Origin of the sequence: Microbacterium sp. NPDC056736 (genome assembly GCF_042790415.1) — a bacterium.
Lineage (GTDB): Bacteria > Actinomycetota > Actinomycetes > Actinomycetales > Microbacteriaceae > Microbacterium.
This window is the reverse complement of the sequence record NZ_JBHTZE010000001.1, coordinates 850379-965721: the sequence shown is the minus strand read 5'-3', so window position 1 is coordinate 965721 and position 115343 is coordinate 850379. Positions and strand designations below refer to the sequence as shown.

Sequence of the window (115343 nt, the reverse complement as noted above, 5' to 3'; positions counted from 1 at the left end):
CGGCGCCGACCAGAGCCTCATCGTCCGACGCCCGACGCCCGACGCGCCGCCTCTCGCCGTCGGCGACCGGGTGGTCTGCACGTGGGCAGCCCACCACGTGCTGCTGTTCCCCGCCGCCGATGACGGCGCCGCCGAGCAGGGCGGCTACATCGCACCCCCGACCGTCTGATCCACACCCGAAACCCGTGCCCGACGAGCCGGCCGCCGCCGCGGCATCCGCTCTTCCCACATCCGACCCGAACCAGGAGTCATCGTGACCCAGCCCCGGAACCCGCTGCGCATCCTCGCTCCCGAAGGATCCGCACCCTCGATCGTCCGCGAGCTGTCGCGCCGGCGCTTCCTGAGCCTGGCCGCCCTCGCCGGCGGCGCCACCGTGCTCGCCGCCTGCTCGCCCGGCGGCGGCGGCTCCCCCGCCCCGCAGGCGACCGGCGGCGACCTCGAGGACAGCCTCTCCATCTACACGTGGGGCGACTACGACTCGCCCGACGTCATCGCCGCCTTCACGGACCAGCTGGGACCCAAGGTCACGCTCGACTCCTACTCCTCGAACGAGGAGCTCATCGCCAAGCTCGTCGCCGCCAAGGGGACCTCCGGCTACGACATCGTCGTGCCCACCGGCGTCTTCATCCCACAGATGATCGAGAACGAGCTGCTGACCAAGTTCAACAAGGACCTGCTGCCCAACATGTCGAACATGGACCCCGCGTTCCTCGGTCGTGCATGGGACCCGGAGAACGACTACTCGGTCTGCAAGGCGTGGGGCACCACCGGATTCGTGTACGACAAGACGGTCATCACCCGCGAGCTCAGCACCTGGGGGGACTTCTTCGACGCCGCGCAGAACGAGGCGAGCGGCAAGACCGCGATGTCGGACGACCCCGCCGGCATCATCGGCGCCTACTTCTGGGCCAACGACATGGACTGGAACACCGACGACCCCGAGGAGCTCGAGGCCTGCCGCCAGTTCCTCGTCGAGCAGATCGCGCCGCACATCTCGGCGTTCGACTCCTACCCGGGCACCAACGCGATCCCCCAGGGCACGCAGGTCCTCATGCAGGCGTGGAACGGCGACGCCCGTCTCGGCCTGCTCGAGTCCAGCGAGCCCGAGCGCTGGCAGTGGGTGCTCCCCGGCCCGCAGACGGAGCTGTGGATGGACAACTGGGCCATCGCCGCCGGCGCCCCGCACCCCGAGGCCGCCCACGCGTTCATCGACTTCTCCATGACACCCGAGAACCTCGCGCTGAACCTGGACTACATCGGCTACAACGTCGGCGGCAAGGACATGGAGGCCGCGGCCACGGAGGGCGGCCTGGAGCTGGCCGACATGATCTTCTTCACCCCCGAGCAGCTCGAGACGATGCACGAGCAGGAGCTCAACGACTCGCAGACCACGCGGGTCGAGATCTACAACGAGATGAAGGCCGCAGCAGGTGCGTGAGAACCGCTCCGCAGGGGCCGCGCTCGCCGTTCCGGCGTGGGCGTGGCTCCTGCTCTTCTTCGTCGCGCCGGTCGCGATGGTGGTGTGGTTCAGCTTCGGGTACAAGCCGGGCGTCTTCGGCACCCACGCCAACGACATCCTGTCGTTCGACCGGTACGTCGAGGCGGTGTCGCCGACCTTCTTCGCGACGTTCGCGAACACGCTGTGGGTCGGCGTCATCGGCACCGTGCTCTGCTTCCTCATCGGAGCGCCGGTGGCGTACTGGATGGCGTTCAAGGTCAAGCCGCAGCGCCGCGGCATCCTCATCGCGCTCGTGCTCGTGCCGTTCTGGACGAACTTCCTCGTGCGCACCATCGGGTGGCAGGTGATCCTCGCGCCGGAAGGCTGGCTCTCGTCGCTGCTGCAGGGCATCGGCGTGCTCGACGGCCCGCTGGAGCTGCTCTACACCCGCACGGCCGTCGTCATCGGCGTCGTCTACAACTACCTGCCGCTGATGATCCTGCCGCTGTTCGTCGCGTTCGACCGCGTCGGCCCGGCGCTGCGCGAGGCCTCCAAGGACCTCGGCGCCGGCAAGGTGACCACCTTCTTCCGCGTGACGCTGCCGCTCTCGCAGCCCGGCATCGTCGCCGGCGTGCTGCTGGTGTTCATCCCCCTGATGGGCGACTACATCACCGCGACCGTGCTCGGCGGCGCCAAGGGCAACATGGTCGGGCAGCTCGTCGCGAGCCAGTTCCAGACCGCACAGAACTGGGCGCTCGGCTCGGCGATGGCCGTGCTGCTGATGCTCGTGATCATGCTGACCATCGGCGTCGCCGCCGTGCTCATCTGGCTCATCGCGCTGCCCTTCCGCAGCCGCGACCGGCTGGTGCTGGGTCCCGTGTCCGAGACGGCGACGACGGATGCCGCGCCCGCGGCGACCGTGGAGGTGACGACATGACTCCCCCCGAGACGATGACCGCGACCGAGACGATCCTGCAGGCGCAGCAGCGCGACACCCGCACGGCGGCGGCGCCGCGGCGCCGCGCACGCCGATCGTGGTCGGACATCGCCTTCACCGTGTGGGGCGTCCTGGTGATGCTCTTCCTGTTCCTGCCGATCATCGTGATCGTCGTCTACTCCTTCAACACCGGCCGTCTGCTCGTGTCGTGGGACGGCTTCGGGTTCGACGCCTTCGGCACGATCCTGGCCAAGCCCGCGATCCAGAGCGCGGTGCGGGTCTCGCTCATCACCGCCTTCATCGCCGCCGTCATCGCGACGGTGCTCGGCACCCTCGCCGGCATCGCCATGGCCCGCCACCCCGGCAAGTGGGTGTGGTGGTTCCTGGGCCTGCTCCTGCTGGTGTCGGTGACCCCCGAGATCGTCGACGCCGTGGCGCTGCTGCCCTGGCTGGTGTTCCTCGGCCAGGACCTCGGCCTCTCGATGTTCAACGACGGCATCGTGCGCCTCTCGGTGGGCTCGTCGCTGTTCGCCACGGCCGTGGTCTCGTACATCGTGCGGGCGCGCCTGGTGGGCCAGGACTCCCACCTCGAGGAGGCATCCGCCGATCTGTACGCGAAGCCGTTCACGACGTTCCGCAGGGTGACGCTGGCGCTGGCCATGCCGGCGGTGCTCGCCGGCTTCCTGCTGGCCTTCACGCTGAGCCTGGACAACACGATCGTCGCCGCCTTCGTGCAGGTCTCGGGCACCACCCCGTGGCCGGTGTACGTGCTGAGCGCGGTGAGGTCGGGCCTGCGCCCCGAGATCGCCGCCGTCTCGACGATCATGCTGCTGCTGACGCTCGTGGCCCTCGCGCTCGTCGCGCTGGTGCTCAAGCGGGCGGGCGACTCTGCCACGCAGATCGCCCGCACCATGACGGGCGGCTGACCTTCAGAAGGAGACCTTCCGTGGCCCACGCCGACCTCGTCTTCACCGGCGGACCCGTCTTCACGGCGAACACCGTGCGCTCCCGCGCGAGCGCTGTCGCGGTGAGGGCCGGCCGCATCGTGGCGGTCGGCGGCGACGACGTGCGCGAGCTCGTCGGGCCGTCGACGGAGCTCGTGGATCTGCGGGGGCGGATGCTGATCCCCGGGTTCCAGGACGCGCACGTCCACCCCGTGTGGGGCGGCCTCGACATGCTGCGCTGCGATCTGTCGGAGCTCGGCACCGCCGCCGAGTACCTGGAGGCCATCGCCGGCTACGTCGCCGACCATGCGTCCGACGAGTGGATCCTCGGGGGCGGCTGGCAGATGTCGGCCTTCCCCGGCGGCACCCCCACGGCCGCCGCCCTCGATGCGGTGACCGGCGAGCGCCCCGCGTTCTTCCCCAACCGCGACGGGCACGGCGCGTGGGTGAACTCGGCCGCGCTGCGCCTGGCCGGCATCGACCGCGAGACCCCCGACCCGGCCGACGGCCGCATCGAGCGGGACGCGGACGGCACGCCGTCCGGAACGCTGCACGAGGGGGCCATGGCCCTGGTCAACCGCCTGCTGCCCGAGGAGCCCCTCGAGCGGCTCACCGACGCCCTCCTCCTCGGCCAGCGGTACCTGCACTCGTTCGGCATCACCGCATGGCAGGACGCCATCGTCGGGTCGTACGGCGACGCCGGCGACCCGGGCCCCGCCTACCTCCGGGCCGCCGCAGACGGCACCCTGACCGCGCGGGTCGTCGGCGCCATCTGGTGGGACCGCACGCAGGGCCTCGAGCAGATCCCGTCGATCCTCGAGCGCCGCGACCGCTACCGCGCCGGCCGGTTCGCGGCGACCTCGGTCAAGGTGATGCAGGACGGCGTCGCAGAGAACTTCACCGCGGCGATGCTCGAGCCCTACTGCGACGGCCATGGTCACTTCACAGACAACTCCGGCATCTCGTTCGTCGACCCGGCCGTGCTCGCCGAGGCGGTGCCGATCCTCGACGCCGAGGGCTTCCAGGTGCACTTCCACGCGATCGGCGACCGCGCGGTGCGCGAGTGCCTCGACGCGGTCGAGCGCGCGATCGCGCTCAACGGCCGGAGCGACAACCGTCATCACATCGCCCACATCCAGGTGGTGCACCCCGAGGACGTCCCCCGCTTCCGCGAGCTGGGCGTGGCCGCCAACATGCAGTCGCTGTGGGCGACGTACGAGCCGCAGATGGTCGAGCTGACCCTGCCGTTCCTGGGCGAGCCGCGAAGCGCGTGGCAGTACCCGTTCGGCGATCTGCTGCGCGCGGGAGCGGTGCTCGCCGCCGGCAGCGACTGGTCGGTCTCGACACCCGACCCCATGGCGGCCATCCACACCGCGGTGAACCGCACGGCCGCCCCCGGCCATGAGGAGGGCGAGTACGACGCGTTCCTCCCCGAGCAGGCGATCGACCTGGCGACGTCGCTGACCGCCTACACCGCCGGCTCGGCGTGGGTGAACCACCTCGACGACGTCACGGGCACCATCGAGGTCGGCAAGCTCGCCGACCTCGTCGTGCTCGACCGCGATCCGTTCGCCGGGCCCGCGGAGGAGATCGGCGCGACGCATGCGCTGCAGACCTTCGTCGAGGGCGAGCGCGTCTTCGCCGCTCCCGACGCCTGATCCCCGGTCGCCGGTTCGGCGGTCGCCGACTTCTATGCTGTTGCGGTGACCCGACTCCTGCTCCTCATCGACATCCAGCGCGACTACTTCCCCAGTGGCCGGCACCCTCTCGTGGGCGCGGATGCCGCCGCCGACGCCGCCGCCCGGCTCCTCGCCGTCTTCCGCACCACGGGTGAGCGGGTGGTGCACGTGCAGCACGTGTCGGACGACGCGGATGCCTCCTTCTTCGCACCGGGCACACCGGGCGTGGAGTTCGACCGGCGGGTGGCGCCGGACGGCGAGGAGCACGTGGTCGTCAAGCACGAGCCGAACGCCTTCCTCCGCACCGGCCTGGAGGCGCTGCTGCGCGCGGCTGCCGCGGACGAGGTCGTGGTGGCCGGGATGATGTCGAGCATGTGCGTGGATGCCACCGTGCGCGCGGCATCCGATCTGGGCTTCTCCGTCGCGGTGGCGGAGGACGCGTGCGCGGCGCCCGACCTCGCATACGACGGTCGCACCGTGCCGGGCGAGCAGGTGCACGTGGCGTTCATGGCCGCGCTGGACGGGACGTACGCCCGCGTCCGCACGGTGGACGCGCTCGTCGGCGAGCTCGCCGCTCGCTGACCTCGCGGGTCCGGGACGACCGGGCGCCCCGCACCGATCAGCGGGCGGTCCGACACAACCTGTCCGACCGCGGCGGCAACTCCCGACACCGCCCGCCGCCTCGCGTGACGGCGAGCGGCCAGGATGGGAGCACCTCTCATGCATCGGAGTTGATCCCCGTGGGCACCACCGTCTTCGAACGACAGCGGCCGGCGGCATCCGTCGTCCAGCACTCCCTCGCCCAGGCGAAGCACGCGGTGTTCTGGCGCGACGACCTCCCGCAGAGCCTCACTCCCGACCGACCGTCGCTGGCCGGGACGACGGGGGCCGACCTCGTGGTGGTCGGCGGCGGATACACCGGCCTGTGGACGGCGCTGCTGGCCACCGAGCGCGAACCCGATGCGAGAGTGGTCGTCCTCGAGGCGCAGCGGGTGGGGTGGGCCGCCTCGGGGCGCAACGGCGGGTTCTGCGAGGCGAGCCTCACGCACGGCCGCGAGAACGGCATGGCCCGGTGGCCGCGCGAGATGCCGACGCTCGAGCGCCTCGGGCGGGAGAACCTCGCCGCGATCGAGGCGTCCGAGTCCCGGTACGGGATGGACTTCCAGTTCGAGCGCACCGGGCAGCTCGCGCCCGCGGTCGAGCCGCACCAGGTCGAGTGGCTCGAGGAGTGGGCCGCCGAGGGCGAGGAGGGCGTGGTCTTCCTCGACCGGTCCGAGGCGCAGGCGGCCGTCCACTCCCCGACCTACCTCGCCGCGGTGTGGGAGCGGAACACCTGCGGCATGGTCCACCCCGCCCGGATGGCCGCGGAGCTCGCGCGCGTGTGCGAGGAGCGCGGCGTCGAGATCTTCGAGCGGACGCGCGTCACCGGGCTGGACACGAGCGGACCCGGCGTCGTCGCGGTGACGGAGGGCGGCCGGGTGGAGGCATCCCGCGCCGCACTCGGCACCAACGTCTTCCCGTCGGTCATCAAGCGCAACCGCCTGATGACCGTGCCCGTCTACGACTATGTGCTGATGACGGAGCCGCTCACCGACGCGCAGCTCGCCTCGGTCGGCTGGCAGGACCGCCAGGGGATCGGCGACCTGGCCAATCAGTTCCACTACTACCGGCTCAGCAAGGACAACCGCATCCTGTTCGGCGGCTACGACGCGATCTACCGCTACGGCCGCCGGGTCGACCCCGCCTACGAGCACCGGCCCGAGACCTGGCAGAAGCTCGCGAGCCACTTCTTCACGACCTTCCCGCAGCTCGAGGGCCTGCGCTTCACCCATCAGTGGGCCGGCGCGATCGACACGTCGACGCAGTTCACGGCGTTCTTCGGCACCGCGCGCGACCGCCGCGTCGCCTACGCCGCGGGCTTCACCGGACTCGGCGTCGGCTCCACCCGGTTCGCCGGAGAGGTGATGCTCGACCTGCTCGACGGGGTGTCGAACGAGCGCACCGAGCTCGAGATGGTGCGCAAGCGCCCGCTCCCGTTTCCGCCGGAGCCCGCCGCGTCGATCGGCATCAACGCCACCCGCTGGTCCCTCGACCGCGCCGACCACAACGGGGGCAGGCGCAACCTGCTGCTGAAGACGCTGGACGCGCTGGGACTGGGGTTCGACTCGTGACGTCGCCGTTCGACGGCCTCGAGCCCGGGACGGTGACGGATGCCGTCGCCCTGACGCTCCCCCTCGAACCGCTGCCTGCCGAGCTGGTCGTGGCGGGCGCGCCGGCCGCCGGCCTCGTCGAACTGACCGAGGCGATCGGGGTGTGGGAGCACACGCCGGGCACGTCCACGGATGTCGAGGCGGACGAGGTGTTCGTCGTGCTGGCGGGCGCCGCCACTGTGTCGTTCGACGACCCGGTTCTCGAGCCGATCGAGCTGCGGCCTGGATCGGTCGTGCGGCTCACCGCGGGGATGCGCACGGTGTGGACGGTGCGCGAGACGCTGCGGAAGGTGTACCTCGCGGGCTGATCCCGTCGGTCGTGGCGCGAACCGGATGAGAGGATGTCGCGGTGCGAGCTGTCGTGTACGACGCCATCGGTGTGATGCCCGAGGTCCGGGACATCCCGGTTCCGAGCGCGCCGGACGGCGGGGTCGTGGTGCGCGTCCACGCGACCGGCCTCTGCCGCAGCGACTGGCACGCCTGGGCGGGGCACGACGAGGTCGCCCTGCCGCACGTGCCCGGGCATGAGCTCGCCGGAGTGGTCGCCGAGGTCGGCGCAGGCGTCGAGAAGTGGGCGGTCGGCGACCGCGTGACCGTGCCGTTCGTGTGCGGGTGCGGGCGCTGCGAGTGGTGTCTGAACGGCGAGGCACAGGTGTGCCCGGATCAGCAGCAGCCCGGTTTCACACACCGGGGTTCGTTCGCCGAGTACGTCGCCCTGCACGCGGCCGACATGAACCTCGTCGCGATCCCCGAGTCCGTCAGCTTCGAGGCGGCCGCGAGCCTCGGCTGCCGCTTCGCCACGGCATACCGCGGACTTGTCGGTCGTGCGCGTCTCGCGCGCGGCGAGTGGGTCGCGGTCGTCGGGGCCGGCGGCGTCGGACTGAGCGCGGTGATGATCGCGAAGGCGCTCGGGGCGCGCGTGGTCGCGGTCGACCGGAACCCGGCTGCGCTCGACGTGGCTCGGTCGCTCGGCGCCGATCGTGTGCTCGTAGCCGATGGCCGGGACGTCCCCGCCGCCGTCCACGAGCTCACCGGAGGTGGCGTGCATGTGTCGGTCGACGCGGTCGGCAGCGAGCAGACCTGTGCCGACGGCATCCACAGCCTCCGCCGCCGCGGCCGGCACGTGCAGATCGGGCTGTTGCCTCCGGTCGAAGGGCATCCGCGCGTGCCGATGGCGCGCGTGATCGCGTGGGAGCTCGACGTCCTCGGCAGCCACGGCATGGCCGCCGCCGACTACCCCGGCATGCTCGCGCTGATCGAGAGCGGTGCCCTCGACCCCGAGCGCCTCATCGAGCGCGTCATCGACCTCGACGAGGCGGCCCGGATGCTGCCCGGCTTCGACCACGCCACGCCCGCCGGCATGACGATGATCGACCCGCACCGCGTGTGAGGCACGCCGCACGCTCGGGTGGGGTGCGCGGCAAGCTCGGGTGAGGTGCGCGGCAAGCTCGGGTGGGGTGCGCGGCAAGCTCGGGTGGTGTGCGCCGCAAGGCCGGCGTGATCGCCCACCGGTGGAACGGGCGTGCGCACGCAGGTGTCCAGCACGTGAGGGTCGATGCCGAACCCGGCTCAGGCGCTGCGCCGGAAGACCGGTTCCTGCGCAGGCGAGGCGGGCGGGGTACGCCATCCTGTTCGACCGGGCGGTGGATCCCAGAGCCACCGCAACGGAGACTTGGAGCGCAGCCGGATCGGCTTGTCATCGACGTTCGGCGGCGGATGAAGCATGAAGGCGCTGCCGCCATCGCCGCTGATCCGCCACCCGCGGTTGTGGAGGTGAAGATGGTGGAATCGACAGAGCAGGACGCCGACACTGCAATCCGTACGGCCACCGTCCGACCACCGTTCGCAATGATGCGCCTCGCAGTATGCGGGTGGGCGATCGCAGCCTGGCCAGAGACATCCACCATCTCTGATCCCCAGCGCCAGTCGTTGCTTCGCCGTGAAGAGGCGACTCTCACGGCCGGCATCAAGCGGATTGCCTGACGTGTCGATCGTGACCTCGACAGTGCCCGTCGCACAGATCGCGCGCTCCAGAGCCGACCCCGGAAGCGTGACGGTGCCGTCGTCGGAGTGCGCCGTGGTCACGAGACGGCCGAATACATCTCGCCGCACGAGCTCGCCGGTTACGGCATCCGTCATCGTGACCAGCCGCACACCCGCCTCTTTCGTGCCGTACACGTCGACGGCGTCGGCGAGCGCGCCCGCGCGAAGGACGTCCACGAGCAGGTCATAGGCGAGCTGCTCGTTGGTGCGTGGATCGCGCACGAGGTCTTCCGCCGCCGCTCTCTCATCCTCGGCGACGAACCGTGGGCCGCCACGTCGAGGGGCGAGTCCCGCATCGAGCAGGCCGCGAACCCAGGCACCCATCTCGTCGTCGAAGGTGATGATCGCCCGCGGCAGCCCGTCTGCGCCAGTGGTCCATCGAAGCCCACGCTGGCTGAATCGCGCGGCGAACCTCTCTTCGGCTCCCGCCGGGTCGAGCATGTCTTTCAGCGCGCGGGCGCGAGCCGAGAGGTCATCGACAGTGCACGTCTCGGCGTCTGCGACCAGCTCCCCCGCCGCCGCGCGCCACGCCGCGATCACGGCATCCGGTTCGCGTCCATCGATGACCGGCGGCTCGCCGAGTCCGCTGCGGATGGCGTGATGCTGGGCCGTCGTGATCAGGCCTGCCAGCACGGCTTCGCGCAGCGGCTCATGCCAGAGGGGCGAAATCACGGGCGTTTCCTTGCCCCCGGTCGCATCCGTGTCCAGCCCAGAGTCGACGCCGTCGTCACTCCCGAGGCCGTCGAGTAGCGCTTCGCCGACCTTCACCGCCCGCGTCGCCTCGCCGCGCGTCGCACCGGTCAGGTCGCGCAGGAGTTCGACGGCATTGCGGTGCCCGGTCTGCTGCGTGAAGCCGGTGTGGCCGCGGTCGCGAGCAGAGCGCGCCGATGCGACCCCTGCGAGCACGGCCTGCAATGCGGCGATCTGCTTCGCGAGTCCGCTCGTCTCGGCGAGCAGCTCGCGCACAGATCCATCGCTCAGCCGCGACGCAGACGCGGGAAGCTCACCCGCCTCGACATCCAACTCCCCGAACACGCGAAGCAGGTCGACAGCTTCGCATATATGTTCGATGAATGTCATGACTTCAGTATGGCGACCACGTCCGACATCGCGCACGGCACTCCGTGGGGTCTGCAGGTGGCGCCGTGGTGGCGCTCAGCAACGGAGAACTCACCGCCCCGCCGACCTGCGCACAAGCAGAGCGAGGTGGAGCGCCGTCTGGGTCTCGCCGTCGTCGAGGTCGACGCCCAGCAGCTCCTCGATGAGCGCGATCCGCTGGTAGAACACCGATCGGGAGAGATGGGATGCCGCCGCCGCCGCCGTGCGGTTGCCGGGGTGGGCGAGCATGGCCTCGAGCACGTCGAGCAGGTCGCCGGAACGGGAGAGATCGTGCGCGATGAGCGGCGCCAGCATGCGCTCCCCGTGCTCGAGCACGCGATGGTCGTCGCGCAGCGCCGTCACGAGCTGGACGAGCGGGCGGTTCTCCGCGCGACGCAGCTGCGGCCCGCGACCGGGGCGGCGCCGACGGCCCCCGGCGAGGTCGACGGCCTCGTGCACCGACGCGAGCGCCGCGTCGATGCCCTCGGACGCGCGCCCGACCGACACCGTCACGCGCTCGGCGTCCGCGGGTTCGACGAGCGACCGCGCGAAGGCGAGGACGGCGTCGTCGTCGAACACTGCGTCCACCGGCAGGGACAGGAGGACGGTCGCGGCGGGCGCGACGACCCCCGACGGAGCCGAGCCGGCGAGGGCTCGGCCGCGCAGGGCGCGAGCCGCGGCATCCGCCCGCTCCGCCGCGACGGGGGCCCCCGAGATGACGAGGCCGTACAGCTTCGCCCCGCGCAGCGGCAGGCCGGCGGCCTCGAGTCGCGCCGCGGCCCCTCCGACTCCCGCGAACCGACCGGCGAGGAGACCGTCCACGAGGCGGCGGCGCCCGATACGGGCCCATTCGTCCGCGTCGCCGTCGGCGAGCCGACCGACCGCGAGGGCGATCGCGCCCTGCTCGAGCACGGCAGTGCGCCCGGCAGGATGCTCGGGCCCGGGCAGCGCGATGAGATTCCCCCAGCGGATGCCGCGGGCCTCGACCGGCACGATGAGCCAGTCCTCGGCGCCGGCGGCCACGCCGCGCTCGCGGCGCTGCTCGGAACGCCGGTGGGCCGAGCGCGACCGCAGCTCCCACTCCGTGAAGAGCTCCTCCTCCATCGCGAGGGGGACCTCGGCGGCCACGACCTCGTACCCGAGGTTCTCCAGGACGATGGGAGCGCCGAGCGTCTGCGCCAGCTGGTGGACGATGAAGTCCGCGGGGGAGCCTCGCAGCACGAGCGCCGTGAACCGCTCGCGCACCTCGTCGCGGGCGCGGAGCGCATCCGTCTGCCCCGTGATGATGCGGGCATGCACGGCCTCGGTGATCGTGATGAACTTCAGCTCGCGGTGGAGGATGATCAGCGGCAGCCCCCGCTCCCGCGCCGCCTCGACCACCGCCGGCGGCACGTCGCGGTAGTGGGTGCCGAGCTCGAGGATCAGGCCGGAGAGCCCGGCGTCGTCCAGCTCGCCGATGAATCGCCGCAGATCGGCCGCGTCCTCGGGCCACGACGCACCGGTGGAGAGCAGCAGCTCGCCGCCGTCGAGGAGCCGTGCCACACCGGCGTTGTCGGACACGTGGAGCCACCGCACGCGGCGCTCGAGCGCCTGGTCGCCCACGAGCACCTCCGGCACCCCCTGGACGACGGCGTCGAGCGCGATGACCTCGCGGATCGTCGGAAGGGTCTCGAGCGCCGATCCCGCGACCAGACGGTCCGTATGGATGGAGCGATCCTCGCGACGGTCGGGCACCGTTGCACCACACTTCTGCTCGAGGGATGGGTGATTCCACAGCCTAGAGCAGAACCGGTCGATCTGTCCGGGAAGACCCCCGCGGCAGCATCCCGGTGCGCGCTCGACCCCTCGCGGACGCGGGCGCAATCCGCTTCATAGCCCGGTTCCGAATATTTGGCAACCCCGTGCATCCAAAGCATCCGATGCGCGGGAATGAATCATCAAGGGTTGAGGTTATTCCTGTACTCAGCGCCTTCCGGTGCTGCAGGAGGGGACAGTGGGCAAGAACTACGTCGACATCGAGAACGACCAGGGCGAGACGCTGCGCTATCGCAAGCACGCCAATGGCCGTGGCCTTATCGCGCATGGAGCGAAGGTGCACCCGAGCGCCATCGTCGAAGCGGGGGCATATGTCGAACCGGGGGTGCAGATCGCCGCGGGCGCGCACGTCGGCCGCGGCGTGTGGGTGGAATCGGATGCGGTGATCGGCCCCGACGCGGAGATCGCACCGCACGCTCACATCGGTCCCCGAGCGGCCATCGGACCGCGCGCCAAGATCGGCGTCCGCACGCACGTCGGGCACGACGCCCGCGTGGCCGGCGGTTCGCTCATCGGCGACGACGAGACGATCGGCGACGGCGAGCGCGTGGCCACCGACAAGCGGGGGCTCCGCCTCGCCGCGTGACGGGTCGTCGCGTCGCCGCCACCGCCTAGGCTCGCGGGGTGATCAAGCGCGTCCTCGTCGGTACCCTGCTGCTCGTCATCGCGGGCGCGGCACTGTGGTGGGTCTCCAGCCGTCAGGACGCGACCCCTCCGCCCTCGCCCGCCGCGGAGACCCCGGTCGGCGCACCGATGGGCGCCATGCCGGCGATCCCGCCCGACGCCTTCGAGATGACCGTCGAGAGCGTGCACGACGGCGACACGCTGCGCGCCCACGTCACGACCCCCAATGAGGTCGTCAGCGATCCCGGCTCGACGCGCATCCGCCTGCTGGGCGTCGACACGCCCGAGATCTCGCCCGAACTCGAGTGCTGGGGTGCGCAGGCGACGGCGACGCTGACCTCGCTCGCCCCGGCGGGATCGACCATCTGGGTCACCGCCGACAGCGAGCCGCGCGATCAGTACGGCAGGACGCTGCTATACGTCTGGACGGACGAGGGCCGCTTCGTCAACGGCGAGCTCGTGGCCCGCGGCGACGCGCGCGTCGAGGTGTACTCGCCCAACCGCGAGCACGAGGCGACGCTGCGATCGCTGGAGTCGGCCGCGGTCGCCGCCTCGGCCGGCCGCTGGGGCGCGTGCGACTGAGCCGTCGGCGGCGCGTCAGGCGAAGAGGAACAGCACGAAGCCGATGAGCGGCAGCGTCCCCTGGATGAGCGCCGCGCGCAGGTACTTCATGCCGGTCGTCAGCAGCACGAGGGCGGCCGCCACCATCGAGCCCAGGCTGAAGAGCACGAGCGCGAGGCCGGCCGCGCGCAGCGGGGCGGAATCCGCACCGGCGTAGACCAGCACCAGACCGATGACGACGCCGACGGCGAGGAACAGGTTGTAGAAGCCCTGGTTGTACGCCATCGGCTTCGTAATGTCCGCGGCCGCCTGGTCGGCCACCCCGAACCGCCGCCAGATCCGCGGCTGCGTCCACTGCACGCTCTCCATCACGAAGATGTACACGTGCAGCAGCGCGGCCAGCGCTGCGAAGACCGTCGCCAGGATCGCCACCATGAGCGAACGATAGCGCCCCGGCTACGCTGAACGGTATGGCGAAAGGCGGGGCACGCGCGGGTGGGCGGGGACGGGGCACGCCGCCGAAGCGCGGCAACACCGCCGGCCGTGCGCAGAAGCCCGGGCCCACCCGGTCCCGGCGGCCGCAGCCGTCGCCCGCTCCTTCCCCCGTACCACCCGGCGATCCGGCGCCGCCGGTGTTCACGCTCGGCGCGATCGCCGGGGCGACGCCCGGCAAGTGGATCGGCACGTGGAACGAGCGGATGCCGCGCACCGCGCTGGAGCTGGTGCCGCTGGCCACCGACGACGAGCGGCGGGCCCTGCTGGACGGCGATGTCGACGCGGCGCTGGTGAGGCTCCCGATCGACAAGGACGGGCTGCACGTCATCCCGCTGTACGACGAGGTGCCGGTCGTCGTCTGCGCCGCGGACTCGCACCTCACCGCGGCGGACGAGCTGGACACAGCCGACCTCGTGGGCGAGGTGCTCATCGTGCCCGGGGACGACGTGCTCGGCATCCGGATCCCCGGCACCCTCTCGCCGGCCTTCGACCCTCCCGCCGAGACCGCCGATGCGATCGCCACCGTCGCGGCCGGGGTGGGGATCGTGGTCGTCCCCATGTCGCTGGCTCGCCTGCACCGGCGCAAGGACGCGGACTACCGGCCGCTCATCGACGGCCCCTCGTCGACGGTCGCGCTGGCGTGGGTGGCCGAGCGGAGCACGGCCGCCGTGGAGACCTTCGTCGGGATCGTGCGAGGTCGCACCGCCAACTCGTCGCGCGACTGACTCCGCAGGGCGAGGAGAGGGGTGCCGCCCCAGTTCCCACGCGGCACCCCTCGCGGACCGGCGCCGAGACGCGCAGCCCGATCTGCGTTCCCCAATGCCTCGCGTCGCACCCGACCCCCCGTCGGCATGCCGAGCCTGTCCGATGATGAGGAGTGCGCGGCATCCGTCCTGATACACGCGCGGTGGATCGGGTCAGAAGCCGGCGCCGTGAACCTGGAACGGGGCGACGATGCCGGTGCGCTCTGACGCCTCGGCGAGCGCGACCGAGGGCGCGGTGCCCGCTGCGAGCCCCTCGTGGACGGCGCCCAGCAGCTCGCACGCGTTGTCGTCCGCGACGACCACCGGAGCGGCGATCACGCTGCGCGTCCCGGCGTGCAGCCAGATGCGGGTCATCCCGAGCGCCTCCTCACCCCACCGGACCGACGAGCGTCCGACCTCGCACGCCGAGAGGACGACGGTGTCGGGCACACGCGGGATGAGATCGATGTCGTATCCGAAGAGCGCGCCGTCGGCCAGCTCGAGACCCGAGAACATCGGGTTGTCGGCGGCGTGCCTGCCGTGCGCGGCGACGTGCAGGACGTCCACGCGCGAGGCCAGGGCAGTGACGTCCGCGACCGTGGCGCCGACGCCCGTCCGCACCTCGGCCTGCCGCCAGGCAGCCGAACCGGCCGTCACCTCCTCCTCGCCGCGGGCGACCCGCGGTCCCGCCGCGAAGCCGGCCGACCCAGGAGGCGTCCACTCGCGTGAGCGCTCGCGGAGCCAGGCCGAGACCGAGGAGGCGATCGAGATCGGCTGCCGCCGCAGCGCCGGCAGCATCATCCAGGGCACTCCAGAAAGCACGCCGGGCGCAGTGATGAGGACGCGCTCTGCGCGCCTGAGCAGCCCGTCGACCGGCGTGCAGAGCACCTGCGACAGCGTCTCGAGACGCGCGTCCAGGCCGCGGCGGACCACCGCGGCCATCGGCCCGACGACGGTCGCCGACATGTCGAGGTCTGCGCGCAGGCCGCCCAGCGCCGAGCGCGCCGCCGCCCAGTCCAATCCGACGAGCTCGCTGCCCTGCTTCGACACCACGAGCGCCGCCAGCTGGTTGCCGTCGAACACATATGAGACGAGCACCTCGCCGTCTCCGAGCTCGCCGACGGCGTCGTCGAGCGACGCGCGTCCGGTCTGCTCGCCGGCGGCGGTCTGAGACCACTGGCGCTGGCGGGCGCGGTCGCTCAGCAGCGAGGCACGAGGGTCCGACAGCCAGTCGCCGTCGGGGTGGGCGGTGCGCAGCACCCGCAGCTCGGCGAGGTCGGCGGCCAGCTGCGGGTCGGGCGGGGGCCGCAGCGGCAGCACGAAGCCCGTCAGTGCCCGTGCGCGCTCCGACCACTCGAAGACGGCGGCATGGCTGCCCGACCGCAGCGCCGACGAGAGGCCCGTGGTCGCCAGCCCGATGCCGCGCATGGCGGCCGACACCTGCAGGTCGAGGCTGCCGAAGGACTGCCGGTTGCGGTCGAGGAGGTCGAGCCCCGCCGCGGCGTGCCGGCGGGTGTCACCCTCCCGGCCGCGGTCGGCGGCGCGCGCCGCGCGCAGCTCGTGCGCCAGCAGGCCCACCTCCAGGGGCGTGCGCGGGCCGACGCGGGTGCCCGGATCCGACGCCGCCCCCCGGCGGTTCGCGCGCAGGCGCGCCAGCGCATCGGTCAGCCGGAGCGCCTCGGCCTCGGAGCGGAATCCCTGCGCCTCGAGCTTCTCGGCGACGGCGGCGACCTTCGCGCGCGAGGGCAGCCGGCGGGCCACCCGCACCGGCATCCCGCTGCGGTCCAGGCGGCCGACGGCCAGGCGCGCGCGGAGCCCGATCGCGTCGGCCCGCACCGCCCAGCCCGGACTGCCGATGGCGGCGAAACGGCGGGCGGACGCAGCGGCGACGGCGGCCGCGCGCGCCGGGTCGTGGCTCAGCAGCGACCGCGCGAGGTGATAGTCGGCGGTCGCCCTGTCGCGCGGTGCGCGGTGCCGGCCGAACGCCGCCGACACGGCCGAGAGGCTCCGCTCGGCCTCCGTCACGAGGCCCGCCTCGCGGAGCACCTCGGCACGGTCGAGCTCGTTGACCGCCGCCCACATCGTTGAGGCGTCGTCCAGCGGCTCGCGAACGGACTGCATCGTCTGCAGCGCCGCCACGAGGTCACCCGCGAGCATCAGGGTGTAGCCGCGGTTGTGCACCGCGAGGTTCGCCTCGGTGGTCATCCCCGCCTGGCGGTACGCCTGCTCGGCCGCGGCGAGGTCGGCCAGCGCCGTGTCGAGCTGACCGCGCTGCATGTCGACGAGGCTCCGGTTGATCCTCATGTTGGCCTGGCGCACCGGCTCGTCCCGAAGCCCCCGGATGCTCTTGTCGAGCCACGCCGCCGCGTCGTCGAGCAGACCGCGCTCGAGGGCGAGGGCGCCGAGCTGCCCGTGGAGCTGCGCGATCGTCACGGCGTCCAGGCCGTCCTGACCGAGCGCGTCCAGGCAGAGCCGCTCGCCTGCGTCGACGTCGCCGGTGCGCGCGAGCACATACGCGGTGGTGCCCGCGATGCGGGCCGTCAGATTCCGGTCGCCGTCTCGCTCGGCGGCGGCGCTCGCCTCGGCGAGCACGCGCTTCGCGTCGGTGTAGCGACCCCGATTGGCCAGCTCGACCCCGCGGGCATACGACGCCCCCGCGTCGAGACCAGTCCCCATGGAGCAATCATGGCGCGAAGAGGGCCCGCGGAGCGACGACGGATGCCGCGCTCCGCCGCTACCCGGAGGGGAGCCGCGATCGGTCCAGCGCCGTGATCGCCTCGACCGCCTCGTCCACGGGGTGCTTCCTGCGTCCGGCGACGGCGGCGCCCATCAGCTGCGGGGCGAGTTTCGCCGCCACCGTTCCCGCGACGTACGGCGCGGCGAACGAGGTGCCGCTCCACACGGCGAACCCTCCCTCGTCGCCGTTGTCGAAGTCGTCCGGATCGAGGCTCTGGCGACGGCGCTGCCCGCGGTCGTTGCGCGAGCCTGCCTGGAGGCCGCCCTCGAAGGACGGGAAGACGCTCAGCACCGACGTCCCCGGGGCGTAGAGGTTCACCCAGTCCCCGATGTTGCTGAACAGCGCGACCGAAGTGTGCTGCGGGTTGAGCGCACCGACGGCGAAGTGCCGCGCGGCGTCGCCGTCCGGATCGTCGAAGCTGAGGAGCGGGTCTCCCCAGTTGTACAGCGCCGCCGGGAAGGTGGGACGCTCGGTCGCGTCGTTCCCGGCCGAGCAGACGATCACGCAGCCGCGGGCTCGGAGGCTGCGCAGCGCCTCGTACATGCGCAGGCTGAACCGTCCGTCCTCGGGGGTCTCGTGGTAGTAGCCGAGCGAGAGGTTCAGCACGTCCACAACGTGCGGCTCCGCCTCCGTCCCCGCGTCGATCCAGTCCGCCAGCTGCTCGAGGGCCGTGATGAGCTCGCTCTCGAGGACGCTGCCGTTGCTGTCGGCGACCCGGATAGCGATGAGGTCGGCGTCGGGACAGACCTGGCGCAGCACGCCCGCGACGAACGTCCCGTGCCCGGCGGCATCGTCGAGGAACCCGTCGAGCGGGCCGGCGAGGTCGCCGAAGCGCTCGGGGTCGGTCGCCGGGTCGTTCACGCCGATGACGCCGGAGCCGTCCGCGGCGTCGATGGTGCGCACGACGGACCGGCCGTCGGGCGCGGTGAACCAGGGGTGCTCGCCGCAGCCGGTGTCGGCGAAGGCGATGACGGGTCGCCGGCCGCCGTTCGCGAGCGCGTGGCGGTCCGCAGGTGCCGCACCGATGAAGGTGACCAGCTCGAGCCCGCCGGAGCCCGGGTACGCGTAGCCGTCGGTGCCGCTCGGGTTGGTGCGCCCGTGCGGATTCGTCCGCCCGTGCGGATTCGTGCGGCCGTGGGGGTTGGTGCGGCCGTGGGGATTCATGTCGATCGGGTCGACGCCGAGCACGTGGTCGAGGCTGACCTGTGCGAGCACGGGATCGTCGACGGCGCGGGCACGCCGGGTCTTCACCTCCGGCTCGGCCGCGGCCTCGGCGCGGTGGGGCGGGTCGTTGGCGATCGCCGCCTCGAGCGACACGCTGCGCGTCGCGGCCGCACGCGCCGCGGAGTCGACCTCCTCCGCGGCCGCCTCCCGCCGCGCGAGGGTGCGGGGGGAGACGCCGAGGCGCTCGGCGATGAGCACATCGCGGCGCGCCTGCTGCAGCAGACGCCAGGCGTCCACGGGCGGCACGGGCTCGTCGTCGCGGTTCTCCCGCGGCGCCTGGACGATCCACGCACGCGAGAGCGCCGCGGTGTCCTTCCCGCTCGGGAGCGGCTCCACCTCGACGTCCCAGCCGAGCTTGGCCGCGGCCCCCTTCAGGGCCTCCTCGGCGGCGGCGGGGTCTCCCGAGATCACCAGGTGCCCCGGCACGTACACCGTGTCGTACGCCTGAAGGCCGGGGACCGGCTCGCGGCGGGGGTCGAGGACCACGCCCTTCGGTTCCCCCGCGACCTCTCGCTCCCGCCAGGTGCGCCGCTGCGCGCTCTCGCCCTTCGCCATGTCTTCTCCCTCATCACATGCGGAATCCGCGGCCCCCAGGCCGCGGCATCCGTCTCTCGGAACTGCGTGTCAGACTTCGAACTGCGGGGTCTGGAAGTCGTGCATCGCCCCATCGGCGTCGCGGACCACCAGGCGAAGCCGCGCCACCCCTGGCGTGACCTCCTCGAAGGCGAACCGACCGTGCTCGCCGGGTTCGGCCGACCATTCGCGGTCGTCCTGGACGAGCCGGATGGCCAGCGCCGTGGCATCCACCCATCCGTCCACGCGCCGGCCGCCGCCCTCGGTGGCCGTCACGTGCAGCAGCACGCTCGTCGTGCCGTCGCTGAACTGCAGCGTCGCGGTATCGGTCTCTCCGCGCACCGCCGCGAGCGTCCCCTCCACGAGGGTCAGCAGCGCGTACTCGCGCGAGAGGTCCTCGACGGCCACTGCGGCGACCATGCGGTCGACCAGGTCGGCGGGAACCGGATCGACGTCCTCCCACATCCGGCGCATGCGTGCGAACAGTGCGGCATCGGCCGCGAAGTCCTCAGTTTCCATCGTCGTCCCCTCTCCATCCGTCGCCCTCGAGAACGGCGCGCAGCTTCGCGAGACAGCGCTGACGGGTCGGTCCGATCGATCCGATGGGCATCGCCAGGTCTTCGGCGATGCGGGCGTAGTCGGGGCGGTCCTCGAACGCGACGATCCGCAGCAGGCGCTGGCATCGGTCGTTGAGCGTGCCGACAGCGGTCCAGAGGCGACGCGTCTCGTCGTCCTGCGCTGCCGTCTGCTCGGCGGATTCGTGGACAGGAAGGTGCGGTTCGAGCGACTCGGCCTCGGTCGCATCGGCGCGCCGATGCTGCTTGCCGACCCGCCACGCCTCACGGCGTGCGCACATCGTGAGCCACCCCGACACCGCGAGCGGGTCGAGGATGGTCTCGTGACGGCGAACGAGCGTCAGCCACGTCGTCTGCACGACGTCCTGAGCGAGCGCGTGGTCGAGACCGTACGCCCGGACGACGTGCCACAGCGGCGGCGTCATCAGGCGGACGAGCTCATCCATCGCACGGCTGTCACCCTCGCGCCACCGCACGAACAGTGCGGCGGCTCGCTCCCATCGCGCCGGCTCCACGGAGTCGACGGATGGCTCGGCGCCCGTATGCGTCATAGCGCCCATTCTGTCCACACCATGCCCGAGCACGGAAGTGTCGGTCTGATACACGCGACGACCTGACCGATTCCGCAGATTTCGGCCGCCTCGCCCGCCGTGCGGGCGGAGACCTAGACTGCGTGCATGACCACCCGGCCGCTGCTCTATGTCTGCGTGCGCCCGCAGCTGAACGCGGCGGCAGCCGAATACGAGTCCTTCCGCGCCGCGATGCGCGTGGACGCGGACGCCCTGGCCCGCCACGATCTGGTGCGCGATCCGCTGCCCGCCGGCGTGTTCGACCAGTACGCCGGCTTCCTGATCGGCGGGAGCCCCTTCAACGTCGCCGACCCCGAGTCGACCAAGACCGACGCCCAGCGGCGGCTCGAGGCCGAACTCGAGCGCATCGCCGAGCACGCGGCCTCGGGCATGGGTCCGGCGGCGCTGTTCACCTGCTACGGGATCGGCGTCGCGACCCGCACGCTGGGCGGACGGGTGAGCCGCGCCTTCCCCGAGGACACCGGCCCCGTCGCGATCGAGCTCACCGACGCCGCCTTGGCCGACCCGGTGTTCGGCGGCCTCGCGGACCGCTTCACCGCGCTCACCGCGCACAAGGAGGGCACCGAGGAGCTGCCGCACGGAGCGGTGCTGCTCGCGTCGAACGAGGAATGCCCCGTCCAGGCGTACCGCGTCGGCGACCGGCTCTACGCCACCCAGTTCCACCCGGAGCCCACGACGAAGGCCTTCACCGAGCGCATGGCGGTCTACCGGGACGACGGCTACTTCGAGTCGGCGCACTTCGACACGATCGCCGCGCGCGTGCTCGCCGCGTCCGTGACCGAGCCGGCACGGCTGCTGCAGGCCTTCGCCGCCCGGTTCGCGAGCGCCTGACTCACGCCGACGCGTTGCGGACGGACGCCGCTTCGCGCAGGATCGTGCCGATCACGGCCGCCGCGAGGACCGCGAAGGCGACGATGAGCGCGGTGATGCCGATGGCCGTGCTCGGCGGTTCGCCGGACAGTCGTCCGACGGCGAGCCATGACAGTCCCCACGCGATCGCCAGCGCCGGGCCGAGCCGCCAGCCGCCGGCCGCCTCGATGCCGAGGCCGATCACCGCGACGGCGATCAGCACGACGACGCCCCAGAGATCGGCGGATGCCTCCCACTCGGGTGGGCCGATGACCGTGAGCCACGCCGTGATGTTGGCCACCGTCGCGAGGGTCACCCAGCCGAGGTGGAGACCCGTGACACCGTCGACGAGCAGCCGGTCGAGCCAGCCGTCGGCCGGGTCGATGACCGTCCGGTGGAAGGTCACCCCGAGGAGGGCCAGCAGCACGATGATGACGAGCACGGTGAGCGCCAGCGAGCCGAACTGCGCCGCGACGAGCCACAGCCCGTTCACCACCATCGTGCCGGCGATGAGCCACCCGAGCGTGCGCTGCCGGTCGCTGCGGCGCTGGGCCGGCAGCGCCTGCCAGATCGTGTAGGCGAAGAGCCCGAGGTAGATCACGGACCAGATCGCGAACGCCGGCCCCGCGGGGGCGAGATACGAGCCGTCCTCGTCCAGCGCGCCGTCCTGCAGGTTCTCCACGGATGTCCCACCGAAGACGCCGGAGCCGACCATCGCGGCGACGATCATGAAGCAGAACGCGCTGATGACGACGATCTGCCGGAGGAGGTCGCGTCGCGCCATGGTCTCACCGTAGGCGCGCGCGAGAGGCCCGGCCACCTCTTGACCCGACCCAGGCCCATTGGTAAGCGCTTGGCGGACGCTCTACGCTCCGGTGGGCGGATCGAGCAGCAGTGCGACCCGCTCGGACAGGTATGCCTCGAGCGGCATGAGTCCGCCTGAGGTGCTCCAGCGGATGCTGGGAACGCCGTCGTCGGAGATGAGCGGACCGGATGCCTCTCCCCTGTCGACGGCGTCGGGCCGCAGCATCCGCCATCCGATGTGGACGGTCTCGCCCTCCGCGAAACCGCCGCGGCGTGCCGCCGCCGCGAGCTCGGCGCGGTGACGCTGGGACTCGGCGGTGTACCCGCGCCGAGCCTCCGCACGGGCACGGACGACGTCGCCCGTCGCGCACACGGCGTCGTCGGCGAGCAGCAGCACCCCCAGGTGCCACGCGGTTCCCCGCGACTCGACTCGCGGCGGTCGCGAGATGCCGAGGATCCGTCGGGGCACGACGAGCTCGCCGAGGGCCTCGCGCGGGGCTCCGGCCAGCTGCGCGCGGGCCTGGTCCAACAGCTCGGCGGTGGTCATGCCATGTCGTCCTGGAGCACGTCGCCGGCGACGCGGTCCCCCCGCAGCGCCATCGCCACGACGGGGAAGAGCAGCACCGACAGCATGCCGGTGGCGATGAGGGCCGCCTGGTGCCCCGTCGACAGGACGCCCTCTTCGACGCCGATCGCGGTGACGGCGACGATGATCGGGAGGCCTGTCGCCCCCAGGAGCGCGATCGAGAGCCGATCGCGCGGCGTCGAGCCCTCGGGCGCGGCGAGCGTCGACGGAAGACCGCGGATCACCAGCAGAGCTGCAAGACCGACCGGAAGCATCAGGAACAGCGAGGGCTCGTCGAGCAGCGCCTGGAGGTCGAACGTCACTCCCGTGTAGACGAAGAAGATCGGCACCATGAACCCGAACGCGACGCCCTCGATCTTGCTCTCCACGGCCGCGGCGTCCTCCTCTCCGGCGTCGCGCATGAGGAGGCGCCAGATGATCCCGGCGGTGAAGGCGCCGAGGAGGAAGTCCAGGTCGAACACGATGCTCAGCGACACGAGCGCCGCGAGGATCAGCAGCACGACCCGGATGGCGAACTGGCCCGACGTGTGCAGGGTCGACGCGACGAAGGCGTGCATCGCCCCGTGCGGGATGCGGAACGCCAGCCAGATCGCGCCGGCGGCGATGAGCGCGAAGGCGATCAGGACGAAGGTGGACAGGCCGGGGTTGCGGCTTCCCAGGAAGATCGAGATCGCGATCAGCGGCCCGAACTCCCCTACGGCGCCGAGCGCTCCGACGGTCCGGCCGAACGGGGTGTGCAGCTCGCCGGCGTCGCGCAGGATCGGCAGCAGCGTCCCGAGCGCCGTCGAGCAGAGCGCGATGCCGATCACGATCGCCGCTTCGCCCGGTGCGATGAGCCACCCCAGGCCGATGCCGAGCACCAGGCTCACGATCCACCCGAGGCCGGCCCGGCGCCCCAGCCGGCCGCGGAACGACCCGAACGCGATCTCGGTGCCGGCGACGAAGAACAGCATCGCCAGGCCGAAGTCGGCGAGCGTCTCCACGAACGGGTTCTCGCTCGCCCAGCCCAGCACCGAGGGGCCGATGACGATCCCGAGCACGAGCTCGAACACCACGATCGACACCCGCAGCCACCGGCCGACCAGCCGCGCGAGAACCGGAGCCAGCACCGCCACCGCCGGGATGAGGATGAGCGTGGGTTCCAGATGCACGGGTTCAGGGTAGCGGCAGGCCTCCGGCGCGCACCCGGCCTTCGCGCGGGGCGACCGAGCGGCTACAGCGAGACGGGCCGGTCCCGGGCGTCGCGGGGCCGCGCGGGCGCGGCATCCGTCGACGGACCCGGCGCGGCGACGGCGGCGATCTCGCGCACCGCGACGGGTGCGGCAGCGCCCGCGCCGCCGCCCTTGATCTCACGGTGCAGGCGCTCCATGCGCTCGTCGAGCTCGGCCGCGCTGTCGGCGGCGTCCTTGAGGCTCGCGAGCAGCTCATCGGGCACGCGCGTGGCGTACTTGTAGTAGATCTTGTGCTCGAGGCTGGCCCAGAAGTCCATCGCGATGGTGCGGAACTGCACCTCGACGGGCACCTCGATGCGTCCGGTCGAGAGGAACACCGGCACCTCGAGGATCACGTGCAGGCTCTTGTAGCCGTTGGGCTTCGGTGCGGCGATGTAGTCCTTCACCTGGATGACGCGCACATCGTCCTGCGCGGTGAGCAGGTCGAACAGCCGGTAGACGTCGGCGACGAAGCTGCACGTGATGCGGATGCCGGCGATGTCGGTGATGCTGCGGCGGATGGAGGCGAAGTCCCCGTCGATGCCCTTGCGCTGCACCTTCTCGACGAGGCTGTCGGGGGACTTCACCCGGCTCGAGACGTGCTCGATCGGGTTGTAGTCGTGCCTCAGCAGGAACTCCTCGCGGAGGATCCCGATCTTGGTCTCGACCTCCTGCAGCCCGAAGCGGTACTCCATCATGAACCGCTGCAGCTCGTCGCGGAGCTCACGCAGCTCGCTCGGCGAGACCGTGATCTCACCCTCGTCGGTCGCCGTCACGGACACCACGGGTGCGGGAGTCGCCATGGGTCTCACGGTAGGACGGCGGCCTACGAGTGTGCTGTGAGTGGCGGCGGGACGACCTTCAGAGGTCGTCGAGCGCCTGCTGCGCGCGCTCGGACTCCTTCGCGGCGGCGCGCGCCTTCGCGACGGCATCGGCCCGCTCGCGCTCGATCGCGTCGAGCTTGCCGACGGCGGCATCCTCATCGGCCTCGAGCGCGGCCAGATCCCTGCGGAGATCGTCGATGCGCTCCCGCACGTGATCGACCCGCTCCTGGGCCTTGGCCTGGCGCGTCTCGACCCGGGCGAGCTCGCGCTCCGCCTCGCCGGCCAAGCGCTCGGCCTCCCGCGCGGCCTTCTCCGCCGCGCGGCGCGCGCGCCGCTCGGCCAGGTCGTCACGCGGCGGCGGCGCGACGACTCCCGGCACCGAACCGCCGACCGCGTCGGCCAGCGCGCTCGGGTCGATGTCGCCCGCCTCCAGCGCCTTGACGAGGCGCCCGGTGAGCACGGCGGCGGCGGCGGCGGCATCCATCACCGCCGCGTTGATCGTCCTCTCGGCCTCCTCGCGGGCCGCGGGACTGAGCGCGACGCCGGCGTCGGCGGCGAGGCCGGCCGCCTGCTTCGCCAGGGCGGCGACCAGCTGGCGCCGCTGCTTGCCGAGCCGCGACAGCTCGGCCGCGTCGAGGTCGTCCTGTGCCTCGCGGAGCGCGGCCGAGAGCTCGAGTGCCTCCGAGAGCTGCCCTTCGCGCGCGAGCAGATTCACGCTCCACGCCGGCACGGTGGGCTTGCGCAGCGCTTTCAGCTGCTTGGCGAGGCCCGGCGCGGCACGTCCCGCACGGGCGTTGCGGGCGGCCGTGAACTGCGCGGGTGGCAGCGCGTACAGCTCGGCCGCGATCGCATCGAGGTCGTCGGCATCCTTCGCCATCCCCTCATTGTGGCCGCTCCCCGCGATCCGACCCGCGCCCTGCCGGGCGCGGGTCGGAAAGTTCTGCGGCGTCGGGTCAGACGATCTCGTAGAACCGCCACAGCCCGAACTCGGGCACGAGCACGCGGATGTCGCTCCAGCCCGCGGATCGCGCGTAGCCGCGGAGGGTGTCCGGGCGCATGACGGTCCCGGTGCCGGCGCTCGGCTGGTGAGAGAGGCCGTCGGGGAGGCACACGAAGATACTGAAGCCGTACAGCAGACGCTCGAGCTCGCTCGCCTGCGGCGCGAAGCGCTCCTCGGCGGCCTCGTCCATGATGACGACGATGCCGTCGTCGCGGACCGCCTCGCGCGCCGCGGCGAGGACGGCGACCGGATGCGGCATGTCATGCAGGCACTCGAAGGCGAAGACGGCGTCGAACAGCCCCTGCGAAGCGGCCAGCGCCGCGTCGGAGAGCAGGAACTCGACCCGGTCGCCGACGCCGGCCTCCGCGGCGTTGCGCCGCGCCGCCTCGACCGACGCCTCGTCGATGTCGAAGCCGACGACGCGCAGCTGCGGGTAGGCCTGCGCCAGCGCGATCGAGGACCATCCGCCGCCCGACCCGAAGTCGGCGATCCGGGCCCCGGGGCGCCGCAGCACGTCGTCGATGCGCTCGATGCCCGCGAAGAGCGAAGGGAGCTGCTCGAACCACGGGCGGTTCATATCGGCCTGCGCCTCACGCGCGTGCCGGCCGAGCTGCTCCCAGCTCACGCCGCCGCCCGTGCGATAGGCATCGAGCAGGGCGTCCACCTGCCCCGACACGGCCGCCGCTATGCGGGCGAGCGGCTCGAGGTACGACAGGCTGCCGCGGTCGAGCAGGACCTCCTCCACGCCGGGCGCGAGCAGGAAGCGGCGGCCGGCGTGCTCCGCGGCGTCCTCCGCGTGCAGGATGCCGCTCGCGGCCTGCTGCTCGAGCCACTCGCGGGCGTACCGGGCGTCGGTGCGCGTGCGTGCGGCGAGCTGCGCCGCCGTCAGTCCGCCCGGCTGCGACAGGGCGGCGTACCAGCCGAGCTGCGAGCCCAGGTGCACCGCCATGAGGTCGAACCAGCCGAGCGTGGCGCCCATGAGCCGGTCCGCGAACGCGGCCGTCGCCTCCGGATCGGTCCGGGTGATCGTCGTCGTGGACATCGTGGTCTCCTTAGTCGAGGTCCATCGGGTGTGTCTGGGGACGACGCTACGGACGCCACCCGGGCGGCCGCCTCGGGCGAACGGCGCAACTTCGCCCACACGCCTGCACCATTCCATGCAGACCGCCGCGCCGGCCGTGCCGCGGGCGCCCGCCGCCCGGCCCGCGCCGGGAGCATCGGCCTACCGCCCGCGCGGCCCGCCCTGCTCGTGCCACCAGGCCACCGCGGCGGTGCGCGAGCCGACGTCGAGCTTCACGTACATGTTCGCCAGGTGCCGGCTCACGGTCTTCTCGCTGATGAAGAGCTCCGCGGCGATCTGCCGGTTGGACTTGCCCTGTGCCACGAGCTCCACGATCTGCCGCTCCCGGGCGGTCAGCGGGCCGTCGGACGCGGGCGCCGTCCCCGACCGCACCACGACCGGCGGAGCGCCGAGCCGCTCGAAGATCGCGCCGGCCTGGTCGCGCAGCTGTGCGGCCAGGGCGTCGTCGCCGCGCCGCTCGTGCGCGGACGCGAGCCAGCACAGCACGTTGGCCTGCTCCCATGGCTGCCGCAGGCGCCGGAAGATCTCCAGCGCGGAGTGCAGGCGGCTGATCGCACCGTCGGCGTCGCCGGCGTGGATCAGCGCCATCCCACGGGCGTGCGCGGCCCACGCCCGGAAGCCGTCGCTGCCGAACTCGCGCGCGTCGTCCTCGAGCTCGTCGAGCAGCCGATGCGCCCGCTCCGGCGTGCCGCCCGCGAGCGCGATCTCGACGCCGGGGCGCAGCAGCCGTGCACGGCCCAGGCGATCGCGCTGAGCCAGCGAGGTCGAGATCATCGCCGCCGCCCGCTCGAGGTCGCCCTCCGCGAGCACGAGCAGCGCCTCGCCCGGAACCGGGTCGACACCGGCCGCGCGCGCCCGGTCGTACGCCTGCCGAGCACCCGCGGCATCGCCGCGCAGCCGGCGGACCTCGCCGACCTGGTACCACCCTTCGCCGGCGACCCAGGGATGGTCGGATGCGAGGTCTGCGCATGCCCGCTGCAGCGCCGCCTCCGCGGCATCCCACTCCCCGCTCGCCGACTGCAGCTCGAGGCGGTGCACGCGGCACACCCCGGCGTAGACGACATCGGTGCCGTGCGACGCGCACCATGCTTCGGCGGCGCGCGTCCAGTCGGCCATCCGCCGGAAGTCGGCCAGCTCGTGGCAGACGTGGATGGTCGTGCACAGCACATCGCCCGCCCACTCCGCCTCGAGCTCGCCCGACACCACGCTGAGCATCGCCTCGTCGAGCTCGGCGAAGCCCTCCGCGGTGCGGCCGGCGCGGATGGCGTGCATCCCCGACACGACGGCGCTGAGCGCCGACACCGCGGGGATGCGCAGCGACGACGCCAGCTGCCGCATCCGCGACACGCTCTCGGCGGGCCACAGCGCACCGGTGGCGTCGAGGTCCATGCTCGCCGTCAGGTAGACGTCGTACGCGTGCGCCCGGGCGTCCGGGAGGTCCGCGAGGATCCGGTGCGCGCGGCGCGCCCACGCCGTGCCGACCGTCATCTCGGCACGCGTCAGCCGTACGAGCGCGATGACGAGCGCGGCTTCCGCGGCGGCCATCGCATCGCCGTCCGCCGCGAGGATGCGGTAGGCCTCGTCGAGGATGTCCAGGCACGACTCCTGCCGCCCGAGCCACCACTCGCACGCTGCGAGCGCGCGCAGATCGGGGCCGGTGGCCGCCGCCCCGTCGCGCGCGGTGGCGAAGCCGTCCCGCGCCGTCTCCCAGTCACCGGACCGATATGCCGTCCGCGCTCGCTCGAGCACGGCGGAGGTGTCCGCCATGGCGGAATGGTACCGCCGCGGAGGCTCCGGCACCCGGTGTCGGCGTGCGCGCCTAAGAGGAGAGGACGGATGCCGCCTGCCGCGCCGCCCCCAGCGCCACGTACTCGCCCGGCTCGGGCACGTCGACGGGCAGCCCGAGCACGAGCGGGGCGATCCGGCGGACCGCGTCGGACTGGGCGCCGCCGCCGACGAGCAGGGCGCGCTCGAGCGGCACGCCCAGGCCGCGGAGCGCCTCGAGCCCGGCAGCGAGCCCGGAGAGCATCCCCTCGACCGCGGCGCGCGCCAGGTTCTCGCGCGTCGTCGAGGCCAGCGTCATGCCCGTGAGCGACGCGGTCGCGTCGGGCAGGTTCGGCGTGCGCTCGCCTTCGAAGTACGGCACGAGGGTGAGCCCCGCGGCGCCCGGTTCGGCGGCGAGGGCGAGACGCGACAGCTCGGCGTGGTCGACGCCCAGCACGCGGCCGATCGCGTCGAGGACGCGGGCGGCGTTGAGGGTGGCCACGAGCGGGAGGAACCGCCCGGTGCAGTCCGCGAACCCCGCGACCGTGCCGCTGGGGTCGATCGTGCGCTCCTCGCTGACGGCGAAGACCGTGCCGCTGGTGCCGATCGACACGACGACGTCGCCCGGTCCGGCGCCCAGGCCCAGCGCCGCGCCGGCGTTGTCGCCCGCACCACCGCCGACGCGCCGGCCGGCGGCATCCGTCACCCATTCCGCAGGTCCGAGCACGCGCGGCAGGACCGCGTCGTGGCCGAGCGCCGCGATCAGCAGTTCGCGGTCGTACCCGCCGGTCGCGGGGTCCCAGTAGCCGGTGCCCGAGGCGTCGGAGCGATCGGTGACGAGCTCGTCGAGCACCGCGCCGCGGGGAGACTCGCCGGCGGGTCCGAAGCCGCGCAGGCGCCACGTCAGCCAGTCGTGGGGAAGGGCGACGGCCGCCACGCGAGCGGCGTTGTCGGGCTCGTGGTCGCGCAGCCACCGCAGCTTCGTGATGGTGAACGATGCCACGGGCACGAGGCCCGTGCGGTGCGCGAGCAGGTCGGCGCCGAACTCGGCGACGAGGTCGGCGGCGGCTTGCGCGGAGCGGGTGTCGTTCCACAGCAGCGCGTCGCGGACCACCCGGCCGTCGGCATCCAGCGCCACCATGCCGTGCTGCTGGCCGCCGATCGCCCACGCCTCGACGTCGTCGAGCCCGCCCGCGTCCTCGATCGCCCGCTGCAGCGCCGTCCACCAGGCCTCGGGGTCGACCGAGGTGCCGTCGGGGTGCGCCGCACGCCCCTGGCGCACGACAGCGCCGGTCGAGGCATCCGTGATCACGACCTTGCACGACTGCGTCGACGAATCGACGCCAATCACCAGAGCCATCGCTCCTCCTTCTCGCTTCGCGCGCCCCCGACCCGGCTCACGTGCGCTGAACGTACGCCGCACCGGGTGCAGAGCGTGCATTCAGCGCACGTGAACGACGGGAGGGGGCGCGCCGGGGCGTATGACGACGGACGGATGCCTCAGCCGCGGGCGCCGAGCAGGTGCTCGGTGGCCAGCTGCTGCAGGCGGACGAAGCCGAAGCCCTTGCCACCGAGGTAGGCATCGGCGTCGAAGTCCTCGTACGCCGAACGGTCGGCGAGGAAGTCGTCGTAGCTCTCGCCTTCGTTGAGGGTCGGGACCGACAGCTCCGGCACGCGGGCGGCTTCGAGCGCCTCCTGCACCTCGGGGTCGGCACGGAAGGCCGCGGCGCGCTCCTTGAGCAGCAGGTAGGTGCGCATGTTGGCCGCCGCCGAGTCCCAGACGCCGGTCTCGTCCTCGGTGCGCGACGGCTTGTAGTCGAAGTGACGCGGGCCGTCGTAGGCGGGGACGCCGCCCGGGCCGCCGTTCTCGAGCAGGTCGACCAGCGCGAACGCGTTGTGCAGGTCGCCGTGGCCGAACACGAGGTCCTGGTCGTACTTGATGCCGCGCTGACCGTTGAGGTCGATGTGGAAGAGCTTGCCGTGGAACAGCGCCTGCGCGATGCCGGCGGCGAAGTTGAGGCCGGCCATCTGCTCGTGGCCGACCTCGGGGTTGAGGCCGACCAGCTCGGGGCGCTCGAGCGAGTCGATGAACGCGATCGCGTGGCCGAGCGTCGGCAGCAGGATGTCGCCCCGGGGCTCGTTGGGCTTGGGCTCGATGGCGAAGCGGATGTCGTAGCCCTTGTCGGTGACGTAGTCGCCGAGGAGGTTGACGGCCTCGCGGTAGCGCTCGAGGGCGGCGCGGATGTCCTTGGCCGAGTCGTACTCGGCGCCCTCGCGTCCGCCCCACATCACGAAGGTCTTGGCACCGAGCTCGGCGCCGAGGTCGAGCTGGCGGAACACCTTGCGCAGGGCGTAGCGACGCACGCCGCGGTCGTTCGAGGTGAAGCCGCCGTCCTTGAACACCGGAGCGGAGAAGAGGTTGGTCGTCACCATGGGCACGATGAGGCCGGTGTCGGCGAGGGCGCCCTTGAGGCGGTCGATCTGGGTCTGACGCTCGGCGTCGGTCGAGCCGAAGGCGAACAGGTCGTCGTCGTGGAACGTGAGTCCGTAGGCGCCGAGCTCGGCGAGCTTCTCGACCGCGTGCACGACATCGAGGGCGGGACGGGTCGGCCCGCCGAAGGGGTCGGTGCCGTTGTAGCCGATCGTCCAGAGGCCGAACGAGAACTTGTCGTCGCGGGTGGGGGTGGGCATGACGCTCCTTTGCGGGTAAATGTTGCTGACGACAACCTATACCAGAACGGATGCCCCGTCCAGCGGCATCACTCCTCGTCGACGGCCGGCGAGACGTCGATCCCGGCGCGCAGTCGCCGACGGTGATCCACCCGCCGCTCCGGCCCCGCGAGCACCACCGGGTGCGCCGAGACGAGGTCGCCGCTGGACCTGCCGGCCGAGAGCACGATCTCGCCGGCGTCGACGACGCGCTCGCCCGCCGAGCCGGTATACGCGGAGAGGTCGGCGTGCACGCGGAAGCGGACGTCGGCAGCCTCACCCGGCTCGAGGGACACCCGGGCGTAGGCGATCAGCTTCTGCAGCGGCCGCGCCACCGAGGCGACAGGGTCGTGGAGGTACAGCTGCACCACGTCGCTGCCGGCGCGCTTCCCTTCGTTGGTCACGCGCAGGCCGACCGTCAGCTCGCCGTCCGTCGCGATCTCGGCGGCGTCCGCGGTGAGCGGCGACCACGCGAACGACGTGTACGACAGCCCGTGGCCGAACGGGAATGCCGCCGTCGGGTCGATGTTCGAGACGTCGGTGCGGCGCGCCAGCTTGGCCGCGAGGTACGTCGTCGGCTGGCTGCCGGGCGACGACGGCACGCTGACGGGCAGGCGCCCGCTCGGGTTGACCCGTCCGCTCAGCACCCCGGCGATCGCCGCCGCGCCCTCTTCGCCCGCGAAGAACGCCTCGATCACTCCCGCCGCTTCGCTCGCCGCGCGTCCGAGCGCGTAGGGACGACCGGCCAGCAGCACGGCGACGGCGGGGGTGCCGGTGTCGAGGACGGCATCGAGCAGCTGCTGCTGCGCACCGGGCAGATCCAGCGAGGGCGCGTCGCATCCCTCGCCGCTCGTCCCCCGTCCGAAGAGGCCGGCGCGGTCCCCGAGCGCCAGCACGGCGACGTCGGCGTCGCGGGCGGCGACGAGGGCGGCCTCGAAGCCGTCGCACTCTCCCCCGTCGACGGAGGTGCCGCGCGCGTGGATGATCCGCGCTCCCGGGAACTCTTCGCGCAGCGCGTCGAGGAGGGTCGGAATGCGGATGCCCATCTCGGTTCCCGGATGCTGCGTCACGACGTGCGTCGGGAACGAGTAGCACCCGAGCATCGCGTAGGGGTCGTCGGCATTGGGGCCGATGACCGCGATCGTCGCGGGACGGGCGAGCGGGAGGGTGCCGTCGTTGCGGAGGAGCACGATCGCCTCCTCCGCGAGCCGCGCCGCCAGCGCGCGGTTGCGGGGCGGATCGAGGTCGACGGTGCCGCGCACCGCTTCGGGCGACGACAGGTCCGCGCCCGCGAGCGCGTCCGGAACGGCCGACCAGGCCTCGTCGAGGAGCCCGAGCTGCTCCTTCTGGCGCAGCACGCGACGCAGGGCGCGATCGACGAGGTCCGCATCGACGACTCCCTCCTCCACAGCGCGCCGCAGCGGCTCACCGAAGGTCTTCACGGTCGGCAGCTCGACATCGATGCCCGCCGCCAGCGCCGCGCCCGCGGCATCCGCCCACGAATCGGCCACCCCGTGGAGGAGCTTGAGGAACGCGATGGAGAAGTAGTCGGCGACCACCGTGCCCTCGAAGCCCCACTCGTCGCGCAGCAGGTCGGTGAGCAGGGACCTGTCGGCGGCGGTCGGGACGCCGTCGATGTCGGCGTACGAGTTCATGACGCTGCGGACGCCGCTCTCGCGCACGGCCATCTCGAACGGGGGAAGCAGGACGTCCTGCAGCTCACGCGCGCCGACCGACACGGGCGCCAGGTTGCGGCCGCCTTTGGATGCCGAGTAGCCGACGAAGTGCTTGAGGGTCGCGACGATGCCGGCGGACTCGAGACCGGTCACGTACGCGGTCGCGATCGTCGCCACCAGGTGCGGGTCCTCGCCGATCGTCTCTTCGACCCGGCCCCACCGCGCGTCGCGGACCACGTCGAGCACGGGCGCGAGACCCTGATGCACGCCCACCGAGCGCATGTCGTCGCCGATGTGCCCCGCCATCTGCTGCACGAGCTCGGGGTCGAAGGTAGCCCCCCAGCTCAGCGGCACGGGGTACGCCGTCGCCCCCCAGGCGGCGAACCCGGCGAGGCACTCCTCGTGGGCCACGGCGGGGATGCCGAAGCGGGATGCCGCGCGCAACCGCTGCTGCGTGCGCATGAGGGACAGCGCGCCGACGCCGGCGTCGACCGGCTTGGTGCCGAACGGCCTTGTGAGCTGACCGAGGCCCGCCGGAAGCAGGGCGTCGAGGTCGACGGGATCCTCCACGTCGTGCTGGTGGGGCGCGACGTCGTTCCCTTCATCCGAGGCCCCCACCCACACCCCGTAGAGCTGGGCGAGCTTCTCGTCGAGCGACATGCGCGCGACGAGCGTCTCGACGATGTCGGAGTCGGTGGCGATGGCGCTCCGCAGCGGGGACTGCTCGGCGACGCCGGCCGTGGTCGCCTCGAGCTCGGCGGGTTCCGAAAGTTTCATTTCTGCGCCTTCACAGTTCGCTCGATCGAGACGAGACCGTCGATTCGTTCCCAGAACCGGGCGCAGGAGCGAGCGGAAGAGCCTCCGCGGGGTCGGGCCGCGGTCCGCGCGTTCAGTGCCTGATCAAAGGGATAAAAGTCGTTGACCCTCGCTCCATCGCATGGCTAGGTTAACGTTTACATTACACGCCGACAGTTTCGAAGGAGAACTGTGAAGAAGACATTGTCGTTAGTCGCCGCTGTGGCACTGACAGGATCGGCCCTGGCCGTTCCCACCATCGCCACAGCCAATGACGCGACGGAGATCGACCTGCAGCCCGAAAGTGTGCAGCAGACCATCGACGGCTTCGGCTACTCCGCCGCCTTCCAGCGCACGCACCGCCTGAACCTGCTCTCGGACGAGAAGAAGGCGGAAGCCGTCGAGCTCTTGCTCGGCGATACGGGCGTCGACCCGTCCATCCTCCGGCTCGGCATCGGCGGGCAGTCGATCAACACGTACGACGTCATGCAGTCGATCCAGCCCACCGACCCGGGCGGCCCGGATGCCGAGCCGAACTATCAGTGGGACGGCTACGACAACGGCCAGGTCTGGTTCGCCCAGGAGGCCGAGGCCGCCGGCGTCGAGTACATCTACGGCAACGCCTGGACCGCGCCCGGCTACATGAAGACGAACAACTCGCCCACCAGCGGCGGAACGCTGTGCGGTCTGGGCGGTGCGACCTGCGAGAGCGGGGATTGGACGGACGCCTACGCCGACTATCTCGTCGCCTGGGCGGACTTCTACAAGCAGGAGGGCGTCGAGATCGACGGGCTCGCGTTCGCGAACGAGCCGGACTACACCGCGACCTACGAGGCCATGCGGCTGACTCCGGCGCAGGCGGTCGAGTTCACCAAGACGGCGGGACCGGTCTTCGACGCTGCGGGCTACGACCTGCTGTGCTGCGAGTCGTTCGGCTGGAGTCAGGGCAAGAACTACCACAGTGCGATCCAGGAGGATGCCGAGGCGGCGCAGTGGGTCGACGTCCTCACCGCTCACTCCTACGCCAGCCGCTCGGACACCACCTTCGAGACCGACAAGCCGCTCTGGATGTCGGAGTGGGCCGCCTCCGTGGCCGGCCTCACGCAGTTCAACGCGAACTGGGACGGCAGCCCCGGCGCCGGCTCGGACGGCATCCGCATGGTGGATCACATGATGGACACCCTGACCCGTGCGAACGCGACCGGCTACCTGTGGTGGCTCGGTGTGAGCCAGGGCGGATCCGGATCCCTCATGGTGGTGGACGTCGAGAACGACACCTACACGGTGGGTGCGCGGCTTTACGGGATGGCCGCGTTCAGCCGGTTCATCCGCCCCGAGGCGGTGCGTTTCGACGCGGTGCACGGCATTGCGGACCTCAAGGTCGCGGCGTTCGACAACGCCGACGGCACGCGGGTGGTGCAGCTGCTGAACAACGGCACCGTGCCCATCTCGACCGACATCGACATCGACAGCCAGCCCACGGTCTACTTGAACGACCAGACCCACCAGCTGGTCCAGAGCGAGGGCATCGCCACGACCGCCGACGGCAAGACCGACCTCGAGCTGCCCGCGCGGTCGCTCGTGACGCTCGTCGTCGAGCCGCAGGAGCCGGCGGGCGAGGGGATCCCGCTCGAAGCGACCGTGGCCGAGCCCGGCGAGCCCGGCTCGCTGTCGATGACGGTGGCCGACTTCGGCGAGGGGGTCGTGCTGGAAGAGGGCGCGAACGCGGGCGACCGGATCCGGTTCGAGGGGGAGCTTCCCGTCGTGACGGTCACCGACTCGCGCAACGCAGAGCAGGCGGGAGACGGCGGCTGGTCGGTCTCGGGCCAGTCGAGCGACTTCGACGCGGGCGGAGAAGTGCTGGGCGCCGGGCATCTCGGGTGGTCGCCCGAGGTCCTCACCCCGCGCGCGGGGGTGACCGCGGGTGACGCGGTGCCGACGATCCTCGACGGCGGCACGGGTCTGGCAGGCCCGAGTCAGCTCGCGGGGGCGTCGACTGAAGGCCGGTTCGGCTCGACGGAGCTCAGCGCGGACCTCGCCCTCGAGATGCCGGTGGACACCGCACCCGGCACATATGCGGGCGTGCTGACCGTCACCCTCTTCCCCGAGGACTGACCCGCACCCCACCCGGCGCGGCCGGCCGCCCCAGGTCGGCCGCGCCCCCTTCCCGCATCACCCATCGACGTATCCCCCCGCTCACATCGGAGTCCGCGATGAATATCCCCCATCTGCTCCCCCGTGCCGGAGCGGCGATCCTCGTCGGCCTGATCATCGCGGCACCGTCCGGTGCCGTGGCCGATGACACCGCTCCCGGCACGACCTGGTCGCTCTCCCCAGCCGGCACAGACGGCGACAGCGGAGCCGACGACCGCATCTCCCTGCGCCACGTCATCGAGCCGGGCGGGAACGCTGACGATCAGGTGGCCCTCACCAACTTCAGCCCGCACCCCGCGACGTTCGCGGTCTACGCGAGCGACGGGATCGTCACCCCCGACGGCAGCTTCGACCTGCTGCCTCCCGGCGAGCGTCCTGTCGACGGCGGTGCGTGGATCGACATCGGCGCCGTCGGCGACGACGATCCCTCTCCGGGCGAGACCCTGACGATCGAGGTACCCGCCGAGGAGACGGTGGTCATCCCTCTGCGGATCGCCGTGCCCGCCGACGCCTCACCGGGCGATCACCCCGCCGGACTCGTGGCGCAGTTCGTGCCCGCCGAGGGTTCCGGCGTCGAGATGGCGAGCCGCGTGGGCGTGCGCGTGCATCTGCGGGTCGACGGGCCGGTCGTGACCGCGCTCGCCGCCGATGCCGTCTCGGTCACCTACGAGCCGTCGTGGAACCCGTTCTCGCCCGGCACGGCTCGCGTCGAGTACACCCTCGGCAATGCCGGCAACGTCCGTCTCGGTGCGACCTCCACCACCACGATCGTGGGACCGTTCGGCATCGCACCCGTGTCGGAAGCGACGACGATCCGCGAAGTCCTCCCCGGCGAGGTCGTGCGGGCCTCCTCGACGTTCGACGTCTGGCCCCTTCTCCTCGGCTTCGGCGGAGTGCAGGTGACACCTGAGGCGGTCGGCGAGGACGTGCTCCCGGGGACGGTCGCCGCGTCGACGACGTCGTTCACCGTCTGGACGGTGCCGTGGTCGCAGATCCTCCTGCTCGCCGCAGTGTCGGGGGCGATCGTCCTGACCGTGCGAGCGCGCCGAAGGTCGTCCGCGCGCGTGCAGCGTCGGATCGACGAGGCGGTGGCCAGGGCGGTCGGCTCCGATCACCCCGTCACGGCGGCGGCGCAGTCGAATGCCGTCGACGCCCCTCCCCGCGAGGGTGACCACTCGACGGCGTCGGCCCCTGCTCCCGCAGGCGCGGCGGCTCAGCCCGGCGGCGGCGCCGTGGAGGCGCGGACGGCGAGCCGCGGGTGAAGCGACCGGTGGATGTCGCCCTCGGGATTCGCGCCGCGCGCGTCGATCCGCTCGAGCAGCAGCTCGACCGCGGCGTCGCCCAGCTCGCGCAGGTCGGCCCCGACGCTCGTGAGCGGCGGCGAGGCGAGCCCCGTCACGAACGTGTTGTCGAAGCCGACGAGGCTCACCTGGCCGGGCACGCGGATCCCCGACTCGGACCACTGCGCCAGCATCCCGAGCGCGACCAGGTCGTTGTAGGCGATGACGGCCGTCGCTCCGGTCTGCAGCGCGCGGTCGGCGACCGCCCGCCCGCCGGCAGACGTCGGCGTGCAGTCGTCCAGCTGGTGCAGGGCGAGATCGGGGTGAACGGCCGAAGCCTCGGCGATGCTGCGCGAGCGGCGGGCCTGCGACCACGAGGTCACCGGGCCGCCGACGTATGTGATGCGCCGATGGCCGAGCCCGTACAGGTGCTCGACGGCCGCCCGGCCCGCCGCCGACTCGTCGATCGTCACCGACGGCGTCGCCGGACCGTCGTCGCCGAGATCGCGGTTGATGAGGACGCACGTGTTCCCGGCGACCACCTCGGCCAGCCGTTCGTCCGACAGCCGCGACGAGACGAGGATCAGCCCGTCGATCTGCGAGCGCAGCGCGCGGATCTCCTCATCCTCGACGTCGGCGCGTTCGGTGGTGTCGACCACGACCAGACCGTACCCGCGCTCGCGCGACGTGGCCTGGGCGCCCTTGGTCATCGACGAGAAGTAGGGGTTCTCGATGTCGGGGACGACGAGCGCGATGACGCCGGTGCGGCCGCGGCGCAGGCTCGCCGCGGCGCGATTGGGCCGGTACCCCAGCTCGTCGATCGCGGCGAGGACCCGGTCGCGGGTGTCGCCCGAGACCCGATGCGGCTCGCGCAGCGTGCGCGACACGGTGGCGATCGAGACACCCGATCGGGCCGCGACGTCGTGGACGGTCACCATGTCGAACGGACACCTCGCTAGCGGTTCAGAGCTCCATCATCCCAACCGCCGGTGACGGAATGCGAGATGGACACTAGGATAATAACGTTTACATTCGTGAGGAGCTCCCCCATGTCGGTCCACGGCCGCGACGACGCGCCCACCGCCCAGCAGCGTTTGCACCCCGATCGCGCCCTGCCGGCGGACCCCGGCGTGCGGGCTCTGGCCCGTCGCATCCTCGATCGGACGGCGGCGCTTCCCATCGTCTCGATGCACGGTCACGTCGACGTCGACATGCTCGCCGACGACGAGGCCTTCTCCGACCCGTCGTCGCTGCTCGTGAGCCCCGACCACTACCTGGTGCGCATGCTGGTCTCGCAATCCACCGCACCCGGAGCGGTGCGGGATTCGGGGGTGCGCACGGTGGCCGACCTCGGCGCGGGGGCCTCACGCGGCGCGGCGGTCGAGACCGACCCGCGCGCGATCTGGCGGCGCTTCTGCGCCGGCTGGCCGGCGCTGCGCGGCACGCCCACCCGCTTCTGGCTCGAGCACGTCCTCGCCGAGGTCTTCGAGGCGCCGCAGCGCCCCTCCCCCGAGACGGCGGATGCCCTCTACGACCACATCGCGGACCGTCTCGGCCGCCCGGAGTACCGACCGCGGGCGCTGTTCGAGCGCTTCGGCATCGAGCTGCTCGCGACGACGGACCCGGCCACCTCCGACCTCGCAGGCCACGGCCGGCTGGCGGCGGACGGGTGGGGAGACCGGGTCATCCCGACGTTCCGACCCGACCCGCTCCTGGAGCCTGTGCGCGGGGACTGGACCCGGCAGCTCGATGCCCTCAGCGAGAGCGCGGGGATCGACGCGCACGACTACGACGGCTACGTCGACGCCCTCCGCGCGCGACGGCGGGCATTCGCGGACGCGGGCGCCCGCGCCTCCGATCACGGTCACCGCTCCGCCGTCATGGCGCCGCTCGAGACCGACGAGGCCCGCAGGCTGTTCGCCGCGGCACGTGACGGCGGCATCGATCCGGCATCCGCGTCTGCGTTCACCGGCCACATGCTGTTCGCGATGGCCGAGATGGCCACCGACGACGGCCTGGTGATGCAGCTGCACCCCGGCGTCATGCGCGACCATGACCGCGGCGCCGCGGAGCGCTTCGGGCACGACATCGGCTACGACGTCCCGGTCGCCGCCGAGTTCACGCGCGCGCTGCGTCCCGTGCTCGAGGCGTTCGGTCACCACGAGGACTTCCGTCTCATCGTCTTCACCGTGGATGAGACGGTCTACTCGCGCGAGCTCGCCCCGCTCGCCGGCGTGTACCCCGCGATGCGCCTCGGCGCGCCGTGGTGGTTCCTCGACACGCCCGACGCCATGCGCCGATTCCGTGAGGCGATCGGAGACACCGCGGGCCTGCGCAACACGAGCGGGTTCGTCGACGACACCCGCGCCTTCTGCTCCATCCCCGCCCGCCACGACCTCTCGCGCCGCATCGACGCCGGGCATCTCGCCCGGCTGGTCGCCGAGCACCGGCTCGACCTCGACGAGGCCATCGAGTCGGCGGTCGAGCTCGCCTACACCCTGCCGCGCGAGAGCTACCCCGCGCCGAGACGCGCCGGCGCGGCCCAGGCGGCAGCCGGCGCGGTGTCCCACCCGGCGTCCGAGGCGCTCGCATGACGACGGTCGCGCGCATCCGATCGGCGGAGGTGCTGGTCAGCAGTCCGTCCCGCAACTTCGTCACCCTGCGCATCACGACCGACGACGGCGTGGTGGGCCTCGGCGACGCCACGCTGAACGGCCGCGAGCTCGCCGTCGCGTCCTACCTGCGCGACCACGTCGTGCCGCTGCTCATCGGTCGAGACGCGCACCGCATCGAAGACACCTGGCAGTTCCTGTACCGCTCGGCATACTGGCGCCGCGGACCGGTCACGATGAGCGCCGTCGCCGCGGTGGACATGGCACTGTGGGACATCAAGGGCCGGCTCGCGGGCATGCCGGTCCACCAGCTGCTGGGCGGAGCGTCCCGCGACGGATGCCTCGTCTACGCGCACGCGTCGGGCGCCGACCTGGAGGACCTCGGCGATTCCGTCCGCGCGCGCCTCGACGAAGGGTATCGCGCGATCCGGCTGCAGGTCGCGGTGCCCGGGATGGGCGGCGGGTACGGCATCGCCTCCGCGCGTGCGAGCGGCGGTCGTTACACCTACGAGCCCGCCAAGCGCGCAGGCCTCCACATCGAGGAGGGGTGGGACTCGCGTCGCTACCTGCGGTACGCCCCCGAGCTCTTCGAGTGGGCACGGGCCGAGTTCGGGCCCGAGGTGATGCTCCTGCACGATGTCCACCATCGACTGACTCCGATCGAGGCGGCGCGGCTCGGGCGCGCGCTCGAGCCCTACGACCTGTTCTGGCTCGAGGACTGCACCCCGGTGGAGAACCAGGAGTCGCTGCGACTCGTGCGCCGGCACACGACGACGCCGCTGGCGATCGGCGAGGTGCTGAACTCGGTGTGGGACTTCCGGACCCTCATCCAGGAGCAGCTCATCGACTACGTCCGCGCGTCGGTCACCCACACCGGCGGCATCACGCACCTGAAGCGCCTGTTCGACTTCGCCGCGCAGTACCAGGTCAAGTCGGGAAGCCACGGCCCCACCGACATCTCGCCGGTGGGGATGTCGGCCGCCCTGCACCTGGGCCTGGCGATCCACAACTTCGGGATCCAGGAGCACATGGCGCACCACGAGCTGACCCACGAGGTCTTCCGCACGTCGTACCGCTTCGCCGACGGCTTCCTGCACCCGGGCGATTCCCCGGGGCTCGGCGTCGACTACGACGACGCGGCCGCCGAGCGCTTCCCCTACGAACCCGCCTTCCTGCCCGCGGCGAGGCTGGTCGACGGCACCGTCCACGACTGGTGAGCCCCGGGCGCCGGCATCCATCCCCCACCACCGACGATGAGGTACGCATGACTTCCGACGCATCCGGCCATCCCGTGCGCGAGCACCCGATGTGGCTGCCCGACGACCGCCTGGCGGCCCTGCGCGGCCGCACCGTCTCCGTCCTCGGGGAAGGGGACGTGGTCGACACCGTCCGCGCCGAGGCGGCGAGGGCGGGGATGACGGATGCCACAATCGCTGCGGACGTGCTGATCCTGTCGGCCGACGACGCCGCCGCTCACGGTCTCGCGGATCTGCCGACCGCCGGACTGAGCGCCGAGGGCTTCGTCCACGATGTGCGGGATGGCCGGGTCGTGGTCGCGTACGGCGGGCCGAACGGAGCGCTCTACGGCTGGTTCCACCACGTGCGGCACCTCGCACTCGGCGGCGGCGACGGGACCACGCGGCACGAGCCGCTGCACGAGCTGCGGATGCTGGACCACTGGGACAACGTCGCGGTCCATCCCTATATGGGGCAGGTCGAGCGCGGCTATGCCGACGGGTCGGTCTTCTACGAGGACGGGATGCTGCGTGACGACCTCTCGCGCGTCGAGCGCTACGCGCGGCTGCTCGCGTCGATCGGCATCAACCGCGTCACGATCAACAACGTCAACGTCGGGCGGCGCGAGGCACGCCTGCTCACCGACGACCTCGGCAGCGTCGAGCGCCTGGCCGCGATCTTCCGCCCCTGGGGCATCCGGACGCACCTGTCGATCAACTTCGCGTCACCGCTGACGCTGGGCGATCTGGACACCTCGGATCCGCTCGATCCCGCGGTGCAGCGCTGGTGGACGGATGCCGCGGCCCGCGTCTACGCGCGGATCCCCGACTTCGGCGGGTTCCTGGTGAAGGCCGATTCGGAGGGGCAGCCCGGGCCCTACGCGTATGGCCGCGACCACGCCGACGGCGCGAACATGCTCGCCCGCGCGCTGGCGCCGCACGACGGCCTCGTGCACTGGCGGGCGTTCGTCTACAACCACCGGCAGGACTGGCGCGACCGCACGACCGACCGGGCGCGCGCCGCCTACGACACCTTCGCGCCCCTCGACGGACGCTTCGACGACAACGTCGTGCTGCAGGTGAAGTTCGGCCCGCTCGACTTCCAGGTGCGGGAGCCGGTCTCGCCGGTCATCCCGGCGATGACCCGCACGCGGGTCGCCCTTGAGCTGCAGGTGACGCAGGAGTACACCGGCCAGCAGCAGCACGCGGTGTACCTCGGCCCGCAGTGGAGCGAGATCCTCGCGTTCCGGCCGACCGGCGACGACGGTCCGGAGCTCGCCCAGATCATCCGCGGTGGGATCGCGGCGGTGGCGAACGTGGGCGCGGACGCGTTCTGGACGGGCCACCCGCTCGCGCAGGCCAACCTGTACGCCTACGGGCGACTGGCGTGGGATCCGGCACTCGAGCCCGGGACGATCCTGGACGAGTGGATCGCACTCACCTTCGGTGAGGACGAGACGACGCGCCGCGGCATCCGCTCGATCCTGGACGACTCGTGGCGGACGTACGAGTCGTACACCGCACCCCTCGGCGTGTGCTTCATGGTGAGCCCGCTGAAACGCCACTACGGCCCCGACGTCGACGGTTACGAGTACTCCGCGTGGGGCACGTACCACTTCGCCGATCGCGACGGCATCGGCGTCGACCGCACGGTGGCGACCGGCACCGGATACGCGGGCCAGTACGCCGAGCCGTGGGCGAGCCGGTACGAGTCCCTCGACACGGTGCCCGACGAGCTGATCCTATTCTTCCATCACGTGCCCTACACCCACCGGCTCCACAGCGGCCGGACGGTCATCCAGCACATCTACGACACCCACTTCGCCGGCGTCGAGCGCGTGCGCGAGATGGTGGCGGCGTGGGACGCGCTGCAAGGCCGCCTGCCGGAGGACGTGCACGCCCGCGGGCGGGAGCGCTTCGCGGAGCAGCTGCGTTCGGCGACCGAGTGGCGCGATCAGATCAACACGTACTTCTGGCGCAAGTCCGGGATCGCCGACGAGGCCGGGCGCACGATCTTCTGAGCGCGACCGGCGTCACTCGGCGTCGGCGGTGAACCGGGCCGTGACGTCGGCGATCATCGGACGCGCGTTGGCGCCCGCGAACACCGCGAAGACGACGGCGGCGAGCGCCAGCATCCAGTCCGACCCGAACGTCACGAGCGCGGTCGCCAGCACGAGGTACGAGGCGGCGCCGAGGGTCACGAGCGGCTTCGCGGCAAGGTAGTACAGCGCGAGGCGGGCGATGTCGCGCGCTCGGAAGCGGAAGAACGACGCGATCACCAGGGCGTGCGACGACCACAGCGCGAGGGCGACCAGCAGCACGATCGCGGCCCCTCCGAAGAACAGGTCCACGCCCGCCGCCGTGCCGAAGGCGATCGTGGTGCCGAGCACCGTCGCGAGTGCGAGGGCGGGGATCCAGACCCAGAGCACGTCGCGGAGGTTGCGGACATACGCGCGCCAGTATCGCGGCCAGACGTTCGCCTCGTCGGCCGACGCCCGCGCCGCCATCGTCGAGACGGCCGCCGAGAACGCGGGGCCGAGCGGCACGAGGCACAGGGCGTACAGCGGGATGTTGCTCGGATGACGCTCGAGCAGCAGGATGCCGGCGAGCCCCGGTGCGGCCGCCAGCAGGAAGCAGCACTCGACGACGACGTACCAGTACACCACCGTCGTCGCGCGCCAGAACGCGCCCTGGCGAGGGTCCGGAGACGACGCGGGAGTGGTCACGCGATCCATCCTGCCGGGCGTCGGCGCACCCGGCATCAGCCCGCCTCGATCACGGCCACACCGTTCACGCCGAGCCGCAGGGGCTCGCCGGCGGTCACGACGCGCCCCGACAGGATGTCCGTCCCGGTGAACGGGGAGTCCACCTCCACCTCGGCTCCGCTGTGGTTGAGCACGAACTCGTACCGGCGCCCGTCGATCTCGCGCGTCGTGTGCTCGAGGTCCGGCACGTCGGCGAAGACTCCCAGCAGCCCTTGCTCCCCCAGCGCGTGGCGGATCACCCAGTCGACGCCGCGCTGGTCGAGGCAGGCGCCGACGTACCAGGCCGAGCCGTCGCCGATGTCGTTCCGGGTGACGGCGGGCGTGCCGGCGTAGAAGTCCTGCGTGTAGGAGCCGACCGGCTCGGCGCCCTGCGGGATCACCAGATCGAAGACGAGGGAGGCCTCGCTGCGCACCTCGGGCTCACCGGGACGCGAGAGCACGACGGTGTTCGTCTGCGCCGGCGGCAGCGAATCGGTCTCGTCGACCCGCACGCCGACGATCGGGGCGAGGGGACCGGGAACGTCGAGGAGGAAGGCGTTGTCGTCCTCGTCCACGCGTCCCGAGAGGACGGTGGTCACGACGGTGCCGCCGCGGCGTGCGACCGCTTCGAGCCGGGCGGCGGTGTCGCCCTTGACCATGTGGAGGAACGGGGCGACCACGACGTCGTAGCCCGACAGGTCGGCGCTGACCGGCACGACGTCGAGCACGGCGCCTGCCTGCCACAGCGCCTCGTGATAGAGCACCATCTGCTTCTCGTACTTGACGAACCGACTGGGCCCGTCCGAGATCTCGAGGGCCCACCAAGAGTCCCAGTCGAACAGCACGGCAACCCGCGCCGGCGTCCGCGAGCCCAGCAGCCGGTCCCCGACCGCCGCGAGCTCCGCGCCGAGGTCCGCGACCTCGCGGAACGCCCGGGTGTCGGTGCGGCCCGCGTGGTTGAGGACCGCGCCGTGGTACTTCTCCGACGCCCCCTTGCTGTGGCGCATCTGGAAGAACAGCACCGAGTCCGAGCCGTGGGCGACGGCCTGCCACGACCAGAGCCTCATCTGGCCGGGTCGCTTGACCGGGTTGTAGTCGCGCGTGGACGTCATGGTCGGCGTCTGCTCCATGAGCCAGAACGGCTGGCCGCCCTTGATCCCGCGCATGAGCGCGTGGCTGAGCGCCTGACGCGAGACCGGCGACCCGTCGGTGGGGTAGTTGTCCCACGAGGCGAAGTCCAGGTCGTCGGCCCACCGGTGGTAGTCCAGGTGGCGGTAGATCGCCATCATGTTCGTGGTCGCAGGCAGGTCCGAGTGCTCGCGGATCGCCACCTTCTCGTCGCGGTACGACCGCAGGATGTTGTCGGTGTTGAACCGGTGGTAGTCCAGCGTGATCCCCTGGAAGGCCGTGTGGTCCGGGCTCTTCCAGTGCTCGGAGAGGATGTTCGGCGGCACGATCTGGTCCCAGTCCGTGAACCGGTGCGACCAGAAGGCGGCGTTCCACGCGTCGTTGAGGCGGTCGAGCGATCCGTAGCGGTTCCGCAGCCAGAGGCGGAACTCCGCCGCGCACAGCCCGCAGTAGCACAGCCCGCCGTACTCGTTGTTGATGTGCCACGCGACGACCGAGGGATGACCGGCGTACCTCTCGGCGAGCCGGCCGGCCATCGCCGTGGCTAGCCGGCGGTAGTTCGGCGAGCTCGTGCAGGCGTTGTGGCGCACGCCGTAGACGTGGCGGCGCCCCTCGAAGTCGACGCGGCACACGTCGGGGTACGCGGTCGCCAGCCACGGCGGCACCGCGGCCGTCCCGGTGGCCAGGCAGACCTTCCGCCCCTCCGCGTGGGCGCGCTCGATGATGCGGTCGAGCACCGAGAAGTCGTAGGTCTCCTCGTCGGGCTGGGTCAGCGACCACGAGAACACCCCGACGGTCAGCAGGTCGATGCCGGCGAGGTCGAAGGCGCGGTGGTCCGCGTCCCACACCTCCTCGGCCCACTGCTCCGGGTTGTAGTCGCCCCCGTAGGGGATCTTGTCCATGGCGGGGAGTGTCATCGTTCGCGGCTCCAGGTGGCGGTTCGGCAGGGTGGCAGAGGGCGGATGCCGTAAGCCGGCGTCCGGTCGCGGGAACGGCCCCGCGTCCAGACAAGGACGCGGGGCCGCACCGGGCGTATCAGTTGTTCGCGGCGTAGCGCTCCTGCGCGGCGTTGACGATGTCGAGGTACGCGGGCATGTTCATGCCCTCGAGCTCGGAGACGTAATCGTCCCACTCATCCATCGAGCGCTGGCCCAGGATGAACGACGCCGTGTTCTGCCAGACGTGGTCCTTGAGCGCCGACTGGTACAGCGACACCTGCTCGCGCTCGATCTCGTCAAGCGGTGCGGGCGGAGGCAGCTCGAGGACCTTCTTGGACGACATCGACTCGACGAACTCGAGCGCCTCCGGTCGCAGCATCGACCGGTCCAGGGCGAGCGTCGATCCGTGCACGAGCGTGAACACGCCGTTGGAGAAGCCATAGTCGGCCTGCAGGTTCTCAGGCGCGCCCGGGTTGAGGCCCATCGCGGTGATGTTCTCGTTGAGCACCCAGGTGTCGTCGCCCTCCTTCTCGTAGGTGACGCCCTCGACGCCCCACTTGGCGAACTCGAGTCCTTCGTCGGAGTAGTAGAGCCAGTCCAGGAACTGCAGCAGCGCGAGGAAGTTCTCCGACTCCGCGACCTCCGACGAGAGCATGAATCCGCTCACGAGCCGCTGGCCGGACTGGAAGTTGTCGCCGGCGGGTCCTGCGGGCACGCGGATCATGCCGATCTCGGCATCCGTTCCGAGCTCTTCGATCGTCGACCGATAGCGCACGATCTCCTGGTCGTTGGTCCCGATCGCGAGGGCTTGGCCCGACGCGAACTTCTGCAGGGCCTGGTCATCATCCTGCGTGATGGCTTCGGGGTCGAGAAGACCCTCCTCGACGAGCGAGGCGTAGTACTCGACCAGGTCGCGATAGCCGTCGGTCGCGCCGGTGTACTCGAACTCCTCGCCGTTCCACCACAGACCCTCACCGAAGCCCCAGCCCGCCGAGGTGCCGAAGTTCGGCGACACGAAGCCGAGCGTGCCCTCGATCGGCCCGTTGGCCGACCACCGGTCGGTCATGGGGTAAAGGTCCGGGTAGGCCTCCTTGACGGTGCGGAGCTGCTCGGCGAACTCCTCGAAGGTCGCCGGCTCGAGGCTGAGGCCGAGCTCCTCCCAGATGTCGGTACGCACCGCGTACGAGTACTCGGGACGCGGCTCCTCACGGAAACCGGGGAAGACGTAGTACTTGCCGTCCTCCTGACGGAGCTGGTCGAGGTCGGCCTCCATGTCCCACTTCTCGACCTTGTCCATGTAGTTGGGCATGTACTGCACGAAGTCGCTCGCCGGGAGGATGGCACCGCCCGAGACGAACGCGACCTCTTGGCCCGGGTACGTCACGGAGATGATGTCGGGCGCGTCGCCGGCGCCGATCACGAGCGACTTGCGCTGATCCCACTCCGACAGCGGCGCGCTGACGACGTCGAATGTGACTTTCTGGTTCGCCTCGAGCTCTTCGAAGATCAGCCAGTTCTCGTCGATGGGGTAGTTGGGGTGGTCCCGATAGAACAGCCCGAATTCGAGCGGATCGGTCGCAGTGAAGGTGTCACCGACCCCGTAGTCCTCCATGGCTCCGACGTCCTTGCCGGTGAAGTCGAAGTCGCCGCCTTCAGCGGCTCCGCCGTCGTCGGGCGCGCTGCAGCCGCTCAGGACCAGGGCGCCGGCGGCGAGCAGCGCACCGGCGAGCATCGCGCCGCGTCGCGCGCGTCCCTTCGGTCGTATCTGCTGTGTCATCGGGATTCCTTTCTTGGGGGGTGGTTCCGTGGGAGGGTGTCACTGCTTGACGGAGCCGAGCATGACCCCGGAGACGAAGTACTTCTGGATGAACGGGTAGAGGCACACGATGGGCAGCACGGTGAGGAGCATCGTCACGGCCTTGACGTTGGAGGCGACCTGCGCCGTCTCGCCGGAGCCCATCCCCGCGCCGAGGGACTCCCCGCCGGTCGCAGCCGCAAGCAGATTCCGCAGGTAGACCGTGACGGGGTACAGCTCCGACCGGTCCATGTAGAGGAACGCCGTGAACCACGAGTTCCAGAACGAGACCGCGTAGAAGAGCACCATGGTCGCGATCACCGCCTTGCTGAGAGGCAGCACGATCCGCAGCAGGATGCCGTAGGTGGTGAGCCCGTCGATCGCGGCGGCCTCCTCGAGGTCCTCGGGGAAGTTCTCGAAGAAGGCCTTCATCACCAGCAGGTTGAAGATGCTGATCGCGTTGGGGATGACGATCGCCCAGATCGTGTTCTTGAACCCGAGGGTGTTGATGAGGATGTAGTTCGGGATCAGTCCGCCGTTGAAGAACATCGTGAAGACGGCGATCCCGATGAAGACGGCGCGCCCCTTCAGGTGCCTCTTCGACAGCGCGTAGGCGAACGAGGTGGTGAGCACCATCGCGATCGCGGTCGCGACGACCGTGTAGATGACGGTGTTGCCGTAGTTGCGCCAGAACAGCGGATCGCTCATCACGTAGCCGAACGTGGTGACGTTGAAGCCCATCGGGATCAGGTTCACCTGGCCCGAGTTGATGTACGCCTCCGAGCTGAACGCCTGCGCGACGACGTTGAGGAACGGGTACAGCGTGATGAAGCAGATGGCGACGATGAGGACGCCGTTGACCACCCGGAAGGCCGTGTAGCTGCGGGAGTCCTTGATCCCGCCGTGGGTCGACGGCCGGAAGATGCGGTCGGCGCGGCTGCGCACCGGAGTGCGGATGCTGGAGGTCACCACAGGCTCGTCCCCACGGTTCGACGCGAGATGGCGTTGGCGGTCAGAATCAACGTCAGGCCGATCAGCGCCTCGAACAGGCCGATCGCCGTGGCGTAGGAGAAGTTGCTGGAGATGATGCCCACCCGGTAGAGGTACGTGGATATGACGTCTGCTGTCGGATACAGCAGCGGGTTGTACAGCAGCAGCACCTTCTCGAACCCGACGGCCATGAACGTGCCGATGTTGAGGATGAGCAGCACGATCATGGTGGGCCGGATGCCGGGCAGCGTGACGTGCCAGATCTGCCGCCAGCGGCTCGCGCCGTCGATACGGGCTGCTTCGTAGAGCTGCGGGTCGATGGTGGTGAGCGCGGCGAGATAGAGGATCGTCCCCCAGCCCACCGTCTGCCAGATCTCGGAGCTCACATAGATGGTGCGGAACCACTCGGGCAGCTGCATGAAGGGGATGGCCTCGCCGCCGAGGAACTCGATCCCCTGGTTGATCGACCCGCGCAGCGCCGTGAGCTGGAGCACCATGCCGGCGACGATGACGATCGACATGAAGTGGGGGAGGTACGAGATCGACTGTGCGACCCGCTTGAACCGGTGGGACCGCAGCTCGTTGAACATCAGGGCGAGGATGATCGGGAGCGGGAACACGATCGCAAGGGTGAGTCCGCCGAGGATCGCGGTGTTCCAGAACGCGCGCCAGAAGGTCGGGTCGTTGATGAAGAGCTCGACGTAGCGCAACCCCACCCACTCGTCGCCGAACATGCTGCCGCCCGGGCGGAAGCGGCGGAAGGCGATGATGTTGCCCGCCATCGGCACGTAGCGGAAGATCAGCAGGAAGACGATCGGCAGCACCAGCAGCGAGTAGAGCCGCCAGTCCTTCTTGAGGGCTCGCCGCCAGGTCGTGCGCTGCTTCGGCACGCGAGAGCGCCCGCCACGACCGGCGTTGCGCCGCTCGTCCTCGGCCTCTTCGCGCAGCTCGATCGCGTCGGCGATGACGACGTTGCTGTTGACGGACACTGCGCTCCTTTGCGGGGTGGTCGGCAGCCTCGGAAGGGCCTCGATTCGTGCAGAAAGTTTCGACTTCCCGTTCGATACACGATGACGGTAGCCTCTGGGGAAGGCAATGTCAACGTTTTCATTTGGCAGCGCCGACGAGGGACCGCCGAGTCGGGCGCCCCTCGAGATGAAGGGAGAACCGCCGCCGATGGCGCACTTCGACTTGCCCGAGCCGCAGCTGCGGGCATACCGCCCGGAGGTCCCCGAGCCCTCCGGATTCGACGATTTCTGGCGCGAGACGCTCGCGACGTCGCGAGCCGCGGGAAGCGGCATCCGTCGCTCTCCGGCGCCGTCGCCGCTCGACCTCGTGACCGTCGAGGACGTCGTCTTCCCCGGATTCGCGGGCGAGCCGGTGCACGCGTGGCTGATCCTGCCCGCAGGCGTCCGCGAGCCGCTGCCCGCCGTCGCGGAGTTCGTCGGCTACGGTCGCGGCCGGGGCCTCCCGCACGAGCGGCTGCACTGGCCGACGGCGGGTTTCGCGCAGCTCATCGTCGACACGCGAGGCCAGGGGTCGACCTGGGGGACCGGCGGGCAGACGCCCGATCCGCACGGCGCCGGGCCCGCGACGGCGGGATTCCTCACGCGCGGCATCGAGGACCCGCGCGAGTACTACTACCGGCGCGTCTTCACCGACGCGGTGCGGGCCGTCGACGCGCTGCGCGAGGTCGCGGAGGTCGATCCCGAGCGCATCGCGGTCACCGGCAACAGCCAGGGCGGAGCGATCGCGATCGCGGCCGCCGGCCTGTCCGACGGGCTCGCCGGCGCGCTCCCCTCGGCGCCGATCCTGTGCGACCTCCCCCGCGTGGTCGGGCTCACCGACGCCGACCCGCACGCCGAGCTCACGCGGTATCTCTCGGTGCATCGCGACTCGGCCGAGCGGGTGTTCCAGACGCTGTCGTACTTCGACGGCGTGGCCTTCGCACGGCGGGCGACGGCTCCCGCGCTCTTCGGCGCGGGCCTGATGGACACCGTCGCGCCGCCCTCGGGCGTCTTCGCGGCCGCGAACCACTGGGCGGCCGGCGCCGACGTGGTCGCGTACCCGTGGAACGGCCACGAGGGCGGCGAGGGGGCGCACTGGGTGCGTCAGGCGGAGTGGCTCCGCGACCGCGTCGGACAGCCGGACCGGATGCCGGTGGGCGCGAAGGCGGCGTCATGACGCCCGATCCCCTCACCCGCCTACACCGCGACCGGCTCGTCACCGCGGGGCTGGCCCGCCCCGCGGCGCCGGTGCGGATCGTCCACCTCGGCATCGGCGCCTTCCACCGCACGCACCAGGCGTGGTATACCGCGCGCGCCGGCGACGCCGCCGGCTGGGGGATCGCGGGATTCACCGGCCGCGGTCCGCGGGTCGCCGAACAGCTCGAGGCCCAGGGTGGCGTGTACACCCTCATCGAGCGGGACCGCGACGGCGACCGGTTCGCCTTCGTCGACAGCATCGCCGAGGCCCGGCCCGCGAGCGACCTGGCGCGGTTGGTCGAGCTGGTGTCGCACCCCGCGACGGCGATCGTCACCCTCACCGTCACGGAGGCGGGCTACCACCTCGGCGCCGACGGCCTCATCGACCCCGCCGATCCCGACCTCGCCTCGGACCTCACCGCGCTGCGCGACGGTGATCCGGCACGCCTGCGCACACCGGTCGGCCGGCTCACCCACGCCCTGGCCGAGCGGGCCGCTCGCGGCGGCGGACCGATCGCCGTCGTCCCCTGCGACAACCTGCCCGGCAACGGCGCCACGATGCGCCGCGCCGTCCGCGACATCGCCGCCGCAGCCGGGTGGGATGCCGCGTCCTGGCCCGTCTCGTTCGTCTCGACGAGCGTCGACCGCATCACCCCCCACACCACCGACGAGGACCTGCGCGCGGTCGAGGCCTCGACTGGCTTCCGCGACGACGCCGCCGTGGTGGCGGAGCCCTTCTCGGACTGGGTGCTCGCCGGCGACTTCCCGGCGGGACGGCCGCGTTGGGAGGACGCCGGCGCCCGATTCGTCGACGACATCGAACCCTTCGAGCGCCGCAAGCTCCTCGTGCTGAACGGGGGGCACCTGGCCCTGGCGTTCCGCGGCCTGCTGCGCGGCCATGAGACGGTCGCGGACGCCATGGCCGATCCCGCGTGCCGCGAGGTGCTCGACCGGTTCTGGGACGAGGCCGAACGCGCGGTCGGCGGGGGCGCCGACACCGTCGGTTACCGGCGCGACCTCGTCGAGCGCTTCGAGAACGGCCGGATCGCGCACCGCCTCCGCCAGATCGCCGTGGACACCGCGACGAAGGTGCGGCTGCGGATCCTGCCGGTCCTCGCCGCCGAGCGCGTCGCCGGCCACGACGCCGGCGGTGCGCTCGCCGTCATCCGCGACTGGGCCGAGGGTGCCCGGCGAGGGGCCTTTCCCGCCGGGGACCCCGACGGCCTGCTCGACCGGCTGATGACCGGAGCGAACGCGGCCGACCGCGAGCTCATCTCGTCCGCGATCGCCGCGGACTGACCCGTAGAACCGACAGAAGAGGAGACCGACATGATCATCGATCGTGCCGAGGTCATCGTGACCAGCCCGGACCGCAATTTCGTGACGTTGAAGCTCACGACCGACGACGGCCTGACCGGGCTGGGCGATGCGACGTTGAACGGGCGGGAGCTGGCGGTGGTCGCGTACCTCAGCGAGCACGTGGTGCCGCTGCTGCTGGGCAGGGACGCGCACCGCATCGAGGACACCTGGCAGTTCCTGTACCGGTCGGCGTACTGGCGGCGCGGGCCGGTCACGATGGCCGCGATCGCCGCGGTCGACATGGCGCTGTGGGACATCAAGGGCAAGGCCGCCGGCATGCCGGTGTACCAGCTGCTCGGCGGCGCGTCCCGCACCGGCCTGCTCGCCTACGGGCACGCGTCCGGCAAGGACCTGCCCGAGCTGTTCGACTCCATCCGCGCCCATCAGGCGCAGGGCTACAAGGCCATCCGGGTGCAGACCGGCGTGCCCGGCCTGAAGTCGATCTACGGCATCGCCTCCAACGCGACCTACCAGGCCAACACCGGTGTCCGCTACGACCACGAACCCGCCCAGCGCGGTGACCTGCCCAACGAGGAGGACTGGGACACCCGCTCCTACCTGCGGCACGTGCCCACCGTGTTCGAAGCGGTCCGCCAAGAGTTCGGCCCGGAACTGCCCCTGCTCCACGACGCCCACCACCGCCTCACCCCCATCCAAGCCGCGCAGCTGGGCAAGAGCATCGAACCCTACGACCTGTTCTGGCTCGAAGACTGCACCCCCGCAGAGAACCAGGAGGCGCTGCGCCTGGTCCGCCGGCACACCACCACGCCGCTGGCGATCGGCGAGATCTTCAACACGGTCTGGGACTACCAGCAGATCATCCGTGAACAGCTCATCGACTACGTCCGCTCCGCCGTCACCCACACCGGCGGCATCACCCACCTGAAGAAGGTGCTCGACTACGCCGCGCAGTACCAGATCAAATCCGGCATGCACGGCCCCACCGACGTCTCCCCCGTCGGCATGGCCGCCGCCATGCACCTCGGACTCGCGATCCACAACTTCGGCATCCAGGAGTACATGCGGCACGGCACCAAGACCGACGCGGTGTTCCAGCAGTCCTTCACCTGGACAGACGGCTTCCTCCACCCCGGCGACGAACCCGGACTCGGTGTCGACCTCGACACCGACGAAGCCGGCAAATACCCCTACATCCGCGCCTACCTCCCGTACAACCGCCTCGCCGACGGCACCATCCACGACTGGTGAGCGAGCCGGAACCCCTCGCACCGGCCAGCGAAACCCGGTATGGCATCCTGAACGTGGTCCCGGCGACGACGCCCAGGACAGGCGCACCACGACGCAAGGATCCGCCCATGTCGACACCGCCGCGCGTGACGCTGGCAGAGATCGCCGCGGAGGCGGGCGTCTCCCTCGCGACGATGTCGAAGGTTCTCAACGGCAGACCCGACGTCTCGCCTGCCACGCGCGCCCGGCTCGAAGAGCACCTCGCCCGGCACGGCTACACCCGGCGCAGCCAGACCCCGCGCAGCGAGTTCGTCGAACTGGTGTTCCACGAGCTGGAGCCGAGCTGGTCGATGGAGGTCATCGAGGGGGTCGAGGACATCGCGCACGCCGCCGGGCTCTCGGTCGTGCTCACCGTGAGCGGCGACCGCCACTCCCCCGCGGCGGACTGGATCGACGGGGTCCTGCGCCGCAGGCCGGTGGCTGTGGTGCTGGTGTTCTCCGACCTCGCCGAGCGCTACCGCGACAAGCTCCGCTCGCGCGGCATCCCCTTCGTGATCGTCGACCCTGCCGGCGACCCGGCCCCCGACGTCCCGTCGGTCGGGTCGGCCAACTGGGCGGGCGGCCTGATGGCGACGCGCCACCTGATCGAGCTGGGGCACCGCCGGATCGCAGCCATCACCGGCCCCGAAGACATGATGTGCTCGCTCGCGCGCGTGGACGGCTACCGGTCGGCGATGAACGCGGCGGGGCTTCGCATCGACCCCGCGCTCATCCGGTTCGGCGATTTCCACACAGCCGGCGGCGAGGCCCACACGGGAGAGCTGCTGGCGCTCCCCGACCCGCCCACGGCGATCTTCGCCGGCAGCGACCTGCAGGCCCTCGGCGCGATCGCCGCGGGCTCGGCGGCGGGGCTGCGGGTGCCCGACGATCTGTCGATCGTCGGGTACGACGACATCGCGCTGGCGCGGTGGGTCAGCCCCCAGCTCACCACCGTGCACCAGCCGCTGCGACGCATGGGCGAGGAGGCGGCCCGTCTCGCGCTGCGACTCGCCGACGGCGCCACGCCCGAGACCCTGCGGATGGATCTGGCGACGCACCTCGTGGTGCGCGGCAGCACGGCGCCGTATCCGTCCTGACCTCCGGCTGCACTCCTGACCGGCGAACCCGGGCGTTCACCGGTGGGAGGCTCGGCATTCATCCGCCTCGGGTAGAACACGGGGTGACGGTCGCCGGCTCGCGGAATCGCTTAGCGGCACTGTCCCGCAAGGTCAACCCCGATGCGCCGGAATCGTGCGGGGACCAGGATCGTTTCATCGACGAGAGGAGGCGGTCCATGGTCCTCGAAAGGCCGTCCTCACCCGCACGGCGCAGCGGTCTCCGCTCGCGCGCCATGCCTTCGCTCCGCGAGCTGCCGCCCCGCATGCCGGAGCCGCCCGCTCCCCGGGATTCCGCCGTGCGATGGGGGCGCATCGACGTCGACCGCTACGAGGTGAAGGTGCGCGGCGCCACCGTCGGCTTCATCGACGTCGTCGGCGCCGTGTTCGTCGTGCTGCAGGGCGCGCGCTACGACCGCGCCTTCGAGGTGCTCCAGACACTCGACTTCGCCGCCGCGGTGCAGTCGATCTGCCCCTCAGCCGTCGCGGACCAGACGCGGGAGAAGCCCGCAGCGCCGACCCGCGGCTGATCGCCCGCCGACGTCCGCCTCTACAGTGAGGGGATGAACGATCCGGTCGGCAGCCGCCAGGCGAATCTCTCGCGTCTGCTGCGCCTCATCCACCTCGAGGGCCCGGTCTCGCGCGCCACGTTGACGGCTGCGACCGGCCTCAACCGCTCCACCATCGCCGATCTCGTCGGCGACCTGGTCACCTCCGGCGTCGCGGAAGAGCGCGCACCCGATCCCAGCCGGCGCGTGGGGCGCCCGTCTCCGCTGGTGACCGCCGCCCCGCGCGTCATCGCCGTTGCGGCCAACCCCGAGGTCGACGCGCTGTCGATCGCCGCGGTCGGCCTCGACCGCCGCGTCCGCCGCCGCGAGCGCATCGAGATGACGGAGCTGCTGAGCCCCGAGCGCACGGCCGAGCTGATCGGCGAGCGCATCTCGTCGTGGCGGCGGGACGACCTCGCCGGATCGGTCGTCGCAAGCATCGGGATCGCCGTGCCCGGCCTCGTGCGCGGGTCGGACGGACTCGTCCGCGACGCCCCTCACCTGAAGTGGAGGGACGTCGCGCTGCGCGAGCTGGTCCAGGACGCCACCGGGCTCCCCGCGGTCGTGGGCAACGACGCGGCGATGGGCGTGGTCGCCGAGCACCTCTTCGGGGCTGCCCGGGGCATCGACGACGTCGTCTATCTCAACGGCGGCGCCAGCGGCATCGGCGGCGGGCTCATCGTGCAGGGCATCCCGGTCGGCGGCGCGTCCGGGTACTCCGGCGAGTTCGGCCAGAACCGTCCGGGCATCGCGTCCCCCACCGACAGGCGGGCGGCAGACGGCGTGCTGGAGGACGAGGTGAGCCGCGCACGCCTGCTCGCGGCGCTCGGGCGCCACAACGCCGACGAGCCGGAGCTCGCCGAGCTGCTGCGCACCTCGGACGCACCCGACGTGCTCGACGAGATCGCCCGTCAGCGCCGGATCCTCGCCACCGCCCTGGCCAACGCGGTCAACGTGCTCAACCCCGCGGTCGTGGTGCTGGGCGGCTTCCTCGCGATGCTCGCGGAGCATGACCCGTCGGGGCTGCGGCAGGCCGTCGTCTCGCAGACGATGCCGGCGAACGGCGAGGACCTGGAGATCCGGCCGGCCGCGCTGGCCGAGGACCGGCTGCTGATCGGCGCGGCCGAGGCCGCGTTCGCGGAACTACTGCGCGATCCGTCCGTCATCGCGCTGCGCTGACCACCGCGATCAGGGCGGCGGCGCTGTCGTGGCGCGCGGCACGAGCCGGGTCGGCAGCGTCACGTGCGTGACCTCGGGGGTGTCGCCCTGCATGAGCGAGAGCAGCAGCCGCGCAGCCTCCGCGCCGAGCGTCTGCATCGGCTGGCGCACCGTCGACAGCGCCGGCGTCACCTTGGAGGCCTCCGGCACATCGTCGAATCCGATGATCGAGAGGTCGCGGGGAACGTCGAGGCCGAGCTCGGCGGCCACCTTGACGATCTCCATCGCGGAGATGTCGTTCGCGGCGAAGATCGCCGTCGGCCGGTCAGGTCGTCGCAGCATCTCCAGCGCCGCCATGCGCACCGCGTCCTGGCGGTAGCTGCCCGAGCCCACCAGTGCCGGATCGATCGGCAGTCCGGCATCCGTCAGCGCACGCCGATAGCCGGCGTCGCGCGCGATGGAGGAGCGCAGGTCGGGGCGGCCGGCGATGAAGCCGATGCGGAAGTGGCCCAGCTCGATCAGATGCCGCGTCGCCTGGAGCGCCCCGCCGAAGCTGTCGCATTCGACGGTCGGCAGGTCGGCGGGACCGGTGTGGGGGTCGATCGCGACGAGCGGCACCTCCGCCCCCACGTTCACCACGGTCGGGGTGACCATGATCGCGCCGTCGATGAGCGTCCCGCTCAGGCGCGACAGCGAGCGGCGCTCCCAGCCGTCCGCCGCTCCGCGCGACCCCGAGTACGCCAGGAGGTCGTAGCGCGACTCGCGCAGCGCCTGGCCGACGCCCTTGAGGATCTCGGCGCTGAACGGCTCGAAGTCGGCGACGAGGACCCCGATGACGCCGGTCGTGCGCGAGCGCATGCTGCTGGCGATGAGGCTCGACTCGTAGCCGAGCTCCGCCACGACGGCGAGCACCCGGTCGACCGTCTCGCTGGCCACTCCGTAACGGCCGTTGACCGCCTTCGACACCGTCGCCACCGAGACGCCCGCCGCCGCGGCGACGTCGGTGATGGTGGGGCGGCGCTTCATGATCTCGAAAGCATAACGTGGTCGAAACCGTTTTCGAAAACGTTTGACAAACCTTTTGTTGCCATTTCAGACTTTTCTGGTCCGGGCCGAGCTCCGGACCGCGCGACCCCGAATCGCGCAGACCAAGGCACCGCGAAGCAGAGGTGCTCCTCGAAGGAGAGAACGGGAATCACATGAAGCGCAACAGGATCCTCGCGGGTTCGGCTGCACTCGTCGCCGGCGCGCTCGCGCTCGCCGGCTGCAGTGCGGGCGGCTCCGGCGAGAACAGCGACGGCAGCGTCGAGATGACGCTGTGGCAGAACTCCACCACGGGCCCCGGCCAGCAGTTCTGGAAGGACGCGATCGCCGCGTTCGAGGAAGAGAACCCCGGCGTCACGATCAAGATGCAGTCGGTCCAGAACGAGGACATGGACGGAAAGCTGCAGACGGCACTGAACGCCGGCGACGCGCCGGACATCTTCCTCCAGCGCGGCGGCGGCAAGATGACCGCGATGGTCAACGCCGGCCAGCTGATGGACCTCACCGACCTCATCTCGGACGACATCAAGGCCGAGATCCCGGAGGGCTCCTTCGCCGCCGAGACCTACCAGGACAAGGTGTGGGCGATGCCCCTGTCCGTGCTGCCCGGTGGCTTCTTCTACAGCCAGGACGCCTTCGACAACGCCGGCATCACCGAGACCCCCGAGACCATCGACGACCTCAAGGACGCGGTGGCCAGCCTCAAGGAGACGGGCATCGAGCCCATCGCCCTCGGCGCGAAGGCCGCGTGGCCGGCCGCGCACTGGTACTACTTCTTCGCGATCCGGGAGTGCAGCCCGGAGGTCATCGAGGAGACGGGCGACACGAAGGACTTCAGCGACGAGTGCTGGCTGCGCGCCGGCGAGGACCTCGAGGACTTCGCGGCGATCGACCCCTTCAACGACGGATTCCTCACCACCGAGCCCCAGCAGGGCGCGGGCAGCTCGGCCGGCCTCATCGCCAACCGCAAGGCCGCGATGGAGCTCATGGGCGCGTGGGACCCGGGCGTGATCGCCTCCCTGACGCCCGACGAGAAGCCGCTCCCCGACCTCGCGTGGTTCCCGTTCCCCGAGATCTCGGGCGGCGAGGGTGAGCCGGGCTCGATGATGGGCGGCGTCGACGGCTACTCGTGCTCGGTCGACGCCCCGGAGGAGTGTGCGGACTTCCTGAACTTCGTCGCCAGCGCCGAGCAGCAGACCGCCTACTACAAGGCATTCAACTCGCCGCCGGTCAACACCGTGGCGCAGGAAGCCGTCACCGAGCCGTACCTGCAGCAGATCCTCGAGGCGTACAACAGCGCTCCGTTCGTCTCGCAGTGGCTCGACACCGTGCTCGGCCAGAATGTCGGCAACGCGCTCAACGTGGCGGTCGTCGACATGCTCGCCGGCAACAGCGACCCGCAGCAGCTCGTCGACGCGGTCAACGCGGCAGGCAAGCAGGGCTGATCGTGTCTACCCGCGAGATGTCATCCGACGCTCGCGGCCTTGCAGAGCACGACGGGGGCGGCACCACGCCGCCCCCGTCGGTGCCGCGAGGCCGCCGACGCCCGCGAGGCCTGGGCTGGGCCGGCCGCCTCGAAGTCATGATCCTGGTGGGGCCGGCGCTGATCTTCTTCGTCGGCTTCGTGATCTTCCCGGTCATCATGGCCGCGTACTACGGTTTCTTCCGCTGGTCCGGCTTCGGCCCGGCGACCGAGTTCATCGGCCTGCAGAACTACGTCACGATCTTCACCGACCCGATCTTCCAGCAGGCACTCGGGCACAACTTCTTCATCGTCGTCGCGTCGCTGGTGATCCAGGGCCCGGTCGCGATCCTGCTGGCGCTGCTGCTCAACCGCAGGATGCGAGGTCAGTCCGTGATCCGCGTCCTCATCTTCGTCCCCTACGTGATCGCCGAGGTCATCGTCGGCACCGGGTTCAGCCTCATGCTGGCCACGAACGGAGCGCTGAACGGCTTCCTCGAGAAGATCGGGCTCGACGGGCTGGCGCAGGACTGGCTCGCCGACCCGAGCATCGCGATCTGGACGCTCATGGCGATCCTCACCTGGAAGTACATCGGGTTCGCCGTCATCCTCTTCCTCGCCGGGCTCCAGGGGATCCCCCAGGAGCTGTACGAGGCCGCTGCGATCGACGGCGCGTCCTACTGGCAGATCCAGCGGACCATCACCCTGCCGCTCCTGGGCCCGACGCTGCGCATCTGGGCGTTCCTCTCGATCATCGGCGCGCTGCAGCTCTTCGACCTGGTGTACATCATCTGGGGTCAGTACGTGTCGTCCGTGGCGGGAACCAACACCATGGCGATCTACATGGTCGCGACCGGACGGAACTCCGGCAATTTCGGGTACGGCAGCGCCGTGGCCGTCGTCATCTTCGTCATCTCGCTGGTGGTCGCCCTGATCTACCAGCGCACGATCCTGCGCCGTGACACCGCGGGGGCCATCACAGAGAGGGGCGTCAAGTGAGCTCCACGGACTCGATGAGCACCCGGACCATCACGATCCGCGACACGGTGCCCGCCCGCCGCCGCGACGTCAACAAGCTCCCCTGGGGAAGCCCGGCGGTGTACTTCGTCGCCCTGGTCATCATCGCGCTGATGCTCGGGCCGGTGCTGTACATCATCATCGGCGGCTTCCGCAGCAACTCCGAGATCACCGTCGACCCGTCGGGCCTGCCTGTGAGCTGGAACCCGCAGAACTATGTCGAGGTCCTGACCAGCGGGCTGTTCTGGAACGAGGTGCTGAACTCGACGATCGTCGCCCTCGCGACGACCGCGGGTGCGGTGGCGCTCGGGCTCATGGCCAGCTACGTCATCGCCCGGTACACCTTCGCCGGGCGGGGAGCGCTGTACGCGCTGTTCGCCGCGGGCCTGATGTTCCCGATCACGGTGGCGATCACGCCGCTGTACATCGTGGTGCGCAACCTCGGGCTCATGAACTCGCTGCCGGGGGTCATCCTGCCGCAGATCGCGTTCGCACTGCCGACGACGATCATCATCCTGGTCCCGTTCCTGAGGGCGATCCCCGACGAGATCCAGGAGGCCGCGTACATCGACGGCTGCGGTCGCCTGTCGTTCTTCTGGCGGATGGTGCTCCCCCTGGCGGTGCCCGGTGTCATCACCGTGGCCATCCTCGCCTTCATCGGAAGCTGGAACGGCTACCTGCTGCCGCTGTTCATCCTGAACGACGAGGCGCAGTTCACCCTCCCGCTCGGTGTCCAGGCCTTCTCGTCGCAGTACTCCGTCGACACGGCGAAGGTGCTCGCGTTCACGTCGCTGTCGATGCTGCCCGCGCTGGTGTTCTTCAGCCTCTTCGAGCGGCGGATCGTCGGCGGCCTGACGGGGGCGGTCAAGGGATGAGCGACGTCGTGATGCCCGCGGTCTCGCCGCGGGTGCAGTCCCTCCATGCGCAGATGACGCTGGACGAGAAGCTCGCGCAGCTCGTCGGCTACTGGGTCGACAAGGGCGGCGAGGTCGTCGCCCCGATGGCCGGCGAGCGCGGCAACACCGGCCCGTACGAGGAGGCGACGACCCACGGCCTGGGCCACCTCACCCGCGTGTACGGCACGCGGCCCGTGGACCCGGTCGCGCGCGCCGAATGGCTCTGGGCGGAGCAGCGGCGTCTGCGTACCCAGACCCGCCTGGGCATTCCAGCCATCGTGCACGAGGAGTGCCTGACCGGGCTCGCGGCGTGGAAGGCCGCGACGTTCCCGACGCCGCTGGCGTGGGGCGCGGCCTTCGATCCCGAGCTGACCGAGGAGCTCGGGGCGGCGATCGGCCGGTCCATGGCGGCGCTGGGGATCCACCAGGGCCTCGCCCCGGTGCTCGACGTCGTCACCGACCCCCGCTGGGGCCGCGTCGACGAGTGCATCGCCGAGGATCCCTACGTCGTCGGCACCATCGGCACCGCTTACGTGCGCGGGCTGCAGTCGGCCGGTGTCGATGCGACCCTCAAGCACTTCGCCGGGTACTCGGCCTCGCAGGCCGGTCGCAACCACGCCCCCGTCCAGATGGGCCGACGCCGCCTGCAGGACGTCGTGCTGCCGCCCTTCGAGATGGCCATCCGCGACGGCGGCGTGCAGTCGGTCATGAACTCGTACGCCGAGATCGACGGTGTCCCCGTCGCCTCCGACCCGACGCTGCTCACAGAGCTGCTGCGGGAGGAGTGGGGCTTCGAGGGCACCGTGGTCGCCGACTACTTCTCGGTCGCGTTCCTGCACTCGCTGCACGGCGTCGCCGCCGATCTCGGCGAGGCGGCGGTGCTGGCCCTCCGCGCCGGCATCGACGTCGAGCTGCCCACCGCGGACGCGTTCGCAGCACCGCTGCGCGCCCGGCTCGCCGCCCATCCCGAAGAGGTGGAGCTCGTCGACCGCGCCGTGCTGCGCGTGCTCGCCCAGAAGGAGCGGCTCGGCCTGCTCGACGCCGACTTCGAGACGCCGCCCACCGAGATCGACCTCGACGATCCCGCGCTGCGCGCCCTGGCGCGGCGGGCGGCCGAGGAATCCGTCGTCCTGCTGACCAACGACGGCGTGCTGCCGCTCTCGGCTCCCGGGCGGATCGCGCTGATCGGCCCCAACGCCGACTCGGCCGAATCGCTCATGGGGTGCTACTCCTTCGCGAACCACGTGCTCGCGCACCACCCGGGCACTCCGCTCGGCTTCGAGATGCCGACCATCGCCGAGGCGCTGCGCGGCGAGTTCGCGGGAGCGGACCTCGTGGTCGAACGCGGCTGCGACGTCGAGGACCCCGACACGAGCCGGATCGCCGCGGCCGCTGAGGCGGCGGCCGCCGCCGACGTCGCGATCGTCGTCGTCGGCGATCGTGCCGGCCTGTTCGGCCGTGGCACGGTGGGCGAGGGCAACGACGTCGACGACCTCGAGCTGCCCGGCGCACAGCGCCGCCTCGTCGAGGCCGTGATCGCCACGGGCACGCCGACGACCGTCGTGGTGGTCTCGGGACGCCCGTACGCCATCGGCTGGATGCTCGAAGGACCGGGCGCCGCGAGCGCGGTCCTGCAGGCCTTCTTCCCGGGCGAGGAGGGCGGCCCCGCGATCGCGGGGATCCTCTCCGGCCGCACCGCGCCGTCGGGGCGCCTGCCGGTGTCGCTCCCCCGGTCGGCGGGCGCACAGCCGTACACGTACCTGCACCCGGTCCTGGGCGGCCCCACCGAGATCACGAGCGCCGACAACACCCCGGCCCTGCCCTTCGGCCACGGCCTGACGTACACGACGTTCGAGCGCGGAGCGCTGACGGCGACGGATGCCGCGACCGACGGCATCCTGGAGGTGTCGGTCGTCGTCACCAACACCGGCGACCGGCCGGGAGCGGATGTCGTCCAGCTGTATGCGCGGCACCGGGTCGCATCGGTCACGCGTCCGGTCGCGCAACTGCTGGCGTACCAGCGGGTGCCGCTGGAGCCGGGCGAGTCGGTGTCGGTGAGCTTCGCCGTGCCGGCCACGCGCCTCGCGTTCACCGGACGTGACGGCCGCCGCATCGTCGAGCCGGGCGAGATCGAGCTCTGGGTCGGCCCCTCGTGCGCCCGGCGCGGCGCCGAGGTACAGGTCGAGCTGACCGGCGAGGTGCACGTCGTCACGGCGGCCGACCCGAGGGTGGCGATGGCGACGGTCCGTACCGGCGCAGACGCCCTCGCCGCCCGCTGAGAACCGCACGAAGAGGGCCCCACGGCATCGCGCCGCGGGGCCCTCTTCGTGCCCGTTCCACAGGTCAACCGGCCCTCCACAGGAGGTTGAACCGATCCAACCTCCTGCGGAAGCGCGGTTGACCTGTCGAACGGAAGGGAGCCAGGGGATGCCGTCATCCCAGGCGCGAGCTTGCTCCCCGGTCGCCGCGGGGCGCCTTCGTGCCCGTTCCACAGGTCAACCGGCCCTCCACAGGAGAGTGAACCGATCCAACCTCCGGCGGAAGCGCGGTTGACCTGTCGAACGGAAGCGGACGAGGGGATGCCGCCCACCCGCCGGCCCGCTGCTTCGGACGCGAGGAGGCCCGCGGCGATGCGCCGCGGGCCTCCTTCGTCTCCGCGCCGGCTACGCCAGGTCGAGCTCCACCGTCGCGAACGCGTGCGGCGGCAGCGACACCGACAGCACGCCGCCGTCGAGCGACGTCTCCAGCGGCGCCGGCGCGACGGCGTCGGGCGTCTCGGGCGTGTTGTGGGCGGCGGCATCCGTCCCGGTCAGCACCCGCGCGCGGCGCACCGTCGCGGCGCGCCCGCGCAGGTCGACGCGCACGTCGAGCGTCTCGTCGAGCGAGAGGTTCGACAGCGACACCAGCGCCGCGCCCTCGGTGGTCGAGGCCGAGACCGACAGTCCGGGGACGCCCTCGGACGCCGACGGCGACGACAGCACGTGGGCGCTCAGCGCCGTGGCGTCGTGGTGGCCGCGGTTCATCTCGAACACGTGGTAGGTCGGGGTCAGCACCATCGCACCGGAGTCGTCGGTGAGGATCATCGCCTGCAGCACGTTGAGCGTCTGCGCGATGTTCGCCATCTTCAGGCGCCCGGCGTGCCGGTGGAAGGCGTCGAAGTGCACGGCGGCCACGAGCGCGTCGCGCACGGTGTTCTGCTGGAAGAGGAACCCGGGGTTGGTGCCCGGCTCGACGTTCCACCACGTGCCCCACTCGTCGAGGATCAGGCCGACCTTGCGGTCGGGATCGTACGAGTCCATCACCGCCTCGTGCCGGCGGATGACGCGCTCGACATCGATCGCCTTGCGCATGGTGCCGTAGTACTGCTCGGCGTCGAACTCCGTCGCCGACTCGGTGTTGATGCCCGCTCCGGCGTGCGCGTAGTAGTGGAACGACACGCCCTGGAACACCGGGGACGGGTTGGAGCCGCAGGTGAGGCATCCGAGCGACTCCATGAGGGCCCGCGTCCAGGTGATGTCGTCGTCCGACGCGCCGGCTGCGATGCGGTAGAGCTCGTTGCCGCCGTGGTTGCGGCAGAAGGTGCCGTAGCGGCGTGCCTCCAGCGCGTACTGCTCGGCGGTCATGTTGCCGCCGCAGCCCCACGCCTCGTTCCCGATGCCCCAGAACGGCACCTTCCACGGCTCGTCTCGGCCGTTCTCGCGACGCAGGCGCGCCATCGGGCTGTCGCCGTCGCGCGTGAGGTACTCGACCCACTCGCTCATCTCGCGCACCGTGCCGCTGCCGACGTTGCCGTTGACATAGGCGTCGGCGCCGAGCATCTCGCAGAGGTCCATGAACTCGTGCGTGCCGAAGTGGTTGTTCTCGACGATGTCGCCCCAGTGGGTGTTCACCATCTGCGGGCGGCTCTCGCGGGGACCGATGCCGTCGCGCCAGTGGTACTCGTCGGCGAAGCAGCCTCCGGGCCAGCGGAGATTCGGGATGCCGAGCGCTCGGAGCGCCTCGACGACGTCCGAGCGGATGCCGCGCACGTTCGGGATCTCGGAATCCTCGCCGACCCAGAAGCCGCCGTAGATGCAGCGGCCGAGGTGCTCGGCGAAGTGGCCGTAGAGGTGGCGGCTGATGACGTCGCCGGGGACGTCGAGGTCGATGACGGCGCGGGCCGTGGTCACAGGCTTCTCCAGGTGTCTGCAGGGGTGAGGGGAACGAGGGAGGGGCGCTCGACGGTCGTGTGCAGCGGTTCGCGCGCGCCCGAGGCGGCGGAGGCGGCGAGCGCCGTCATGATCTCGAGCACGTGGTGGGCCATCGCCCCGCTCGCGCGCGCGTGGCCGGCGGCGAAGTCGATGAGCCCGATGCCGCGACCCCCGTCGGCGTATCCGGCCGACGGCTGCAGCGTCTGCCACTCCCCGCCGCGGGGGTGCAGCTGCACTGCGCCGGTGAACATGTTCGGGTCGGGCACCAGGAGCGAGCCGTCGACGCCGTGCACCTCGATGGGCGCCGCCGTCGACCGCACCCCGTCGAAGCTCATCGTCACGGTCGACAGGGCACCGGAGGCGTGGTGCAGGATGCCGGTGAGATGCGTGTCGACGTCGACGGCGATGGACTCCCCGGCACGCGGGCCGGATCCGATGACGCGCGTGTCGCGCGACCGCGACGCCGCTCCCGAGACGGAGGCGACCGGCCCGAGCAGCTGCACGAGGGACGTGACGTAGTACGGCCCCATGTCCAGCAGCGGGCCGCCGCCTTCGCGATAGTAGAAGTCCGGCTGCGGATGCCACGACTCGTGGCCGGCCGAGATCCACATCGCCGACGCCGAGACCGGGCGGCCGATCAGACCCTCATCGATCGCAGCACGGGCGGTCTGCACGCCCGTGCCGAGCACCGTGTCGGGGGCGGCGCCGATGCGGACGCCCGCGGCGGCCGCGGCATCCATCACCCGCGCGGCATCGGGGAGCGTCGCCGCGAGCGGCTTCTCGCCGAAGACGTCCTTGCCGTGGGCGATGGCGGCGAGCGCGACCTCGGCGTGCGCGGCGGGGATCGTGAGGTTGAGGACCGCGTCGACCTCGGGGTCCGCGACGAGCTGGTCCGTGGTCAGCACGCGCGCGCCGGGGATGGTCTCGGCGACCGCATCGGCCCTGGCCGTGTCGAGGTCCGCCACCGCGACGATGCGCACGCTCGAGACGCCCTTGAGGGTGTCGAGGTACTGGCGCGAGATGACGCCCAGCCCGACGATGCCGACCCCGGTCACCGCGCCGCCCACAGCAGCCCCCGCTCGATGATCGTGCGGACGTTGGCATCCTGCAGCACGTCGACGCTGTGACCCGGCGTCGCGACGAAGACGCGCCCCTGTCCCCACTCGCGCGTCCACACCGCGGGCGAGGTGATGGGGCGGTGCCAGGGGTGGTACGGCTGCACCGGATGCGTGGTGGTCGCCAGCACGTCGATGAGGTCGTCGTGGAGCACCCAGTACTGCTCCGTCGTCAGGACGAAGTCGTCCAGGCCAGCGGTGATCTCGTGGGTGCGGCCGAGGTCGGTGAGCTCGACGGTGTACTCGAGGTAGTTGTCGCTCTGGTCCCCGTGCACCTCGTCGGGGTGCTTCGAGGGGTGGGTGGCGAACTGGCCGCCGACGAGCTGGAGGTAGTCGGAGCTGGCCCGGAACGAATCGGCGATCCCGCCGTGCCAGCCGGCGAGGCCGGTTCCGGCGGCGACGGCGTCGCGCAGCCCGCGGACGGCCTCCTGAGAGGCCTGCGACATGGTGACGCACTGCAGCACGAGGTCGACCCCCGCCATGCGGTCGGCATCCGCGTACACCTCGGGGCTCTCCTCCACGGAGACGTCGAAGCCGCTGTCACGGAGGAACGGCAGGAACAGCTCGGTCGCCTCGACCGGGTGATGGCCGTCCCATCCGCCGCGGACGACGAGGGCGGTGCGGGTCATGAGGGGTTTCCTTCCACGGGGTTTGCGGGGGCGTCGACGGCGCCGGCGGCGACCGTCGTCAGGATGCTGTCGTGCGCGGCGCTCTGCTCGACCGCGGCGAGCACGCGCTGCACCTGGGTCGCGTCGGCGAAGGTGGGCGACGCGGGGATCTCACCGGCGACGGCGCGCACGAAGTCGACCGCCTGGTGCGTGAACAGGTGCTCGTACCCGAGTCCGTGACCGACGGGCCACCACGCGCCGGCATACGGATGCTGCGCCTCGGTGACCTGCACGCGCCGGAAGCCCTGGGCGACGTCGGCGGCGGCGTCGTACACCTCGAGCTCGTTCATCCGCTCGAAGTCGAACGCGATCGCGCCGCGGTCGCCGTTGATCTCGATGCGGTTGGCGTTGCGGCGTCCGGTCGCCAGGCGCGTCGCCTCGAAGACACCCAGGGCTCCGCCGTCGAAGTGGGCGGTGAACGCCGCCGCGTCGTCGACGGTGACCGGGAGCCGGTCGGTGGTGTCGGCGGCCACGCCGCCCAGGCCTTCCACAGCCCCGCGTCGGGGCCGCGAGGTCACGAAGGTGCGCAGCGTCGCCGACACCGCCGTGATGTCCTGACCGCTGAGCCATTGCGCGGTGTCGATGCTGTGCGCGCCGATGTCACCCAACGCGCCCGAGCCCGCCCGGTCACGGTCCAGCCGCCAGGTGTGGGGCGCGTCGGAGTCGCTCAGCCAGTCCTGCAGGTACTGCGCCCGGACGTGGCGGATCTCGCCGACACGGCCTGCCGCGATGAGCTCGCGCGCGAGGGTGAGCGCGGGGGTGCGGCGGTAGCTGAAGCCGCACATGGCGACGACACCGGCGCGGGCTGCGGCATCCGTCATCTCCTCCGCCTCGGCGACCGAGTTCGCCAGCGGCTTCTCGCACAGCACATGCTTTCCGGCGGCGAGCGCGGCGAGCGCGATCTCGGCGTGGGTCTGGCCGGGGGTGCAGATGTCGATCACGTCGATGTCGTCGCGTTCGACGGCCTCGCGCCAGTCGACCGAGTGCTCCGGCCACTCCCACCGCGCCGCGGCCTCGGCCGTGGCGTCGGCGCGATGCCCGACGAGCAGCGCCGGCTGCGGAGTCAGCGGCAGGTCGAAGAAGCGCGGAGCGGTGCGCCAGGCGTGGGTGTGCATGCGGCCCATGAAGCCGGTGCCGATCAGTGCGATCCGCAGCGGTGATGTCGTCGTCGTCATCGGGTGTGTGCCCTTTCCAGCCACAGACGATGCCATCGCCCGGTCGGCGTCGCGACAATGTTGCGCAAAACCTCGACCGTGCGCAAAGGTGGTGCGATGGCCGTGAGACGTCATCCGATCGCCGAGACCGTGGGGTTCACCCGCGGTCGCGGCGGCCCGGTGACGTCTCACGAGGAAGCGTCGAGCGGAGGCATCCGGTGTCGGCGCGCGTGAGCCTGGCGGCCGTGGCGGCGGCGGCCGGGGTCAGCGTGGCGACGGCATCCCGCGCACTGTCCGGTCGCGGCGACCTGGCCCCTGCCACTCGACGTCGGGTGCTGGCGACGGCCCGCACGCTCGGCTACGCGCGTGACCCCGCCGTCGGCGGGCGGCCGCCGGGATCCGCGCGCCTGGTCGACCTGGTGCTCGGCTGGTTCCACAACGCCTACTCCGACGAGGTCACCGCCGGCGCCCGCAGCGCCGCGGCCGCCGCCGGCTACGACCTCGTGCTGACCGAGGAGCGCGACACCCCCGACGACGACTGGCCGATGCGCATCCGCCGGCGCGGTTCGGCCGGCGTGGTGCTGGGACTCATCTCGCCGACGGCGTCGCAGCTGGCGGCGCTGAACGACGCCGAGATCCCGGTCGTGCTGATGGATCCGCAGGCCGAGACGTCGCGGGGTCTTACGAGCGTTCGCACGACCGACAGGGAGGGCGGTGCGGCAGCGGCGATGCACCTGGCCGAACGCGGCGCCACCCGGTTCGCGGTGGTGCTGGGGTCGCCGCCGTACCGCTACGGCCGTGCACGGAACACCGGCTTCCGCGAGGCGCTGCGCCTGGTCCGCCCCGACGCCGACCTCGTCGCGGTGCAGGCCGACTGGGGCGGAGCGGCGGCGCGCGAGGCCGCGCTGCCCGTCCTGCGCGGCCTCCGGCCTGGAGAGCGGCTGGGGGTATTCGCATGCTCCGACGAGATGGCGGCGGGCGTGTACTCCGCAGCCGCGGCGACCGGGCGGCGCATCCCCGACGACGTGCTCGTCGTCGGGTTCGACGACCTGCGCGGCGCCCGCTGGCTCACGCCGCCGCTCACCACCGTGCGCCAGCCCATCCGCGAGATGGCGGCGGCGGCCGTCACCGCGCTCACCGAGGCCGCCGCGGGCGCGACCCTGCCGCCTGGACCGATCCTTCTTCCCACCCGCCTCATCGAGCGCGGCTCGACCTGAGCGCTCCCGGGGTCACCGGACTCCGCGCCCGACCCGATCCCGACAGGTCAACCGCGCTTCCGCAGGAGGTTGAACCGTTCCAACCTCCTGTGGAGCCGCGGTTGACCTGTGGCGCGACGGGGTGAAGACCCGAACCACAGAGAAGAGCGGATGCCGCGGCGCACGGCATCCGGACGGACCGACGGCCGCGGCATCCGAACCGGACGAAACGTCCCCTCCGGGCCCGTGGGGCACGCGAGTAGCGTGGGAGAACCTCCGACGGAAGGGCTCTCCCATGTCCACCACCGCGCAGTCCGTGACCCGACGCCCAGCCCGCAGCGACGCGGAGCTGCAGCAGATGGCGAAAGACCACCTGTGGATGCACTTCGCCCGCCAGTCCGTCATGACCGACGGCCCCGGCGTGCCCATCATCGTCAAGGGCGAGGGCCACCACATCTGGGACTCGCAGGGCAAGCAGTACATCGACGGTCTGGCGGGCCTGTTCGTCGTGGCCGCGGGCCACGGCCGCCGCCGCCTCGCCGAGGTGGCCGCCAAGCAGGCCGAGGAGCTGGCGTTCTTCCCGATCTGGTCCTACGCCCACCCCGCCGCGATCGAGCTCGCCGACCGCCTCGCCGGCTACGCGCCCGGCGATCTGAACAAGGTGTTCTTCTCGACCGGCGGCGGAGAGGCGGTCGAGACGGCGTTCAAGCTCGCCAAGTACTACTGGAAGATCCAGGGCAAGCCCACCAAGCACAAGGTGATCTCCCGCTCGGTGGCCTACCACGGCACGCCGCAGGGCGCGCTCGCGATCACCGGCATCCCGGCGATGAAGGAGATGTTCGAGCCGGTCACGCCCGGCGGCTTCCGCGTGCCGAACACCAACTTCTACCGCGCCGCCGACATGGGCGCGCCCGCCGACGACCTCGAGGCGTTCGGCGTGTGGGCGGCCGACCGCATCGAGGAGATGATCCTGTTCGAGGGCCCCGACACCGTCGCCGCCGTGTTCCTCGAGCCCGTCCAGAACTCCGGCGGCTGCTTCCCGCCGCCTCCCGGATACTTCCAGCGCGTGCGCCAGATCTGCGACAAGTACGACGTGCTCCTGGTGTCGGACGAGGTCATCTGCGCGTTCGGACGCATCGGCCACATGTTCGCCTGCGACGCCTACGGCTACGTGCCCGACATGATCACGTGCGCCAAGGCGATGACCAGCGGCTACTCGCCCATCGGCGCCACCATCGTGAGCGACCGCATCTACGAGCCGTTCGCGCACGGAGACCGCGCGTTCTACCACGGCTACACCTTCGGCGGCCATCCGGTCTCGGCGGCGGTGGCCTTGGAGAATCTCGACATCTTCGAGGAGGAGGGCCTCAACGAGCACGTGCGCGAGAACTCGCCGCTGTTCCGCTCGACCCTCGAGAAGCTCACCGATCTGCCGATCGTCGGAGACGTCCGCGGCGACGGCTACTTCTTCGGCATCGAGCTGGTCAAGGACAAGGCGACGAAGGAGACCTTCGACGACGACGAGTCCGAGCGGCTGCTGCGCGGGTTCCTGTCCAAGGCGCTGTTCGACGCCGGGCTGTACTGCCGCGCGGACGACCGCGGCGACCCCGTCATCCAGCTCGCGCCGCCGCTGACGGTCGGCCCGGCCGAGTTCGATCAGATCGAGCAGATCCTGCGCAGCGTGCTGACGGAGGCGTGGACGCGCCTGTGATGCCTGGCGGGCTCAGTCGTCGGAGTCGGACTCGGATTCGTCGGGCTCGGGGATGACGGTGAGCCCGTTCGGGCCGCTCGCGGTCCGCATGAGCTCCTCGACCCAGCGCCGGTTGATGCGGGGCTGGCGGCCGCCGAAGAAGTGGAACTGCAGCGGCACCGACGGATGGATCCAGAAGCTGCGACGGCCGCTCCCGTCCCCGATCTCGACGTCGAACATGAAGGGCTCGGAGCGCCGCAGCTTGTTCATCATGACGATGCGGAGATGGGCGAGAGTGCGGTCCTCGATGTCGACCGCGTTCGCGTTCGTGTCGTAGATGAACCTACCCATGGCAGGAGCCTACTGGGTCCTCATCGCGGGGCGAACGCCGCGGCGAAAAGGGCCCGCGCACGCCGCGCGACCGCCGGTCGCTGCGCCGGGTCGGCCCGCGCCAGCTCGGTGGCGAGCATCCCCGCCGCGAGCGTGACGTCCTCCGCCTCGATGTGCGAGCCGACGCGCCCCGCCGCCCGGTCGCGTGTCAGCAGGCGGTCGACGAGCACGCGGAACCGCTCACCCATCGCCGCGACCCGCCCGTCGGCGGGATCCGCCGTGACCAGCTGGATCAGCGCGGTCGAGCCCACGGCCTGATCGACGACGCGATCGAGCAGGTCCTCGATCGTCCGGTCGGACGCCGCCGAGTACTCCTCGAGCTCGCGCACGTTGTCTTCGAAGACGGCGACCGCGAGCGCCGTGCGGTCGGGGAAATGACGGTACAGGCTCCCCTGGCCGACTCCGGCGCGCTTGGCAACGGCGCTGAACGGCGCGCCGAGGCCGCCCTCGGCGTAGACCTCGCGGGCTGCGGCGATGAGGGCGCGCCGGTTGTCGGCGGCCGCGGCCGGCCCGCGATTGCGGCGGGGAGTCGAATCGGGGACTGCTGTGCGGGGCACGGGTGTAGCCTAGTACCGGACATAGATGTCCGGTAGGAGCCGCCCCGAAGGTCCCGCACCCGCATCCCGGACGACCCGCTGCCGGCAGAAAGGGAAGAACTCATGACCACCGACACCGCGCTCCTCACCGGAGCGTCCACCATTCAGGCGTGGCTCGACCACCCGGCCGGCGGCCCCGCACTGCGCGGCCTCCTCTCCCAGGGCGGCCAGAGCACCGACGCCCTCGCCCCCGTGGCGGGCCTCCCGATCCGCAACCTCGTCGCGATGAGCGGCGGCGCCTTCCCCCAGGCCGCACTGGACGCCCTGGTCGCCCAGGTGAACCCGGACGGCATCGCGGCCGAGGCGGACGCCGACCCCGGCGACGCGCCGGCCGCGGAGTGGGCCGAGAAGATCACGTCGGGCCGCTTCACCGGTCAGACCGTCATCGTCACCGGCGCCGGATCCGGCATCGGCCGCGCGACCGCTTCGCGCGTCGCGCGCGAGAGCGGCCGCGTGATCGCCGTCGACGTGAGCCAGGAGCGTCTGGACGAGTTCGTCGCGGCGCATCCCGGCGCGGACGTGGTGGCGCTCACCGCCGACATCACCGACGATCAGGGCGTCGCCCGCATCGTCGAGGCCGCCGGCGACCGCATCGACGCCCTCGCCAACATCGCCGGGATCATGGACGACATGACACCGGTCGGCGAGGTCACCGACGCCGTGTGGGACCGCGTGTTCCGGGTCAACGTCACGGGCACGATGAAGCTCATGCGCGCGGTGCTCCCCACGATGCTCGCGCAGGGCAGCGGCTCGATCGTGAACACCTCGTCGGAGGCATCCCTTCGCGGCTCCTCGGCCGGTGCCGCCTACACCGCGTCCAAGCACGCGGTGGTCGGCCTGACCAAGTCCAGCGCGTTCATGTACGGCCCCAGCGGGATCCGTGTCAACGCCGTCGCACCGGGCCCGGTGATCACCAACATCGAGGCCGCCTTCAACTCGCCCCTCGGCGCCGACCGCGTGCGCGCCGGCATGGCGATCATGCCGCCGCCGGTGACCGCCGACCGCCTCGCCGCGTCGATCACGTTCCTGCTGAGCGACGACGGCGTCAACGTCAACGGCCAGAACCTCGCCAGCGACGGCGGCTGGTCGGCGGCCTGACCTCCGGCCGGTGGACGGCGCCCGCCCCCGGTCGTGGGGCGGGCGCCGTCAGAACGGCCAGATGAGCGGCACGTAGAGCACCGCGACCGCGAGGAAGAACAGCACGAGCGGCAGGCCGAGCCGCCAGTAGTCGCCGAACCGGTATCCGGCCGGCTCCATCACCATGAGGTTCGCCGGTGTCGCGATCGGGGTCAGGAACGACGCCGCGCCGGCCACGGCGAGCGCCATCATGAACGGCTGCACCGACACGTCGAGCGTCTGGGCGACGGCGATCGCCATGGGGGCCACGATCAGCACCGTCGCGACGTTGCTGATGAGCTGCCCCAGCACGACCGTCAGCAGCCCGAGCGCGAGCAGCGCCAGGTGAGGGCCGGCGTCGCCCAGCAGCGCCAGCATCCACCCGGCGACGAGCTCGGCGGTGCCGGTGTTGATGAAGGCGGTCGACAGCGGGATCATCCCGGCGATGAGCACGACGGTCGTCCACGAGATCGCGTGGTAGGCCTGCGGGACGCTCACGGTGCGGGTGAGCACGAGGGCGCACGCCGCGAGCAGCGCGGCGACCGCGGCGGGAATGAGACCCGTCGCGAGCAGCACGATCATGGCGATCAGGATGCCGAGCGCGCGCTTGGCGCCCGCGCCGAGCGGCACCGACCGGCGCAGCAGGGCCGGGTCGTCGACGGCCAGCACGCCGGGCTGGCGCGCCCGCCGCGAGAGGTCGGCCCACGTGCCCTGCAGCAGCAGGGCGTCGCCCGCCTGCAGGACGAACCCGGTGCCGGTGAGGTGCTCGTCACCGCGGCGTCCGGCGAGGACGACCAGGTCGCCGTCGGGCGTCGTCATCCCCGCGTACACGCGCTGCCCGATGAGCGGCGAGCGTGGCGCGACGACGACCTCCGTCACCCCGCTGTCGGGGCCGAGCAGCGTGCCCGTGTCGAGGGTGAGGGAGTACTGCTTGCGTAGCACGCGCGCGTGCCGGGCGAGGTCGACGGGCATGAGCGCGCCGGGACGCTCGGGCAGCAGACGGCCGCCGAGGAGCAGGATGACGACCGTCCCGAGCAGCACGGGGATGCCGACGAGCGCGAACTCGAAGAACCCGAACTCGCGCCCGCCCGCGTCGGCGGCGAGCTCCGACACCAGGATGTTCACGGGTGTGCCGGTGAGGAGGAGCAGGGAGCCTGCGGATGCCGCGAACGCGAGCGGCATGAGCAGCTTCGACGACGGCACCCCGGCCCGCGCGGCGACCACGACGACGAGCGGCAGCAGCGCCGCGACCGCGCCGTTGATGCTGATGAGCGCGGTCACCGCTGCCACGAGGAGGGAGATCACCACGACCAGCGACCGGCGCCCGCTGCCGGCCCGGCCGATCACCAGCTGGCCGGCCCACGCCGTCACGCCCGTCGCGTCGAGCGCCTCGCTCACGACGAACAGCGCCGCGATGAACAGCACCGTCGGATCGCCGAATCCGGCCAGCGCCTCGGGGAGCGTCAGGACTCCGGTGAAGAACAGCGCGAGCGCCACCCCGATCGCCACGACGCCGATCGGCACGCGGTTGCTCACGAAGGCGACGACCGCCAGCGCCAGGATGACGAGGGTCGCGGCTACGGGGTCCACGCGCCCAGCGTAGCCATCGCGCCCCCTGGGGCCCCGACGGGTCCGGACGTCAGCCGCGGAGGCGTGCCAGGCCGGCGACGTCGTAGGCGAGCTCGACGGCGTCGAACACCGCGGCGTCGATCGTGCGGGGCGCGAACGCGTCGCCGATCGTGAGGACGCGGGGCGCGGCATCCGTCATCCCGCCGGGGATCGTGACCGACGCGCGCGGCTCGATCGCCACGACGGCCTCGAGCGCCCCGATCGTGTCGGCGACGCCGGTCAGCGCATCGCTCACCCGGACCGCACCGGCCGCGACCCCCTCGACGCGGTGGGCGGTGCGCCGGCGGAAGCCGCCATGGGCGCCCAGACGCTCGAGCAGCAGCGGACGGTCGTAGCCGGCGCCGATATGGGGGAACACGGTCTCGAACGGCGTGACGAGCTCGAGCTCGTCGACGTGCGGCAGGAGCGTCAGGACGATGCCGGCGGCATACGCGGTCCCGTCGGCGTCGACGACCGCGATCCTCCGCCCGAGCGGCCGGGCACCGGTCTCGGCGCCGGCGGTGCGGGACACCGCGGCGAACGCGTCGATCGTGCCCGCCGCCGGGAAGCCGCCCGCGTAGGCACCCCCGAGCGCGAGCGACGTCGACGCGGGGGCGACGGCGCCGGTCGCGACGACGATGCCGTCGGCGCCGAGTCCGCGCAGCGACTCGGTCGTCGCCTCGACGCCGAGCCGCACCTCGACGCCGGCGGCGGCGAGGTCGCGCTCCAGATCGTCGACGAGCAGCCCGACGCTCTCGCGCCCCGGCACGCGGCGAGCGAGCCGCAGCTGGCCGCCGAGCTCGCCGGAGCGCTCGATGAGCGTCACGGCGTGGCCGTCGGTCGCGAGCTCGACGGCGGCGCGCATGCCCGCCGGTCCTCCGCCGACCACGACCCACCGCTGCGCGGTCGCCACCCGGGGCCGCGCGCCCCGCTCGAGCTCGCGCCCCGCAAGCGGGTTCACGGTGCACGACATGGCCAGGCCGCGACTGCCGCGGCCGAGGCATCCCTGGTTCAGCCGGATGCAGTGACGGATGCCGGGCTCCGCGACGCCGGCGGGCCCCGGTCCGTGCGCGGTCCCGGGTCCGATGAGCTTGCGGCCGAGGTCGGGGTCGGCGATCTGCGCGCGGGTGAGCGCCACCATGTCGGCGATGCCCGAGTTGACGACTTCCTCGGCCTCCTCGACCGTGCGCGCGGCGCCGACCCCGAAGACCGGAACGTCGGGGTTCGCGGCCTTGACGGCGGCGACGTCGTCGCGCAGCCAGGCGTAAGGCATCGGCGACGACGGGAAGACGTAGTGGACGTTGTGGTACCCGCCGCCGGCGAGGTCGAGGAAGTCGATGCGGGCCTCCGCGCGGAGCCGGTCGATGACCTCGCGCATTCCCGCGCCGTCGACGCCGTCGGGGTGGAACTCGTTCGCGACGATCCGGATGCCGACGGTGAAGTCGTCGCCGACCCGCGCGCGCACCGCGCGCAGCACTTCGCGCGGGAAGCGGGTGCGCCCCTCGATGTCGCCGCCGTACTCGTCGCCGCGCGCGTTGTAGAGGGGCGAGAGGAACTGGTGCAGCAGATAGCCGTGCGCCATGTGGATCTCGACGCCGTCGAACCCGCCGTCGCGGGCGTGCTCCGCCGACAGCGCCCAGCCGTCGACGAAGGCCGCGATGTCGTCGTGGTCCATCTCGCGCGTGGCGTGCGCGGTCGACGGCGAGAGCAGTCGCGACGGGGCGTACACCGCCCGCGGGCCGTCCGGACCGTCGGGCTGCGCCTGCGCGCCGTGGTGGTTGAGCTGCACGAAGATCTTCGCGCCGGCCTCGTGGACGGCATCCGTCATCTTCTTGGATGCCGCGACGCTCTCGGGGCGGTAGGCGTCCTCGAACCCGCGGATCGACCCGGTGGGGTGCACGAAGTGGTTGCCGGCGACGAAGAGCCCGCACCCGCCCTGCGCCCGCCGCACGTAGTACGCCGTCTCGCGGTCGGACTCGACGCGGTCGGAGTACTGCTTCGAGTGCGCCGTCTGCATGATGCGGTTGGGCACCGTCACGGCCCCGATCCGCAGCGGCTCGGCGAGGACGGAGGAGCGGATGCCGGGACTCGCGGTCATCCTCCGAGCCTACGTCGCCGCCCCGCGGCGCCCGCCGAGCAACCGCGACGTCGTCGAACGACCACGCTGTCGGCGACGGTGACGTGGTCACTCGCCGAGATCGTGGTTACTGGGCAGGGGTGCATACGCGCGGATGCCGCGGCCGGCGGCGGCCTGCGGGCGGCGTCAGAGACGGTCGAGGGCCTGGTCGAGGTCGGCGACGAGGTCGTCGATCGACTCGATGCCGACCGAGAGCCGCACCACCTCCGGAGGAACGGCGAGCTCGGTGCCGCGCACCGAGGCGTGCGTCATCTCGTCGGGGTAGTTCATCAGCGACTCGACCCCGCCGAGCGACTCGGCCAGCTGGAACAGGCGCGTCGACTCGGCGAGACGGCGCGCGGAGGCGGCATCGGCCAGCGCCACCGAGACGATCCCGCCGAACCCGCTCATCTGCCGCGCGGCGATCTCGTGACCGGGGTGCGAGGGCAGGCCGGGGTAGTACACGCGCTCGACCGCGCCGTGGCCCGAGAGGAATTCGGCGATCGCGTGCGCGTTCTCGCTGTGGCGCCGCATGCGAAGGGGCAGCGTCTTGATGCCGCGGGTCGTGAGCCACGCGTCCAGCGGGCCCGACACGGCGCCCACGGCGAACTGCAGGAACTTCGCCTGCTCGTACAGCGCGTCGTCGTTCAGCACGAGCGCGCCGCCGACGACGTCGGAGTGCCCGCCGAGGTACTTCGTGGTGGAGTGCACGACCACGTCCGCGCCGAGCGACAGCGGCTGCTGCAGCGCGGGCGACGCGAAGGTGTTGTCGACCACGACGAGCGCACCCGCCTCGTGGCCCAGCCGCGCGAGCCCGGCGATGTCGGTGATGCGCAGCAGGGGGTTGCTCGGGGTCTCGACCCACACGATGCGCGCGGGGCGCTCCTCGAGCGCCGCCCGCACCGCGCCCAGGTCGCTCATGTCGACGACGCGCACGCCGATGCCCCACGCGCCCAGCACGCGCGCGATGAGCCGATACGTGCCGCCGTAGACGTCGCTGCCGAGCAGCACCTCGTCGCCGGGCTCGAGCGCGGCGCGCAGCAGCGCGTCCTCGGCGGCGAGGCCCGAGGCGAACGACAGGGCGTGCGCGCCCCCCTCGAGTGCGGCGAGCTGCGTCTCGAGGGCGGTGCGCGTCGGGTTGCCGCTGCGGCCGTACTCGTAGCCGCCGCGGAGCCCGCCGATGCCGTCCTGGGCGTACGTGGTCGAGAAGTGCACGGGCGGGATGACGGCGCCCGTCGCCGGGTCGAACGCCTGGCCGGCGTGCACGGCGCGGGTCTCGAAGCCGGCGTCGCTATTGTGATCGGTCATTCGGTCGCTCCTTCGTGGGGGGCTTCGGCGGTGGTGCGGTCGTCGGCGAGAGCGGATGCCGCGGGCTCGACGTCGAACCCGTGCTCGCGCATCCAGTCGTCGTCGTAGAAGCGCTTGAGGTAGCCGCGGCCATGGTCGGGCAGCAGCACGACGACGACCGCGTCGGCCGGAAGGCCGCGCGCCGTGCGCAGCGCCGCCACGACGGCCATACCGCTCGATCCGCCGACGAGCAGCCCCTCCTCGCGGGCGAGGCGGCGCGTCATCGCGAACGTCTCGGCGTCGGGGATGCGGTGGATCTCGTCGGGGACCGAGGGGTCGTAGCTGTCGGGCCAGAAGTCCTCGCCGACGCCCTCGACGAGGTAGCCGTGGATCGGGCCGCCGGAGTAGATCGAGCCCTCGGGGTCGGCGCCGACGACACGGACCCTCCCGCCCGAGACCTCGTGCAGGTACCGCCCGGTACCGGTGATGGTGCCTCCCGTGCCGATCCCGGCGACGAAGTGCGTCACGCGGCCGTCCGTGTCGCGCCAGATCTCGGGCCCGGTCGTCTCGTAGTGGCTGAGCGGCCCGTTGGGGTTGGCGAACTGGTTCGGCTTGAAGGCGCCCGGGATCTCGCGCACGAGGCGGTCCGACACGCTGTAATACGAGCGCGGGTCCTCCGGCGGCACGCTGGTGTCGGTGACGACGACCTCGGCGCCGTAGGCCCGCAGCACGTCGACCTTCGCGCCGGCGAACTTGTCGGGCACGACGAAGATCATGCGATATCCGCGCTGCAGGGCGACAAGCGCGAGACCCACGCCGGTGTTGCCGCTGGTGGGCTCGACGATCGTTCCGCCGGGCCGCAGCTGCCCGTCGCGCTCGGCGGCGTCGATGATGCGGCGCGCGATGCGGTCCTTGGCGGAGCCGCCGGGATTGAAGTACTCGACCTTCGCCAGCACGGTGGCGGCGATGCCGTCGGTGACACGGGTCAGGCGGACGAGAGGGGTGTTGCCGACGAGGTCGGCCACGCTTTCGGCGTAACGCACGGGTAGGTCCTCGGTGTTGCCGCGCGGGTGCACGGGGAGTGATCGGGGTCGCGGAGGTCTGCGTGAAGCACGGGCTTCAACAGCAGGGGCGACAACACCGACAGGTCAACACGCGGACGAGTCTAGTCCGACGGCGGACGGGAAGCGACGGATGCCGCGACCCGGCGCTCTCCCGCCGGTCGCGGCACCCGTCGGCCGTTCCGGGTCACCAGGTCCTCACGTCCTCCGATCGTCCGACGTGCGCGGCCTGCGCGATGAGCGGCAGGGAGCGGTCGACGGCCTGTGCGACGCGACGGGTCACCGCGGGGTCGACGAGCTCGTAGCCCGCGAAGTCGGCATCCGACGCGTACACGCCCATCGGCAGTGTGAGCGCCTGGAAGAAGCCGAACAGCGGGCGCAGCTGATGCTCGATCATGAGCGCGTGTCGCTCGCCCCCACCGGTGGCGCCGAGCAGCACCGGCGTGCCGACGAGCCCGTACTGACCGACGAAGTCGAACAGATGCTTGAAGAGACCGGTGAAGGAGGCGCGGTACACCGGGCTGGCCGCGACCAGCAGATCGGCCGACTCGATCGCCTGCAGCGCCGCCTCGACCTCCGTGGCGACGTCGGCGCGCCGCAGCGCGCCAGAGAACCCGGGGCCCAGCGCTGCGACCTCGACCAGCTCGGTCTCGGCAGGGACCCGCTCCGCCACGGCGTCCAGGATCGCGCCGATCAGAGCCGTCGTCCGGCTCGGTGCCTGCAGCGAGCCCGAGACGCCGACCACACGCAGCCGCCGTGACGCGGATGGACCCGGCGTGGGGTCAGTGGACCCGGACGGTGTCCCCGCATCGCGCCACGCCCGGACCCCGAGAGGAGCAGCGAGCGTCGCCTGGGCGTCGAACGTGCTCACGAGTTCTCCTCCGGCGGCGCGGCCGGACGCCCGATCGACAGCATCAGGCGGTTCGCCCAGTTGAAGAACGCGGCGCCGTGCACGACGTCGGCGATCTCGAGCTCGTCCAGGCCCGCGGCGCGCAGGCGCGCGACGTGAGCGACGTCGAACGCGAGCGGCGTCGCGGTGAGCGCTGCGGCGGCCGCCACGATGGCGTCCCAGCGCTCGCCCAGCTCGGCGCCGATCCCCTCGGCGAGCAGGCGGTCCACCAGCTCGGGAGCTTTCGAGTGGTGGGCGGCGAAGCGTGCGTGCACCGAGGCACAGAAGACGCAGCCGTTGATCCGCGAAGCGGCGGTGGCTGCGAGTTCCCGTTCGGCCCGCGGGAGCCCGTCGGCCGTGTTGTAGAAGATGTCCTTGTCGACGAGCGTGCGCGCACGCAGGATCTCGGGGTCGCGCGCCAGCAGCCGGAAGTAGTCGCTCCCGGCGCGCTGCCGGTCGACCAGACCGTCGTAGTGGCGCTGGGTGAGCTCTTCGATGAGAAGCGGCTGGAGCCACGGCAGCCACCCCACCTCCGCGCGCGTGAACGCGTGTGGGTGCGCGGCATCGTGGGCGAGGACGGCTGATGCGGTCGTGCTGCCGGTCATGCGGAGACCTCCTGGGTCGCGGCGATCGCGCGGAGCCCGGCGGCGACGCGCTGCTGGAACGCGAGGAACGACACCAGCTGCGACAGCGTGACGATCCCGTCGGGGGTCCACCCCGCCTCGAGCAGACGCGCGTGATCGGCGGCATCCGCCTCACGTGGCCGGAACGTGAGCAGGTGCGTGTGGGCGAGCGCGGCCGCGAGCCGCTCCCCGAGCACGTCGCGCGTGTCGGGGGACGGCTCGTACCGTCGGCCCTCGCTGCTCTCGCCCCGCAGTCCCTCCTCGCGATACGCACCGAACGGCCCTGCCGTCGCGGCGAAGGATGCCTCGGCGAGGACGAGCGCGGCACGCTCGGAGTCGGCGTCGCGAGCGGCGTCCGCGTAGTGGCGCGCCGTCTCGTCGTCGGCCGTGGAGCGCGTCGCGAACGCGGCGACGAGCACGCGGTCGGCGACGGCGAACGTTCTGTCGTCGACCGGTGCGAAGAGGGCGTCGTAGCTGGCCTGCAGCTGGTCGCGCGTGACAGGTCGCCTGCGGCGAAGCTCGTCGAGCACGTCGTCTCGGCGCACGCCGACGAGCCCGTCGACGACGTCGGTGGTCGCGGTGGTCATGGGGTCTCCTTTCCGAGACGTCCGAGTGGTTCGAGGGTTCCTTCGCGCGCTCTCCAGCCGAGTGCGGGGGCGACCTCGGTGGCGAACAGCTCGATCGACCGCAGCACGAAGTCGTGCGGGGCGTCCACCGAGTGCACCTGGAAGGCGACCTCGGTGGCCCGCGAGAGAGTCGTGTCGGTGGCAAGCGATGCGGCCACCTCTTCGGGGGTCCCGAGGTGCGTGTCCGTCGCGGCGATGAGCTCGTCGAGCGTGTCGCCGGGGATGTGCTGTCCGGCGCGCCGGAAGCCCTCCGCCGCGCGGCGCAGCCCCACCGCGGCAAAGCGCACCGCGTCGGCGCGGTCGTCGGCGACGAACGCGGTGCGGGATGCCGTGATCCGCGGCGCTGCGCCGGTCGGGAGCGCGTCGAGATAGCGGTCGATGATCGGATGCTGCAGGTCGGCGAGGGTCGCGCCGACGGCGTCCGCCGCGCGAGGCTGCGTGCGCGACAGCAGCAGGCCGTGGCCGTGCACGCCGGCGCGCGCGCCTCCCGCCGCGGAGAACGTCGCCTGCCACACGCGCGAAGACAGGGGTGTGGCGGTAGGCGGTGTCACCGCGCTCGGATCGGGGTAGAGCCTGTTGCCCGCGCCGATCTCACGCCCTGCGAGTGCGTCGAGCAGGAGCGCGAGCTTCGCGTCGTAGACGGCGGCCTTGGCCGCCGCGTCCTGACCGAAGGGCGCGAACGACGACGGGGTGCCGCCGCTGCCGAGACCGAGGTCGATCCGCCCGCCGGAGAGCAGATCTGCCACGACGGCGTCCTCGGCGACGCGCACCGGGTCTTCGAGCGGCAGCGTGATGACGCCGGTGCCGAGCCGGATCTCGCTCGTCGCGGCGGCGACGTGGGCGAGGAACACGAGGGGTGCCGGCAGGCCGCCCTCGGCCGCGCGGAAGTGGTGCTGCGCGACCCATGCGCGCCCGATGCCGAAGCGTTCGGCATGCCGGATCTGGTCGGCGGCGAGGCGGTATCGCTCGGAGGCGGGCGCGTCGTCGAGCAGGCGGGTGAAGAAGGCGAGAGACGACACGGTCATGCCGCGACCTCCGATCGTCCGGGCACGGCGGCCAGCAGCTCGCGCGTGTAGTCATGGGCGGGTGCGGTGAATATGTCCTCGGTGCTGCCGGCCTCGACCACCCTCCCGCGGCGCATCACCGAGACCGTGTGGCTGATGCGACGCACCACCGCGAGATCGTGCGAGATGAAGAGGAAGCTGAGACCGAGTTCCTGCTGCAGCGATTCGAGCAGCTCGAGGATGCGCGCCTGGACGGTGACGTCGAGGGCAGAGACGGCTTCGTCGAGCACGACGACCTCGGGGCGGATCGCGAGTGCTCTGGCGATCGCGACGCGCTGACGCTGTCCACCCGAGAGCTCCCGCGGCGTGCGCTCGAGCACGTCGGCGGGGAGCGAGACGCGGTCGATGAGCTCGGCGGCGCGCGCCCTCCGCTGGGGCCGCGTGCCCTCCCGGAAGTTGTGCAGCGGCTCGGCCACGATCTGCGCCACGCTCTGCCGCGGGTCCAGTGACGAGAACGGGTTCTGGTACACCAGCTGCACGCGCCGGCGCAGTCGCCGAAGCTCTTCGCCCTTCAGGCCGGCGATGTCTGCGCCGTCGAGCTGGATGCGCCCGGCGTCAGGATGCAGGAACCGCGTCACCAGCCGTGCCGTCGTCGTCTTGCCGGAGCCCGACTCCCCCACCAGCGCGTGGGTCGTGCCCCGGCGCACCTGGAACGACACGTCGTCCACGGCGCGGAACGGCTCGCGTCCACGCCCGTGCACGGCGAAGTCCTTCACCAGCCCCTCCGCTGCGACGGCATAGGGGTTCTCGGCTGCGGCGGCCGCAGCATCCCGCAGGAACGGCGGTGCCGTCGGCCCCCGGAACTCCCCGGTCGCGAGGGACGGCGCGTCAGCGAGCAGCTGACGCGTATAGGGGACAGCGGGAGACGACAGGATGCCGGCGCTCGGCCCCTGCTCGACGACGCGCCCGTGATTGAGCACCACGATGCGTTGCGCGCGGTCCGCCGCGACCCCGAGGTCGTGGGTGACGAGGAGCACCGACGTGCCCTCCTCGCGCCGCAGATCGTCGATGAGATCGAGGATGCGACGTTGCACGGTGGCGTCGAGGGCGCTCGTCGGCTCGTCCGCGATGATCAGGCGCGGCCGCAGCGCGATCGCGGTCGCGATGAGCACCCGCTGCCGCATGCCGCCGGACAGCTCGTGAGGATGCTGACGCGCCCGCAGCGCGGGGTCGTCGAGGCCGACCCGGTCGAGCAGCTCCAGCACGCGGCCGCGGCGGGTGGCGGCATCCCGCACCCCGTGAAGCCGGAGGATCTCGCCCACCTGCACGCCGACCGGGCGCACCGGGTCGAGGGACGACACCGGGTCCTGCGGGACCAGGCCCACTTGTGCGCCACGCACCGCGCGCAGCCGCTTCTGGCTCCATCCGGTGATGTCGACACCGCCGATCGAGATCGATCCGCCGTCCACGCGGCCACCTTCTGGGAGCAGCCCGATGAGGGCGTGAGCGGTGGTGGACTTGCCCGAGCCGGACTCGCCGACGAGTGCGACCACCTCCCCTTCGCCGACCGAGACGTCCACGCCGTGGACGACCTCTCGGCGTCCGGCCCGCGTCTGATACGACACGCGCAGATCCTGCACGTCGAGCACGCTCATCGCGCTCCCCTTCCGATCGACTGGCTGATGCGGTTGGCGCTCAGCACCACAACGAGCACGACAAGACCCGGCAGGGTGGTGAGCCACCAGGCGGTGGCGACGTAGTTGCGTCCCTCCGCGATGAGCAGCCCCCACTCCGGCGTCGGCGGCGGTGCGCCGTAACCGAGGAAGCCGAGCGTCGAGATCGCGAGGATCGCGGTGCCGAACTGCAGGGCCCCGAGCCCGACGACGGCTGTGGTCGAATTCGGGAGCACGTGCCGGCGCAGCACCGAGACGTACGACCCGCCGCTGCCGAACGCGGCCTCGACGTAGTCGGTGCGGCGCACGCGCACGACCTCGGAGCGGGAGACTCGTGCGAATGACGCGACGCTGACGACGCCGACGGCGATGGCCGCGTTGACCGTCCCGAATCCGAGCAGGATGATCACCGACAGCATGAGCAGCAGCCCGGGGATCGACAGGAGCACGTCGACAAGGCGCATCAGCACGTCATCCACCCAGCCGCCGACGGACCCGGCGACGACGCCGATGACCGTGCCGGCCGCGAGCCCCACCGTGACGGCGATGAGAGCCCCCGACAGCGAATGGATCGCGCCGTAGACGACGCGCGCGTAGACGTCGCGTCCGATCGCATCGGTGCCGAACCAGTGCGCCGCGCTCGGCGGCAGCAGCTTCTCGGCAGGCACTCCCACGATCGGGTCGTGCGACGTGAACAGCCACGGCGCGACCGCCCACAGCACCGCGACGAGGATCACCGCCACCGCGGCGACGAGCGTCCACGACGGCCGCCGCCTGCGGGCGAACAGCCGCGCGGCCGACGCGCGTCGCTCGGGCAGGCCGTCGGGCGCCCCGGCATCGCGAGCGACCGGATCGAGGACCACACCGGAGGCCTCGTCCCGCGCGATCGCGGCGGTGGAGGCATCCGTGACCTCTGTCGTGGTCTGCGCGTTCATGCGGTCGCCTCCTGCAACGCGATGGGGGACCGGTTGCGGGCAGCGCGTCTGCCGCTGCGCAGCCGGGGATCGAGCACGGGGTAGAGCAGGTCGACGAGGAGGTTCACGACGACGAAGGTCAGCGCGGCGAGCACGACGATCCCCTGCAGCACCGGGATGTCCTGGTTCGCGACCGCCTGCTCCGTCACGCGCCCGATGCCGGGTCGTCCGAACACCGTCTCGGTGACCACCGCGCCGCCGATCAGCTCGCCGAACAGCACGCCGGCGATCGTGAGCGTCGGCAGCAGGGCGTTGCGTGCGACCGAACGCCACAGCACCCAGGACGGCGACGCGCCCTTCGCCCGCACGACGGTGACGAACGGCTGCAGCTGCACCTCATCGATGCTGCGCACGAGGATCTGGGCCAGGGGCGCCGAGATGGGCACCGCGAGCGTGACCACCGGGAGGATGAGGCCCGCCACCGGATCGGCGCCGACGATGGGCACCCAGCCGAGGCCGAACGAGAACACCTGGATGAGCAGGATGCCGAGCCAGAACACCGGCACCGCCACGAACACCCCCGGGAGGGCTTGAAGCCCTTGGCGGAGCCACGCGAACGGTGACAGCGTCGAGAGGAACGCGACCGCGAACGCGAGCACCGCGGCCAGCGCGAACCCGAGCGTCGCCAGGGCCACCGTCGGCGGGAGCGCCTCCCCGATGAGCTGCAGGACCCCGGTGCCGTACTGCGTGGAGAATCCCAAGTCCCCCTGCGCGTATCCGGTGAGGGTGGCCCAGTACTGCTCCCACCACGGCGAGTCGACGCCGTACGCGGTGCGGATGGACGCGATCTGATCAGGCGTCAGTCCCAGCTCGGGATTGTCGTACTTGATGAGGACGGCGTCGCCGGGCAGCAGCTGCAGCAGGACGAAGGTGGCCGTGAAGGCCGCGATCAGCACGATCGCGGCCTGCCCGGCGCGTCGGAGCGCGTAGCTCATGGGTTCGGCTCCCGAGTCCTACTGCTGCTCTTCAAGCCACACGTCGTAGAACAGCGGACGCGCGACCGACTCGAACTCGATCCCGTGGACGTACGGTGCTGCGCCGTACACCTGCGGCTCCTCGAACAGCGGGATGACGTACGCCTGCTCGGCGAGATGGTCCTGCACCGCCTGCGACGCCGCGATCCGCGCCTCCGCGTCGGGCGTCGAGGCCACGGCCTCGAGCAGGCGGTCGAGCTCGGCATCGTCCGACAGCAGCGTGTTGCGGTTCTTCGTGTAGTACTGGCTCTTGATGACGTCGAGGTCCGCGCGTCCGACCATCGAGTGGTAGAGCGGGGTCTTCAGCGGGTCCTTGATGTCCTCGGCGTACGTGCCGGCATCCGCCGACTTCACGTTGAGCTCGACGCCGATCTTCTTCAGCTGCTGCGAGACGAGTTCGAGCGTCTGCTTCGACAGCGGCTGCGGCTTCGCCTCGTAGACGTCCAGAGACAGGCGCTGGCCGTCCTTCTCGCGGATGCCGTCGGCTCCCGGCTCCCACCCGGCCTCGTCGAGCAGCTCCTCTGCCTTCTCGGGGTCGTACTCATAGAAGTCCGACTCGTCCTTGTATCCGAGAGCGGACGAGCTCAGTGCAGACGTGGCTCGCGGGTAGTTGCCCGTGAAGATCGTGTCGACGACCTCCTGGCTGTCGACACCGGCGACGAGGGCCTGACGAACACGGATGTCGCTCAGCAGGGGGTTGGTGAACCGCAGGCTCAGCCCGTTGTTCACACCACGGGTCTGCGGAGCGTACAGGTCGAAGCCCGACGACTCGACGCGCGCCTCGTCGAACGCCTGCACGTACCGGATGTAGTCGGCCTGGCCCGACAGCAGCGAGCCGATGCGCACGCTGTCCTCGGGCGTGACGATGAGGTGGATCTCGTCGAGGTACGCGCGGCCCTGGTGCTCGAAGCTCGGCGGCGCCCAGTCGTAATCCTCGCGTGCCTCGAGTGTGAGGTCGGTGCCCAGCTTCTCATCGGTGACCACGAAGGGACCCGAGCCCACGATGTCGACGGCGTTTCCGGCGCCGAGCTCCTCCAGCGAACGATCCAGCGTCGTCGGCGAGAGCAGGCCGGAGTTGATGGTCGACGTCGCCTGGAGGAAGCCGGGCGCCGGCGCCGAGAAGCGGAACGTCACGGTGTCGGCGTCGACGACCTCGCTCGAGGCGTAGTTGTTGATCGCCTCCGAGACCGTCAGTCCCAGCGTCGGGTTGCCGAGACCGTACGTGTCGAAGTTCTTCGCGACGGCGGCGGCGTCGAGCGGAGTCCCGTCCGAGAAGGTGACATCGTCGCGCAACCCGAACGTGTACTCCGTGGCGTCGGCGTTCACCGTCCACTCCGTCGCGACCCACGGCTCGATCTCGAGCGTTTCGGGATTCTGCCACGTCAGGCGCGCCGTGATGTTGTTCACGATGCCGCCGTTGGGGTAGAAGCCCGCCTGCGGCGGGTAGAGGTTCGTGTACGTCTGGTGCTCGAGGTAGGTGAGCGCGCCGCCGCGGACGGGGTCGTCGGCTGCGGCCGCCGCGCCCTCCGAGGCGGGCTGCCGCGACGCGCACGCCACCAGGGATGCCGCGGCGACGAGCAGGGCGGCAGCCCCGGCGGCGATTCGCAATGCGGGACGGGACATGGGTTCTCCAATGTGATTCGGGTGAGGTGAAGGGGTGCTGGCCACGCTAGGGAGCGGCATCCGTCGCCCGCCGATCGGGCTGTCACTGCTGTTCACCGTGCGCAAACGAGGGTCACCGACGTTCACGGGACGTAATACGGCGAGCTCAGCGACGCAGGGCGGCGGGTTCGGGTGCCCGCGCGAGCCGGGGCGCACCGAGCCCCAGGCGATCCCGAAGCGTCGCCCCGGAACGGCCGATGAGGCCCCGGCGCCGCAGTTCCGGCACGGCGAGGGACGTGAAGGACTCGAACTGCGACGGCTGGAAGGCAGACAGCACATTGAAGCCGTCCGCGGCGCCGGAGTCGCGCCACAGCTCGAAGTGATCGGCGATCGCTCCGGCACCGCCGACGACGAAGTTGGCCGGCACGGCGTGCGCGGCGATGAGGTGACGCCACGTGACCGGGTACGGACCGTCGAGGCTCCGGCCGGTGCGCCCGCGCACGATGTCGAGCGTCCGCGCCGCCGGCTCCGCGAAGCGGGCCGCGGCCCGCCGTGGCACCGCGTCGTCGACGGATGCCTCGCGCACGGCGTCGTCGGCGTCGATACAGGCGATGTCGAGGAACGATGCCAGCGAGCGGTTCGATGGGAACGCCGGCCGCCCGTCGGAGCCGGAGAAGCCGTCGTCGATCGGGACGAGCAGGAGCAGCCGGTCGACGATCGCGCGGGCCGCGGCATCCGTCTCCGCCACCACCGGCAGCACCGGGACGATGACCTTGAGCTCGTCGGGATCACGGCCGGATGCCTCCGCCAGCGTCCGCAGCCCGGCTCGCGTCGCCGCGGCCACGGCCGGCTCTCCCGCGGCGATGAGCGCGAGGTCGGCCTCGGTCGCGGCCAGCGCACGTGAACGCGGCGAAGTGCCGGCGTGGACGATCGGCGGATGCCCTTGCGGTGGGCGCGCGACGTTCAGCGGCCCCTCGACTCGCACGTGCGCGCCCGAGAATGCGGCCGGGCGCAACCGGTCGGCGTCGATGAGCACGCCCCGAGCGGTGTCGGCGAGCCACGCGTCGTCATCCCACGACTCCCAGAGCAGCCGCAGCGCGTGGACGAACTCGTCGGCGCGGTCGTAGCGCGACTCGTTGTCGGCGTGCGCGTCGCGCCCGTGGTTCGCCGCGGCGCGCGGCTCGGCGCCTGTGACGAGGTTGACGCCGGCGCGACCGCCGGTGAGGACGTCGAGGGATGCCGTCGCGCGAGCGGCTGCGTACGGATCTGCGTACGTCGAGTTGACGGTCGCGATGAGCCCGATGCGCTCGGTGACCCCGGCGAGGTACAGCACGGCGCTCAGCGGATCGATGCGTGCGAGCAGGTAGGGGTCGCGGAACTCCAGGTCGGGTCCGGTCGCGAGCCAGTCGCCGAAGAAGAGGTAGTCGAGGTCGGCGTCCTCGCCCAGGCGTGCGATGCGACGCAGGACCGCGGCATCCGACTGCGGGTCGTTGTGCGCGCCGGGGTAGCGCCAGCCTGACGGGTACGCGCCGAGTGTGCGCACCATGGCGCCGACGATGAGAGGCTCGCTCATACCGGCACCACGTCCAGCGAGGGCGCCGGGCCGACGGCGGCGAGGCGGCCGCGCGCGCGCGACCACTGGCTCCACGACCCCGGATACACCACGACGTCGATGCCCGCGATCACCCCGGCCAGCGCCGTGTGGGTCGCCGCGATGCCCGAGCCGCAGTAGGCGGCGACGGCGACTCCGTCGCGCACCCCGGCGGCGGCGAACTCGGCGCGGATCTCTTCGGCCGAGCGGAACTTCCCGGCTGACAGGTGCACGGTCGTCGGCAGGTTCACCGCGCCCGGGATGTGACCGCCGACGGGGTCCAGCGGCTCGCTGTCGCCGCGGTATCGCTCGGGCGCGCGGACGTCCAGCAGCAGGCCGTGGTCGGGCCACTCCTCCACGCCGTCGATGTCGGCGAAGCCGTCGCTGATGTCATCGAGAACGACATCGCCAGGCGGGCGCGGCAGCACGTCGCCGGTCTCCAGCGGCAGCCGCTCCGCCAGCCACCCGCGAAGCCCGCCATCGAGCACACGCACGTCGGCGAGTCCGGAGCGGGTCAGCAGCCACCAGGCGCGGGCCGCCGCGACCGAGTGCACGTCGTCGTACGCGACGACGGTGTCACCGGTGCGGATCCCCCAGCGCCGGGCAGCGGCCTGCAGCTGCTCGCGGGACGGGAGCGGATGCCGCCCCTCACGCGGGTCGCCGCGGCGGGCGAGCTCGTTGTCGAGGTCGACGTAGACTGCGCCCGGCAGGTGCCCGTCGAGGTAGTCCGGGCGGCCCTCCGGCCGGTCGAGGCGCCAGCGCACGTCGAGGATCCGCGGCGGGGTGCCGCCGCGGATCAGATCGGCGAGGTCGGTCGGCGAGATGAGTGGGGTTGGCATGCGCTCATGCTGGTCGGGCGCCCGACTCGGTGAAACGCTGAGACGACACACGCCGCGACAGGGCGACACGCGGCGTCATACGGGGTCATCCGCGCGCTGAATCGCGGTGTCGCGATCGAATCGCGGTGCTCCGTGCGCTCCGACCACCGCGAGTCGTACGCGACATCATGGTGGACGACGGGGGCGCGGGTCAGCCGCGCAGCGCGAGGGCGAAGGGCAGCACCTCGGCCGCGCCTGCCCGCCGCAGCTCGCGGGCGGCGATCGTCAGGGTCCACCCGCTGTCGACGCGGTCGTCGACGAGGAGCACGGGCCCGTCGGGAAGGTCGAGAGTCGCCGCGGAGAAGCGCCCCCAGACGCCCGCCACCCGGAATGCGCTGTTGCCGCCCGGCCGGCCCGTCGGGCCGCCGTCCACGAGGTCGAGGGCGCCGAGGAACGGCAGCCGCCCGATCTCGGCGATGCCGCGGGCGAGCGAGTCCACCAGCTGCGGCTTCGACCGCGACGGCATCGCCACGACGGCCACGGGCCGGCGGTCCCAGCCCCACTCCGCGAGCACGCGGACGCAGGCCTGCAGCACGTTCGGGGGCACCGGCGCGTCCCCGGCGCCGACGGCGAAGAGGTCGCGCAGCGCGCCGCCCCAGCCGAGGTCGGTGAGGCGAGCGAGCGCGCGTCCCTCGGCTGCCTGCTCCTCCGAAGGGATCCGGCCCTTCACCGCGACTCCGAGCCGGTCGGCGCCCGTCGGCCACTGCCGCCGGGGCTCTATCGGCACGCCGACGCGATCGAGCGCGGCCGCGGCGGCATCCGTCGCCCCCGTCGCGATCTCGGTCGGAAACCACGCGCCGGCGCAGTTGTCGCAGCGACCGCACGGGGCGGCGGTGTCGTCGTCGAGCGAGCGCTGCAGGAACTCCATGCGGCAGCCGCGCGACTCCTCGTACTCGATCATGTGCTGCTGCTCGGCGACCCGCTCGGCGGCGATGCGCCGGTAGCGGTCCTCGTCGTAGGTCCACGGCTCGCCGGTGGCGATCCAGCCGCCCCGCACCCGGGCGACGGCTCCGTCGACGTCGAGCACCTTCAGCAGCAGCTCGAGCGGCGTGCGGCGGATGTCGACGACGGCCTCGAGCGCGGGCGTCGAGAGCGGCCCCGCGGCGTCGGCGAGCGCCGCCAGCACCCGCTCGGCCCGCTCCCGGTCGGGCATCGACGCCGTGGCGAAGTAGTGCCAGATCTCGCGGTCCTCGGTTCCCGGGAGCAGCAGCACGTCGGCCGACTCGGTCGCACGGCCGGCGCGCCCGACCTGCTGGTAGTACGACACCGGCGACGACGGGGCGCCCAGATGCACGACGAAGCCGAGGTCGGGCTTGTCGAACCCCATCCCCAGCGCGCTGGTGGCCACGAGGGCCTTCACCCGGTTGTCTTTCAGGAGTGCCTCGGACTCTTCCCGCTCGTCGGTGTCGGTCTGTCCGGTGTAGGCGCGCACGTCGTGGCCCCGCTCGCCCAGCAGTCGCGCCGTGTCGTTCGCGGCGGCGACCGTGAGGGTGTAGATGATGCCAGAGCCGGGCAGGTCGCCGAGGTGGCTGATGAGCCAGGCGAGGCGGCTCGGCGAGTCGGGCAGGCGCAGCACGCCCAGCCGCAGCGACGCGCGGGCCAGCGGCCCGCGGATCGTGAGCACGCCTGGTCCGGCATCCCCCGCCGGCCCGTCGCGGTGCGCACCCGCGTCGAGCTGCTCGGCGACGTCGGCGACCACGCGGCTGTTGGCCGTCGCGGTCGTCGCCAGCACGGGGACCCCGTCGGGCATGCGCGCGATGAGCTCGCGCAGGCGGCGGTAGTCGGGGCGGAAGTCGTGGCCCCAGTCGCTGATGCAGTGGGCCTCGTCGACGACCAGCAGGCCGATGCGGTCGACGAGCTGCGGAAGCTGCTCGTCTCGGAACGAAGGGTTGTTGAGCCGCTCCGGCGAGACGAGCAGCACGTCCACCTCGTCGTGGTCGAGCTGCGCGAGCACATCGCCCCACTCGTGCGCGTTCGTCGAGTCGATCTTCACCGCGCGGACCCCTGCCCGGGCGGCCGCCGCGATCTGGTCGCGCATGAGGGCCAGGAGCGGAGACACGAGCACGGTCGGCCCCGCACCCCGTCGGCGCAGCAGCAGCGTCGCCACGAAGTACACCGCCGACTTGCCCCAGCCGGTGCGCTGGACCACGAGCGCGCGGCGCCGGTCGTCGACGAGCGCCTCGATCGCCTCGAACTGGCCCTCGTGGAAGTCGGCGTCGTCCCGCCCCACCAGCGCCCTCAGCACGTCGAGGGCCTCGGCACGGGTGGTCGTCGTCGGTGTCACGGGTTCCACCCTGCCCCATGCTCCTGACACGTCTCCCAGACGCGTCCGCGCGCGCGACCGGTCAGGCGCGGGGGGCCGCCAGCAGCTGGTCGAGCAGGGCGAGCGCGGCGTCCTGGGGAGCACTGGCGTCCAGGAGCCACTGGGTCTGCAGACCGTCGGATGCCGCGATCACCAAGGCCGCGACCGCCTCGGGGTCGACATCCGCCCGGATGCGACCGGCCTCCTGGCTGTGACGCACCCGCCTGGCCATGTCGGCGCGCACGCGGGCGAAGCGCGAGGTGGCGAACTCGCGGGCGGCCGGATGCCCCTCCTCCAGCGCCGTCGCGACGAGAGTCGAGTAGAGCTGGACGAGTCCCTGCACCTCGCGGTTCGACTCCGTCCAGCGGCGGAGCGCCTCCACGGGGGTCTCGTCCTGATCGGCGGAGGGCTCGTCGTCGCCGCGTCGCTCGGACTCCTGGTAGACGGCGACGAGCAGCTCTTCCAGCGACCCGAAGTAGTGCTTCAGCGCGGCATGGGTGACGCCGACCTCCTCGGCGATCGCGCGCAGGCTCGTGCGGTCCGAGCCGCGCTGCGCGAAGACCTCGATCGCACGGTCCAGGATCTCCTGACGTCGGGCGACGCCCTTCGCATACGACCCGCGCGGGGCCGGCTGGTGCTCGTCGCCGGACATGGGGCCATGCTATCCGACGAAAACCTCCACGTGGAGGTTTTCGTGGTACCGTGATCGTCGGCGGGGTCGGTCGATCCGCTCCCGCCCACAGCGACAACCGTCGAAGCAGACAACGAAGGAGCGCGACCGATGCCGGTCCAGACATCCATCCAGCTGTTCACCGTGAAGGACGCGCTCGAGGCCGACCTCGAGGGCACCCTCGCCGAACTGGCCGCCCGCGGCTTCACCGCCGCGGAGCCGTACGACTTCGTGCGCCGCGCCGAGCCGCTCGCGGCAGCGCTGAAGGCCAACGGCATCGCCGCCCCCACCGGTCATGCCTTCCTCGCGTCGACCTCGTTCGTGAACCCCGACGGCACGACGACGACCCGCCCGGTCCCCGCACCGGAGGCCGTCTTCGACGCCGCGGACACCCTCGGCATGACCACCGTCATCGAGCCCTACACCGACCCCGCCCTGTGGCAGAGCCGTGAGCACATCGCCGACATCGCCCGGCAGCTCAACGCCGCCGCCGAGATCGGCGCCGCACGCGGCATCCGCGTCGGGTACCACAACCACGCGCACGAGCTCGAGGCGACCTTCGACGGCAAGACCGGTCTCGAGGTGCTCGCCGACCTGCTCGACGAGCGCGTCGTGCTCGAGGTCGACCTCTACTGGGTGGCGCGCGCCGGCGTCGACTCGGCGGCGCTCCTGCGCCGGCTCGGAGACCGCGTGATCGCGGTGCACGTCAAGGACGGCACGCTCGACCCCGAGGCCGTCGCGGCCTACCCGCCGGCCGACCAGGTGCCCGCCGGCCAGGGCGTCGTGCCCCTCGAAGAGGCGCTGGCCGCGGCATCCGCCCTCGAGGTCGCCATCGTCGAGTTCGACCACTTCGGCGGAGACCTGTTCGACGCCGTCGAGCAGAGCCGCCGCTTCCTCGACGAGAAGGTGTCCGCCTGATGGCCGCCGCGACCCAGCCCGTCGGCGTCGGCCTCATCGGCGCCGGCAACATCAGCGACCAGTACCTGACGCACCTCACGAGTTTCCCCGACGTGCGCGTGCTCGCCGTCGGCGACCTTCTCGAGGAGCGCGCCAAGGCCCAGGCCGACAAGTACGGCGTGCCGCGCGGCGGCAGCGTCGAGTCGGTGCTGAACGACCCCGACATCGACATCGTCGTGAACCTCACGATCCCGGCGGTGCACGTGGAGGTGTCCGAGGCGATCATCGCCGCGGGCAAGCACGTGTGGACCGAGAAGCCGATCGGCATCGACCGCGAGGAGTCGCAGCGGCTGCTCGACACCGCCCGCGCGGCCGGTCTGCGGGTCGGCGTCGCGCCCGACACCGTGCTCGGCCCCGGTGTGCAGACGGCGAAGCGCGCGATCGCGCGCGGCGACATCGGCCGCCCGCTGTTCGCGACCACCACGTTCCAGTGGCAGGGTCCGGAGCTGTGGCATCCGAATCCCGCGTTCCTCTACGCTAAGGGCGCCGGGCCGCTGCTGGACATGGGACCGTACTACGTCTCGACACTCGTGCACGTGTTCGGCCCGGTCGCGTCGGTCGCCGCCCTCGGGCTCCAGGGCGTCCCGACCCGCACCGTCAAGTCGGGAGAGCTCGCCGGCCAGGAGTTCCCGGTCGAGATCCCGTCGACGCTGTCGGTGCTGATGGACTTCGAGCAGGGCGGTCAGGCGCAGAGCCTGTACAGCACCGACTCGCCGCTCAAGCGCCACGGCATCGTCGAGATCAACGGCACCGAGGGCACGATCGTGATCCCCGACCCGAACATGTTCGGCGGCGACATCTCGATCATCCGTCCGCTGACCGACGCGTCGGTGAGCGAGCAGGAGATCCTCGAGGTGCCGCAGGAGGGCGTGCTCACCGGCCGCGGCCTCGGACTGCTCGACATGGCGCGCTCGATCCGCGAGGACCGCCCGCACATCGCCACCGGCGAGTTCGGCTACCACGTGCTCGACACCCTGCTCTCGATCGAGGAGGCCGCTGCGTCCCGCGGCTTCGTCGAGGTGAAGAGCACCCTCGGCGAGGTCGGCTCGCTGCCCGCGGACTTCGACCCGCTGGCCGCCACGCTCTGACGGGCGCCGCCGCGCCGAACGCCCCCTGCCGCGAGGCGGGGGGCGTTCGTCTTGGGATGACGGATGCCGCGGGCCGCGGCACCGGAGCTCAGCCCAGCAGCGGCCGCTGCGTGACCCGCTGCTCCTCGTACTCCCGACGGGCCCGCTGCGTGGACTCGAGGGTCGAGACCTCGGCCACCGGGACGTCCCACCAGCCGGCGCCGTCGGGCGCGTAGATGAGCGGATCGCTGTTGATGTGAATGACGGTGGACCGGTCGGATGCCTTCGCCTGCGCGACGGCCGCCTTCAGGTCGTCGATGGCGGAGGCGCCGGGCTGGACCTCGATGACGTCGAGTCCGTAGCTGCGGGCGTTCATCGCGAGGTCGACCGGGAGGATGCCATCGCCCTGGAAGTTGCGCGCGTGGGGGTCGTACTCCCGGTAGCGGGTGCCGAAGCGCTCTGAGCCGACCGTCTCGGACAGGTGGCCGATGGAGGCGAACCCGTGGTTCTGCACGAGGATCACGATGAGCTTGATCCCCTCCGCGACCGCGGTGACGAGCTCGGTGTTGAGCATGAGGTAGGAGCCGTCCCCCACCATGACGATGACGTCGCGGTCGTCGCCGTCGGCGAGGAGACCGCGCTTCGCGCCCAGTCCACCGGCGATCTCGTACCCCATGCACGAGAACGCGTACTCCACGTGATAGCCGAGCGGGTCGCGGACGCGCCACAGCTTGTGGAGGTCGCCCGGCAGTGAGCCGGCCGCCTGGACGACGACGTCCTCCGGCGCGCTCGTGGACTGCACGGCGCCGATGATCTCGGGCTGGCCCGGCAAGGCGAGCCCGGACGGCGCAAAGGCTGCATCGACCGCGGCATCCCACTCCGCCTTCACGCGGGCGATCCGCTCGCGGTGGTCGCGGCCGACCTGGAAGCCCTCGAGCTCGATCGAGAGCTCGCGGAGAGCCTCGCGCGCGTCGGCGATCACCGGCAGCTCGGTGCCGTGCTTGTAGGCGTCGAAGGACGCGACGTTGATGTTGACGAACACGACACCGGGATTCTGGAACGCCGTGCGCGAGGCGGTCGTGAAGTCGCTGTACCGGGTGCCGATGCCGATGACGACGTCGGCCTCCGCCGCGAGGCGGTTGGCGGCGGAGGTGCCGGTCGCGCCGACGCCTCCGACGTACTGCGGGTGGTCCCACGCGAGGGAGCCGCCGCCTGCCTGCGTGGTGCCGACGGGGATGCCGGTCGCCTCGACGAGCGCGCGGAGCTGGTCCTCGGCCCCCGAGTAGAGGACGCCGCCGCCGGCGACGATGAACGGGTTCTTCGCGCCGCGGATCGCCGCCACCGCCCGCGCGAGCGGGCCTTGCTCGGGAAGCGGACGGCGCAGGTGCCACTCGCGGTCGTGCAGGAACTCGACGGGCACGTCGAGGGCCTCGGCCTGGACGTCCTCGGGCAGGGCGATGGTGACGGCGCCGGTCTCGGCGGGATCGGTCAGCACCCGCATGGCGGCGAGGGCGATCGAGTACAGCTGCTCGGGGCGCTGCACGCGATCGAAGAAGCGCGACAGCGGGCGGAAGGCATCCGTCACCTGCAGCCCGGTGTCCCACGGCTGCTCGAGCTGCTGCAGCACCGGGTCGGCGACGCGCGTGGCGAAGGTGTCGCTGGGCAGCAGCAGCGCGGGGAGGCGGTTCGTCGTCGCGAGCGCCGCGCCGGTGAGCATGTTGGCGGCGCCCGGACCGACCGAGGCCGCCGCGGCGAACGTCCCGCGCCGGCGATGCATGCGCGCGTACCCCACCGCCTCGTGCACCATGGCCTGCTCGTTGCGGGCCTGGTAGTACGGCATGAGCTCCGGCTGCTCGACGTTGACCTGCTTCAGCGCCTGGCCGATGCCGGCCACGTTGCCGTGCCCGAAGATGCCGAGCACCCCCGGGACGGTGCGCTCGCGGATGTCGCCGTCCACGGTCCACTGGTGCGCGAGGAACTCCACGAGGGCCTGGCTCACCGTCATCCGTCTCGTCGCGCCCATCAGCTGCTGCCTTCCTCGTCGTCGGCGGTGAACGGCAGTCGGTCGTCGACGTCCTGCCCGGTCCAGGTGCCGCGCACCCACGCGTGCGCGGGGTCGTCGCTGATCAGCCACACCCGCTCGGGGTCGGGGCCGGCCATCACGTTGAGGTAGTAGAGGTCGTACCCGGGCGCCGCCACGGCCGGGCCGTGGTAGCCGTAGGGCACGAGCGCGATGTCGCCGGTGCGCACCATCGCGTTGATGTCGATCTCGCCTGCGGGTGAGGAGTAGGTGCTGAACATGCCGAAGGATGCCTCGGGCGAAGCATCCGATCCGGCCACCGGCGCGGTCTCGAAGTAGTAGATCTCCTCGAGGCGCGACTCGTGGCCGGGGACGTGCTCGTCGTGCTTGTGCGGCGGGTACGACGACCAGTTCTCGGCGGGCGTGATGACCTCGCACACGATGAGCCGCGCGGCGTCCAGGGCCTGCGGGGTGCCGAAGTTGTGCACCTGACGGCTGGAGCGGCCCGCCCCGCGCAGCTCGACGGGCGTGTCGGCGGCGGGGACGTGCACGCTCGGCTTCACGATCTCGGTGGGCGAGGACGCGATCGCGACGCGGCCGGCGCCGGTGAGCACCGCGGTCGCGGCGGACGAGAGGTAGAGCACGTCGGTCGGCCCGTCGAACACCGACGCCCGGCCCTTCAGACGCGCCGTGGTGGTCTCGGCGCCCTCGAAGTACGAGACGGTGAACGATCCGGCCAGCGGCACGACGATGCGCTCCACCCCTGTCGGCGCGAGCGCGAGCGAGTCGGTCTCGGCCAGTTCGGCCACCCGGATGCCGGTGTGCGCCCAGCCGGGAGTGGTCTCGTCGACGACGCTCTCCCACCCGTCACGGGCGAGCTCGCCGCGGCGGTGGAACCAGCGCTGGTCGGTGGTGCTCATGTCTCCCAATCGGGGTGATCAGTGGTTCTGGGGGAAGCCGAGGTTGATGCCGCCGTGGCTGGCGGGGTCGAGCCAGCGGGAGGTGATGGCCTTCTCGCGGGTGAAGAAGTCGAAGCCGTGGACGCCGTAGGCTTTCGCGTCACCGAAGAGAGACTGCTTCCAGCCGCCGAAGGAGTGGTAGGCGACGGGCACGGGGATGGGGACGTTGATGCCGATCATGCCGACCTGCACCTCGTTCTGGAAGCGGCGAGCGGCTCCGCCGTCGTTGGTGAAGATCGCGGTGCCGTTGCCGAACCGGCCGGAGTTGATCAGCTCCAGGCCCTCGTCGTAGGACTGCACCCGGACCACGGACAGCACCGGTCCGAAGATCTCCTCGGTGTAGGCCCGGGAGGTGGTGGGGACGTTGTCCAGCAGGGTGGGGCCGAAGAAGAACCCGTCCTCGTGGCCGTCGACGGTGCAGCCGCGGCCGTCCACCACGATCCTCGCGCCGTCGGCCTCGGCGATGTCGACGTACTCGGCGACCTTGGCGCGGTGCGCGTCGGTGATCAGCGGACCCAGGTCCGGCTCCACCCCGTCGGTGCCGGCGCCGTTGCCGATCCGCAGCCGCCCGATGCGGTCCTGGATCTTCGAGATCAGCTCGTCCGCGACCGGCTCCACCGCGAGAACCACGCTGATGGCCATGCAGCGTTCCCCGGCGGCGCCGTATCCGGCGTTCACGGCCTGGTCGGCGACGAGGTCCAGGTCGGCGTCCGGCAGCACCAGCATGTGGTTCTTCGCGCCGCCCAGCGCCTGCACCCGCTTGCCGTGCCGTGACGCCGTCTCGTAGATGTACTGCGCGATCGGGGTCGACCCCACGAAGCTGATCGAGGCGACGTCCGGGGAGGTGAGCAGGCCGTCCACGGCGAGCTTGTCTCCCTGCAGCACCGTGAACACCCCGTCCGGCAGTCCCGCCTCCTGCCACAGTCGCGCCAGCCACAGCGCCGCCGACGGGTCCTTCTCACTGGGCTTGAGGACCACCGAGTTGCCCGCGGCGATCGCGATCGGGAAGAACCACATCGGCACCATCGCCGGGAAGTTGAACGGGCTGATGATCCCCACCACGCCGAGCGGCTGCTTGAGCGAGTACACGTCGATCCCGGTCGAGGCGTTCTCGCTGAACGCGCCCTTGATCAGGTGCGGGAACCCGCACGCCAGCTCCACCACCTCCTGGCCGCGCAGGATCTCCCCCATCGCGTCCGAGACGACCTTGCCGTGCTCGGCGGTGATGATCTCGGCCAGCTCCTGCTTGCGTGCGTTCAGCAGCTCCCTGAACGCGAACAGCACCGTCTGCCGCTTCGCGACCGAGAACCCGCTCCACACCTGGAACCCCGCCTGCGCCGATGCGATCGCCGCATCGACCTCCGTCTCATCCGCCAGCGCCACCTGAGCCTGCACCGCACCTGTCGCCGGGTTGAACACCGGCGCCGTCCGCCCCGAGACCGACGGCCGCTCCGCGCCGTCGATCCAGTGCGAGATGACGCGGACGTCCGAGTCGACGTCGGACGTCGCGGGAGAGATCTGGGTGTCGGTCATGTGAGTTCCTTCGTGAGAGTCGAGAGGTCGGAGTGGACGAGCCCCGCCGCGATGTCCACGGCGGCGGCGACGTCGTCGTCGGGGGGATACAGGAGCGTGCGGCCGACGGTGAGCCCACGCACGCCGGGGAGCGACAGGGCATCCTCCCACGCGGCGAAGGTCTCGTCGGGATCGACCCCGGAGTCGCCGCCCAGCAGCAGCGTCGGCATCGTCGTCGCCGCCGTGACCCGCTCCATGTCGTCCACCACGGGCAGCTTCATCCACGTGTGCGAGCTGGATGCGCCCAGACCCGAGGCGATCGCCACCGACAGGATGACGGCATCCGTCGACAGGTCGTTGACGACGCGGCCGTCCGCGCGCGTGCTGAGGAACGGCTCGAGCATGATCGGCAGCCCGGCGGCCGAGGCCTGCGTGACGGCGGCGGCCATCGCCGTGAGCGTGGACACCGTTGCGGGATCGGCGAGGTCGATGCGGACCAGCGTCTTGGCGAAGTCGATACCCGCGCCGACCATCGTCGGCACGTCGTACGCGGTCATGCGGTCGTCCAGCTCGAACGCCGCGCCGCGCAGTCCGCCGCGATTCATGGAGCCGACGATGATCTTGTCGTCCAGAAGCCCGAGCGCGGCGAGGTCGTCAATGATGTCGGGCGTGCCGAGCACGCCGTCCACACCGGGCCGGCTGAGCGCGATGGCGAGCCGGTCGAGCAGCTCGTACCGGTCGGCCATCGCGGTGGGGTTCGGGCCGACCGCGAGCGCGCCGCGGGCGGGATGGTCGGCCGCGACGATGAACAGGCGGCCGTCGGCGGACAGCACGTCGCGCCGGCGGCGGGCGGTGAGGGAGGCGCGGATCACCTCGGGCGCCGTGGCACGCAGATCGCGCAGGCGGACGAAGTCGTCCGCGGTGAGGAACCGGGTCATCGGGATGCTCCCGCCCCGATGATCGCGGCCACCTCGGACTCCGTCGGCATCGCCGTGGAGCATTCCAGGCGCGAGGCGACGATGGCTCCGGCGACGTTCGCGAACCTCAGGAGCCGCTCCAGGTCCCAGCCCGCGAGCAGCCCGTGGCACAGGGCGCCGCCGAACGCGTCGCCCGCGCCGAGGCCGTTGACGACGTCCACGTGATGCGGGGGCACCACGACGGACTCCTCGCGGGTCTTCGCCAGCACCCCCTTCGGGCCCTGCTTGACGATCGCGAGCTCGACGCCGCGCTCGAGCAGGGCGTCGGCGGCGCGCTCCGGCTCCGACTCGCCGACCGCGACCTCGCACTCCTCGCGGTTGCCCACGGCGACGGTGGCGTGCTCCAGGGCACGGGCCATCTGGGCGTGCGCGTCGGCCGGGCCGGCCCAGAACATCGGGCGGTAGTCCAGGTCGAAGACGGTGTGGCCGACCGTGCGCGCCTGCAGCGCGGCGTGATGAGCGGCACGACTCGGCTCCTGGCTCAGCCCGGTCGCGGTGATCCACAGGATGCGGGCGGCGCGGACGGCGTCGAGGTCGAGGTCCGCCGGCGGCACGTTGAGGTCCGGCGCCTTCGGCTCTCGGTAGAAGTACAGCGGGAAGTCGTCCGGCGGGAAGATCTCGCAGAACGTCACCGGCGTCTTGAGGGTGTCGTCGACCGCGACGAAGCGGTTGTCGACACCCAGCCGCTCGAGCTCGGCGAGCAGATAGCGTCCGAACGGGTCGTCCCCGACGCGCGAGATCAACGCGACGTGCCGGCCGTGGCGGGCCGCGGCGACGCTCACGTTGGCGGCGCTGCCCCCGAGGAACTTACCGAACGTCCGGACCTCTTCGAGCCCGACGCCCGACTGGAGGGGGTAGATGTCCACGCCCAGGCGCCCGAACGCCAGCACGTCAAAGGGAGGAGTGTTCTGGGTCATACCCCGCTGTACAACTCTCTGCGGCGCCCTCGGGCCGCCTCGGCGGACTCTTTGTCCTGACAATAGCACAACGCCTCCGGAAAGCGACACACCCGCGCTGGGCGTATGACAAATGCGTAGCGATGTATCATTGTCGGGACATTATGCTGTCGGGACTTGGAGTGGATGATGGCAGACGACGTGGTCAGGCTCGACGACTTCCTCTCGAGCATGGACCGCACCGGCCCCGTGCCGCTGTACTTCCAGGTCTCGAGCGCGATCGAGAAGGCGATCCGGTCCGGTGAGATCCCGCCGGGAGCGCGGCTCGAGAACGAGATCGCGATCGGCCAGCGCCTCGGGCTCTCCCGCCCGACGATCCGCCGCGCGATGGAGGAGCTGGTCGACAAGGGGCTCCTCGTGCGCCGGCGCGGCATCGGCACGCAGGTGGTGCAGGGTCAGGTCACGCGGCAGGTGGAGCTGACGAGCCTGTACGAGGATCTCAAGAACTCGCAGCACGAGCCCGGCACCCGGGTGCTCGAACACGACACGCGCGCCGCCGACCCCGCGACGGCGGACGCGCTGAGCGTGCCGGTCGGATCCGACATCGTCTACCTCCGGCGGCAGCGTTCCACCGACGGCGTGCCCGTCGCCGTGCTCACCAACTACCTGCCCCTGGACTTCGCCGACATCACCACCGAGCAGCTCCAGCAGAAGGGGCTCTACGAGATCATGCGGGCGCGGGGCGTGACCATCCGCGTGGCCAACCAGAAGATCGGCGCCCGGCGGGCGCACGGCGATGAGGCGGGACTGCTCGACATCGACAAGGGCGGGCCGGTGCTCACGATGGAGCGCGTGGCCTTCGACGCCTCTGGTCGCGCGGTGGAGTTCGGCCACCACTGCTACCGGCCCGACATGTACAGCTTCCAGACGACGCTCGTGGCCAGGTAGGACGAGCGGGACGGATGCCGCAGGCCCGCGCCCGCGGCATCCGTCCGGTCACCTCGTTCAGCGCAGCGCGCGGTGCCCCTTGTACTCGGGCGACCACTGGCCGAGCGCCTTGCCCTTGGCCGTGCCGTTGATCGCCGACTGCGTCTCGGCGAACGTGAGCGTCGCGTGGGCGGCGGCATCGGACATCTGCTCGAGCAGCGTGTCGCTGATGTTGGCGTAGGTGTCGCAGGCCTGGTGGTAGCACGGGTCGAACGCGACCCCCGCGGTGCCTCCGTACAACTCCACCTGCGCCGCCGACTTGAGGTCCTCGGCGCCCGAGAACAGGCCACCGGCCGGGATCCCGGCGCCGATGAAGGCGAAGTAGTCGCTGCGCCCGTCGAACGCCGTCGGCTCCGTGTCGAGATCACGCGCGTCGAACCAGTCCTCGAACACGCTCTCGACGATGTCGGAGCCGTTGGGGCCTGTCGTGCCGAACCCGTCGCCGTCGCCGTCGTAGATGAACCGGCCGCCGTTCGGCGACCCGAGCATGTCGAAATTCAGGTTGACGGCGTGCTGCTTGATCTCGGCCTTGCTCAGCTGCGACACGTAGTGGTTCGAGCCCTGGAGGCCGTCCTCCTCGCCGCCCCAGAACGCGAAGCGGATCCGGTTCTCGGTGTCGATGCCGAGCGCATCGATCTGGAGGGCCGTCTCCATCAGCGCCGCGATGCCCGAGCCGTTGTCGTTGATGCCCGGCCCTTCGGGCACGGAGTCGAGGTGCGCGCCCACGATGACCGTGCGATCGGTGCGCCCGGTCGGAGTGTCGGCCAGCAGGTTCTCCGTCTGGATGGTCGTCTCGGTGGTCACGACGTTGATCTCCATGACCAGCCCGCTCGTGGCGACCAGCGCTGCCCCGAGGTCGAACGAGGTGCTCACGACCGGCACGGGATCGGCGGTCCAGTCCGCCGTGCTGAGGGTGCCGCCGAAGACGCCGAACCGGTCGTCGTTGGGGTTCTCGTTGCCCTGGTTGAACATGATGACGCCCACGGCGCCGGCGGCCACGGCGTTGACCGCCTTGACACTGAAGTCGCACGAGCCGCGCTGCAGGAGGGCGATCGAGCCCGCGACGAAGTTCGCGAAGTCGGCGCTCTCGCAGCCGCTGGTCGACGCCCGGTCGCCGCCGAGGTTCACGTCGACCGCCTGGACGGCGGCTTCCACCGTGCCGTCGCCCGAGTACTCGAACGGGTAGAACTCATCGATGAAGTCGTATGAGACGTCCGCCGGTGCGGTCTGCGTGAGCGTCGAGCCCTCGTAGTCGACCACGGTGTACTCGAAGGGCTGGACCGTCGTGAGATAGCCGGCCGCCTCGAGGGTCGTCTTGACGTACGCGAGCGACGCGTCGTACCCGCTGGTGCCGGCTGCGCGGTTGCCGCCATTGGCATCCGCGATGCTCTGCAGCGCCGCCAGGTGGGACTTCAGCCCGTCGATGGTGATGGCGTCGGTCAGGGCCGTCGTGTCGATCACGGGGGCCGCCGTCGCGGGGGCGCCGACCGCGGCGACCGTCAGGCCGCCGGCGACGAGAGCGGACACGGCGATCGTGGCGCCGCGCCTGGTTCGATGATTCACTGCTGCTCCTAGGGTCTCGGGAGAGTGATGTTCCGACGTCGGGAGACGCCTGAGCGGGAACCTACTCGCCGCCGACCCCCGGGGGAAGAGCGGTGCCGCGCGCAGCGGGGGCGCCCGGCCGGCGAGCTCAGAGGGAGGTCTCGGAGTGATCGCTCGCGCGCGTCGCCGCGCCGAGCGCCTCGCGGGCTGCGGCGATCGCCGCATCGGTCGCGGAGTAGCCGTGCTCAGGCCCGGGGAACACGCCGCCGCGCACCTCCCGCGCGTACGCCGCCACGCCGGCGACCATGTCGGGCCCGATGGCGCCGTAGCGCTTGACGAAGGCGGCCGTCTTCCCCTCGGTGATGCCGAGCAGATCGTGGATGACGAGCACCTGGCCGTCGGCCGGCCCGGCGCCGATCCCGATCACCGGGATCCGCAGGGCCGGCAGCACGACGGCGGCGACGTCGGCAGGCACCGCCTCGATGACGAGCACCGCGGCTCCGGCCTCCTGGACGTCCAACGCCTCCCGCACGATGCGCGCCGCCGACTCCGCGGTGCGTCCCTGCGCGCGCAGCCCGCCGAGCGCCACGGCCGTCTGCGGGGTGAGCCCGACATGGGCGACCACGGGGATGCCCGCGTCGGCGATCGCCCGGATGCGGCTCAGCCGCGCCTCGCCGCCCCCCTCGAGCTTGACCGCGTCGGCGCCGGCCTCCTTGACGAAGCGCACCGCCGTGGTCACGGCCTGCTCGTCGGACACTTCCGTCGAGCCGAAGGGCAGATCGCACACGACGAACGCGGAGCGCACGCCGCGACGCACCGCGCCCGCGAGCACCAGCATCTCGTCGACGGTCACCGACACCGTGGAGTCGTGGCCGAGCACGACCTGCGCCCCGGAGTCGCCCACCAGCACCATGTCGACCTCGGCCTGCTCGGCGGTCCGCGCGGTCGGGAAGTCGTAGGCCGTGACCATGACGATCGGCTCGCGGCGTGCCTTCATCTCGTTGAGCCGCTGCAGCGTCACCGGGGCGCGCATCATGAACCTCCAGGAGCCGGGACGCCGCGGGGAGCGACGACGGTGTTGTCGATGAGTCGCGTGGCCCCCACGCGGCCCGCGACGGCCACGAGGACGGGGCCGCCCACGTGCGCGATCGGCGCGAAGGTGCCGGGGTCGACGAGCGCGACGTAGTCGGGACGGATTCCGGATGCCTCGAGCACGGCCTGCGCCCGCGACCGCAGAGCCTCGGCGTCCGTGACGCCCGCGGCCGCGGCATCCGTCACCTCCTGCAGGGCGCGCGGGATCGCCAGCGCCCGCGCGCGCTCTTCGGGCGAGAGACGGGTGTTGCGGCTCGATCGGGCAAGACCGTCGTGATCGCGCGACGTCGGGCACACCACCAGCGACACGGGGATGCCGAGGTCGGCGACGAGGCGGCGGATGACGGCGACCTGCTGGGCGTCCTTCGCGCCGAAGTAGGCGCGGTCGGGCAGCGCTGCCAGCAGCAGCTTGGTGACGACCGTCGCGACGCCGTCGAAGTGCGAGCGACCGCGCTGCGCCCCTTCGAGCGTCTCGGCGATCGGGCCGGTGACGCTGACGGTGGTGGCGAAGCCGGGCGGATACACCTCCGCGGCGTCGGGGGCGAACACCACATCGACACCCTCGGTTTCGGCGAGGGCGAGATCGGCCTCCTCGGTGCGCGGGTAAGCCGCCAGGTCGGTCTGCTCGTCGAACTGCGCCGGGTTGACGAAGATCGACATCACCACGGTGTCATCGGCGGATCTCGCCGCGCGCAGCAGCGTCGCGTGGCCCTCGTGCAGCGCTCCCATGGTCGGGACGAGCCCGATGCTCCCGTCGCGCCTTCCGCGCAGCGCGTCGCGGAGATCGGCCACCGTGCGCACGACGATCATGACGTCGCCCCTCGCAGCTCGCGCGCGGCAAGGTCCCTCGTCGCGGCGGTGAGCGCATCGAACAGCTCCGAGCGGGCGGGCAGCCTGTCGTGCACGGCCTCCCGCTGGCGGGACACGGTGCCCTCGTCGCCGCGGGCGATGGGCCCGGTGAGCGCGGCCGCGCCGTGAGATCGCCAGTTGTCCAGCGCGGCCTGCGCCAGCGGCACGAGGGCGTCGCGCGGAACGCCGGCTGTCGCGGCCAGCTCCTCGGCGAACACCTCGAGGGCGACGAGGAAATTCGACGCGATCGAGGCGGCCGCGTGGTACGCGGCGCGGTCGGCGTCGGCGATCTCGAACGCCGTCATGCCGATCGCCTCGGCGATCGCCCGCGCCCGCTCGAGCGCATGGGGCGTGGATCCTGCGACCGCCGCGGGGACGCCGGCGAACGAGGTCTCCCCCGCCACGGTCATGAGGGGGTGGATGCCGAGAGCCTCGTGCGGCGCCAGCGGCTCGAGGGTCGTGGCCCCGGAGAAGTGCCCGACGAGCCGTCCGGGTGCGACCAGCGCGGCCGCGGCGGCGATCTCGGCGTCCGGGACCGCTAGGAGCACGATGTCGGCCTCCGCCGCCGTCGCGCCACGGCCGAGGGGGCCGGTCACCTCGACGTCCGCCCCGCGCAACGCCGCCGCGACCGCACGGCCGACGCGTCCGTCGCCGATGACCGCGACGGCGCCGAGGCCGCCGGGGCGCGCGCGATCGGGGTCGAGGTCGGGCATCGTCGTCGTCTCCCGTCGTGCGGCGTCTGGATCGCGTTCCAAACTACCCCCGCGCGCACACCCCTCACGCCCGGCCGAGCGGCACCCCTACGTCTGCGGCGACGTCTGGTACGCGATGCGGACCTTGCCGATCTCCCCGTCGAACGCGAACGGCATCCGGTCGGCGTACGCCCTCGACACGGCGCCGCCGTACGCGCGCCCGATGTCGAGGCAGTCGTTCGCGGAGAAGAGCAGTGGGGCACTGATCGGGACCACGCCCGAGGCCACCGCTTCGCCGTCGACGCGCAGCGTCACCGAGAGAGGTCCTCCGGGCCTGGCCTCGACGTACGTCGTCTCGACCTCGATCGTCACGTCGCCGGCCGATACCGGTGCCGACGTGGCGATGGTGGTGCGCTGCACGAGGAACAGGTTGTACTCGAACGTCAGCACGCCGTCCGCGAAGAAGCAGGTGAGTCCGCCGCCCGCGCCGCCGAGCTTGTAGAGCACGCCGTTCGCCCGATCGGGCACCGACGCCTTGATCGTGACGATGTTGGGTGTGTTGCCGAGCGCCGGCGCACAGAACTCGGGCACGCGCACGGTGTCACCCGACATCTCCCACGAGGTGTAGGGCACGGTGATGCGGAACTCCGGGTGGTAGACCGGCACCCAGAGCCCGGCACCGACCGGGAGGACCTCGTTCCTGGCCGCCTCCATGGCGAAGAGCTCCTTGAGCTCGGCGAGCTTCTCGGGATGCTCGGCCGCGAGGTCGCGAGCCTGGCTCCAGTCCTCGTCGAGGTGATACAGCTCCCACGCGTCGTGGTCGGGTGTCCAGGCGGCGATACCGGGAGGGACGCCCGGCACCCACGGCAGCCGCGGGCCGGTCGCCGACGCGATCCATCCGTCGGAGTAGATCGAGCGGCTTCCCATGATCTCGAAATACTGCGTGCGGCGGCGGCCCTCGGCGGACGCATCGTCCACGGCATACGCGAAGCTGATCCCGTCGACCGGATCCTGGTGGATGCCGTTGACCGACTCGGGATGCGAGATGCCGAGGATCTCGTAGAGGGTCGGGGCCAGGTCGATGACATGGTGGAACTGCGTGCGGGGCACCGGGTCGTGCTCGACACGGCCGGGCCACCTCAGGAACATCGGGTTGCGCGTGCCGCCGAGGTGCGAGGCCTGCAGCTTCATGCCCTGGTACGGACTGGAGCCTGCCCACGCCCACGCGGCGTGGTACTGGTTGTCGGTCGCCGGCGTGCCGAGGGCGTCCAGCCCGCCGAGCTCATCGAGTGCGGCGAGGTGCTGCTCGATCGTCGTGGGGATCATGTTCTGCGCGAGAAGCTCGCTGATCGTGCCGTTCTGCCCCTCGCCGGATGAGCCGTTGTCTCCCCAGATGTAGACGACGAGCGTGTTGTCGCCGTAGCCGAGGTCCTCCAGCGCGTCGATGACGCGGCCCGCCTGAACGTCGGCGTGCTCGCCGAAGCCGGCGCACACCTCCATCAGGCGCGCCTGGAAGGGCTTCTGATGATCGGGGATGTCATCCCAGCTCTGCAGGCTCTCCGGACGAGGGGTGAGCACCGCGTCGTCCGGCACCCAGCCGGCCGCCTTCGCGCCCTCCAGCGCCCGTTCGCGGTAGACGTCCCAGCCGTCGTCGAACGCGCCGCGGTACTTGTCGGACCACTCCTTCATGACGTGGTGCGGGCCGTGGATCGCCCCCGTCGCCCAATACATGAAGAACGGCTTGTCGGGCGTGAGCGCCTTGTGGTCGCGCAGCCACCCGATCGCATCGTCGGCGATGTCCTCACTGAGGTGGTAACCCTCCTCCGGCGTGCGGGGAGGCAGCACCGACGTGGTGTTGCGCACGAGGTTGGGCTCGTACTGCGAGGCCTCTCCGGCGAGGAAACCGTAGAAGTACTCGAAGCCGTATCCCGTGGGCCACCGGTCGTACGGGCCGGCGACGGTGGTCTCCTCGGCCGGGGTGTTGTGCCACTTGCCCCACGCACCCGTCGAGTAGCCGTAGTTGCGCAGCACCTCGGCGATCGTCGCGCTGCTCTTGGGGATGTGCCCCGAGTAGCCGTCCCAGTCGTTCGCGAGCTCGGCGATCTGACCCGACCCCACGCGGTGGTGGTTGCGGCCCGTGAGCAGCGACGCGCGCGTGGGCGAGCACATCGCCGTCGTGTGGAACCTGTTGAAGCCGACCCCTTCGCGGCGGATCCGGTCGAGGGTCGGCGTGGCCACGGCCCCGCCGAGGGGCTCGGGCAGGGCAGGTCCGGCGTCGTCGATGAGGATCACCAGGATGTTCGGTGCGTCCTCGCCGAGATGACGCGAGGGCGGCAGTGGCGAGTACGTGGACTCCGCCAGCGTGCGCCCCGCGACGCTTCCCGACGTCTTGGGCGGGAAGGGCAGCGTCCTGGCCGGCGGGAGGGGCGCGCCCACGATCGTCTGGTTTTCTTGCGTCATCGTCTTCTCCTGTCACGGCGCAGTCATCCCGCTCGACCGGCGCGCTGACGGGCAGCCGGCCGAGACCCCCGCGTCACGGTATCGAGCGGCATTCCGCCCCACATCACTCGGATCGCGTGAAGCCGATGGCGAAAGGGGCGCAGGCACCTGGTTCACATGATCTGCATGGTGCGCGCGATCGGCGCACATTGTGCACTTGGTCCAGTTGTCCGGGTTTCGGAGCGGAGGCGGGCAGGTGGACGATGTCGAACGGCTGCGACGCTTCTGCGTCGACGACCCGGCGCTGGAGAGCGAATCCGGGGCTCCGTGGTGGTCGGGAGCGCTCGACACCCGCACCGTGGCGCTCGTGCGGATGGGGGCGCTCATCGCGACCGACGCACCCGCCGCGTCCATCCGCTCCGCGGTCGACGACGCGGTGGCGGCGGGGGTCACGCTGCACGAGATCGTGGCGGTGCTCGAGGGGATGGTGAGCGTCGTGGGCCTGCCCCGGGTCGTCGCCGCCGCACCACGGATCGCCGCGGCGCTCGGCTACGGCGACGACCTCGTGCCCGAGCCGGCGCTCTGACCCTGCCGAGTCCGGCGCGCGTCAGCCGCCGAGGAGTCCCAGCGCGCTCGCCCTGTCGACCGCGCCGCCGCGCGTGGTGACCCCGAGCTTGCGATAGATCGACCCGACCTCCGAGCTGACGGTGTTCCGTGAGATGAAGAGGCGCTGCCCGATCTCGGCGATCGTCAGGTGCGTCTGCAGATACGGCAGGAGCCGCAGCTCGGCCGGCGTCAGGGGAACGGATCCGCCGGCGGCGGGCTCCGCCGCGAGCGCACTGCGCAGCTCCGCCACCTGCGCCGAGACCACGCCGACGTCCGGTCGCCTGCGCAGCAGGTCGTCGATCTCCTTGACGAGATGCCACGCCGCTGACCGGTCCCCGATCGCGACGTGGGCTTTCGCGAGCTGGATGCGTGCGCGGATCGAGAGGTACGGAAGCAGGTACGTGCACCCGATGCGCGCCCGCATGCCGCGGGAGAGCAGCCGCGCCCCCTCGTCGCGGTCGCCGTCGTGGATGGCCACGCGGGCCGCGACGGCCAGCGCCAGCGCTGTGGTCGGGTAGCCGTCCATGTGACTGGCGTCGATGGCGCCGACGCCGCGTTGCGCGTGATCCCGGGCGACTCCCCAGCGCCCGGCGTCGATCGCCAGCAGTGCGAGCTCCGGCTCGCTGAGGATCACGGTGTCGGGGTTGCCGGCCAGCGTGGCGACCTCGACGGCCTCGTCGAACGCGTCCTCCGCCCCCGCGAGGTCGCCGACGAGCAGGCGGGCAGATCCCCACAGGTGAAGGGCCTGATCGCGCCAGGGACTGGTCGTCGGCTCGTGCTGCACGGCGTAGGCGGCATCCGCCACGACCCGCTCGTGCCCGCGCTCGCACATCGCGGCACGCACCATGGCACGCGCGGACTCGAACGCCACGCGGTCGCCCTCGGGGAGGGAGTCCAGATCGAAGGCGTCGAGGATGCGCGCCCAGCGTTCGCCGGCGGACACTTCGCCGAGGAGGACCGCCGTCCACGTCATCGTCACCACCAGCGGCGGGTAGCTGCGGACCAGACTGTCGCCGAGCTCCGACAGCCACCGGCGGACCGTGGAGACCTGCCCCATCTGGTACATCGGCAGGCCGAGTTCGGCGATGCGTCCGGCCGCGCTCTCGATCTCGCCGGCGAGCAGCAGGTGCTCCACGGCCTGGACGGGCATGCGATGCTCCTCGTGCCAGGCGGCGGCCCGACGGTGCAGCTCGGCGACGGCCACCGCGCCCTCGGCGCGCTCGAGCTCGGTCTCGAGGAATTCGCGGAACAGGGCGTGGAAGCGGAACCACCCGCGGTGCCGGTCCATCCCGACGAGGAAGAGGTTGGCGTCCTCGAGGTCGCGCAGCCGTGCACGTGCGTCCTCGATGCCGAGCACGGCGTTGCACGAGGCCGCCGAGAGCTGTTCGAGCACGGCGGCCCGGCGCAGGAAGACCTGCGTGTCTTCGGGAAGGCGCGCGACGCACTCCCGATAGAGATAGTCCGCGACGAAGCGGTCGTCGCCGGTGATGGATGCCGCGTCGCCGCCCGACCGCGCCACCAGGGCGCACAGGAACAGGCCCGTCGGCCAGCCCTCGCAGCGCTCGACGATGGTGTGCAGGTCGGCGTCGTCGACGCCCGCCGCTCCGGCGTGCTCGAACACGGCGCGCGCGGCGGCGTGGTCCAGCGACAGGTCCGCCGCGGTGATCTCCCAGGCGTCGCCGGCCGCGCGGAGGCGTCCGATCAGCGACGGCTCCCGCCTGCTGGCGAGCACGACCTGGGATCCCGCGGGCACGCGCGCCAGGAGCACCTCCATCGCATCCTGGCAGTCGGGAGAGTCCGCCCAGTGCAGGTCGTCCACGAACAGGACGAAGGCGCTCGGCGCGCCCGCGAGCGCGCCGGCCAGCAGCGGTGCGGAGCGGCCCAGCGCCGCGGTGCCGACACCGCGCATCTCGGAGACGACGGATGCCGCGCCCGGTGAGAACGACGCCGAGGCCGACGCGATCACCGACAGCAGTGACGCCGGGTCGACATCGGTGCGGTCCAGCGAGACCCAGGCCACGCGGCGGTCGTCGGATGCCGCCCACTCCGCCAGGAGCGTGGACTTGCCGTAGCCGGCGGGGGCGGTGACCGAGACGACGCGGGCGCCGCTCGCGCGAGCACGCTCGATCAGGCCGCGCCGGCTGACCGCACCCGGGCGAGCAGGTGGCGGCTGGGTCTTGCTGCGCAGAAGCACAGCCTGCAGGTCAGGGCCCCCCAGCCCGGACTCACGGAGAATCTCCGTCACGTCCGTGATCCTACGGGCCCGCGAACCCTGCCACAAACACGCCGGTCACACCAGCGAATGCACCGATTGCGAAAGACCTCCAAGTCCCCGCCCTCGCGTCCCCGCCCCTCCCAGGATATCGGCGGGTGCGGGGCTTGCGGCAAGGCCCCCACGGGGGCGCATACTGTCGGTCGCGACGCGCTCCCTCCGCCACCCCTCCGCACCTCAGCGTCGCGCAGCAGCCAGGAGTCGATGCCGTGAACACCACCCGGACCAGCCCTTTCCTCCTTCCCGAACGTCTCGCCGCCAAGACCGACCCTGTGCTCATCGGCGACGACGAACGCCACTTCGCCGCGATCGCCGAGAGCATCGCCCAGTCCGTCGCCGCCATCGAGGAGCGCCTGGACGCGCTCCGTCGTCTGCCCGGCGGACGTGGGCAGGCGGCGCTCGAACGCGACCTCGAGATCCATCGCCTGTCCGCACGACTGCGCACGCTGCGCCGTTTCACGATCGACGCGTGCCTGGGGCGCATGGTTCCCGCTGACAGATCGGAGCCGGCCTACATCGGGCGGTTCGGGCTCACCGATCCCGCGGGCCGGCGCCTCCTGGTCGACTGGCGGACGCCGGCGGCCGAGCCGTTCTTCGCCGCGACCCATGCGCGGCCGATGGGCCTTGCGAGCCGCCGCCGGTACCGGTGGACGGGCCGCCGGGTGACCGACTACTGGGATGAGGTCTTCACCGCGGAGGGATTCGCGCACAGCGCGGCCCTCGATGATCAGTCGGCGTTCATCGCCAGCCTGGGCGCGAGCCGTTCGCCGCGCATGCGGGATGTGCTCGGCACGATCCAGGCCGACCAGGACGCGATCATCCGCGCCGGCTCGCGCGGCAGCCTCGTCGTCGACGGCGGGCCCGGTACGGGCAAGACCGTCGTCGCACTGCACCGGGCCGCCTACCTCGTGTACTCCGACCCGCACCTGGGCGGCGGACGCGGCGGCGTCCTCTTCGTCGGCCCCAGCCCCGCGTACCTCTCCTATGTCGAAGACGTCCTCCCCGGTCTCGGCGAGGAGAGCGTGCGAACCTGCACGGTGCGCGACCTCGTGGCCGAGGGGGCAGCGGCCCCGCCCGAGGCCGACCCGCGCGTCGCCCGCCTGAAGGCCGACGCGCGCATGATCGACGCGATCGAGCCCGCCGTGCGCCTTTACGAGGAGCCGCCCCTCAAGGGCCTGCTCGTCGAGACGCCGTGGGCGGAGCTGCGGCTCGCTCCCGACGACTGGGCGGAGGCGTTCGCATCCGCCGAGCCCGGCGTGCCGCACAACGAAGCGCGCGACCAGGTCTGGGAGAGGGTGCTCGACATCCTCACCGACCAGGTCGACGGCGAGGAGGTGCCGCTGCACCAGCTGCGACGGGCTCTCGCACGCCACGACGACCTGACCAGCGCCTTCGCGCGAGCGTGGCCGCTCGTGGAGGCATCCGTCGTCGTCTCCGACCTGTGGACGGTGCCCGCCTACCTGCGCCGGTGCGCACCGTGGCTCACCCCCGAGGAGGTCCACCTCCTGCAGCGCGCGGAGCCGGCCGCGTGGACGGCATCGGACCTGCCGCTGCTGGATGCCGCGCGGCGGCGCCTCGGCGACCCGGACGCATCCCGCCGACGGCGACGGCGCGAGGCGAGGCTCGCGCAGGAGCGCGAGTACATGGCGCAGGTCGTCGAGCGGCTGAAGGAGGCCGGCGACGAGCTGATGCAGTGGCTGGACGGAGACGACCTGCGCAACAGCCTCGTCGACGAGTCCGTGCTCGACGCGGTCGAACCCGACGTGCTGGCAGGCCCGTTCGCGCACATCGTCGTCGACGAAGCGCAGGAGCTCACCGATGCGGAATGGCGGATGCTGCTGGCCCGCTGCCCGTCGCGCAGCTTCACCGTCGTCGGCGACCGCGCGCAGGCACGCCACGGCTTCCACGAGTCCTGGCAGGAGCGTCTGCGGCGCGTCGGGCTGACCGAGGTGTCGATCGCGTCGCTCACGATCAACTACCGCACGCCGAGCGAGGTGATGGCCGAGGCCGAGCCGGTGATCCGCGCAGCCGTCCCGGACGCCAACGTGCCGACGTCGATCCGGTCGAGCGGCATCCCGGTGCTGCGCGCGCCGGTGTCGCGGCGCGACGCGATCGTCGGGGAGTGGCTGGCCACCCACCCCGACGGCACGGCCGCGGTGATCGGCGACGCCGCATTCCCGCCGCAGGATCGCGTGCGATCGCTCACCGCCGAGGGGGCGAAGGGCCTCGAGTTCGACCTCGTGGTGATGGTCGCGCCGTCGACCTGGGGGGTCGGCGTCGAGGGCGCCGTCGACCGCTACGTCGCCATGACGCGCGCGACCGGCCGCCTGGCGGTGCTGGAGGAGTGACGGGGCGCCGGCCGTCGGGGCAGCGTCAGGTCGCCTCGTCCCACCACCGCAGCACGCGGGTGCCGATCAGGGTGAGCCAGCGCGACGGCTCGCCCTCGGCGACGTCGACGGAGAACCAGGTGCGACCGGGCAGCGGTGTCGTCTGCAGCCACGTGCCATCGGGCTGACGCGCCGCCCGCACGAGGGCGACCGCGTCGGCCAGCCTCGGGTCGGGCCGGCCGCCCTCGAGCAGCGCGACCTCGCGGAAGTGGTCGAGCGCCGCCAGGGCGCTGTAGCGGTGGCGGTTCGGGTACACGAATCGGCTGACGAAGTCGCCGACGACCTCGCCGGTCGACGCACGGAGCATGAGGCGCCGGGACAGCAGGTACTCCTCGCCGCCGTGGCGGGCGTCGCGCATGCCGGCGTCGCCGGTGATCCGCTCGTAGGCGAGGATGCCGCGGGCGGCGTTCAGCGTCGAGTGGAACGAGGAGCGCACCGAGTCGCCCTCTTCGGCCTCGCAGTTCCAGCCGCCGTCGGCCAGGCGATGCTCCGGGAACCAGGCGACGAGCCGGGAGACGTCCGCTCCGAGCCACGCACCGGCGGCGAGCGTGTAGGAGTTGATGCAGACGTCGACCTCGCCGCCCCAGTACGGCAGGTCCTCGTACTCCCAGCGGCTGTTGACCGCCAGCTTCTCCGCGGTTCCGGCGAGCGCCCGGGCGTCCAGGCCCCACTCGCGCAGGTCCTTCAGCACCCACGTGGTGGCCGTCCAGGGCTGGCCGGGCTCGTCGGCCTCGGCGCTTCCGAAGAAGCCCGCCGGGAAGAACGCCCCTCCCGCCCATTGGCCGTCGTCGCCCTGCAGCGCCAGCAGCCGCGCGCCGAAGCCCTCGGTCGCAACGCGCGACCGCGTCGCCTGCCACACCTCCGGCGGGGCGCCGGCGAGGTCGCGCTCGACCTGCCAGCGCAGGGCGGGGTCGGAATCGAGGAGCCACTCGAGCACGCGCTGATCCGTGGTCATGACGGCAGAGTACCCACGCGGTCCGACGTTCACCGGGCTGCGGCATCCGTCCGCCGCGGCGGGTCGCACCTCCCGCGGTCGCGGGGCGAGAAGAATCGGCAGATGCCCATCGTCGACAACGGCGTGTACGTCGCCGGGAAGCGGATCCGGAATCCGTCGAGCCTCAGCGAGACCTTCGAGTACACGCGCGAACACCACGGGATGGCGTGGATCGGGCTGTTCCGCCCGTCTCCCGAAGAGATCGCGCAGGTCGCCGACGAGTTCGGGCTGCACCGTCTCGCCGTCGAGGACGCGCTCACCGGGCATCAGCGCTCCAAGCTCGAACGCTACGGCGACATCCTGTTCATCGTCCTCCGGCCCGCCCGGTACGTCGACGAGACCGAGAGCGTGGAGTTCGGCGAGCTGCACGTCTTCGTCGGGCCCGACTTCATCGTGACGATCCGCCACGCCGAGTCCCCCGACCTGGCCCGCGTCCGGCACCGCATGGAAGGCGAGCCCGAGCTTCTGGCGCGGGGGCCGGAGGCCGTGCTGTACGCGATCCTCGACGAGGTCGTCGACGAGTACACGCCCGTCATCGACGGCGTCGAGAACGACATCGACGAGATCGAGGACGCGCTGTTCGAGAACGGCGGCGTCACGCTCTCCAAGCG

Annotated in this window: 94 protein-coding genes and 1 pseudogene (2 of these 95 running past the window's edge); 37 read left to right on the top strand and 58 right to left on the bottom strand. The window is 71.7% G+C overall.

Annotated features, from left to right (window positions below; translation table 11 throughout):
- The 9 genes from ACFRAL_RS04360 to ACFRAL_RS04320 form a co-directional block, all read left to right on the top strand.
- Positions 1-169: the end of an ABC transporter ATP-binding protein gene (locus tag ACFRAL_RS04360; RefSeq protein WP_336395006.1), read on the top strand. It extends 1028 nt beyond the left edge of the window; the window shows 169 of its 1197 coding nt (coding positions 1029-1197); the start codon falls outside the window, past its left edge; its stop codon occupies positions 167-169.
- Between the two features lie 84 nt (positions 170-253).
- A complete protein-coding gene (locus ACFRAL_RS04355; protein WP_336393606.1) occupies positions 254-1438 on the top strand; it encodes an extracellular solute-binding protein in 1185 nt (394 codons plus the stop codon).
- Positions 1431-2375 (top strand): ABC transporter permease, encoded by a 945-nt coding sequence (locus ACFRAL_RS04350; protein ID WP_378880126.1) that lies wholly within the window; start codon positions 1431-1433, stop codon positions 2373-2375. Before ACFRAL_RS04355 ends, ACFRAL_RS04350 begins: the two co-directional genes overlap by 8 nt.
- Positions 2372-3301 carry an ABC transporter permease gene (locus ACFRAL_RS04345; protein WP_336393608.1) on the top strand — a complete coding sequence of 310 codons (930 nt, stop codon included), beginning with the start codon at positions 2372-2374 and terminating at the stop codon, positions 3299-3301. The genes ACFRAL_RS04350 and ACFRAL_RS04345 overlap by 4 nt, the downstream gene beginning before the upstream one ends.
- Positions 3302-3321: 20 nt before the next feature.
- Positions 3322-4977: an amidohydrolase gene (locus tag ACFRAL_RS04340; RefSeq protein ID WP_378880122.1), complete on the top strand. Its 1656-nt coding sequence runs from the start codon at positions 3322-3324 to the stop codon at positions 4975-4977.
- Positions 4978-5022: 45 nt separating this feature from the next.
- Positions 5023-5580 carry an isochorismatase family protein gene (locus ACFRAL_RS04335; RefSeq protein ID WP_378880119.1) on the top strand — a complete coding sequence of 186 codons (558 nt, stop codon included), beginning with the start codon at positions 5023-5025 and terminating at the stop codon, positions 5578-5580.
- Positions 5581-5738: 158 nt separating this feature from the next.
- Entirely contained in the window at positions 5739-7169 is a 1431-nt protein-coding gene (locus tag ACFRAL_RS04330) for an NAD(P)/FAD-dependent oxidoreductase (RefSeq protein ID WP_378880116.1), read from the top strand.
- Positions 7166-7516 (top strand): cupin domain-containing protein, encoded by a 351-nt coding sequence (locus tag ACFRAL_RS04325; protein ID WP_378880113.1) that lies wholly within the window; start codon positions 7166-7168, stop codon positions 7514-7516. Before ACFRAL_RS04330 ends, ACFRAL_RS04325 begins: the two co-directional genes overlap by 4 nt.
- A 41-nt stretch (positions 7517-7557) precedes the next feature.
- Positions 7558-8598, top strand: a complete 1041-nt coding sequence (locus tag ACFRAL_RS04320; protein ID WP_378880110.1) for a zinc-dependent alcohol dehydrogenase family protein — start codon at positions 7558-7560, stop codon at positions 8596-8598.
- Between the two features lie 179 nt (positions 8599-8777).
- On the opposite strand, the gene ACFRAL_RS04315 is transcribed toward ACFRAL_RS04320, so the two are convergent.
- The gene (locus ACFRAL_RS04315) at positions 8778-10331 is read right to left on the bottom strand and encodes a DUF222 domain-containing protein (protein ID WP_378880108.1); all 1554 of its coding nucleotides are present in this window, start codon (positions 10329-10331) and stop codon (positions 8778-8780) included.
- A 90-nt stretch (positions 10332-10421) separates the two neighbouring features.
- Positions 10422-12083, bottom strand: coding sequence for a PucR family transcriptional regulator (locus tag ACFRAL_RS04310; protein WP_336393615.1), 1662 nt, complete (start codon positions 12081-12083; stop codon positions 10422-10424).
- A 259-nt stretch (positions 12084-12342) separates the two neighbouring features.
- On the opposite strand from ACFRAL_RS04310, the gene ACFRAL_RS04305 reads away from it, so the two are divergent.
- Both ACFRAL_RS04305 and ACFRAL_RS04300 read left to right on the top strand, forming a co-directional pair.
- Positions 12343-12750 (top strand): transferase, encoded by a 408-nt coding sequence (locus ACFRAL_RS04305; RefSeq protein WP_336393616.1) that lies wholly within the window; start codon positions 12343-12345, stop codon positions 12748-12750.
- A gap of 38 nt (positions 12751-12788) precedes the next feature.
- On the top strand, positions 12789-13370 hold the full coding sequence (locus tag ACFRAL_RS04300; protein ID WP_378880103.1) for a thermonuclease family protein: 582 nt from the start codon (positions 12789-12791) through the stop codon (positions 13368-13370).
- Between the two features lie 15 nt (positions 13371-13385).
- On the opposite strand, the gene ACFRAL_RS04295 is transcribed toward ACFRAL_RS04300, so the two are convergent.
- Positions 13386-13784, bottom strand: a complete 399-nt coding sequence (locus ACFRAL_RS04295) for a DUF1304 domain-containing protein (RefSeq protein WP_336393618.1) — start codon at positions 13782-13784, stop codon at positions 13386-13388.
- A gap of 197 nt (positions 13785-13981) precedes the next feature.
- Between ACFRAL_RS04295 and ACFRAL_RS04290 the strand changes: the two genes are divergently transcribed.
- Positions 13982-14569, top strand: coding sequence for a LysR substrate-binding domain-containing protein (locus ACFRAL_RS04290; protein WP_378880101.1), 588 nt, complete (start codon positions 13982-13984; stop codon positions 14567-14569).
- 192 nt (positions 14570-14761) lie between these two features.
- Here the strand turns inward: ACFRAL_RS04290 and ACFRAL_RS04285 are convergent, their stop codons facing one another.
- From ACFRAL_RS04285 to ACFRAL_RS04270, 4 genes are all read right to left on the bottom strand, one after another.
- A complete protein-coding gene (locus ACFRAL_RS04285) occupies positions 14762-17263 on the bottom strand; it encodes a CHAT domain-containing protein (RefSeq protein ID WP_378880098.1) in 2502 nt (833 codons plus the stop codon).
- Positions 17264-17321: 58 nt separating this feature from the next.
- On the bottom strand, positions 17322-19103 hold the full coding sequence (locus ACFRAL_RS04280) for a S8 family serine peptidase (RefSeq protein ID WP_378880095.1): 1782 nt from the start codon (positions 19101-19103) through the stop codon (positions 17322-17324).
- Between the two features lie 69 nt (positions 19104-19172).
- The gene (locus tag ACFRAL_RS04275; RefSeq protein WP_336393622.1) at positions 19173-19640 is read right to left on the bottom strand and encodes a hypothetical protein; all 468 of its coding nucleotides are present in this window, start codon (positions 19638-19640) and stop codon (positions 19173-19175) included.
- Positions 19630-20247, bottom strand: a complete 618-nt coding sequence (locus tag ACFRAL_RS04270; RefSeq protein ID WP_336393623.1) for a sigma-70 family RNA polymerase sigma factor — start codon at positions 20245-20247, stop codon at positions 19630-19632. Before ACFRAL_RS04270 ends, ACFRAL_RS04275 begins: the two co-directional genes overlap by 11 nt.
- 126 nt (positions 20248-20373) lie before the next feature.
- On the opposite strand from ACFRAL_RS04270, the gene ACFRAL_RS04265 reads away from it, so the two are divergent.
- A complete protein-coding gene (locus ACFRAL_RS04265) occupies positions 20374-21117 on the top strand; it encodes a GMP synthase (RefSeq protein ID WP_336393624.1) in 744 nt (247 codons plus the stop codon).
- Between the two features lies 1 nt (position 21118).
- Here the strand turns inward: ACFRAL_RS04265 and ACFRAL_RS04260 are convergent, their stop codons facing one another.
- From ACFRAL_RS04260 to ACFRAL_RS04215, 10 genes are all read right to left on the bottom strand, one after another.
- Positions 21119-21919: a tryptophan-rich sensory protein gene (locus ACFRAL_RS04260; RefSeq protein WP_378880090.1), complete on the bottom strand. Its 801-nt coding sequence runs from the start codon at positions 21917-21919 to the stop codon at positions 21119-21121.
- Positions 21920-22000: 81 nt separating this feature from the next.
- Positions 22001-22486 (bottom strand): glutaminase, encoded by a 486-nt coding sequence (locus tag ACFRAL_RS04255; protein ID WP_378880087.1) that lies wholly within the window; start codon positions 22484-22486, stop codon positions 22001-22003.
- The gene (locus ACFRAL_RS04250) at positions 22483-23676 is read right to left on the bottom strand and encodes a cation:proton antiporter (RefSeq protein WP_336393627.1); all 1194 of its coding nucleotides are present in this window, start codon (positions 23674-23676) and stop codon (positions 22483-22485) included. The genes ACFRAL_RS04255 and ACFRAL_RS04250 overlap by 4 nt, the downstream gene beginning before the upstream one ends.
- A 62-nt stretch (positions 23677-23738) precedes the next feature.
- Positions 23739-24539: a GTP pyrophosphokinase family protein gene (locus ACFRAL_RS04245; RefSeq protein WP_378880083.1), complete on the bottom strand. Its 801-nt coding sequence runs from the start codon at positions 24537-24539 to the stop codon at positions 23739-23741.
- A 58-nt stretch (positions 24540-24597) separates the two neighbouring features.
- Positions 24598-25437, bottom strand: a complete 840-nt coding sequence (locus ACFRAL_RS04240) for a transposase (RefSeq protein ID WP_378880080.1) — start codon at positions 25435-25437, stop codon at positions 24598-24600.
- 76 nt (positions 25438-25513) lie between these two features.
- Positions 25514-26602, bottom strand: coding sequence for a class I SAM-dependent methyltransferase (locus tag ACFRAL_RS04235; protein WP_378880077.1), 1089 nt, complete (start codon positions 26600-26602; stop codon positions 25514-25516).
- Positions 26603-26782: 180 nt separating this feature from the next.
- On the bottom strand, positions 26783-28408 hold the full coding sequence (locus ACFRAL_RS04230; RefSeq protein WP_378880074.1) for a LuxR C-terminal-related transcriptional regulator: 1626 nt from the start codon (positions 28406-28408) through the stop codon (positions 26783-26785).
- 52 nt (positions 28409-28460) lie between these two features.
- A complete protein-coding gene (xylB, locus tag ACFRAL_RS04225; protein WP_378880071.1) occupies positions 28461-29765 on the bottom strand; it encodes a xylulokinase in 1305 nt (434 codons plus the stop codon).
- A gap of 140 nt (positions 29766-29905) precedes the next feature.
- Positions 29906-31096: a xylose isomerase gene (xylA, locus tag ACFRAL_RS04220; RefSeq protein WP_336393633.1), complete on the bottom strand. Its 1191-nt coding sequence runs from the start codon at positions 31094-31096 to the stop codon at positions 29906-29908.
- Positions 31097-31164: 68 nt separating this feature from the next.
- Positions 31165-33567 carry a glycoside hydrolase family 3 N-terminal domain-containing protein gene (locus tag ACFRAL_RS04215; RefSeq protein WP_378880066.1) on the bottom strand — a complete coding sequence of 801 codons (2403 nt, stop codon included), beginning with the start codon at positions 33565-33567 and terminating at the stop codon, positions 31165-31167.
- A gap of 240 nt (positions 33568-33807) precedes the next feature.
- Here ACFRAL_RS04215 and ACFRAL_RS04210 point away from each other — a divergent pair, with 240 nt between their 5' ends.
- On the top strand, positions 33808-35700 hold the full coding sequence (locus ACFRAL_RS04210; protein ID WP_378880063.1) for a glycoside hydrolase: 1893 nt from the start codon (positions 33808-33810) through the stop codon (positions 35698-35700).
- A 98-nt stretch (positions 35701-35798) separates the two neighbouring features.
- Positions 35799-37001, top strand: a complete 1203-nt coding sequence (locus ACFRAL_RS04205; RefSeq protein WP_378880060.1) for a hypothetical protein — start codon at positions 35799-35801, stop codon at positions 36999-37001.
- On the opposite strand, the gene ACFRAL_RS04200 is transcribed toward ACFRAL_RS04205, so the two are convergent.
- Complete coding sequence (locus tag ACFRAL_RS04200) at positions 36953-37957, bottom strand: LacI family DNA-binding transcriptional regulator (protein ID WP_378880057.1); 1005 nt, start codon at positions 37955-37957, stop codon at positions 36953-36955. The two genes, ACFRAL_RS04205 and ACFRAL_RS04200, sit on opposite strands and share 49 nt — an antisense overlap.
- 111 nt (positions 37958-38068) lie before the next feature.
- On the opposite strand from ACFRAL_RS04200, the gene uxaC reads away from it, so the two are divergent.
- From uxaC to ACFRAL_RS04185, 3 genes are read left to right on the top strand one after another with little or no spacing between them, the layout of a single operon-like run.
- A complete protein-coding gene (gene uxaC / locus ACFRAL_RS04195; protein WP_378880054.1) occupies positions 38069-39613 on the top strand; it encodes a glucuronate isomerase in 1545 nt (514 codons plus the stop codon).
- Positions 39610-40848, top strand: coding sequence for a D-mannonate dehydratase ManD (manD, locus tag ACFRAL_RS04190; protein ID WP_378880051.1), 1239 nt, complete (start codon positions 39610-39612; stop codon positions 40846-40848). The genes uxaC and manD (ACFRAL_RS04190) overlap by 4 nt, the downstream gene beginning before the upstream one ends.
- Before the next feature lie 47 nt (positions 40849-40895).
- Positions 40896-42887: an alpha-glucuronidase gene (locus tag ACFRAL_RS04185; protein ID WP_378880048.1), complete on the top strand. Its 1992-nt coding sequence runs from the start codon at positions 40896-40898 to the stop codon at positions 42885-42887.
- A 12-nt stretch (positions 42888-42899) separates the two neighbouring features.
- Here ACFRAL_RS04185 and ACFRAL_RS04180 read toward each other — a convergent pair whose 3' ends face one another.
- The 5 genes from ACFRAL_RS04180 to ACFRAL_RS04160 all read right to left on the bottom strand — a co-directional run bounded on the left by ACFRAL_RS04180 (position 42900) and on the right by ACFRAL_RS04160 (position 49351).
- Positions 42900-43592, bottom strand: a complete 693-nt coding sequence (locus tag ACFRAL_RS04180; RefSeq protein ID WP_336393641.1) for a DUF624 domain-containing protein — start codon at positions 43590-43592, stop codon at positions 42900-42902.
- A gap of 35 nt (positions 43593-43627) precedes the next feature.
- A complete protein-coding gene (locus ACFRAL_RS04175; RefSeq protein ID WP_378880045.1) occupies positions 43628-45640 on the bottom strand; it encodes a beta-galactosidase in 2013 nt (670 codons plus the stop codon).
- A 133-nt stretch (positions 45641-45773) separates the two neighbouring features.
- On the bottom strand, positions 45774-47453 hold the full coding sequence (locus tag ACFRAL_RS04170) for an extracellular solute-binding protein (RefSeq protein ID WP_378880042.1): 1680 nt from the start codon (positions 47451-47453) through the stop codon (positions 45774-45776).
- A gap of 39 nt (positions 47454-47492) precedes the next feature.
- On the bottom strand, positions 47493-48416 hold the full coding sequence (locus tag ACFRAL_RS04165) for a carbohydrate ABC transporter permease (protein WP_378880243.1): 924 nt from the start codon (positions 48414-48416) through the stop codon (positions 47493-47495).
- A 20-nt stretch (positions 48417-48436) separates the two neighbouring features.
- Positions 48437-49351: an ABC transporter permease gene (locus ACFRAL_RS04160; RefSeq protein ID WP_378880240.1), complete on the bottom strand. Its 915-nt coding sequence runs from the start codon at positions 49349-49351 to the stop codon at positions 48437-48439.
- A 286-nt stretch (positions 49352-49637) separates the two neighbouring features.
- On the opposite strand from ACFRAL_RS04160, the gene ACFRAL_RS04155 reads away from it, so the two are divergent.
- The 6 genes from ACFRAL_RS04155 to ACFRAL_RS04130 all read left to right on the top strand — a co-directional run bounded on the left by ACFRAL_RS04155 (position 49638) and on the right by ACFRAL_RS04130 (position 56093).
- Positions 49638-50645, top strand: a complete 1008-nt coding sequence (locus tag ACFRAL_RS04155; protein ID WP_378880039.1) for an acetylxylan esterase — start codon at positions 49638-49640, stop codon at positions 50643-50645.
- Positions 50642-51964 carry a mannitol dehydrogenase family protein gene (locus ACFRAL_RS04150; RefSeq protein ID WP_378880036.1) on the top strand — a complete coding sequence of 441 codons (1323 nt, stop codon included), beginning with the start codon at positions 50642-50644 and terminating at the stop codon, positions 51962-51964. Before ACFRAL_RS04155 ends, ACFRAL_RS04150 begins: the two co-directional genes overlap by 4 nt.
- A gap of 30 nt (positions 51965-51994) precedes the next feature.
- The gene (manD, locus tag ACFRAL_RS04145; RefSeq protein WP_336393646.1) at positions 51995-53233 is read left to right on the top strand and encodes a D-mannonate dehydratase ManD; all 1239 of its coding nucleotides are present in this window, start codon (positions 51995-51997) and stop codon (positions 53231-53233) included.
- A 107-nt stretch (positions 53234-53340) separates the two neighbouring features.
- Positions 53341-54348, top strand: a complete 1008-nt coding sequence (locus tag ACFRAL_RS04140) for a LacI family DNA-binding transcriptional regulator (protein WP_378880033.1) — start codon at positions 53341-53343, stop codon at positions 54346-54348.
- Between the two features lie 197 nt (positions 54349-54545).
- On the top strand, positions 54546-54896 hold the full coding sequence (locus ACFRAL_RS04135) for a hypothetical protein (protein WP_378880030.1): 351 nt from the start codon (positions 54546-54548) through the stop codon (positions 54894-54896).
- Between the two features lie 33 nt (positions 54897-54929).
- Entirely contained in the window at positions 54930-56093 is a 1164-nt protein-coding gene (locus tag ACFRAL_RS04130; RefSeq protein ID WP_378880027.1) for an ROK family protein, read from the top strand.
- Between the two features lie 9 nt (positions 56094-56102).
- Here ACFRAL_RS04130 and ACFRAL_RS04125 read toward each other — a convergent pair whose 3' ends face one another.
- Positions 56103-57098 carry a LacI family DNA-binding transcriptional regulator gene (locus tag ACFRAL_RS04125; RefSeq protein WP_336393650.1) on the bottom strand — a complete coding sequence of 332 codons (996 nt, stop codon included), beginning with the start codon at positions 57096-57098 and terminating at the stop codon, positions 56103-56105.
- 173 nt (positions 57099-57271) lie between these two features.
- On the opposite strand from ACFRAL_RS04125, the gene ACFRAL_RS04120 reads away from it, so the two are divergent.
- From ACFRAL_RS04120 to ACFRAL_RS04105, 4 genes are read left to right on the top strand one after another with little or no spacing between them, the layout of a single operon-like run.
- Positions 57272-58561 carry an extracellular solute-binding protein gene (locus tag ACFRAL_RS04120; RefSeq protein ID WP_336393651.1) on the top strand — a complete coding sequence of 430 codons (1290 nt, stop codon included), beginning with the start codon at positions 57272-57274 and terminating at the stop codon, positions 58559-58561.
- Between the two features lie 17 nt (positions 58562-58578).
- Positions 58579-59577 carry a carbohydrate ABC transporter permease gene (locus ACFRAL_RS04115; RefSeq protein ID WP_378880023.1) on the top strand — a complete coding sequence of 333 codons (999 nt, stop codon included), beginning with the start codon at positions 58579-58581 and terminating at the stop codon, positions 59575-59577.
- A gap of 14 nt (positions 59578-59591) precedes the next feature.
- Entirely contained in the window at positions 59592-60470 is an 879-nt protein-coding gene (locus ACFRAL_RS04110; protein WP_336395010.1) for a carbohydrate ABC transporter permease, read from the top strand.
- On the top strand, positions 60467-62770 hold the full coding sequence (locus ACFRAL_RS04105) for a glycoside hydrolase family 3 N-terminal domain-containing protein (RefSeq protein ID WP_378880020.1): 2304 nt from the start codon (positions 60467-60469) through the stop codon (positions 62768-62770). The genes ACFRAL_RS04110 and ACFRAL_RS04105 overlap by 4 nt, the downstream gene beginning before the upstream one ends.
- Before the next feature lie 384 nt (positions 62771-63154).
- Here the strand turns inward: ACFRAL_RS04105 and ACFRAL_RS04100 are convergent, their stop codons facing one another.
- The 4 genes from ACFRAL_RS04100 to ACFRAL_RS04085 are packed head-to-tail and all read right to left on the bottom strand — an operon-like array spanning position 63155 to position 67639.
- On the bottom strand, positions 63155-64660 hold the full coding sequence (locus ACFRAL_RS04100; protein WP_378880018.1) for an alpha-N-arabinofuranosidase: 1506 nt from the start codon (positions 64658-64660) through the stop codon (positions 63155-63157).
- Positions 64657-65736 carry a Gfo/Idh/MocA family protein gene (locus tag ACFRAL_RS04095; protein ID WP_378880015.1) on the bottom strand — a complete coding sequence of 360 codons (1080 nt, stop codon included), beginning with the start codon at positions 65734-65736 and terminating at the stop codon, positions 64657-64659. Before ACFRAL_RS04095 ends, ACFRAL_RS04100 begins: the two co-directional genes overlap by 4 nt.
- Positions 65733-66425 (bottom strand): ThuA domain-containing protein, encoded by a 693-nt coding sequence (locus tag ACFRAL_RS04090; protein ID WP_336393655.1) that lies wholly within the window; start codon positions 66423-66425, stop codon positions 65733-65735. The genes ACFRAL_RS04095 and ACFRAL_RS04090 overlap by 4 nt, the downstream gene beginning before the upstream one ends.
- Positions 66422-67639, bottom strand: coding sequence for a Gfo/Idh/MocA family protein (locus tag ACFRAL_RS04085; protein ID WP_378880011.1), 1218 nt, complete (start codon positions 67637-67639; stop codon positions 66422-66424). Before ACFRAL_RS04085 ends, ACFRAL_RS04090 begins: the two co-directional genes overlap by 4 nt.
- 197 nt (positions 67640-67836) lie before the next feature.
- Here ACFRAL_RS04085 and ACFRAL_RS04080 point away from each other — a divergent pair, with 197 nt between their 5' ends.
- Together ACFRAL_RS04080 and ACFRAL_RS04075 are read left to right on the top strand one after the other, a co-directional pair.
- On the top strand, positions 67837-68835 hold the full coding sequence (locus tag ACFRAL_RS04080; protein ID WP_336393657.1) for a substrate-binding domain-containing protein: 999 nt from the start codon (positions 67837-67839) through the stop codon (positions 68833-68835).
- A 274-nt stretch (positions 68836-69109) separates the two neighbouring features.
- Positions 69110-70525: an aspartate aminotransferase family protein gene (locus ACFRAL_RS04075; protein ID WP_378880008.1), complete on the top strand. Its 1416-nt coding sequence runs from the start codon at positions 69110-69112 to the stop codon at positions 70523-70525.
- Between the two features lie 12 nt (positions 70526-70537).
- On the opposite strand, the gene ACFRAL_RS04070 is transcribed toward ACFRAL_RS04075, so the two are convergent.
- Together ACFRAL_RS04070 and ACFRAL_RS04065 are read right to left on the bottom strand one after the other, a co-directional pair.
- Entirely contained in the window at positions 70538-70855 is a 318-nt protein-coding gene (locus ACFRAL_RS04070; RefSeq protein WP_336393659.1) for an ATP-dependent DNA ligase, read from the bottom strand.
- 20 nt (positions 70856-70875) lie between these two features.
- Positions 70876-71451, bottom strand: coding sequence for a TetR/AcrR family transcriptional regulator (locus tag ACFRAL_RS04065; protein WP_378880004.1), 576 nt, complete (start codon positions 71449-71451; stop codon positions 70876-70878).
- 102 nt (positions 71452-71553) lie between these two features.
- Between ACFRAL_RS04065 and ACFRAL_RS04060 the strand changes: the two genes are divergently transcribed.
- On the top strand, positions 71554-72588 hold the full coding sequence (locus ACFRAL_RS04060) for an SDR family NAD(P)-dependent oxidoreductase (protein ID WP_378880001.1): 1035 nt from the start codon (positions 71554-71556) through the stop codon (positions 72586-72588).
- Positions 72589-72636: 48 nt separating this feature from the next.
- Here the strand turns inward: ACFRAL_RS04060 and ACFRAL_RS04055 are convergent, their stop codons facing one another.
- The 16 genes and pseudogenes from ACFRAL_RS04055 to ACFRAL_RS03980 all read right to left on the bottom strand — a co-directional run bounded on the left by ACFRAL_RS04055 (position 72637) and on the right by ACFRAL_RS03980 (position 92466).
- Positions 72637-74196: an SLC13 family permease gene (locus tag ACFRAL_RS04055; protein ID WP_378879998.1), complete on the bottom strand. Its 1560-nt coding sequence runs from the start codon at positions 74194-74196 to the stop codon at positions 72637-72639.
- Between the two features lie 49 nt (positions 74197-74245).
- Positions 74246-76312 (bottom strand): FAD-dependent oxidoreductase, encoded by a 2067-nt coding sequence (locus ACFRAL_RS04050; RefSeq protein WP_378879996.1) that lies wholly within the window; start codon positions 76310-76312, stop codon positions 74246-74248.
- A 165-nt stretch (positions 76313-76477) separates the two neighbouring features.
- The gene (locus ACFRAL_RS04045; protein WP_378879993.1) at positions 76478-77638 is read right to left on the bottom strand and encodes a cystathionine gamma-synthase; all 1161 of its coding nucleotides are present in this window, start codon (positions 77636-77638) and stop codon (positions 76478-76480) included.
- A 14-nt stretch (positions 77639-77652) separates the two neighbouring features.
- Positions 77653-78660 (bottom strand): annotated as a pseudogene (locus tag ACFRAL_RS04040) (pyridoxal-phosphate dependent enzyme); the annotation flags it as partial.
- Positions 78661-78865: 205 nt separating this feature from the next.
- Positions 78866-79549, bottom strand: coding sequence for an FMN reductase (gene msuE / locus ACFRAL_RS04035; RefSeq protein WP_378879990.1), 684 nt, complete (start codon positions 79547-79549; stop codon positions 78866-78868).
- Positions 79546-80172 (bottom strand): alkylhydroperoxidase domain protein, encoded by a 627-nt coding sequence (locus tag ACFRAL_RS04030; protein WP_378879988.1) that lies wholly within the window; start codon positions 80170-80172, stop codon positions 79546-79548. The genes msuE and ACFRAL_RS04030 overlap by 4 nt, the downstream gene beginning before the upstream one ends.
- Complete coding sequence (locus ACFRAL_RS04025; protein WP_378879986.1) at positions 80169-80777, bottom strand: CMD domain protein; 609 nt, start codon at positions 80775-80777, stop codon at positions 80169-80171. Before ACFRAL_RS04025 ends, ACFRAL_RS04030 begins: the two co-directional genes overlap by 4 nt.
- On the bottom strand, positions 80774-81841 hold the full coding sequence (locus ACFRAL_RS04020) for a putative FMN-dependent luciferase-like monooxygenase (RefSeq protein WP_378879984.1): 1068 nt from the start codon (positions 81839-81841) through the stop codon (positions 80774-80776). The genes ACFRAL_RS04025 and ACFRAL_RS04020 overlap by 4 nt, the downstream gene beginning before the upstream one ends.
- Complete coding sequence (locus ACFRAL_RS04015; protein WP_378879982.1) at positions 81838-83475, bottom strand: dipeptide ABC transporter ATP-binding protein; 1638 nt, start codon at positions 83473-83475, stop codon at positions 81838-81840. Before ACFRAL_RS04015 ends, ACFRAL_RS04020 begins: the two co-directional genes overlap by 4 nt.
- Positions 83472-84428, bottom strand: coding sequence for an ABC transporter permease (locus ACFRAL_RS04010; protein ID WP_378879979.1), 957 nt, complete (start codon positions 84426-84428; stop codon positions 83472-83474). The genes ACFRAL_RS04015 and ACFRAL_RS04010 overlap by 4 nt, the downstream gene beginning before the upstream one ends.
- On the bottom strand, positions 84425-85402 hold the full coding sequence (locus ACFRAL_RS04005; RefSeq protein WP_378879976.1) for an ABC transporter permease: 978 nt from the start codon (positions 85400-85402) through the stop codon (positions 84425-84427). Before ACFRAL_RS04005 ends, ACFRAL_RS04010 begins: the two co-directional genes overlap by 4 nt.
- An 18-nt stretch (positions 85403-85420) precedes the next feature.
- On the bottom strand, positions 85421-87064 hold the full coding sequence (locus ACFRAL_RS04000) for a TIGR04028 family ABC transporter substrate-binding protein (RefSeq protein ID WP_378879973.1): 1644 nt from the start codon (positions 87062-87064) through the stop codon (positions 85421-85423).
- A gap of 145 nt (positions 87065-87209) precedes the next feature.
- A complete protein-coding gene (locus ACFRAL_RS03995; RefSeq protein ID WP_336393672.1) occupies positions 87210-88616 on the bottom strand; it encodes an NtaA/DmoA family FMN-dependent monooxygenase in 1407 nt (468 codons plus the stop codon).
- Complete coding sequence (locus ACFRAL_RS03990; RefSeq protein WP_378879970.1) at positions 88613-89473, bottom strand: sulfurtransferase; 861 nt, start codon at positions 89471-89473, stop codon at positions 88613-88615. Before ACFRAL_RS03990 ends, ACFRAL_RS03995 begins: the two co-directional genes overlap by 4 nt.
- A gap of 190 nt (positions 89474-89663) precedes the next feature.
- Positions 89664-91796, bottom strand: coding sequence for a DEAD/DEAH box helicase (locus ACFRAL_RS03985; RefSeq protein WP_378879967.1), 2133 nt, complete (start codon positions 91794-91796; stop codon positions 89664-89666).
- Between the two features lie 61 nt (positions 91797-91857).
- Entirely contained in the window at positions 91858-92466 is a 609-nt protein-coding gene (locus ACFRAL_RS03980; RefSeq protein ID WP_378879964.1) for a TetR/AcrR family transcriptional regulator, read from the bottom strand.
- Positions 92467-92595: 129 nt separating this feature from the next.
- Here ACFRAL_RS03980 and ACFRAL_RS03975 point away from each other — a divergent pair, with 129 nt between their 5' ends.
- Both ACFRAL_RS03975 and ACFRAL_RS03970 read left to right on the top strand, forming a co-directional pair.
- The gene (locus ACFRAL_RS03975; RefSeq protein ID WP_378879961.1) at positions 92596-93402 is read left to right on the top strand and encodes a sugar phosphate isomerase/epimerase family protein; all 807 of its coding nucleotides are present in this window, start codon (positions 92596-92598) and stop codon (positions 93400-93402) included.
- The gene (locus ACFRAL_RS03970) at positions 93402-94529 is read left to right on the top strand and encodes a Gfo/Idh/MocA family oxidoreductase (RefSeq protein ID WP_336393677.1); all 1128 of its coding nucleotides are present in this window, start codon (positions 93402-93404) and stop codon (positions 94527-94529) included. The genes ACFRAL_RS03975 and ACFRAL_RS03970 overlap by 1 nt, the downstream gene beginning before the upstream one ends.
- 88 nt (positions 94530-94617) lie before the next feature.
- Here ACFRAL_RS03970 and iolD read toward each other — a convergent pair whose 3' ends face one another.
- From iolD to iolC, 5 genes are read right to left on the bottom strand one after another with little or no spacing between them, the layout of a single operon-like run.
- Positions 94618-96531, bottom strand: a complete 1914-nt coding sequence (iolD, locus tag ACFRAL_RS03965; protein WP_378879958.1) for a 3D-(3,5/4)-trihydroxycyclohexane-1,2-dione acylhydrolase (decyclizing) — start codon at positions 96529-96531, stop codon at positions 94618-94620.
- A complete protein-coding gene (gene iolB, locus ACFRAL_RS03960; RefSeq protein ID WP_378879955.1) occupies positions 96531-97448 on the bottom strand; it encodes a 5-deoxy-glucuronate isomerase in 918 nt (305 codons plus the stop codon). The genes iolD and iolB overlap by 1 nt, the downstream gene beginning before the upstream one ends.
- A gap of 18 nt (positions 97449-97466) precedes the next feature.
- Entirely contained in the window at positions 97467-99020 is a 1554-nt protein-coding gene (locus ACFRAL_RS03955) for a CoA-acylating methylmalonate-semialdehyde dehydrogenase (protein WP_336393680.1), read from the bottom strand.
- A complete protein-coding gene (locus ACFRAL_RS03950) occupies positions 99017-99937 on the bottom strand; it encodes a class I fructose-bisphosphate aldolase (protein WP_378879952.1) in 921 nt (306 codons plus the stop codon). Before ACFRAL_RS03950 ends, ACFRAL_RS03955 begins: the two co-directional genes overlap by 4 nt.
- Positions 99934-100893, bottom strand: a complete 960-nt coding sequence (iolC, locus tag ACFRAL_RS03945; protein ID WP_378879949.1) for a 5-dehydro-2-deoxygluconokinase — start codon at positions 100891-100893, stop codon at positions 99934-99936. Before iolC ends, ACFRAL_RS03950 begins: the two co-directional genes overlap by 4 nt.
- A gap of 168 nt (positions 100894-101061) precedes the next feature.
- Here iolC and ACFRAL_RS03940 point away from each other — a divergent pair, with 168 nt between their 5' ends.
- Positions 101062-101820 (top strand): GntR family transcriptional regulator, encoded by a 759-nt coding sequence (locus ACFRAL_RS03940; protein ID WP_336393683.1) that lies wholly within the window; start codon positions 101062-101064, stop codon positions 101818-101820.
- A 57-nt stretch (positions 101821-101877) separates the two neighbouring features.
- On the opposite strand, the gene ACFRAL_RS03935 is transcribed toward ACFRAL_RS03940, so the two are convergent.
- From ACFRAL_RS03935 to ACFRAL_RS03915, 5 genes are all read right to left on the bottom strand, one after another.
- Complete coding sequence (locus ACFRAL_RS03935; protein WP_378879945.1) at positions 101878-103422, bottom strand: M20/M25/M40 family metallo-hydrolase; 1545 nt, start codon at positions 103420-103422, stop codon at positions 101878-101880.
- A gap of 127 nt (positions 103423-103549) precedes the next feature.
- Positions 103550-104437, bottom strand: coding sequence for a 3-methyl-2-oxobutanoate hydroxymethyltransferase (gene panB, locus ACFRAL_RS03930; RefSeq protein WP_336393685.1), 888 nt, complete (start codon positions 104435-104437; stop codon positions 103550-103552).
- Positions 104434-105303 (bottom strand): pantoate--beta-alanine ligase, encoded by an 870-nt coding sequence (panC, locus tag ACFRAL_RS03925; protein ID WP_336393686.1) that lies wholly within the window; start codon positions 105301-105303, stop codon positions 104434-104436. The genes panB and panC overlap by 4 nt, the downstream gene beginning before the upstream one ends.
- Complete coding sequence (locus ACFRAL_RS03920) at positions 105300-106055, bottom strand: DUF2520 domain-containing protein (RefSeq protein ID WP_378879940.1); 756 nt, start codon at positions 106053-106055, stop codon at positions 105300-105302. Before ACFRAL_RS03920 ends, panC begins: the two co-directional genes overlap by 4 nt.
- Before the next feature lie 87 nt (positions 106056-106142).
- Positions 106143-108494 (bottom strand): arylsulfatase, encoded by a 2352-nt coding sequence (locus ACFRAL_RS03915; protein WP_336393688.1) that lies wholly within the window; start codon positions 108492-108494, stop codon positions 106143-106145.
- Positions 108495-108729: 235 nt separating this feature from the next.
- Between ACFRAL_RS03915 and ACFRAL_RS03910 the strand changes: the two genes are divergently transcribed.
- A complete protein-coding gene (locus ACFRAL_RS03910; RefSeq protein ID WP_336393689.1) occupies positions 108730-109059 on the top strand; it encodes a carboxymuconolactone decarboxylase family protein in 330 nt (109 codons plus the stop codon).
- Between the two features lie 21 nt (positions 109060-109080).
- Here ACFRAL_RS03910 and ACFRAL_RS03905 read toward each other — a convergent pair whose 3' ends face one another.
- The gene (locus ACFRAL_RS03905) at positions 109081-111324 is read right to left on the bottom strand and encodes an AAA family ATPase (protein WP_336393690.1); all 2244 of its coding nucleotides are present in this window, start codon (positions 111322-111324) and stop codon (positions 109081-109083) included.
- A gap of 236 nt (positions 111325-111560) precedes the next feature.
- Here ACFRAL_RS03905 and helR point away from each other — a divergent pair, with 236 nt between their 5' ends.
- On the top strand, positions 111561-113699 hold the full coding sequence (gene helR, locus ACFRAL_RS03900) for an RNA polymerase recycling motor ATPase HelR (RefSeq protein WP_378879935.1): 2139 nt from the start codon (positions 111561-111563) through the stop codon (positions 113697-113699).
- Between the two features lie 25 nt (positions 113700-113724).
- Here helR and ACFRAL_RS03895 read toward each other — a convergent pair whose 3' ends face one another.
- On the bottom strand, positions 113725-114693 hold the full coding sequence (locus ACFRAL_RS03895; protein ID WP_336393692.1) for a squalene cyclase: 969 nt from the start codon (positions 114691-114693) through the stop codon (positions 113725-113727).
- Positions 114694-114795: 102 nt separating this feature from the next.
- Here ACFRAL_RS03895 and corA point away from each other — a divergent pair, with 102 nt between their 5' ends.
- Positions 114796-115343, top strand: the 5' portion of a protein-coding gene (gene corA, locus ACFRAL_RS03890; RefSeq protein ID WP_378879932.1) for a magnesium/cobalt transporter CorA. Its footprint extends 451 nt past the window's final position; only the first 548 of its 999 coding nucleotides appear in the window; its start codon is at positions 114796-114798; the stop codon falls past the right edge of the window.

What these genes read in the sequence shown, in the direction of transcription:
- ACFRAL_RS04345 (WP_336393608.1), top strand. Translation starts at nt 2,372, where the DNA reads ATGACTCCCCCCGAGACGATGACCGCGACCGAGACGATCCTGCAGGCG.
- ACFRAL_RS04315 (WP_378880108.1), bottom strand. Translation starts at nt 10,331, where the DNA reads ATGACATTCATCGAACATATATGCGAAGCTGTCGACCTGCTTCGCGTG.
- ACFRAL_RS04295 (WP_336393618.1), bottom strand. Translation starts at nt 13,784, where the DNA reads ATGGTGGCGATCCTGGCGACGGTCTTCGCAGCGCTGGCCGCGCTGCTG.
- ACFRAL_RS04285 (WP_378880098.1), bottom strand. Translation starts at nt 17,263, where the DNA reads ATGGGGACTGGTCTCGACGCGGGGGCGTCGTATGCCCGCGGGGTCGAG.
- ACFRAL_RS04280 (WP_378880095.1), bottom strand. Translation starts at nt 19,103, where the DNA reads ATGGCGAAGGGCGAGAGCGCGCAGCGGCGCACCTGGCGGGAGCGAGAG.
- ACFRAL_RS04275 (WP_336393622.1), bottom strand. Translation starts at nt 19,640, where the DNA reads ATGGAAACTGAGGACTTCGCGGCCGATGCCGCACTGTTCGCACGCATG.
- ACFRAL_RS04270 (WP_336393623.1), bottom strand. Translation starts at nt 20,247, where the DNA reads ATGACGCATACGGGCGCCGAGCCATCCGTCGACTCCGTGGAGCCGGCG.
- ACFRAL_RS04265 (WP_336393624.1), top strand. Translation starts at nt 20,374, where the DNA reads ATGACCACCCGGCCGCTGCTCTATGTCTGCGTGCGCCCGCAGCTGAAC.
- ACFRAL_RS04260 (WP_378880090.1), bottom strand. Translation starts at nt 21,919, where the DNA reads ATGGCGCGACGCGACCTCCTCCGGCAGATCGTCGTCATCAGCGCGTTC.
- ACFRAL_RS04255 (WP_378880087.1), bottom strand. Translation starts at nt 22,486, where the DNA reads ATGACCACCGCCGAGCTGTTGGACCAGGCCCGCGCGCAGCTGGCCGGA.
- ACFRAL_RS04245 (WP_378880083.1), bottom strand. Translation starts at nt 24,539, where the DNA reads ATGGCGACTCCCGCACCCGTGGTGTCCGTGACGGCGACCGACGAGGGT.
- ACFRAL_RS04240 (WP_378880080.1), bottom strand. Translation starts at nt 25,437, where the DNA reads ATGGCGAAGGATGCCGACGACCTCGATGCGATCGCGGCCGAGCTGTAC.
- ACFRAL_RS04235 (WP_378880077.1), bottom strand. Translation starts at nt 26,602, where the DNA reads ATGTCCACGACGACGATCACCCGGACCGATCCGGAGGCGACGGCCGCG.
- ACFRAL_RS04230 (WP_378880074.1), bottom strand. Translation starts at nt 28,408, where the DNA reads ATGGCGGACACCTCCGCCGTGCTCGAGCGAGCGCGGACGGCATATCGG.
- xylB (WP_378880071.1), bottom strand. Translation starts at nt 29,765, where the DNA reads ATGGCTCTGGTGATTGGCGTCGATTCGTCGACGCAGTCGTGCAAGGTC.
- xylA (WP_336393633.1), bottom strand. Translation starts at nt 31,096, where the DNA reads ATGCCCACCCCCACCCGCGACGACAAGTTCTCGTTCGGCCTCTGGACG.
- ACFRAL_RS04215 (WP_378880066.1), bottom strand. Translation starts at nt 33,567, where the DNA reads ATGAAACTTTCGGAACCCGCCGAGCTCGAGGCGACCACGGCCGGCGTC.
- ACFRAL_RS04205 (WP_378880060.1), top strand. Translation starts at nt 35,799, where the DNA reads ATGAATATCCCCCATCTGCTCCCCCGTGCCGGAGCGGCGATCCTCGTC.
- ACFRAL_RS04200 (WP_378880057.1), bottom strand. Translation starts at nt 37,957, where the DNA reads ATGGTGACCGTCCACGACGTCGCGGCCCGATCGGGTGTCTCGATCGCC.
- uxaC (WP_378880054.1), top strand. Translation starts at nt 38,069, where the DNA reads ATGTCGGTCCACGGCCGCGACGACGCGCCCACCGCCCAGCAGCGTTTG.
- manD (WP_378880051.1), top strand. Translation starts at nt 39,610, where the DNA reads ATGACGACGGTCGCGCGCATCCGATCGGCGGAGGTGCTGGTCAGCAGT.
- ACFRAL_RS04185 (WP_378880048.1), top strand. Translation starts at nt 40,896, where the DNA reads ATGACTTCCGACGCATCCGGCCATCCCGTGCGCGAGCACCCGATGTGG.
- ACFRAL_RS04175 (WP_378880045.1), bottom strand. Translation starts at nt 45,640, where the DNA reads ATGGACAAGATCCCCTACGGGGGCGACTACAACCCGGAGCAGTGGGCC.
- ACFRAL_RS04170 (WP_378880042.1), bottom strand. Translation starts at nt 47,453, where the DNA reads ATGACACAGCAGATACGACCGAAGGGACGCGCGCGACGCGGCGCGATG.
- ACFRAL_RS04155 (WP_378880039.1), top strand. Translation starts at nt 49,638, where the DNA reads ATGGCGCACTTCGACTTGCCCGAGCCGCAGCTGCGGGCATACCGCCCG.
- ACFRAL_RS04150 (WP_378880036.1), top strand. Translation starts at nt 50,642, where the DNA reads ATGACGCCCGATCCCCTCACCCGCCTACACCGCGACCGGCTCGTCACC.
- manD (WP_336393646.1), top strand. Translation starts at nt 51,995, where the DNA reads ATGATCATCGATCGTGCCGAGGTCATCGTGACCAGCCCGGACCGCAAT.
- ACFRAL_RS04140 (WP_378880033.1), top strand. Translation starts at nt 53,341, where the DNA reads ATGTCGACACCGCCGCGCGTGACGCTGGCAGAGATCGCCGCGGAGGCG.
- ACFRAL_RS04135 (WP_378880030.1), top strand. Translation starts at nt 54,546, where the DNA reads ATGGTCCTCGAAAGGCCGTCCTCACCCGCACGGCGCAGCGGTCTCCGC.
- ACFRAL_RS04130 (WP_378880027.1), top strand. Translation starts at nt 54,930, where the DNA reads ATGAACGATCCGGTCGGCAGCCGCCAGGCGAATCTCTCGCGTCTGCTG.
- ACFRAL_RS04125 (WP_336393650.1), bottom strand. Translation starts at nt 57,098, where the DNA reads ATGAAGCGCCGCCCCACCATCACCGACGTCGCCGCGGCGGCGGGCGTC.
- ACFRAL_RS04120 (WP_336393651.1), top strand. Translation starts at nt 57,272, where the DNA reads ATGAAGCGCAACAGGATCCTCGCGGGTTCGGCTGCACTCGTCGCCGGC.
- ACFRAL_RS04115 (WP_378880023.1), top strand. Translation starts at nt 58,579, where the DNA reads ATGTCATCCGACGCTCGCGGCCTTGCAGAGCACGACGGGGGCGGCACC.
- ACFRAL_RS04110 (WP_336395010.1), top strand. Translation starts at nt 59,592, where the DNA reads ATGAGCACCCGGACCATCACGATCCGCGACACGGTGCCCGCCCGCCGC.
- ACFRAL_RS04105 (WP_378880020.1), top strand. Translation starts at nt 60,467, where the DNA reads ATGAGCGACGTCGTGATGCCCGCGGTCTCGCCGCGGGTGCAGTCCCTC.
- ACFRAL_RS04090 (WP_336393655.1), bottom strand. Translation starts at nt 66,425, where the DNA reads ATGACCCGCACCGCCCTCGTCGTCCGCGGCGGATGGGACGGCCATCAC.
- ACFRAL_RS04085 (WP_378880011.1), bottom strand. Translation starts at nt 67,639, where the DNA reads ATGACGACGACGACATCACCGCTGCGGATCGCACTGATCGGCACCGGC.
- ACFRAL_RS04075 (WP_378880008.1), top strand. Translation starts at nt 69,110, where the DNA reads ATGTCCACCACCGCGCAGTCCGTGACCCGACGCCCAGCCCGCAGCGAC.
- ACFRAL_RS04070 (WP_336393659.1), bottom strand. Translation starts at nt 70,855, where the DNA reads ATGGGTAGGTTCATCTACGACACGAACGCGAACGCGGTCGACATCGAG.
- ACFRAL_RS04060 (WP_378880001.1), top strand. Translation starts at nt 71,554, where the DNA reads ATGACCACCGACACCGCGCTCCTCACCGGAGCGTCCACCATTCAGGCG.
- ACFRAL_RS04050 (WP_378879996.1), bottom strand. Translation starts at nt 76,312, where the DNA reads ATGACCGCGAGTCCCGGCATCCGCTCCTCCGTCCTCGCCGAGCCGCTG.
- ACFRAL_RS04045 (WP_378879993.1), bottom strand. Translation starts at nt 77,638, where the DNA reads ATGACCGATCACAATAGCGACGCCGGCTTCGAGACCCGCGCCGTGCAC.
- ACFRAL_RS04030 (WP_378879988.1), bottom strand. Translation starts at nt 80,172, where the DNA reads ATGACCGGCAGCACGACCGCATCAGCCGTCCTCGCCCACGATGCCGCG.
- ACFRAL_RS04025 (WP_378879986.1), bottom strand. Translation starts at nt 80,777, where the DNA reads ATGACCACCGCGACCACCGACGTCGTCGACGGGCTCGTCGGCGTGCGC.
- ACFRAL_RS04020 (WP_378879984.1), bottom strand. Translation starts at nt 81,841, where the DNA reads ATGACCGTGTCGTCTCTCGCCTTCTTCACCCGCCTGCTCGACGACGCG.
- ACFRAL_RS04015 (WP_378879982.1), bottom strand. Translation starts at nt 83,475, where the DNA reads ATGAGCGTGCTCGACGTGCAGGATCTGCGCGTGTCGTATCAGACGCGG.
- ACFRAL_RS04010 (WP_378879979.1), bottom strand. Translation starts at nt 84,428, where the DNA reads ATGAACGCGCAGACCACGACAGAGGTCACGGATGCCTCCACCGCCGCG.
- ACFRAL_RS04005 (WP_378879976.1), bottom strand. Translation starts at nt 85,402, where the DNA reads ATGAGCTACGCGCTCCGACGCGCCGGGCAGGCCGCGATCGTGCTGATC.
- ACFRAL_RS04000 (WP_378879973.1), bottom strand. Translation starts at nt 87,064, where the DNA reads ATGTCCCGTCCCGCATTGCGAATCGCCGCCGGGGCTGCCGCCCTGCTC.
- ACFRAL_RS03995 (WP_336393672.1), bottom strand. Translation starts at nt 88,616, where the DNA reads ATGAGCGAGCCTCTCATCGTCGGCGCCATGGTGCGCACACTCGGCGCG.
- ACFRAL_RS03990 (WP_378879970.1), bottom strand. Translation starts at nt 89,473, where the DNA reads ATGCCAACCCCACTCATCTCGCCGACCGACCTCGCCGATCTGATCCGC.
- ACFRAL_RS03980 (WP_378879964.1), bottom strand. Translation starts at nt 92,466, where the DNA reads ATGTCCGGCGACGAGCACCAGCCGGCCCCGCGCGGGTCGTATGCGAAG.
- ACFRAL_RS03975 (WP_378879961.1), top strand. Translation starts at nt 92,596, where the DNA reads ATGCCGGTCCAGACATCCATCCAGCTGTTCACCGTGAAGGACGCGCTC.
- ACFRAL_RS03970 (WP_336393677.1), top strand. Translation starts at nt 93,402, where the DNA reads ATGGCCGCCGCGACCCAGCCCGTCGGCGTCGGCCTCATCGGCGCCGGC.
- iolD (WP_378879958.1), bottom strand. Translation starts at nt 96,531, where the DNA reads ATGGGCGCGACGAGACGGATGACGGTGAGCCAGGCCCTCGTGGAGTTC.
- iolB (WP_378879955.1), bottom strand. Translation starts at nt 97,448, where the DNA reads ATGAGCACCACCGACCAGCGCTGGTTCCACCGCCGCGGCGAGCTCGCC.
- ACFRAL_RS03955 (WP_336393680.1), bottom strand. Translation starts at nt 99,020, where the DNA reads ATGACCGACACCCAGATCTCTCCCGCGACGTCCGACGTCGACTCGGAC.
- ACFRAL_RS03950 (WP_378879952.1), bottom strand. Translation starts at nt 99,937, where the DNA reads ATGACCCGGTTCCTCACCGCGGACGACTTCGTCCGCCTGCGCGATCTG.
- iolC (WP_378879949.1), bottom strand. Translation starts at nt 100,893, where the DNA reads ATGACCCAGAACACTCCTCCCTTTGACGTGCTGGCGTTCGGGCGCCTG.
- ACFRAL_RS03940 (WP_336393683.1), top strand. Translation starts at nt 101,062, where the DNA reads ATGGCAGACGACGTGGTCAGGCTCGACGACTTCCTCTCGAGCATGGAC.
- panB (WP_336393685.1), bottom strand. Translation starts at nt 104,437, where the DNA reads ATGATGCGCGCCCCGGTGACGCTGCAGCGGCTCAACGAGATGAAGGCA.
- panC (WP_336393686.1), bottom strand. Translation starts at nt 105,303, where the DNA reads ATGATCGTCGTGCGCACGGTGGCCGATCTCCGCGACGCGCTGCGCGGA.
- ACFRAL_RS03920 (WP_378879940.1), bottom strand. Translation starts at nt 106,055, where the DNA reads ATGCCCGACCTCGACCCCGATCGCGCGCGCCCCGGCGGCCTCGGCGCC.
- ACFRAL_RS03915 (WP_336393688.1), bottom strand. Translation starts at nt 108,494, where the DNA reads ATGACGCAAGAAAACCAGACGATCGTGGGCGCGCCCCTCCCGCCGGCC.
- ACFRAL_RS03895 (WP_336393692.1), bottom strand. Translation starts at nt 114,693, where the DNA reads ATGACCACGGATCAGCGCGTGCTCGAGTGGCTCCTCGATTCCGACCCC.